The organism is Actinomyces sp. HMT897, from assembly GCF_016626125.1.
GTDB lineage: Bacteria > Actinomycetota > Actinomycetes > Actinomycetales > Actinomycetaceae > Actinomyces.
Map to the genome: position 1 here is coordinate 862,695 of NZ_CP067336.1, position 115,343 is coordinate 978,037.

Sequence of the window (115,343 nt, forward strand, 5' to 3'; positions counted from 1 at the left end):
TGGATGAGGGATCGGCCCGCACCGGTGAGGTCCAGGAGGAACTTGGGGCGCTGGCGGCGGCTCAGCGGCCACAGCCTCGTCCCCGCCCCCCCGGCGGGGATAATGGCGTGGACGAGGCGGTCGGCGGGCGCCCCGGCACCGACGCCCGTGGTGGCGCCACGACTAGTGGCGTCGTGGCTGGTGGCGTCGTGACTGGTGTCGGTGAGGGCCCCGGCGGTGGTGCAGGCGGGGCCCGCGGCAGGGGCGGGGCCGGGGGCGCCGGTGTCGGCAGTGTCGGCGGTGTCAGTGGTGGAGGCGGCGGTCTGGCTCACGCCCCCAGGCTACCGGGCCCGCTGGCCGGCCTCCCCCGTCGCCCCGCCCTGAGGCGCGAGGACCGCCCTGTCCACCCCCACCGAGCCGGTCAGGCCCTGGTGGGGCCACCTGAGCGTGGCGGGTGCGGAGAGGGTGACGTAGTTGGGCCGCTCGTGGGCGTGGACCTCCTGGGGGCTGGCCACCGCCTGCGGCCGGGGCGGGTTGGCGATCCAGGCCCCCGTCAGCAGCACCACGCGCCCCATGAGGTGGAGCCACAGGACGGGGATCACCAGGGTGGCGAAGGAGGCCAGCAGCGGGTTGTCGGCCGAGCGGGCCACCACCCCCACGCCGACCTGCCTGATCACCCCGAAGAGCACGCTGCCCAGCGCAGCCCCCTCAACCAGGTCGCGCCACGGCGGACGCACCCCCGCGCACAGCACCAGCACGGCCAGGACGGCGGCGTCAATGAGGAAGGAGGACCCCACCCCCAGCAGCCAGCCGCCCCAGTTGGTCGCCCAGGCCGGCAGCTCCAGCCTCGCCCCCAGGGAGGCGGGCAGCCTCGTGGTGGCCACCGACGCGACCGTCGTGGCCGCGACGCCCACCGCCACCCCCAGGAAGGCCACGAGGCTCCACGCCTGGGTGACCACGGGGTGACGCGGGTTGTAGGCCAGGCCGAAGACCACCCGCAGCGCCGCCGACACCGCCCGCATGAGCCCCGTCGCCGAGTAGAGCAGGGCGATGGCGGCCAGCACCGAGCCCCAGGTCAGCGCCGAGCCCCAGGTCAGTGACTGGAGGCTCAGCACCCCTGTCCCGTCGCCGGTGTCAATGAGACCGGGGACGGCGCCGTTCACCCCTCGGACAACAGCGTCCCGCCAGGCGGGACGGTGGGCGAGGACGGCCATGAGCGTGGTGGCCCCCAGGGTCAGGACCGCGAAGGCGGAGAACAGCCCCGTGTAGGCAATACCCCCGGCCAGCAGGGGGCCGTTGGCCGTGGAGTAGCGGGTCAGGGCCCGGGCGAGGCGGGTGGAGCGCAGACGCACCACGGTGGGCCCCAGGACGCGCCGGTAGACGGCAGCCACCCGGCCCCGCCTCGACCCGGACCCCGGCCGCCCGGTCCCAGCGCCCCCGGTGGAGGCGGCCGGTGGGTCAGCGTCTACCCGGGCACCGGCCGCCTGGCCTCCGGTGCTCCCGCACCCGGACCCGGCACCCCCGGGACCCTCAGCACCCTCAGCACCCCCGGGCCCACCAGCCCGAGCCCGCCCCGCGGCTGCATCGCCCCCCGCGGCCGCGCCGCCGTCCCGAACCACCATCCACCTCACCCCGCATCACGCACGCCCAGGGGCAGGGAGCGCAGGTAGGTGGACGAGCCGTCGGCCCCGAGCTCGTGGAGGTGGAGGTGCTCGACGACGAACACCGCCTCGATCCCCCGCCCCACCCGGGCGGCCCGGTCCTGCGCCCGGTGGTCAGGCAGGTGGGCGAGGGTGACGTGCGGGTGGTAGGGGAACCTGAGCTCCCCGCACAGGGGGCCGTCGGCGGAGCGGACCCGCGCCTGGAGGTCGGTGCACTCCCGCGCCCCCTGCGTCAGGGCCAGGTAGACCACGGGACTGACCGGCTCAAAGCTCTCCACCCCCGCCAGGTGCACGGTGAAGGCCGGCACCCCGGTGAGCGTGGTGCCCAGGAAGCTGGTGACGGCGGGCAGGCCGTCGGCGGGGATCAGGGTGGGCGGCAGAATGGTGACGTGCGGGGCGGTGTGCGCCAGCGGGTCCCCGGCGGCGGCCCGGGCGCTGCGGACCTGGGACGCCCAGGGCTCGGGGACGGGGACGGTCAGCCCGATGACGCGCTCGCGGTCAGTGGGCACGGGAAGATCCATTAGGTCCCCTCCTGGTCCGTGGGCGCTGGTTCCGCGCGCGGGAGGGCCGGAGCCGTCCGCACGGTCGGCGGTCACGATACCGTGCGCGGCTGACGCCGCTGCGCAACACGAGGTGTGTGCTCCTTCCCTCCCGCCCCGTGTTCGTTTCTGAGCGGCAATGTTTGAGTTTGCGTGATTTTAGGGCGCGAACCTGGCAGACTGTGTCTGTGACCACCTCCAGCCCCGACCCGCGCACCGCCGGACCAGGCATGCTCGCCCGCCAGCGCCAGGAGTACATCCTGGAGCAGGTGTCCGCCACCGGCGGGGTGCGGGTCGCCGAGGTCGTGGCGGCCCTGGGCATCTCGGAGATGACGGTCCGCCGGGACATTACCGAGCTCGTGGCCCAGGGGCTGGTCGAGCGCGTCCACGGGGGCGCCGTCGCCGCCGGCCCCACCAGCATGGAGCCCCGCTTCACCGCCAAGTCCACGCTCCACCTCGACGCCAAGCGGCGCATTGGCGCGGCCACCGCCGCCCTCCTGCGACCGGGGGACGCCCTGGCCCTGTCGGCGGGCACCACCACCCTGGCCGTGGCCCAGGCCTTGACCACCCTGCCCCACCTGGGGACCCTGACCGTCATCACCAACTCCCTGCCCGCCGCCCAGCTCCTCTTTGACGCCGCCGACGCCGCCCGCGCCGAGTCCCGCGACGCCCCCACCGTCCTGCTCACCGGTGGTGAGCGCACGCCGTCCAACGCCCTGGTCGGGCTGCCGGCCATTGACATGCTGCGCGCCCTGCGCGTGGAGTGGGTGGTGCTCGGGGCGCACGGCTTCACCCCCGAGGCGGGCCTCATGACCCCCAACCTCCAGGAGGCGGCCGTCAACCAGGCCCTCCTGGCCTCGGGGCGCACCGCCGTGGCCGTCCTGGACGCCAGCAAGTGGGGGATCCTGGGGCTGCGCTCCTTCTGCCCGACCAGGGACATCGGCGTCCTGGTGACCGACTCCCGGCCGGACGCCAGGACGACGGCGGCCCTGGACGAGTCAGGCACCACCCTCATTGTCGCCGACCCGCTGCCCGCACCTGACAACCACACCACCCGGAGGACCTCATGACCACCACCAGCTCCCCCGTCTTCTCCCCCGCGCTCAGCGCCGAGCAGGGGAGGGACGCGGCCACCGACCTGTTCCGCACGGCCCTGGGAGGTGAGCCCGACGGCGTCTGGTACGCCCCCGGGCGGGTCAACATTATCGGCGAGCACACCGACTACAACGGCGGCCTGGCCCTGCCGATCGCCCTGCCGCACCGTGCCCACCTGGCCCTGCGCGCCCGCGAGGACCGCACTGTGCGCCTGGTCTCCTCCCAGGCCCGGGCGGTGGAGGTCCTGGACCTGGACCGTATCGGCCCCAAGGGCACACCCGGGGAGATCCCTCACTGGGCGGCCTACGTCGCCGGGGTCGCCTGGGCGCTGGAGCGCGACGGCCTGGGCCCGCTGCCGGGTTTCGACGCCGCCCTGGTCTCCTGCGTACCGCTGGGCGCGGGGCTGTCCTCCTCCGCGGCGCTGGAGTGCGCCACGGCGGTGGCCCTGGACGAGGTGGCGGGCCTGGCCCTGGCAGGTCCGGCGCAGGCGCCCACGGACGTCGGACGCGCCCGCCTGGTGGAGGCCTGCGTGCGGGCGGAGAACGAGGTGGCCGGCGCCCCCACCGGGGGCATGGACCAGTCCGCCTCCCTGCGCGCCCGGGCCGGGCACGCCCTGGAGCTGGACTGCCGCGACGGGTCGGTGGAGCACGTCCCCTTCGACCTGGACGCGCAGGGCCTGGCGCTGCTGGTGATCGACACCAGGGCCGAGCACTCCCTGGTGGACGGCCAGTACGGGGCCCGGCGGGCGGCCTGCGAGCGGGCGGCCCAGCTGCTGGGCGTGGAGCTCCTGGCCGACGTCCCCCGAGACGGCCTGGAGGAGGCCCTGGGGCGCCTGGGGGCCAGCGGCGAGGAGGACGCCGACGTCCTGGTGCGACGCACCCGGCACGTGGTCACCGAGATCGCCCGCACCCGCGACCTGGTGGCCCTGCTCCAGGACGGGCGGGCCCTGGCGGGTGAGAAGCTGGCCGCGGCCGGGGCCCTTATGGACGCCTCCCACGAGTCCCTGCGCGTGGACTACGAGGTGACCGTCCCCGAGCTCGACGTGGCCTGCCAGGCCGCTCGGGACGCGGGGGCCCACGGGGCCCGCATGACCGGCGGAGGCTTTGGCGGCAGCGCGATCGCGCTGGTGGACGCGGGTACGGTCCAGGACGTGGCACGCGCCGTCGTCACCGCCTACGCGCGCCGGGACCTGGGTGTCCCGGCCTTCCTCGACGCCGTCCCCAGCGCCCCGGCAGGCCGCCTGGCCTGAGGACCCCGCACGGCCCCAACCAGCCCGCCTCCAGCCCGCCCACCTCCTCCCACCGTGAGAACGGTACTTATTGCTCGTGAGAACGGTACTTGTTCGTCGTGAGAACGGACGGCGTCTGCCGCACCCGTTCTGACCTGCGCGGACGTACCGACCCGAGGCCCTTGCGCGACTCAGGTGAACACGCGCTCGCACACGGGAGGCAGGGCGGGCCCGGCGCCCGGGCCCGGCGATACGCACTCGCGCACACGGGGGACGTGTCGCCTCCCGCACCGAGAGCCTGGCCCGGCGGCACGCGCCCCCGCACACGGGGGACGTGCGTAGGTGGTGCACCCGCCTCGGGCCGTCCAAGGCAGTGCACCAGGTAGCACACCCCCTGAGAGCCGCCGAGCAGGCCGGCCCCGCCCCCGGTCAGGTCCCTACGGTGCGGGGGAACCTGGGTAGAGTGGGCGTCGTCCGGTCCGGCGTCGCCCCCGCCCGGCCCCCGGACCAGCCCCGGACCGGCCCTCTTGTGGGGTGCACCGCGCCCGGTTCCGTGAATCCTCCTCCGGGAGGAGGGACCGACTGGCAGCGGGGCACCTATCTCTTCGGGGGTACCGCCGCACCGGTCCCACGTCGGCGTCCGACCGTCCCTGCTGAGGAGCACGCAGTGAAGCGCTACGTCCTGCCCACGATCAAGATCCTCCTGACCCTGGTGATCGCCGTGGCACTGACCAAGATCGCCTTCTTCCCCAGCCAGGAGGAGGGCACGACGGCGGGCATCACCCCGGGATTCGAGGTCACCACCCAGACCACGCTGGCAAAGAAGGGTGATATCACCAACATTATCGAGGTCAAGGGCAAGATCGTCGAGGACGCCGCCGTGACAGCCCTCGCCACCCTCTCGGGCACCGTGGAGTCCCTGTCCGTGGACAAGGGCGGCTACGTCGAGGCGGGAGCGGCCCTGCTGACCATTAAGAAGGTCGAGAGGCAGGAGCCGGTCACCCGCACGGACGAGGACGGCAGGGTCACCACCACCGAGGTCCCGGACAAGGTCACCCGCGCCTCGGTCTACGCCCCGGTCTCCGGGACGGTCTCGTTCAACGTGATCAAGGACCAGGAGACGTCCGTGGGCATGACGGTGGCCTCCGTGACCCCGGGGACCTTCTCCGCCACGGGCACCATCACCGCCTCCCAGCAGTACCAGCTCGTCAACGCCCCCACCCAGGCCACCCTCACCATTGAGGGCGGGGCGGCGCCCTTCACCTGCGACAACCTGAGGATCGGCACCAAGCCCACCACCTCCACCACCACCAGCCAGGACGGCACCACCACCACGACCACCGGTGACGGCACCAGCGTGGAGGTGCGCTGCCCGGTGCCTGCGGACCAGAAGGTGTTCCCGGGCCTGACGGTCAGTATCGGCGTGGACGCCGGCAGCGCCACGGGGGCCCTGCTGGTGCCGGTCACCGCGGTGGAGGGCACCGTGCTCAGGGGCAACGTCTGGGTGGTCACCGACCCCGCCAAGCCCGACGCCGCCGAGAAGCGCGAGGTCACCCTGGGTATTACCGACGGCACCAACGTCCAGGTCACTGACGGCCTGTCCGAGGGTGACGAGATTCTCCTGTTCGTGCCCAACAAGGACACGGTTCGCACCGGCAAGCCCAACACCTGCGAGGCGGACATGTCGGTGTGCTACGACGACAACGGCAAGGAGATCCTGTGAGCCCCCTGCTGTCGCTGCGGGGGCTGACCCGTACCTTCCAGGTGCCGCACGCCCCTGACCTGCACATCCTCACCGGGGTGGACCTGGACGTAGAGCCCGGGGAGCACATTGCGATCGTGGGGCGCTCGGGCACCGGCAAGTCCACCCTGCTCAATATCCTGGGCCTGATCGACCAGCCGACGTCGGGCACCTACACCCTGGAGGACCAGGACGCCACCCGCCTGCCCGAGGGGCGCCGGGCCCGTCTGCGGGGAGCCACCTTCGGCTTCGTGTTCCAGTCCTTCAACCTCATTGAGGGCCTGAGCACCACCGAGAACGTGGCGGCCCCCCTGCTGTACGACACCGGCAGGTCCTTCTGGACCCGTACCGCCCGGGCAGGCGAGCTGCTCGACGCCGTCGGCCTGGGAGACAAGGTCGACTCACCGATCGGGCTCCTGTCCGGTGGCGAGCAGCAGCGGGTGGCCATCGCCCGGGCCATCGCCCGCCGGCCCCGGGTCATCCTGGCCGACGAGCCCACCGGGGCGCTGGACGTGGACACGGGTACCGCCGTCATGGAGCTCCTGGAGGCCCAGTGCGCCCAGAGGGGAGCGGCCCTGATCGTTATCACCCACGACCTGGCTGTCGCCGCACGCGCCTCCACCCAGTACCGCCTGGACCACGGCGTGCTCACCCCGGTCACGGTCACCCGGCACCGGGTGGGGACCCTGGAGGAGTTCGGCGAGGCGGTAGCCCCGTCCTCAGCCCCCGCGGCCGGCCCCTCGGCCGCCTCCAGCCCCTCGGCCCAGTCCGCCCCATCGGCCGGGTCCGGGCCTGTCCCGCCACGGGCGGCCCCGGCACAGGCCGTCAGGCCACAACTGGCTACGCCCCGGTCGGCCCCATCGGCCGGGTCGGCATCCTCGGCCCAGTCCGCCCCATCGGCAGCCCGGTCGGCACCACCAGCCGCACCACGACCGGCTGCCTCCAGCCCCTCGGCATCCTCGCCCCGGTCCGCCCCCGCAATGACGTCGGCGCCAGGAGACGGCCCCGCGCTCCGCAGCGGCCCCAGGCCCAGGAGCGGCCCCGGGCCCGCCCGCGCCCCCCGCCAGGTGCCCGCGACCAGCCGGACCCCCCTGGCCAGGCGCGTCCCCGCACGGCCCAGGCCTCCGGCCACCGTGGGGCCAGCGGCGCCAGCGGCCCCACCCCCGGCCACGCCGCCGACCCCGGGGTCGGCGGGGAGGCCTGTCACGCCCCTCTCAGCCCCGACTCCCGCTCCGGCCCCCACGCCCGTACCCAGGCCTGACACCAGCGCCCCGGCCTCGGGCGGGCCGCATCCCACCACCGACGGGCCGCATCCCACCACCCAGGATCTTCAGGACACCCAGAAGATTGGAGTCGTGCCGTGAAGGGCCTGAGCAACGTCAACAGAATCCTCACCGGACTGGTGGGCGCGGTCAGCGAGGCCTGGGCCCAGCTGCGGATCGGCAGGCTGCGGGTGCTCCTGTCCCTGGTCGGCGTGGCCGTGGCAGTGGCCGCCATGACCTTTGTCATCGCCCTGGGGCAGGTGACCGTCTCAGCCGTGAACAGGCTCAACGAGTCCTACACGGGACGCCCCGGGACCGTCAGCATCATAGTCTCCCCCACCGGCAAGGGGACGGACCCCTCGGGCGACGGCGACTCCTCGGGGTCGTCCTCCGGGTCAGCCCCCTCCGGGCCGGGCACCTCCCCGGGCACCTCCCCGGACGGCCCCGCGGGCGGTACGGGCGCACAGGCCGGCTCCCGCCCCGGGCTGGGCGCGGCGGACGTGGTACGGGCCCAGAGCTCCTTCGTCGAGCGCTACCAGGTCAAGGCCTGGGCCACCCACTACGACCAGAACCTGCGGGTCGCCTTCCCCAGCGGGGGACGCACCGTGCACACCCAGGTGGTGAGCCTCCAGTACGGCATCCTCCACCACACCGACGTGGCCCAGGGGCGCTGGTTCTCCGCCGAGGACGCCGACGACCTCTCCCCCTCCATTATCGTCTCCCAGGGCTTCCTGGAGCAGCTGGGCCTCAAGCGGCTCACCGGGCCGGTCCAGGTGCGCGCCTACGCCCCCACGCCCATGACCTACACGATCGTGGGGGTCCTCAAGCCCGAGAAGAGGGAGAGCTGCCAGACCTCCGGCCCCGACGAGACGCCCTGCGCGCAGCCGCTGACGGCCATGGTCCTCAATACGCCCTATGAGCGCATGCTGCCCACGAACGTGGAGCGGGCTACTCCCGTCCTGGAGATCTGGGCCGGTCAGGACGGTGCCGACCAGCGCGTCATCGAGCTGGCCAAGCAGGACTTCAACGCGGCCTTCGGAGCGGGGTCCACCCGGGCCGAGTCCAACGTGGACCAGGGCGCCACCACCTCGTCGTCCAGCACCTTCACCAAGGTGGTCACCATCGCGGGGGTGTGCGTCATGCTCATGGGGGCCCTGGGGCTGGTGAACATCTCCATGGTGACCGTGCGCCAGCGCATCCACGAGATCGGGGTGAGGCGGGCCTTCGGGGCCACCAGCAGACGCATCTTCTTCTCCATTATGCTGGAGTCGGTGGTGGCCACGGTCGTGGCCGGCGTGATCGGGATCGGGATCGCGATCGTGGGGATGCGCCTGGCCCCCCTGGAGACGATCCTCCGCCTCCCGGTCCCCACCCGGCCGCCGTTCCCCATGAGCGCGGCGCTCATCGGCCTGGCGGCGGCCACCGGCGTGGGGGCGCTGGCAGGCGCCGTCCCCGCCCTGGTGGCGGTGCGGATCCGTCCTATCGACGCCATCCGCTACTAAGAGAGGCGTCGGCAACGAGCCGAGCAGAAAGCCCGGCTCAGTCGTCAACGGCGATAATCTCCACCTTCTGGCCCGGGGCCCGGCAGCCCTCGACCCACAGACGCGCGTCAGTCCGCCGGCTCTTGCTGGTGTAGACGGTCGCGTCCTTCCCCCAGGCCTCGAACACGCCGCACACCCGCCCGTAGTAGTCCCTGGCCGAGGTGTAGGCGTAGATGCGCACCTCCTTGTCCGTGGGGGCGCTGAACTGGATCATGAACCTGTTGCGGTCCATATCGACCAGCAGCTCGGTCGAGGCCTTGTAGAACATGGCCGCCCCTCCCTGCTCCTTGTCGAACACCCGGGCAAACACGTCGTCCTCGTGGTTCATGACCTCCACCGGGGCGAATACCGCCCAGTTGACCGGGGTGTGGATGGGAGCGACCCAGGAACGCATTCCGTAGTTCTGCAGAGGCAGGCCGACGGCGCAGAGCACCAGCGCGAGGGCAGGCACGATCGTCGCGTGCCGCAACAACGAGCGAGGCCCGGAGCTCCTGTCCTGGGACGCCATCTCGCTAGCCAGCTCAACCGCCAGTATGCTGGCGGTGAACACGTTCACGAGGAGGAGGTACTTGTTGACGTAGTAGCCCATCCCGATCGTGTCCTCGGTGCGCTGGTTGAGGAGGTACACCACCCCGAGGAACGCCCCGCTGAAGACGAGGACTATGGCCAGGCTCCGCTCACGGCTCTGAGGCCGGGCCAGGACGAGCCACAGGCCGCAGAGCATATCGACCAGGATCGCCAGGAGGATAAAGGGCGGGTCCCCGATGTTCCCCCCGTTCGCCCCGAGGACCTCCCCGTACGAGGCGAGCGCCCGCAGGGGGTAGCCGACCGTGAAGGCCAGGAAGCCCAGTGCCGAGACGGTCAGGATGACAAGCTCCTTGCGCTCAGGCCTGCCGCCCTGCGCCCGCAGTGCCTTGCGCCAGCGGACGCCCATGAGAACGCAGAGGACGCCCGGGATAATAGCCACTGGCGGCCAGCACGCCAGAACGAGGGTCGTCGCGCACAGCTCCCAGGCCAGAGCGACACCGGCCCTCTCGTCCTCCGAGTCATAGAGGATCCAGGCGAGCCACAGGACCAGGTAGGTCATGACCACGTTAATGTGGCCGACAATGACCTCGGACCCCAGGACGACGCCGGTGAAGGGGATCCACCCCACGGCCACGACCGCGACCAGACGCCCCAGAGGACGCGCCCGCTGGGTACGTGACCACGTGTACGCGGCCCCCACCAGGCTGGCCAGGGCGCATATCAGGGCGACACTCACGGCGTTACCGGTCATCATGACGCGCAGCGGCGGGTATCCCTTACCGGGCCCGTAGAACAGCGAGGTCACGAGGTTGGCGAGGAACGCCGGGTTGTTGATGTCGTCGATACCGCCCGCCTGGTGGATACGCAGGGAGAGGATCGAGTTGAACACCATGTCCTCACGGGTAAAGTGGGGGGACATACCGTGGTAGCGCACCACATTGGCGATAATGTCGGCGGTGCCCACGACGGCAGAGCAACTCACCGTCGCGACCGCCGCCAGGCGCCTCCACCACCTTGCGCCGCCACGGCTCCCGCGCAGGGCCCTCACCAGATAGTAGGCCGAGATTCCCAGGGAGACCGCTCCGGCCCCTATGAGCACGGTCCCCGAGGAGGTCACCAGGAGCGGGAGAAGCAGGGACAGCCACATCAGGCAGAGCACCCACAGGGTCAGAGCCCTCGCCAGGACGACGTCAACACGTACCCGCATCCGTTACCCCTTCGCTCAGAGTCCCGACGCGGCCTGGATGAGGGCCCGCCGCACACGCCGAGATCATAGGGCATACCCGGCGCCCTGCCGAAACGGAGACGCCGCGCGCACCGGACCGGCTATGCGTTGCACCACATATAATATACTCCGGTGCGGCTTCCCGACGACGTCGCCGAGCACACCCGGCTACCGTGACAGGTGGCATCTTTTAGGACAGACTGGCACCATGCGAGGCATTATCCTGGCCGGCGGCTCCGGCACGCGACTCAACCCGATCACCCTGGGCACCTCCAAGCAGCTCGTACCCGTCTACGACAAGCCGATGATCTACTACCCGTTGAGTACCCTCATGCTCGCGGGCATCCAGAACGTGCTGATCATCACCACACCGCACGACGCCCCCAGCTTCCACCGGCTGCTCGGCGACGGCTCCCAGCTGGGGGTCAGCCTGTCCTACACCGTCCAGGAGGCCCCCGACGGCCTGGCCCAGGCCTTCGTCCTGGGCGCCGACTTCATCGGCTCCGACAGCGCGGCCCTGGTCCTGGGGGACAACATCTTCTACGGCCCCGGCATGGGGACCCAGCTGCGCCGCCACACCAGCCCCGAGGGCGGCGTCGTCTTCGCCTACCAGGTAGCCGACCCCAGCGCCTACGGCGTCGTGGAGTTCGACGCCGACCTCAAGGCCGTCTCCATCGAGGAGAAGCCCGCCTGCCCCAAGAGCGACTACGCCGTCCCCGGCCTGTACTTCTACGACAACGACGTCGTGGAGATCGCCAGGAACCTCAGGCCCAGCGCCCGCGGGGAGTACGAGATCACCGACGTCAACCGCACCTACCTGGAGGCCGGGCGCCTGAACGTGGAGGTCCTGCCGCGCGGCACCGCCTGGCTGGACACCGGGACCTTCGACTCCCTGGCCAACGCCACCAGCTTCGTACGCACCATCCAGCACCGCCAGGGGCTCAACATCGGCTGTCCCGAGGAGATCGCCTGGCGTATGGGCTTCATTGACGACGACGGCCTGCGCTCCCGCGCCGAGCCCCTGGTCAAGTCCGGCTACGGCCAGTACCTCCTGGACATCCTCGCCCGGGCCCGGCACTGAGGGGACCGGGCCCCGCGGGTAGCGGGCGCTGCGCCGTCCGCCTCGTGCACCCGGCGACCCACACCTACCACCAAGTAACAAGGACACCCATGATCGATATTATGATCCCCTTCTGGGGCGAGCCTCACTACCTGTACGAGACGGTCCAGGCGGTCCTGTGCCAGACCAGTAGGCACTGGCACCTGACCGTCGTCGACGACTGCTACCCCGACCCGCAGGTCCAGGAGTACTTCAAGGATCTCGCTCACCCCCAGGTGACCTATGTACGCAATGAGAAGAACCTCGGGATCACCGGGAACTACGCCCGCTGCATCGAGCTGGCCTCCGCGGACCTGGTCATGCTCCTAGGGTGCGACGACGTCCTCCTACCGGACTACGTGGCCCGGGTCCTGGCTGACCACAGGCACTTCCCCCAGGCGGACATTATCCAGCCCGGGGTGCAGGTCATTGACTCCTCAGGGACGGTCTCAGGCTCCCTGGCCGACACCGTCAAGCGCCTGACCATGCCACGGACCCGCTCCCCGCGCCTGCTGTCGGGCGAGGACCTGGCGGCCTCGCTGCTGCGCGCCGACTGGCTCTACTGGCCCTCGCTGACCTTCCGTCGTGAGGTGCTCACGCGGACCCCCTTCCGGCCGGGCTTCCCCATTATCCAGGACCTCGCCCTGGTCATTGACGTAGTCGTGGCGGGCGGCTGCCTGCTGCTGGACCCCTACACGTGCTTCGCCTACCGCCGTCACGAGGAGTCCGCCTCCTCCACGGCCCTGTTCGACGGACGCCGCTTCAGCGGTGAGCGCGCCTACTTCGCGCTGGCCGCGGACCTGGTGCGACGCAACGGCTGGTCCAGGGCGGCCCGGGCCGCCCGGTGGCACACGACCTCGCGCGCCCACGCGCTGGCCCTGCTGCCTACCGCGCTGCGCCGCAGGGACACGGACTCAGCACGGATGCTGGCCTCCCACGCCCTGGCCCGTTAGCCGCAGCTGACGCGCGTCGGCCGCGGACAGGCCGGCGCGCGTCAGCGGGCCGCCTGGCGCAGGTCCCCCCAGGGCCTGCGTCCGCGCGACCACCGCATGGCGGCCCGCTCCACCCCCAGCCAGCTGGCCGTGGCCAGGACGATGGTGACCGCCACCGCGACCACGAGCAGGAGAGCGAACCCGTGGCGGTGCAGGCCCAGCAGGACCAGGAACTGGATGACAGGGAAGTGGAAGATGTACACCCCGTAGGAGATGTCGTGGACCCTGGTCACCGCCGGAGAGGGCACGACAGCCCCCAGCCACAGCACCACGTAGGCGATCAGAGGGGAGGCCAGCTGCGGCCCGTAGTCGTTGGAGTACCTGATCAGGGCCACCGCCACTACGGCACAGACAAACGCTATCAGTGGCCGCATGGGAAGACGGTCGCGCAGCTTGTACACCACCGCCCCGCCCATGAAGTAGGGGAACATGAACGACAGCATGCTGAAGTCGTAGCTCTCGTCCACAAAACCGCCGATATAGCCGATCCCGGAGTGCACCCCCACGCTGAGGAGGAACAGCAGGACCGTGGGCCAGACCTTCTCCCGGGTTAGTTTCCAGGACAGGAAGACACCGATAATGATATAGCACCAGAACTCGTAGTACAGGCTCCACAGCGAGCCGTTCCACGCCTTGGGGTAGGGGATGTCGGCCAGCGTCGTGCCGATCTCGTAGGTCATGATCCTCAGCAGAATGTTGCCGTACACGTAGTAACCGGGGGTGACGGGGGTGCTGAAGTAGCCGCGCAGGCTCCCTGTCTCAATGACCTGGGCGATGGGGGCCAGGAAGAAGGCCACGAAGACCAGGGCGAGCAGGAACCCGGGGAAGATCCGGGTGACCCGGTTGAGCAGGTAGCGTCCGGCGTCGGAGCGCTCCCTGGACCCGGTAATGAGGAACCCCGAGATCGCGAAGAACCCCACGACGGCCCAGCTGCCAATGTGCTGCCCCTGCCACTTGATCCCGTCCCCCACCCCGGTAAGGATCTCGGCGTGGGAGTACAGCACCATAAAGGCCAGCAGGAGCCGGATCAGGTTGAGGGAGTTGTCGCGCAACCCCAGGTCACGTGCAGCGAACAAACGGGAGAGTTCCACACGCGGCAGCCTAGTACAGGCGCCTCCGCCGCCTCCGCCGCCAGCCTGTGTTCCTTCGCACCATGACCGACGGGCGGGCCCGGGCGGGCCCCGTCCTACCTCCTGGTGACGGTGCGGTACAGGACCACGGCGAACACGGCCACCAGCACGGACATGGCCGCCGTGTAGGCGACCGAGGCGCCCAGCAGGGAGCCCTGGGGCACGAGCACCACGCAGAGCAGGGTGATGGCCCCGGCAGCCAGGACGTACCCCGCAAAGACGAGGTTCTGCAGGCGCACCGTCGTCAGGGCGTAGTAGAGGACCACGCTGGCGGCGTTCATGGCCCCGCCAGCCACGAGCACCATGAGCTCAACCGAGAAGGCGGACACGTCCTTGCCGAACACCAGGCCCAGGATCGGTACGCCGGCGACGTAGGTGACCAGGCCGACGACCACGAAGGCGCCGGCGGTGGCGAGCAGCCCCCGGTTGACCACCGCCCGGAACCCGGGGCGGTCGCCCTGGACCCACAAACCCGCCATTCGCGTCAGCAGGGGGCGGAAGATGACCAGGGACATGAGGTTAATGGTGACGGCGGGCATGAACAGGATCGCGAAGTAGCCCTGCTGGGTGGGGTCCAGGTAGCGGTCGATGGCGAACCTAGGGGCGTTGGACAGGTACATGGATATAAAGGAGGCCAGGAACAGAGGCAGGCAGGCCAGGAGCACCTGCCCGACGCGCCGGGGGTCCCAGGTGGGCCGGAGCGGGAACAGCCCGCGGGACGGCGGCAGGTAGACGCCCACCATGACGACCAGGGAGACCACCAGGGACACGACGGTGGACACCAGGAGGTTGCCGGTGGCCACGAGCATGCCGGAGAAGGACGCGGTCGTGCTCAGGGCGCGCCAGAAGCAGGCCCGGCCCCCCAGGTCCAGGCGCCCGACCCGCTGGAGCTCACACACGTAGACGTCCTCAAAGGCGTCGAACACACGCAGGCTGGCCACCAGCACAATGAGGAGGAGGTCGCTGCCGCCGTCCCCTGACACCATGGCGTAGCCGACAATACCCACCAGCATGAGGGCCACGGTGACAATGCGGGTGGCCAGGTAGGTGCCGAAGGTGAACCGGTGGCGCAGGTCGGTGACGTGGTAGGTCCTGACCTCGTACATGCCCAGGGTCTGGAACTGCTGGCCCACGGCAATGGCCAGGGAGTAGACGCCGGCCGCCCGGATCCCCGCCGTGCGGGTGACCACCAGGAGCATGACCACGGTCGCCAGGGACGTCATGAGGGACGCCGCCGTGTTCCACAGGTAGTCGCGCCCGATCTGGGAGCGTTCACTCGTGCCAGGCATGCACGTGGCCCCTCCTCAGGAGCCGGTGGTCTCGTAGGGGCCGAAGTCGATGACGCACGGCTTGTGGTTACGCCGCTGCTCCTCCGGAGGCAGCTGCATGTAGTCCCCGTAGGAGCGGCGCAGCAGCTTGTCGTAGTTGCGTGCCAGCTTGACCGTAATGTCCTCGAAGGGAACCTCCAGGGCCGGGTAGAGGTCGTCCGTGGTCACCGCCCAGTTCCACGGGTCCCGCATGGAGAAGTCCGCCATCCTCCGGGTGGGGGTGTCCTCGTAGCGTCGGGCGGCCCGGTCCCACCGCGCCTGCAGGGTCCGGGGGGTGACCCGCAGCAGCCTCATAGCCCAGTGGGCGGCGGAGGTGGCGGTGTGGATGGCGACCCGCCTCAGGCCCTTAATGCCGATCAGGTAGGGCGTGGGCGTGCCCTGGACGTAGAGGAGCCTGCCCCACAGCCAGGTGCTGCGGCTCATGGAGCGGGCCGCGCGGGAGTCGTCGGGGACGTTGTCCACGGGCAGGACGTCGAGCGAGATCGGCATCCGGTACTTGGAGTCCCTGCCGAACTCCGGTACCAGGAGCGTTCCCTTGAGCCCGAGCTTGGTGAACATGAAGGGGAAGTCCGGACGTGTGCGCGTGTTGTCGATCTGGTACCCCTCCGGCAGCGCATCAGGCGCCTCCTTGAGGAACCGCTCGTAGTCCGCCCGTGTCATGAGGACGTCCACGTCGTCGTCCCACGGGATGAATCCGTGGTGGCGCACGGCACCGATCGCGGTGCCGCCGTAGACGACGTAGGGGATGTCGAGGCGGCGGCAGGTGTCGTCAAAGTCCGCCAGCATCTTGAGGAGCAGGGCCTGTATACGGTGCAGCAGCTCCGGGTCTGTCAGCGCCTCGTCGGAAGCCATACCAGAACTCCTATCCGTCGCACGGGACCGGTCACGCCACTGTGGCGGACCGGGGATGATTGTGCCACAACGGCGGGCCCGGCAGGACCTGTTCCCGGTGCGCGTCCGGCAGGACGCCGCCGCGGCAGGCGGGTGGTACGGGGATCAGCCTACGGAGTCAAGGATCCTGGTGATCTTTGACACGTCACCCCAGACGCCGGGCGAGTCATAGGGGCGGTCCGGGAAGGCGCCGTACTCCAGCGTGATGTCCAGGTCGTTGTCCTTAATGTACTGCTCCACCCGCTCCGCCAGCGTCACGGGCCGGCCCGAGCAGGCGTTGATAATGCCGTCGACGTCCTCCTGGCTCACCACCGCGGCTATCTGGTCGGCGAGGTCCTGCACGGAGATGAAGTCGTACCGGTTCTTGCCGGAGGTGAAGGGGAAGGTCCTGCGGCCCTCGGTGGCGGCGGACAGGAGCTTGGAGAAGATCGAGCTGCCGAACGCGTCGTCCCCCACGATGTAGTAGGCCCGGATCCACTGGGCGACACCGCCGTGCGCGGCGGCGGACAGGAGGGTGGCCTGGCGCAGGGCGTTCTTGGCGATGCCGTACAGGGAGGCGGGGCGGCAGGGGGTGTCCTCGTCGATAGCGCCCTCCCAGTAGCCGACCTCGTGCATGGTGCCCATGACGGCGAGCTGGTGCAGGCCGGACGCGTAGAGGTCCTCAATGAGGTGGTAGTGCCTGGCCAGGTCGTCCAGGTGCGCCGTCGAGGCGTGCTTGAAGCCGTCACGCCACGCCAGGTGCAGGACGACGTCGGGGCGGCCCATGCGCTCGTACACGTCCGGGGCCCCGGAGAAGATGTCCACGTCCAGCCTCTCGGCCCTGGCGTCCACACCGTCCAGGCGCGGGTCCACCGCCCCGACCGAGAACCCCCGGTCCAGGAGGGAGCGGACCACGTGACGTCCAATGTATCCACCGGCACCGGTGACAACGGCGGTCTTGTGCATGCGGGTAATCCTATGCCCAAGTCGTGCCAGCAGCCAGGAGGGCCGGCTACAGCCCGGCCACGTAGGCCTCCAGGCGCTCCATGGAGTTGCCGGGGGTGAAGCCGGTGGCCTCGATCCTGCCCAGGTCCAGGGTGGAGACCAGGGGACGGGGGGCGACGCCCTCCTGCCCGGCGTAGTACTCCTCGGTGGTGACCGGGGTGACCAGGTCCGGGGCGTGGCCGGTGAGCTCGTAGACGCGCCTGGCGACGTCGTACCAGGAGACCACGGGCCCCTGGCCGGAGAGGTTGTAGGTGCCGTAGGGCGCGCCGGTGGCCAGCAGGTGGATAATGCCCGCCGCCAGGTCCGTGGTGAAGGTCAGGCGGCCGGTCTGGTCGGCCACGACCCTGGGCGCGGCACCGCGCCTGGCCAGGGAGGCCATGGTCCGCACGAAGTTCCTGCCCTCTCCCACCACCCAGGACGTGCGCACCAGGTAGTGGTGGGGGGCCGCCTGGACGGCGGCGTCGCCCCCGGCCTTGGACTGGCCGTAGACGCCCAGGGGGCTGGGGGGCTCGTCCTCGGTGTGGATCCCGGCGGTGCCGTCGAAGGTGTACTCACTGGAGACGTGCACCAGGGTGAGGTCGTGGACGGCCGCCGCGCGGGCCAGGTTGGCCGGCCCGGTGGCGTTGGCCCTCCAGGCGGTCCGGCGTCCCTGGGGGGTCTCGGCCCCGTCGACGTCGGTCCAGGCGGCCGCGTTGACGACGACGTCGTAGCGGCCCCAGTCCAGCGCGTCCACGGCGGCGGCGTCGGAGATGTCGAGCTCGGGCAGGTCCACGCCGGTGGGGTGGTAGCCCGCCGCCGGCAGCTGGGCCATGAGCTCGCGTCCCAGCTGGCCGTTGGCCCCGGTGACCAGTACGCGCCTGCCCACGAGGCCCTCGGCGGGGGCGGCCGGGAAGGGGGTGACGTCCTCCATGCGCGGGTGGGCCCTGTCCTTGTCGGAGAGGATCGCCTGCTCCAGGGGGATGGGCCAGGGCACGGACACCGTCTCGTCGGCCAGGTTGAGGAAGGTGTACCGGGCCCGCGGCGACCAGTGGGCGTTGACCAGGTAGGTGTAGGCCGTGCCCGGCTCCAGGGTCTGGTAGGCGTTGCCCACGCCCTTGGGCACGTAGACCGCCACCGAGGGGTCGATCTCACAGGTGTAGACGGTGCCGAAGCTGGGGCCCTCGCGCAGGTCCACCCAGGCCCCGAAGACCCGGCCGGTGGCCACCGAGACGAACTTGTCCCAGGGCTCGGCGTGGATACCCCGGGTCACCCCCACCTCGTCGTTGAAGGAGATATTGTTCTGCACCGGGCCGAAGTCCGGCAGGCCCAGGGCCACCATCTTCTCCCGCTGCCAGTTCTCCTTGAACCACCCCCGGTTGTCCCCGTGGAGGGTCAGGTCGATCCTCAGGAAGCCGGGGATCGGCGTGGTGTGGATGCCCAGGGGCCTGGTCTCAGTCATTGGACCGCCTCACTCCTTGTCTTTATGGTTCGCATGAACCTGCCCACACCCTCCTGCCACGACACGGCTCGACCGGGAAGGCAGATCGGGTTTCGCCGGCAGGAGAGCATAGCATGTCATGACGGTCAACGCCCCTGACGGCCCGCTCCCCCGCCCTCTAGGACGCCTTGTCCTGCAACTCCTTGTCCTGCAGCTCCGCGACCTGGGCCCTGAGGATAGCGATCTCCTCGGTCAGCCGACGGCGCTCCTCGTCGCTCCGGGAGAGATCGATACTGAACCGCAGCGAGAGCATGAGCATGACGATGCTGGCCAGGAAGAACAGCAGGTTCAACGACACCTGGAAACCGAGGAAGTCGGCGATCGCATCGAGCGACGGAGGGTAGACGGAAAACGTGATCACCGACAGCGCGATGACGATCCACCACGTCGCGTAGCGCTCCTTCATGCCCTGGTTGCGCATGCGCATGAATATGGAGACGAGGACGATCGCCCCGAACACCAGGCCAAAAATATACGTCGTCTGCATTCCGGTCCCCTCCTGTCAGGACTGCGTGACGTCGACGGACGTCTTGGGGCGGGTCAGGGCCACTCCCAGCGCGAGGAAGGCCCGGACGAGGAAACGTGCGGCCTTCAGCGGGCTGTGGGAGGGCTCCCCGCCCGCCCGGGCCCTCATCGCCACCGGCTGCTGGCGGACCCTGAGGCCGTGGCGCGCCGCGACGACAAGCGCCTCGACGGTGTCCCCCAGGTACTCTGCGGGGTACTCGTAGGAGAAGAGCTCGATCGCCCGGCGGTTGGCCAGCTTAAAACCTGACGTGGTGTCCGTCAGGCGGGTCCCGCACACGTGGGAGAGAATGAAGGAGAGCATCTTCATGGCCCACTGACGGGGACCGTGGACAGCGTACTCGCCCTTACCGGCAAATCGTGCGCCGATCACCACGTCGGCGGACTCCCGGCGGGCGCACTCCAGCAGTGACTGGATCTCCGCGGGGTCGTGCTGGCCGTCAGCGTCGAGCTGCACGGTGTACTCGTAGCCCATACGACGGGCGTACAGGTACCCGGCACGCATAGCACCACCGACACCCAGGTTAATGGGCAGGTCAAGCACCATGACACCGGCGCCCCTGGCGATCTGGGCGGTCGCGTCCGTCGAGCCGTCAGACACGACGAGGACGTCCGCGAACGCCCCGACGGATCCGGTGACCTCCTGGAGCACCCCTGCGATGACGGCGGCCTCGTTCCAGGCAGGCATAATCACCAGTACGTTGTGGTGAGATGGACTCATACACTTCTCCTCGGTGCTACCGGCGCCTATGAGCGCAGGTAACGTCTCTTGGGGTGGAAGAACAGTCCGCGGCAGGCCGCTCGCAGCAGTCGCAGACGCAGGGGCACCGGGACGCCGGAGCCCCTCATCTGCCCGATGACGTTCTCTGCCAGGACGACGGCGATGTGGGGCCTGCGCAGCGACCACGCGGCGGAGACCTGGTTACGCATGCCGTACTCGAACTTCCAGATGTTGTCAGCGGTGACGTCCCCCCAGTTCACTCCGCGGTTGCTCGCCAGGAGGTGGGTGACCCGGGATTCGGGGACGAATACCCCCGGGCTCCACTTCGACAGGCGCAGAGTGTACTCGGCGTCGTCGTACCAGATAAAGTACTCCCTGTAGGGTAGCCCCACTGACCTGACGGCCTCACGCGAGACCAGGCACGAGACGAACGAGCAGGACTGCACGTCCAGCCACGTCCCCCCGGCCGCCAGGGGACGTGACCAGTCCCAGGTCGGCTCCGGGTTGTTCATCTCGCAGAGGCTGCCGTCCGACCACAGCACCTGAGAGCAGGCGAAGGAAGGCGCCTTACCCCGCATGCCGGTGGAGCGGGCGTAGGCCTCTACGAGCTTCTCCAGGGCGTCAGGGTGCGGGAGGGTGTCGTCGTCCATGAGCCAGAACATGTCGGCCCCGCCTGCGGCAGCGGCCTCGATACCCCGGGTGAACCCGCCCGCCCCGCCGGTGTTGACCCTCGCGGTTATGACCGACGCCGGGCGCTTCCACCTCCGGGAGGCCAGGTACTCAGACGTGCCGTCCGTTGAGGCGTTGTCGATGACGTAGACGCGCCCTACGGGGTAGGTCTGGGACTCGAGGGCGTCCAGTACCCTCTCAAGGAGCTCAAGACGGTTATAGGTGACGACGACCGCGGCCACCTCGGGTTGTCCGTTCACGGGGACACCAGCTTCTGGTAGTGGTGGGAAAAGAACGAGCTAGCCGACTCCGCGCGCTCGACCTCGCTCACCTTGCGGTGCTGCTCGGCCAGGAGCCGGGCCCGCAGGGAGGGGTGTCGTGCGAGCCGGTTCAGCAGGCGGACGGCCTCGGCCATAAAGGCGACGGGCTGCGCCGGGAGCAGGGCCTCCTGGGCGACGACGGAGTCCTGGGAGCCGACGTCGGCTGACACCACGAGCACGCCCACGGCGTCGGCCTCGAGCGCGGTCAGAGTCAGCCCCTCGTTCTCGGAGGGGACAAGCAGCACGTCAACGTCCTGCAGGAGGTCCTCCGCCGGCCCCCACCGCCGGTACTCTATCGTGTCCCCGAGCCGCAGCCTCCGGCTGTCCTTGAGGATCGTCCCCTCGAGCTCACCGGCGCCCTGCATAATGAACGCAAAACGTCCCGGGAGGCCCCGTGAGAGCACCGCCGCGACGCGCTGGAAAAGATAGGGGCGCTTCTGCACCGAGAAACGGCCCAGGAAGCCGACGCGCACAGGGGCGCCCGCTACCGGCCGCCGGGCCCGGGCCCGACCAGGTGCCCCGACCTGTGTCAGGGGCCGGTAGACGACCTTGTGCCGAGGTACACCCGCCTGACGGTAGAGGCGGAGGAGCTGGGGGGAGATGACGTGGTGCAGGTCGATCATGCCGTCAGCGGCGACGGACATCCCCACGAAACCACCACCGCGGTACTCCACCACGTGGGTGGAGTCCTCCACCCTGGTGCCGGGGTAGAGGGCGCGGACAAGGGGGAGCGCCCGGTAAGCCAGGAGTGAGTGGTGGATGTGGATATCGGTGACCTGGTGCCTGTCCATGAGGGCCATGGCGAGACGGGGGAACTCCGAGACCGGGACGGCGTTACCCGCGCTGTAGACGTGGGGGGTCAGGCTCAGGGCCTGGTCCAGAAGGCGTTGCGGCGCGGCGCGGTCGGTGGTGATGACCAGGTTGAAGCCGGCCCGCGCCGCAAGCCTGGCCTGGGCCCAGGCCCACGACTCGGCACCTCCCTCCTCGGCCCAGTGCATGGCCACCCACATGGTCCGCTGTCCCGCGCCAGGACCGGCCCCGGTGGTGGCGCTGCTCCAGGAGCCAGCTCGTAGATCCAGGCGACGGCGGTGGTTGCACCACTGGCGGTAGGTGTCCAGGCCCAGCGGGAGGTGGCGGTACAAGCGCCCGTAGGCCCCGGAGGCCAGCCGCATCCAGGTGGTGTCCTGCGGCCCTATGGCGAACGGTGCTGACCCGTCCAGTACGCCCGGGCCGGGGAGGGTCAGGTGCCCGGCGGACAGGCCCCGGCCGTCCCCGACCAGGACGACTCCTTCATGGCCGGCTCCCCGGGTCTGGGCCACGTAGGTCATTGGCTGGCGGTCACAGACGTGAAGCTCCGCGGACAGTGTCTGGTCAGCGCCCCTGAGCAGCAGGAGCGGGCGCAGGGCGGAGGCGACCCAGGCCGCCCCCAGGCGGTCGATAACCGCCCTCACCCTGGGCGTCACCGACATTGAGACGGTCTCCGTCCCCAGCAGGTCGGACACCTGGGCGGCGAACAGCTCGGCATCCATGCGCCTACGCCTCCCTGAGGACGCTGACCGCCTTCTCAGCGGTATCGTCCACGACCAGCTTGCCCTGCTGGAGCATAATGCCCCTGGTGCAGAGCTCCCTGACCATGTTGAGGTCGTGGCTCACAATGACCAGGGAGCGACCCATCTCCTGCATCTGACGTATACGGTCCAGGCACTTTCGCTGGAACGGTTCGTCCCCGACGGCAAGGATCTCGTCAATGAGGAAGATGTCCGGGTCGGTGTGGACCGCTACCGAGAACGCCAGGCGCAGGAACATGCCGGAGGAGTAGAACCTGACCTCCGTGTCGATGAACTGCTCGATCTCGGAGAACCGCACGATGTCGTCGAACGCGTCCTCGATCTCCGTTCGGCTCATTCCCAGGATGGCCCCGTTAAGGAACACGTTCTCCCGTCCCGTCAGGTCGGGGTGGAACCCGGCACCCACCTCGATCAGGCCCGCCATCCTGCCGCGGACACCGATCTTCCCGGCGGTGGGCTGCATGACCCCGGAGATCAGCTTGAGCATGGTGGACTTCCCCGAGCCGTTGTAACCGATGAGGGCGATCGAGTCCCCCTCGTTGACCCGGAACGAGACGTCATCCAGGGCCCGGAACTCGTGGGTGAGCTGGTTACGCCTGCCCCGCAGGGTCCACACCAGACGGTCCTTGAGCGTGTGGGTGTTCTGGATACGGAACTCCTTGATGACGGAGTCGACCCTGATGATCTCTGACATCTATAGCTCCTGGGCGAACTGGGAGTCAAGCTTACGGAACACTGTCTCACCAAGGAGGAGCACCAGGCAGGACGTCACCAGGGCGAGCAGCACCCACCTCGTCATGCCAGGCATCACGGCGGACACCACGACCCCGCCCGTGCCGTCGAGAGTCGCCTCCCAGAAGCCGTAGTGGAACAGCTCGACGGCGATCGTGAGCGGGTTAAGCTGGTAGACGTACCACAGGGCGCCGCCCCACACCTGCCCCAGCGCCTTGTACACCATGCTCCAGGTGTACAGGACCGGGGACAGCCAGGTCGCCATCATGAGGATGAGGTCGACAAAGTTCTCAGAGTCCCGGTAGAACACGTTGACCGCCCCGGTGAGCAGCCCCAGGCCGAGGGCGAAGAAGGTCACGATCACAAAGCCCACGAGGATCGCGGCGACGCTGGTCAGCGAGGGCCACCACCCCATGTACAGGGCGCCCACGAGAAGGGTGGCCACCTGGGGCAGGAAGTGCACGAGGGCTACCAGCATGGAGGAGACCGGGAAGAGCTCACGAGGCAGGTAGATCTTCTTCACGAGGGGGGCGTTGCCGACGACGGAGCGCGTGGCGTTCCCGAATATCTCACTGAAATAGTTGATGAGAATGACGCCGGAGAACATGTAGATGACGTAGTTCGGCACCTGGTCGTTCATCCGCATGAACACGCCGATGGCATAGTAGAAGACCAGGAACTGCGTAGCGGGCTTGGCGTAGCTCCACAGCATACCGAAGACCGAGCCCCGGTAACGGGCCCGAAGCTCCTTGTGCACGATCAGCGACGTCAGGTAGGGCTGCTTAATAACCTCGAAGAGACCGGAGGAACGGCCCGGCGTCACAAACTCCTGGTCGGCGATCGAACTCACTTGACGGTGCCTTTGTGGAAGTGTGGTGTGATGGTGTTGTCGAACATGTTCAGGGCAGCGGCGATCGCCATGTGCATGTCAAGGTACTGGTAGGTCCCCAGCCGGCCGCCGAAGTACACGCCCGGCTCCGCCTCGGCCCTGGCACGGTAGGCCAGCAGCCGCTCACGGTCCCGCGGCGTGTTCACCGGGTAGTACGGCTCGTCACCCTCCCCGGCGAAACGCGAGTACTCCTTCATAATGACCGTCCGGTCACCAGGGTAGTCACGCTCCGGGTGGAAGTGCCGAGGCTCAATGATACGCGTGTACCCCACGTCAGCGTCAGCGTAGTTCATCACGCTCGTACCCTGGAAGTCACCCGTGTCCGGGTACTCCCGCACCAGGTCGATCGTCCGCCACCCCAGCACCCCCTCACAGAAGTCGAAGTACCGGTCCACCGCCCCGGTGTACACCACCGGCACCCGCCCCCGCAGCGCGTCCCGGCTCAGCGGCTGCGACCCGTCCAGGAAGTCCACCCCCGTACGCACCTCGATCAGCGGGCTGTCCGCCATCCGCTCCAGCCAGGCCGTGTAACCGTCCACCGGCAGCCCCTCGTACCGGTCACTGAAGTACCGGTTGTCGTACGTGTACCGCACCGGCAGCCGCGAGATCACCGACGCCGGCAGATCCCGCGGATCCGTCTGCCACTGCTTACCCGTGTACCCCTTGATGAACGCCTCGTACAACGGCCGCCCGATCAGGCTGACCCCCTTGTCGTCCAGGTTCCCCGGATCCCTGCCGGCCAGCTCACCCGCCTGCTCCGCCACCAACCGACGCGCCTCGTCAGGAGAGTACGCCGCACCAAAGAACTGGTTGATCGTCCCCAGGTTGATCGGCATCGGGTACACCACCCCACCATGCACCGTGTACACACGGTGCACGTACGACGTGAACGACGTGAACCTGTTCACGTACTCCCACACCCGCTCGTTAGACGTGTGGAACAGGTGCGCACCATACCGGTGCACCTCGATACCGGTAACCGGGTCAGCCTCCGAGTACGCGTTACCACCAATATGATCACGCCGCTCAACAACAAGAACCCTCAGACCAAGCCCATTAGCACACCGCTCAGCCACCGTCAACCCGAACAAACCCGAGCCAACAACCACGACATCATAACTCACCACAAGATCCTTCCCTCAACCAACAGTCTAACCCAGACGGCCCTGCCGGGCCGGGGGCGGGGTCGCCCCCGGCCCGGCAGGCCTAAGTCACCGAGACTTCCGAGAGCCGTCCTTCACGGCGGTCTTCTTCCCCTTCACGGCGGCCTTCCTGGGCTTGGAGCCAGCAGGGACGATACCGAAGGTCCGGATCCACGCCTGGGGCCCCACGACCTCGTCGAGCTGCCTGCGATAGCTGCCCTGGAGAGCGTCCCACTCCTGGCGCAGGCGCCTGTGCAGGACGACCGAGCGGGCCAGCAGGTCACGGAACCGGACGGGATCACGGTGGTACCAGGAGGCACCCGAGCCGTCGGAGTTGGACACCACGGCGGAGTCGAACTGGGAGAGCACCCACCAGCGGGCGTCGGTCCACGGGACGCGCGCCTCCGGGTGGGCCAGGGAGGACTCCCTGACCGGCAGCGCCTGCTTGATGGTGCCCTTGACCGCCATGGTGAGGCGGCCGACGATGGTCTTGGGGTAGCCACGGTTCTCGCCCTTGGGGGGCAGGTTCTGACGCCGGACCATGGGGAAGGCGTCGGGATCCCTCTCCACCGTCGCGTCATCGAAGCCCGAGCGCAGAGCCCGCACCTCCGGCACGATCGTCGAGATCCCGGCTTGAAGGTGGCCGGGGCCGCTGAGGACGTCCTCAATGGCCTTCAGACGCAGTTCCGCGACTGAGTACTGAGAGGACAGCAGGTGCTTGATCTGGTCGTACATCGACTCCTTAATGAACCGCCCGCCGTACTTGTACTGGGAGTGGAGCAGGGTCGCCACCAGCCGGTTGCGCTCGTGGAAGTAGGCCTGCCAGTCCAGGGAGTCGTCCTTGTCGGTCCACGGCACGTGCCAGACAGCGGCCCCGGGGAAGGAGACCGTGGGCACGCCAGCCTCGCTGGCCCGCAGACCGTACTCGGAGTCGTCCCACTTAATGAAGAAGGGCAGGCTGAGGCCGATCCGGCGGACGACGGAGGTCGGGATGAGGCACATCCACCAGCCGTTGTAGTCGGCCTCGGCACGCTGATGCAGCCAGGGTGTGGTACGCAGCGGCGCCTTGGACAGGTCGTGGTCGTGCTCGGTGCCCCTGGACGCCTCCCACCAGAAGCGCCAGGGCTGGATGTGCTCGGCGTAGGCATGGAGCATGGTGCGCTCATACATGGAGAACATGTGCCCGCCCACGATCGTCGGCACACGTGTGAGGTCCGCGAAGGTGGTCGCCCGCACAATGCCCTCCGGGTCGATACGCACGTCGTCGTCCAGGAGCAGGACGTAGTCGGCCCCGTCCTCCAGGGCCTCGTACATGCCACGCGAGAAGCCGCCCGAGCCACCGAGGTTGGCCTGGTCCACGACACGCAGGTGCTCGCCCAGGGACTGCTGAGCGTCCGGGAAAAGCGGGTCGTCCTTGACCTTCCGGTCCCCCTGGTCCACGACGACGACCTCGCGAAGCACACTCGGCAGGGTCTTGGAGGCGCCTAGCTGGGTGAGCACGGTGGCGCAGTCGTGCGGGCGGTTAAAGGTGGTGATCCCGATAGTGGTGCGTCCGGAGGGCGTCTCCTGGGGAACCTCGGTCTCCCAGTGGGCGGCCTCCACGACGGCGTCGGCGGAGTCGGCCACGACGTCGAACCAGTACCAGCCCCCGTCACCGAAGGTGTCCAGCGGCAGCTTGAAGGCCAGCTCCTCGGCCTGGGCGCCAATGCGGGAGCTGGCCACACGGTGAGCAGAGCCCCGGGCATTGGACTTGTAGACAATGACGGACCCGGATCCCCGGACCTGAACCTTCAGCGTGACCTCAGTCACTATGGTCCAGCGACGCCAGTACGCCGCCGGGAAGGCGTTGAAGTAGGTACCAAAGGACGACCGAGTCTGGGAGGGAATCCGGTAACTGTACCGAGAGATAATCTGACCGCCGCTCTGGCGCGCGGTCTCGGCCATGCCGGTGGGAAGGTCGCTGTCCTGCTTGTCGGTAGGGGGCGGGGCCACCGAGAGAATCTCGCCTTCAGCGTACAGCGGCAGAATGTCGTCGTCACTGTCAGCGGGCAGGACAAAACGCTGGAGGACTCGCGTCGTGGTGCTCATGCCTTGGTTCCTTCTCCGTTCAGGGAGGTGCCTTTGTGGAAGTGTGGTGTGATGGTGTTGTCGAACATGTTCAGGGCAGCGGCGATCGCCATGTGCATGTCAAGGTACTGGTAGGTCCCCAGCCGGCCGCCGAAGTACACGCCCGGCTCCGCCTCGGCCCTGGCACGGTAGGCCAGCAGCCGCTCACGGTCCCGCGGCGTGTTCACCGGGTAGTACGGCTCGTCACCCTCCCCGGCGAAACGCGAGTACTCCTTCATAATGACCGTCCGGTCACCAGGGTAGTCACGCTCCGGGTGGAAGTGCCGAGGCTCAATGATACGCGTGTACCCCACGTCAGCGTCAGCGTAGTTCATCACGCTCGTACCCTGGAAGTCACCCGTGTCCGGGTACTCCCGCACCAGGTCGATCGTCCGCCACCCCAGCACCCCCTCACAGAAGTCGAAGTACCGGTCCACCGCCCCGGTGTACACCACCGGCACCCGCCCCCGCAGCGCGTCCCGGCTCAGCGGCTGCGACCCGTCCAGGAAGTCCACCCCCGTACGCACCTCGATCAGCGGGCTGTCCGCCATCCGCTCCAGCCAGGCCGTGTAACCGTCCACCGGCAGCCCCTCGTACCGGTCACTGAAGTACCGGTTGTCGTACGTGTACCGCACCGGCAGCCGCGAGATCACCGACGCCGGCAGATCCCGCGGATCCGTCTGCCACTGCTTACCCGTGTACCCCTTGATGAACGCCTCGTACAACGGCCGCCCGATCAGGCTGACCCCCTTGTCGTCCAGGTTCCCCGGATCCCTGCCGGCCAGCTCACCCGCCTGCTCCGCCACCAACCGACGCGCCTCGTCAGGAGAGTACGCCGCACCAAAGAACTGGTTGATCGTCCCCAGGTTGATCGGCATCGGGTACACCACCCCACCATGCACCGTGTACACACGGTGCACGTACGACGTGAACGACGTGAACCTGTTCACGTACTCCCACACCCGCTCGTTAGACGTGTGGAACAGGTGCGCACCATACCGGTGCACCTCGATACCGGTAACCGGGTCAGCCTCCGAGTACGCGTTACCACCAATATGATCACGCCGCTCAACAACAAGAACCCTCAGACCAAGCCCATTAGCACACCGCTCAGCCACCGTCAACCCGAACAAACCCGAGCCAACAACCACGACATCATAACTCACCACAAGATCCTTCCCTCAACCAACAGTCTAACCCAGGTTCCACCACGTCAGAGCCGCGACGAGCCCGCGCAGCCCCGCCAGCCCCCTCCCCGCGGCAGTGGTTATCGTCACCTTTTGGTGCGCGACGAGCCTCCGGGCACCGTCGGCCCCACCTGTGCCGCCACTCCGCCCCGGCCACCAGTACGTGCGCCATCTTATGTCTGCCGTTTGATCCCGGCGTCGAGCTGGTCCACAAGTTTCATGGCGTAGGCCCGCTGGACATGGTTGTAGTCGTAGTAGACCTGGAGGCCCCCGACCGCCGCGTAGCACCGGGTCTCGTCGCAGAAGGCGTCGGTCAGGTCCACGAGGGTGACCCGAGGATCCCCCAGCGCCCTCACCGCCGTGCTCATGGGGGAGTCCGGGAGCGCCTCGGAACGCGGGCGGGCGCACACCTCCGGGTTGCTGGCGTTAGCGGTCACGCACTCAGCCGGCCGGACGGCGTCGTTGAGGGGCGTGTCCGCGACGACCACCACCCGCGTACCATTGGCCGCCCACCGGGACCACGTGGCCCCCAGGGCGTCGGAGTACATCTCGCCCTGGCTGCGTCCTGTCCCGTCGTCGACGTGCTCCCCGATGGCGTACGTGGAGTACACGACGACGTCCGGCGCCTGGGCCAGGACGTACTCGTCGACGGCCGCCTGGGACTTGCTGCACTCTGCCTCGGCCTTGGGATCCCCGATGGACAGGGGGAGGTGGGCGATAGGGCACCCGCCCTTGAGGCTCAGGCGCATGCGCCAGCCGTTACGCTTGGCGACGGCGTCAAGGGTGCCCTCCCACTGCTGGGCGTGGGAGTCCCCAATGAGCATGACCGTGTAAGGCTTCTGCCCGGCCGGGGTGTAGTCGCACTCGTAGACGGACGGCATACCGTTGTCCTGGGCGTCGGAGAGCCACACGCACCCGGGGATCTCCCGGAAGTACTCGGCGTCCTGCCCCAGGACGGTCGATACCAGGGGGTCGTTGACGTGGTCGCGGCACTCGGTCCTGAGCAGGGCAGCCGGGCCGGAGCACTCCTGGTCGAGAAAGTCCCGCTGTGCCGCGGCGGCGGACGCAATAGACCTGTGGGCCCAGACCACCGAGCCGGCGCACAGGCCCAGGACCACGGACATGGCACCGGCCGTCACGGCGAAGGTACGACGTACACCCCATTTCACCCGCTGTCCCGGCTCCTCGACCCACCTCTTGGTCAGGACCGCCAGGAAGGTCGTCGCCACCAGGATCATGAGCTTCTCAGGAAGCAGGACGGAACGTCCCAGCAGATGAGGGAGCAGGATAATGAACGGCCAGTGCCACAGGTACATCGAGTACGAGGCGTCGCCCAGGAGGCGCACCACCCTGAGGTCCGTCAGGAGACGCAGTCCCGGCACCGCCCCGGAGCAACCAGCGGCAATGACTGACGCCGTTGACACCACCGGCAGGACCGCCCACCACCCTGGGAAGGGCTTCGCCGGGTCCACGACGAACCCGCTGACCACCAGTCCCGCCCAGGCGGCCACGGCCAGCACGAACGCGGTCGCGCCGCCGAGCACCCGGGAGATCCAGGGAGACAAAACCGCGAGGAAACCTCCGGTCATAAACTCCCAGAAACGCACCGGGGTAAAGAAGTACGCCTGCCTCGGGCTGAACCCGGTAAACCACAGGGAGAACCCGAAGGACACCAGGACGATCACGACCGACCCGAGCACGAGGAACCTGCGGAACGCATCCCCACCCCCCTGGGCGTACCGGCGTCGGCCAAACAGGTGACGTAGGGCCAGCAGGACGGCAGGCCACACCAGGTAGAACTGCTCCTCGACCGACAGCGACCAGTAGTGCTGGGCCACGGTGGCAGCCTGCCCCTGGGCGTGGTAGTCCACCGACTGCGCCGTCAGCCAGAGGTTCTGCACGTAGCCGACGGAGGCGGCCAGCTCGGTGAAGTTGCGCCCCCACAGGTCCCAGGGCATGAGCAGGACGACACCAGCCGCCGAGACGAGGATGACCAGGTAGGCGGCAGGCAGGAGACGCCGCACACGTCGGGCGTAGAAGCGCCCCAGGCTAATGCTGCCGGTGGCGTCGAGCTCACGCAGGAGGTGGGAGGTAATGAGAAAGCCGGAGATGACAAAGAAGATGTCGACCCCCACGAAGCCGCCCTTGAGCCGTGAGGGCCACAGGTGGACGCCGACGACCATGAGCACCGCCAGCGCGCGTAGGGCCTGGATGTCCCCCCGGAGGGTCTTCCTCGGGCGTGCCGCACCCAGCGAACGGGTACCGTGCCTCACGTTCCTCCTCGTTCCTCAGCCTCTGCTGCCACCCCGGACCCTGGCCGTGAGGTGGCGTCCGCCTTATGCAGCCGGCCACCGCCTGGACGTGGGGCGCGCTGGGCCGCCTGCCCCGGTCTCAGCCTCGACGACGCAGGAGCGCACGCTGCGCCCCCCTGTAGGCTGTCGCCCTCACCGGGGTCGGCACCAGCCTGTATCCAGCCCGCACGACGATATTACGCACGAACTGGGAACGTGTCACGATACCGGAACGGCGCATCCTGGCCTGGAGGGTCAGCTCGCTACGCAGCAGGCGCAGGCCGCCGCGACGGGCGTAGGCGCCGGCGCCGACCCGGTAACGTACCAGGACCTCCGGGACGTTGACGGCCCGGACCCCGGAGTGGACCATCCGGGCGAAGAGCCAGTAGTCCTCCATCAGATCCAGGTCCTGGTAGCCGCCGACAGAACGGACCTTGCTCGCGCTGAACACCACGGAGGGGTGGTTGAAGGGGTCACGGATGCTCAGGGCGCGACGGATACCCTCCATACTCGCGGGCTGACGCCTCACCAGGCCCTCCTGGTCGGCCTCGTCAACAAACTCCTGAATAGCGGATCCGACGAGCTCGTAGCCCTTGGCTATCAGCGGCAGCTGGCAGGAGAAACGAGCGGGCAGTGAGATATCGTCAGCGTCCTGCCGCGCGACGGTGTCGTACGAGACGGCGGCGAGCCCCTCCTCCAGGGCCCGCGCCAGGCCCTGGTTCCTCTCCAGCCTGAGCACACGCACGGGTACGCCGTCGGTCAGCCTCCCGGACTCGGCGTCGACGAGGACGTCCTCCAGGCTGGACGGCACCGGACCGTCACGCACCAGGAGCACCTCGTCAGGGGGCAGCTCCTGGTCCACGGTCACCGACGTCAGGGAACGGCGCAGGAACGCGGCCCGGTCCTTGTGGTAGACGGGAAGGAGGACGCTGAACTCCGGAGGGCTCTCCCGGGTCGTCACACCGCACCCGCCTCAAGGCGGGCGACATCGTCACCGACCGGTGTGGCCGCCAGGATCCGCGTCGTGGGCCTGGGGGCGCCCAGCCCCTCACGCGCCCCCCTCCAACCAGCCCGCACCAGGGCGGCCCGGTCCGTGGACCCCAGGTACGTCCGCACCCAGCGCCGTGTGGTACCCAACCCGTAGAGCAGTCGGTCCAGCGCCCCCAGACCGGTTCCGTAGCGGAAGGTCCACATCTTGTTACGGACCTCGAAACGGAAGCGCTCCCCGGGGTCGGAGTCGGAGGAGCCCAGCGTCCTCGTCAGGTGCCGGACCACGGACTGGGGAACGTACAGCCCCACACGGTGCCGCAGCAGGCGCATCGTGTACTCGAAGTCGTCATTCCACAGGAAGAAGGCCGCCCTGGGAAGCCCCTGGGCGCGGACCTCGCGCACGTCCATGAGGACGGACACAAAAGAGGCGCTGCGTACCTGGCGGCACCCGGCCTCCTCAGCGTGCCGGTACAGGGAGCGGGTCAGGCCCACGCGGGTACGGGGCCGGTTCATGGGGTGCTCGGTACCGTCGTGCCACACCGCCCGCGACACCAGGACGGCCGGCTGGCCCGGGTAGCGGGCTGCCGCGTCCAGCAGCGCCTCCAGGGCGCCGGGGGTAGGGACGGTGTCATCGTCCATCAGCCACACCCAGCGCGCGTCAGGGTAGACGGCCAGGGCCCGGGCGATCCCGGCAGCAAAGCCTCCGGCGCCCCCGGTGTTCTCAGGCAGGCTCACCACCTGTGCGCCCACCCGGTGCTGACGGGCGACCTGGGCGGAGCCGTCGGTGGAGGCGTTGTCAATGACGACGACCCCTCTGGGGGCCACCACCTGCTCAGCCAGTCCGTCCAGGCACTGGGCAAGCAGCTCGGCACGGTTGTAGGCCACCACGACGGCGACGACCCCGCTCACTGGCCGGCCTCCACGACCCCTCCCGTCACGGAGACGGCCGCGACGTCCTCTCCCCGGCCCAGGGCCGAGCGCCTGGTTCTGAGCACTCCCACTGGCTCACTTCCTTTCCTGATCAGGACACGGCACTTACGTGCCGTTCCATAGACGTCTATGGTCGCATATGGCGGACGAGGCGCAGACGGCGACGCACGGGCGTCAGGACCACAGGCAGGCGCCGACGGCCCTCGCCGCTCAGTGCCCGGTGACCAGCGAGGGCAGAAGATCCAGACTGGCTACCTCCCAGCTGGAGTAGAACTCACCCCAGCTGTTGAGGGTCAGCCCCAGCGCCAGGGCCCCCAGCAGGCTACACACCCCGAGCGCCCCCAGACGAACCGCCCACGCGCACAGGAAGGCCTGCGTCCCCCGACGCCGGGGGCCGGCCAGCCAGCCCGGGGCACGCAGGACCAGGACAGTGGCCAGGATCACCGCCGCCCAGGACAGGACCAGCAGCCCGCTGCCCCGGATCGTCGTGAAGGAGTCAATGCCCCGTCGCCACCAGGGCACCGGACCTACCTGGTCCCCCTCCACGGACTGGGACTGCCCGGTCAGGACCGGGTCGGTAGCGCCCCCGAACCAGGCCAGGGCGTAGGGGAACCAGGTGTTCCACAGCGTCCACGAGTGCGACCCGGAGGCCAGCGACACGCTGGTCACCGAGTCCGCCGCGGGCGCGGCCTGGGCCAGGGTCCGCCCCAGGTCGGTGGAGGAGGGGTCGTCCAGGGCCCCGAGCACCCAGAACCGCAGCGGCTGGTGGTCCCGGGTGGCAATGAGGGTGCTCAGCGTGTTCTCCCGACGCAGCTGCGCGGTAGTGCGCATACCGCCTACCACGGGGATGTCGTAGCCGGACATGGAGATGGCCGCCCCGAAGACCTCCGAGTGGCTCAGCGCCGTCCACAGGGCGCAGTAGGCCCCTGAGGAGTTGCCTCCCACGCCCCAGTGCGAACGGTCCCGGGAGACGTTGGGGTAGGTCGCGGTGATCATGGCCGGCACGTCCTGGGCCAGCCACGTCCCCGTCTGGGCGTGTCCCTCGACGTCGGCGCAGTCGGGCTCGTGCCACTGCCGGTCGTCCAGGTTGAGTGAGGGGACCACCACGATCGTGGGGGGGATGGTCCCGTCCTGGACAGCCGCCTGCAGGCGCTGCGCCGTCGCGTACCCCTCGGAGACGCTCTCGGGGGTGCCCGGCTGGCCGTGCAGGAGCACGAGGACGTGGTAGGTCCGCCCGTCATCGGGCGCGTACCCCGGCGGCGTCCACACCCGGACCTGCCCGGAGGCGCCGCTGCGCCACCCGGTGACGGTGGCGGCGCCGTAGCCGTCCTCCTGGGGGACCGGGGTGAGGACGTCACGGGGGTCCGGTATCGTACCGGCCGCGGGCAGCGGCGCAGGCGTCACCGGGGAGAGGACGGCGTCCTGCTCCTGCCCCCCGGGGAGCAGCAGGTTCGCGGCCTGACCGAGAGTGGTGACGAACACGATCGCCGAGTTGACCCGGGCCGCTACCAGGCCGACGGCGAGCAGCTGGCACAGCAGCACCGCCCCCACCTTCAGGGCCTGTCGGCCCAGGCGCCGCGCTCGCCGGAGGCCGTGAACCAGGCTCGACTCTTCGCGACTAATATCACATTTCTCCTGGTCGCTGCCCCGTCGTGCGGACCAGACGAGCCCGGCGCTCACAGTGAGGACCGTCACGAGGGTGACGGCCGTCAGTACCCGGGAGAAACCGGCCCCGATGACGCTGACGTCGGCGATCTGGTGCATGGGGGAATCATGCCCCGCGGTACGCGGCTACCTGCAACACGTCAGGAGCCGCCCGGCCCTGTCGGGCGGGACGCCTCCCGCCAGACGAGAACGCACCGGAGCCTGACCCACGGCACGGGGCCGGGCGGAGCCCACCTCCCACCAGATGGGACCGCACCCGCCTGCCCGGCCGAGGGGGCGGGCGGATGACCGGGTAGCATCGGGACGGAACGACGGCGTCGAACGCCACCTCATCTTCAGGGAGAACCCAAGACATGCACGTCCTCATCACCGGCGGTGCCGGCTTCATTGGCGCCAACTTCGTCCACCAGACGCTTCACCGCTACCCCGACGCCACCGTCACGGTCCTGGACAAGCTCACCTACGCCGGTAACAAGGGCTCGCTGGCGGACCTGGGCGAGCACGTCACCCTCGTCGTGGCCGACGTCGCCGACGCCGACGCCGTGGACCCGCTGGTGGCGGACGCCGACGTCGTCGTCCACTTCGCCGCCGAGTCCCACAACGACAACTCCCTGCGCGACCCCTCCCCCTTTATCCGCACCAACCTGGTGGGGACCTTCACCCTGCTGGAGGCGGTGCGCCGTCACAAGGTGCGCTTCCACCACATCTCCACCGACGAGGTCTACGGGGACCTGGAGCTGGACGACCCTGCCAAGTTCACTCCCACCACCCCCTACAACCCCTCCTCCCCCTACTCATCCTCCAAGGCGGGCTCCGACCTGCTGGTGCGGGCCTGGGTGCGCTCCTTCGGGGTAGAGGCTACGATCTCCAACTGCTCGAACAACTACGGGCCCTACCAGCACATTGAGAAGTTCATCCCCCGCCAGGTCACCAACCTCATGGACGGCGTGCGCCCGCGCCTGTACGGCGCCGGGGCCAATGTGCGCGACTGGATCCACGTCCTGGACCACAATGACGCCGTGTGGGACATTATCGAGCGGGGCCGCATTGGCGAGACCTACCTCATTGGCGCCAACGGGGAGAAGAGCAATAAGGAGGTCGTCGAGCTCATCTGTGAGCTCATGGGCCACGACCCGCACGACTACGACCACGTGGCGGACCGTCCCGGCCACGACATGCGCTACGCCATTGACAACTCCAAGCTGGTCCAGGAGCTGGGCTGGGCGCCCCGTTTCACCGACTTCCGTTCCGGCCTGCAGGCCACCATCGACTGGTACCGGGACAACGAGGCCTGGTGGCGCCCGCTCAAGGCCGAGGTCGAAGCCGCCTACGCCGCCCAGGGCCAGTAAGGGGCCCTGGCGCGGTCGCACGGTCGCCCCGCAGCAGGACGGGTGCCGTGCGCCCCTGACCAGCGAACCTGCCCCTCAGGGCTCCCACCAGGCATTATGAGACGGTACCCTGAGATGGTGAGTACAAGGTATCGCGCACCGCTGCGCACAGGCGTCATGCTGCTTCTGTCCGCTGCCCTGGTATTGGTCGGGGCGCCAGCGGCCGCGCTCGTGGGCACGGACGACCCTGCCCCGCCCGCCCAGGACACGACGACCGCCACGCCCAGTGCCCCGGTCTCACCGACTCCCTCCCCCTCCTCCTCTGCCACTCCTGAGGTGACCCAGGGTGCCCCCGGTGACGGTGGCACCCCGCAGGACGACGCCAAGGCGTCGCAGACCGACGGCCCCGGATCCGCCATCCCCGGGCTGGTCGACCTCACCGGTAAGGGTCGCTGGGTCGCTGCGAACGGGCGGTGGCAGTGGCGTCTGAATGACGGGAGCCTGGCCCGCTCCCAGTGGGTCCGGATTAAGGCCGTGGTCTACCGCTTTGACGACGAGGGGTACGTACAGACCGGGTGGTGGCAGGACGGCCGGTCCTGGTACTACCTGGGTACCTCGGGCGCCCTGTCCACCGGCTGGACCCAGGTGGGCACCGCCTGGTACTACCTGGACCCCACCACCGGCGTCATGGCCACCGGCACCCTGACTGTGGGCGGGTCCACCTACTTCCTGACCGCTACCGGTGTCATGGTCACCGGCTGGCTCAAGCAGGACGACGGCTGGCACTACTACCGCTCCAGCGGCCAGCAGGCCCACGGCTGGCAGGCCGACTCCGGCAACTGGTACTACCTGGATCCGGCCACCGGCGTCATGGCTACGGACTGGACCAGGATCAACGGCTCCTGGTTCTACCTGAACCCCACCACCGGGGCCATGACCACGGGCTGGACCTCCATCGGGCAGTACTGGTTCTACCTGGACCCCACCACCGGGGCCATGGCCACCGGCTGGACCAGGGTCGGTGACTCCTGGTTCTACCTGAATCCCACGACCGGAGCCATGGCCACCGGCACCCTGACCATTGACGGGTCCACCTACCACTTCACCTCGACCGGGGTGTGGATCGGCTACCAGGCTCCCGCCGGATACCTCCAGCCGGTCTCCCAGATCACCTCCCTGGGGTGGGCCACCAACGACCTCACCTGGGGGATGAACGGCGTCAAGGTGCGCATCGTCCAGCAGCGTCTGGGCCTGTGGTACTCCACCAAGCTGGCCAGCGTGGACGCCAGCTTCCAGAACGCCGTGCGCAACTTCCAGCGCCGCGTCGGCCTTCCCCAGACCGGCGTGGTCGACCAGCGCACCTGGAACGCGCTGGACACCGGGTACTCCTGGTGGGTGGACCAGTACCAGGCGACACCGGTGTCCCTGAGTGCCACGCGCAGCGAGCGCATTGAGGCCATGATCGGCTACGCCCGGGACCAGCTGGGATCAAGCTACACGTGGGGCGGGGCAGGCCCCTACAACCTCGGTTTCGACTGCTCGGGCCTGAGCCTCCAGTCCCTCTACCGAGCTGGCCTGGACCCCCAGCCGATCGACGTGTACAAGCACGCCTGGCCCGCGTACCGCACGTCCCAGGAGCTCTACAACCACCCTGGCCTCATGCACGTGCCGCTGAGCCAGCGGCAGCGCGGGGACCTCATCTTCTACACCTCCGAGGGCGTCGTCACGCACGTGGCGATCTACCTGGGTGACGACCAGGTGATCCACACCGACTGGATGGGCCGTCCGGCCCGGGTCCAGCACATTACCGTCGGCTACGGCTGGGAGAACATGACCGGCTACGTCGTCCGGCCCTTCCCGTGACCTCGGCAGGGACCGGGGCGGCCCACCGGACCGCCCCGGAGGCCCCCTGCTAGAAGACGACCGGCCAGTGGGGCATGCACTGGCTGAGCTCAAGGTGGGCGCTGGTGAGGGCCTCGACGTCCTGGGTGTACTCGGGATTGGGTGTCGGGGTGCGTCCCAGCTTGATGTCCTTCTCGGCCTGGGCCTCGTCCTGGAACTCCGGCACCTGGCCGCTGGCCAGACGGGCGCTCGCCGAGTTGTAGGTCGTCAGGGCGGTGACGGCGCTGCTGGCCGTGGCCTCGTCCCCGGCAGCGGCCTGCAGCCGGGCGAGGTAGTCGGTAGCCAGGACCTGGGTGAACGACCCCCACGCGGCCCGGGTCTGGTCAGCGGTGGCGTCCTGGGGGCGGCTGGTGAAGGCCTGCCCCTCAGGGGTCTGGGCCAAGGCCTCCACCAGGACCGCGTCCATCGCCCCGCACGCGCTGGTGGGGGCCTCGGTCTGCGGTGGGCCGGAGGGCACGGCCGAGGCAGCAGAGGTCGGGTCCGATGAGCACCCCGCCAAGCCGAGAGCCGTGAGGAGGACGACTGAACCGAGGACTGCGTGTCGGGGACCCATGCCCCAAGAATAGCCGCACGCAGAGTGGTCGACACCAGTCCCGTAGGTTCCGGCCAGTTCGGCCCGGGGGTCATCCGTCTCCGGGAGACGGCCGCCAGAAGGCAGGGCGGACTGCTCACGGGTAGGTAGAGTATCCTCCGTGTGGTCCTCACTCATACCCGTCTTTGTCTCAGCGGCTACGCTGCTGTTCGTTCCCGGCGGCCTCGTCGGCATCGCCGCAGGGCTGCGAAAGTCCCTGGCCATTGGCCTGGCGCCAGCGATCTCCGTAGCGCTTATCGCCGGAACAGGCGTTATCGCCCCCATGCTCGCAGTTCCCTGGGGGCTGCTAACGGTCTCAGCAGTGACCTTGTTCACTGCCGTCGTCATCCTGGCTGTCAGGCTCGTGCTCGCCAGGAGACACCCTGAGCGTCGGAGAACCAGCGCTTCGCAGTGGCCGCGGCTTGGCACTCTCGTGACCTGGTGCCTGGCATGGCCGCTATCAGCGGCAGTGACTGGACTCACTGTGTGCCGCATTATCAACACCCCCAACGCTATCTCACAGACCTTTGACGCGGTCTTCCACCTCAATGCCGTGGAGTGGATACTCCAAACAGATAACGCGTCCTCGCTGCGTTTCTACCTGGAGGCCCCCGAGGGGTTCGTCTACCCCGTCGGGTGGCACACGCTCGTCGCCCTGTCCATGAAGCTGTGCCACGCGACCGCCGTCCCCGTGGCCACGAACGCGACCGTACTGGCCGTCGCCGCCCTGGTGTGGACCTCCGGGTGCCTGACGCTGACGCACGTCATTTTCCGTGGACACCACCTGGCCCTCTTTACAGCCGCGGTCATCGCCGGAAGCCTCAGCGCCTTCCCCTCCGTCATGCTGTCCTGGGGGGTGCTTTACCCCAACTTCTTCGCGATCTCCCTGCTTCCGTCAGTCCTGGCCGCCACCCACCAGCTGCTGACGGCAGCGGACACCCAGCCGACTCCTCTCCTCCTGCCCGCGGGGATCCTGGCGATCGGAGGCCTCGGACTGTCCCAGCCCAACACCGTAGTCACCCTCGTCATCGCCTCGGTCGTCCTCAGTGTGACCACCGTCCTGGGCACCTCACAGGACAAGGGCGCCGCGGCCAGGATCCGCCGTCAGGCCTACGTCGCCAACGCCCTGATCATCGTCATGGCGGTGACGTGGATCTTCCTGCGCCCGCCGTTTGAGTCAGCGATCTGGGAGCCCAGCTACGCGACAAGCGGATCGATCGGGGAAGTCGTAACCACGATGCCCGTACAGCTCCCGGTGGTCTGGACAGCCAGCGTACTGACATTTATTGGCTTTGTCGCCGCCCTGCGTACCCGCCCCTACAGGTGGCTGGCCGTACTCCACATTACGACAAGCATCCTCTACGTCGTCGCCCGGTCCACCAAGGACGAGGAGATACGCTATATCTTCGTGGGCACCTGGTACAAGGACGCCAGCCGCCTGGCGGCCCTGATCCCGGTCACCGCGGTTCCCCTGGCGGCACTCGGCATGATCGTCCTCGCCCGGTGGGCTCGGAAGGCGGTAGCCGGGAGACTCACCGTCCCGCAGTGGCTGGTGCGTTCCTCGTACCCTGTCATAGTTCTCGCCCTGGTGCTCACCGGCCCTCTCTCAGAGGCCATGTCCGACACGGTGAAGCTGGTGGAGAAGGGCTACCTGATGTCTGCCGACTCGTCGTCGCTGACCCCTGACGAGTACGCCCTGATCGAACGGCTGCCGGACTTGATTGAGAAGGACGCCGTAGTAGCTGTCGACCCTGGGACAGGGGCGTCCCTGGCCTACGCGATCTCCGGGGTCGACACCAACCTGAAGCACCTTCTGCACCGGCACAACACGGATATCGACAGAGTTGACTACAGGCTCAACAAGGCAAGCACCGACCCCGCTGTCTGCCCCGCCCTGAGACGCATGCGGATCACCTACGTCCTGTACTTCCCGGGCAAGATCATCTCAGACAAGAAGCCGGTCCCCGGGTTCGCGCACCTGGACAACGCCCCGGGATTCGAGCTGGTCTCCCGGCAGGGCAAGGCGTCCCTCTACCGTATCACCGCCTGCGGATAAGGCCGACGCGACCACGGCACGTAAAGACTTGCTCCCGAGGTGGTTCACCTCGGGAGCAAGTCTTTCTCGTCGCCCACATCAGCACGCGGGGAGGAGGAAACGCTACGCCCCCTTCGCGGGCTGCTGGGTGACCAAGGCGCCCGTAGTGGGGTCCAGGTAGTACCACGTCGAGTCCAGCAGAATCCAGCCCGTGACCATGGCGCCGGTGGCGGGGTCAAGATAGTAGCGACCAGAGTCCAGCTGAATCCAGCCGGTGGCCATGGCACCGCTGTCCGAGCGGAAGTAGAACCAGCGCGAGCCGACCACCGTCCACCCGGTGGCCATCGCCCCAGAGGCACCGAAGTAGTACCAGTCGGACCCTATCGCGACCCAGCCGGTGACCATGGCGCCGTTGGTGGGGTCGAGGTAGTACCAGCGTGAGCCGACCTGGATACGTCCGAGAGCCATAGCGCCGGTGGCGGGGTCCAGGTAGAACCAGCGTGAGCCGACCTGGAGCCATCCGGTGGACATAACACCGGTAGCGTCGAAGTAGAACCAGTCCGGACCGATCTGGGTCCAGCCGGTGGCCATGGCGCCGTTGGTGGGGTCCAGGTAGTACCAGCCAGAGCTCAGGTGAATCCAGCCGGTGGCCATGGCACCGCTGTCCGAGCGGAAGTAGAACCAGCGCGAGCCGACTGCAGCCCAGCCGGTGACCATGGCACCGGTACCGGGGTCCAGGTAGTACCAGTTCTCCCCTACCTGGACCCAGCCGGTGGCCATGACGCCGGGAGAGGAGAAGTAGTACCACGACCCGCCCTCGTGGACCCACCCGAGGTAGTTGGTAGAGGGGCGGCTGGAGATCTGCGCCTGGTCCTGGGCGATGGACCGGATGGTCCCCAGCATGGAGTAGCCGGTGTCCCCCGGGCAGGCGGTGTTCCCGGAGTCCCGGTGCCCGAAGATACGGGGCAGGTTCAGGACGGTCCCGGCCTGGTACTTCTCGGTGGTGCGCACCAGGATCCCGGCGACCTGGTTGACGTCGGTGTAGCCGGCCCGTCCCAGGAACCAGCCCGCCATCTTGCCTACCCGGTCCAGGGTCATGTCACTGGGGCGGACCCAGGAGTAGTCGCCCAGCATGGAGATGCCCATGCTGCCGGTGTTGACCCCGCGGGCGTGGGCGCCTATGACCATCTGGCCGGGAGCGGCCGCCAGGGAGCCTGAGCGCCCCTCGAAGACCTGCCCGTACTTGTCGACCAGGAAGTTGTAGCCGATGTCGCCCCAGTCCAGGACGACCGCGTGGTAGTGGTAGATACCGCGCACGATCGAGGCCGACTGCCAGGCGCTGTAGTTGTTGGTCCCCGCCGTGTGGTGGACCACCACGTGGTGGGCCGCCACGTACTCCGGGTCCCACGTCATGACGGAGGGGTCGGCCCCCCAGTCGGCACGGGTGTTCACGTCCACGGGCAGGGACCCCACGGAGCTCCCTGCCCCGACCACGGCCGGCTGCGTGAGGTGGTCGCCGCTACCAGTGGTCGAGTCGGTGGTGTCCGACGTCGTCCCCGCTCCGCCACCGGGCAGGGTGGCCGGGGAGGTCAGCCGGTCAGTAAGGGAGTCCTGGGACTCCGTGGAGGAGGTGGCGACGCCGGTGGGCTCGGCCGCCGTGGTCTCCAGGTCACCGGCCTGGAGGGTTGCCTCCCCGGAGGGCGTGGCGGGCACCATTGCCAGGGAGAGGTCCGCGGGCAGGTCCTCGCTCCTGCCCGCCACACTGACCTGGACGGCGTCGGCGCCACCGGTGACGAACTCGTCGCTTCCGGCGACCCCGCCGGTGTCCTTGCCGGCGGAGCTGGGCCCGCTCTCGTACCAGGGGGACCACGCGCCGTTCTCACGCACCCGCAGGTAGACCGACAGGCCCTCGGGCAGGGTGTCCGTCCCGCTCCAGCGGAACCCCGCTACGAGGAAGCTGTCCACCTTCACGGGATCGGTCAGGACGAGGGGGGCGGTGCCAGGAGCAGTGGTCGGGGAGGAGGTGTCAGTGGTGCCCGCGTCGGCCTGGGTACCGGTGTCCTTTGAGGCGGGGGCCTGCGGGGCGGAGGCGGCCTGGTCCAGGCCCGCCTGGCCGACCTCGGTGACGTGCCCGCTGGAGGTGGTCAGGGGGAGGATCTGGACGGGTGCCGGCCTGGTGGCGGGGTCGGCTGCGGCGACGGTCGCTGGCACCAGGCCGAGGGCCAGTAGCGCGCCTGCCAGGAGCGCGCGAAGGGGTCGGGAGGCGGGCATGGTTGACCTTCCGTGAGGAGAACAGGAGCTAGGGTGCTGAGACTCATGGGACTGAGACAGACGAGGCAACATTATCGTACCGCCTGAACAGGGTGTCAACCCCGCGGGCAGAAAAGAGGTGCTGATATAGAATTACCTACCCTGCTCCTGCTGGGAGGCCATGCCCCTCTGAGCGAGCTCGTCCAGGGCGCGGTCCCAGGCGCTGGAGTCCACCCCGGGCTGGTTCCACGAGGCCCGGATAAAATCCGTGATGGCCTCCTGGCTGGTCCACTTCTGCTGCGGAGCGCCGATAGCGCGGTAACGGGTCATGTCGGCGCAGGCGTGCTCAATGTCGCCGGCCCGGTGAACCGGAAGATACTCAATACGGGCGACGCCCTGGGGGGATCCGGCAGCAGCGGCCTGCGCCATCTGGGTGAGGTTGGTGCGGACCCCTGTGCCGCAGTTGACGGTCAACGGGCAGGCGACGTCGTCGTGCCCGGCAGCGAGCCAGGCCAGGAGCCGCGCCAGGTCGGCGACGTGCACGAAGTCCCTGGTGGCCGAGCCGTCCCCGTAGACGGTCAGGGGACGGCCCTCACGCAGACGGGCCAGGAACGCAGCCAGGACACCGGTGTAGGGGTTGTGGAGCGCCTGACCAGGGCCGACCACGTTCTGCGGGCGGACGACCGCCAGCGGGACGCGTCCGGTCAGGGCCCGGGCCAGGAGCGCCTCACCCTCGACCTTGGTCTGGCCGTAGAAGGAGACCGGAGCCATGGCGTCGTCCTCCCTGGAGTCACGTGAGACGGCCTGCTCACAGCACGCCCCTGTGACCTGGCCGTGGGAGGGGCAGACGTAGGGCCCCTCACCATAGACGGCACGGGAGGAGGTGAAGACCACGGGCGCGTCCCAGGACAGGGCGTGCTCGGCGGCAAGCCGGGTCCCGTCAACATTGACGTGACGGTAGCGTTCGGTCTCGTACATGGACTGGGCGGTCCCGGTCTCAGCCGCCAGGTGGATAATGACGTCGGCAGGCCCCGCCTGCTCCCAGTCGGCTGGTACGGTGGTGTCACCGACCACGACCTTTCCGGCAAACCGGGCCACAGCCCCTTGAGGGTCGTTGTGGACCTGAGGGTGCAGCACGTCCAGGGCGGTAACCTGCCATCCCTGGTCACTGAGCTCACGCGCCACGTACTGGCCGATAAAACCAGCACCTCCGGTGATAAGGGCCTTTGGCATCCATCCTCCTAGTTCAGCAGGGATCCGAGCGGGCCGTTGAGGCACCAGGATTCTACAGCGTGACAACGGCACCACCGGCCTCGCGTCCCGCCTCCCCCGGCGTCAGGCTCTCGCCCGTAGACGCGGTCAGCCGCAGGAGGTGATTCTCCACAGGCTGACCGTGCCCGACGAGGACACCAGCTCCATATCGTCAGTGGACCACGCGGTCAGGGCCGTGTCCCAGCGCAGAGGGGCCTGCCGCCCCTCCCACTCGGTACCGCTCCGGTCGACCTTGAGGTAGTACTCAGCCCCCAGCTCGTGCAGCAGGTCGCAGGTGTACGAGCCCGGGCGCAGGTCCGGCTCCTGGCATGCCAGGAGCTCCGCGGCCGACCCGGGCGTCGGCTCGGAGCGCAGCGGGTACACGACGTTGACACCCCCCAGCGACCACAGGTAGCTCGCACCTCGCGACGGTGCGCCGACGACTACGGCGTCAGCGGGAAGACGACCGCCCGCTGACGCCATGAAACTCGCCTCCTCAGGCGTGACCAGGACGCCGTAGGCGATCTGTGTGGCATTGTGGACCGACCCCGCCAGGGCCGCCTGCAGCGGCACACGTCCCAGTGCCGTCACGCACACGACCGCGGCGAGGACGGCGAGCGCCCTGCGTCCAGGGTGTCTCCCCAGCAGGTAGCGCAGCCCCATGGCGGCCAGCACCAGGCCGGGGACAACGAGGATCGGCTGAACACGGGCCTTCTGCAGGTACCACGGGCTACCGACCTGACGCCCCCACCACTGGGGGCCTCCTATAAGCACAACGAGACACAGCGCCAGTACCGCCGCCACCAGCCAGGGACGTGCCTGGGGCACGTGCACCGCCGCCAGCACCGCCAGGACACACACCGTGCCTCCCAGCGGCAGGCCGTGGGAGGCGAGGGGGCCGTACTGCGGCAGGTCGAGCAGCGCCTGCCCCAGCGTTCCCAGCAGGCTCCCACCAGGACGTGGATAGCTCAGGACCAGGGCCAGGGTGCTTCGCATGACCCATGCTCCTGCCAGGACGCAGACGGCAAGCACGCCCAGGACCAACAGCGTCATTGTCCTGCACCGGCCTCCGGCCCTCACCAGGCGCACCAGGACGATCACGGTGAGCGGCGCCAGGAGCACCGCGATATTGAAGGCGCCCGCACCGTGAGACAGGACCGTCCCGGCAGCCGCCCCCAGGAGCAGCAGACCACTCGTCAGCAGATCACGTAAGAGCACCTGACGAGTCCGACCGTCCCCCTTGTCAGCCACTGTCAGGGACAGGACGCGCACCAGACGCAGCCCCAGGACGAGCACCCCGGGCAGGCAGACCACGCTCACGCTGTAGGCCCACACCGACAGGGTGCCCAGCAGCATTGTCGGGGCCCCCACCGTGGCGGCGCTCAGGACGACGGCCAGGGCGACCGCGGTACGGTTCTGAGGGCGGGCGTCGTCGTCAAGAGCCTCGGTCAGCAGGCCGGTCACGGCCAGCGGCCAGGCCAGGGAGCCCACGACGAGCACCATGACGTTCGAGGCGACCGTCACACTGGCGGGGAGCAGGGCGACCACCCCGTGCCACACGGTCGGGTAGTAGGTCGGGGCCCCCTGGTAGAGGACCGCCATGCTCCCGAAGCTGGAGGCGTTGCCTGTCTCCCGGATCGCCTGGACGGCATTGAGGTGGAAGACGATGTCAAAGGACTGGCCCGGGGTGGATACCGAGCCCATGCCGATCAGCGTCCCCACGGCGAGGACGAGGCATGCGACCACGACCGCGCAGGGCACGAGGTCGTCACGCCGAGCACGCGGGTCACGCGGCCCGTCATCGGGCCGGGCCCGCCAGTCCCCGGGGCAGACCCGACGGATAACCGCGAGGACACCGGCGGCCACAGCCGTGGTCCCCGCGATCGCGGCCCAGCCCCAGGGAACCCAGGCCCACCCGCCGGCAGCGGCCACGACCTCCGAGATCCCTGTGACGGCACAGCTCAGCGGTAGTGCGGCGCTCACCGCCCCCCAGCCGCGTACACCCCCCAGGCGGGCCAGGAGCAGCCCGGGGGCGATCAGGACCGTGGCCGCCAGCAGGACACCGGCGATAACGTGAGTCATCTGCCACCGCCCGCGCCGCCTGAGCTGACGTCGATCGCCCCGTGCCTGGTCCTGGCGTACCGGACCGCCAGCGGAAGCCCGGTCCTTCCCGGTGCGGGCACGGGAACACGCATACTTCCTCCAGTGGGCTGAGCGTCGGTGCGGGCACAGTATAGGCCGTCCTCGCGGGCCAGTAGGCCGACGGCTAGGATGCGCCGTGAATCCCGTCAGTCGCACCGGCACGTGTTCCCCAAGTCGGCGCACGTGCGTGCAGTGCCGCCCGAAGGAGTCCTTTGTGACCGTTCCTCGATACCTGCGCCCCGCGCTCGTGGTGCCTGCGGTCCTCGCAGGCCTTGTCGTCCCGGGCTCCTCCGGGGCCTGGGCGCAGGAGGTGCCTGCCGTTCCCGCGGTAGTCCGCTCGGCCGCGGGCTCCGACCAGGTCGCTGCGACCGGGCAGGACGGCCACGGGCAGGCGGATCCCGCCTCCCTGTCCCGCGGCACCTGGGTGGCCTCCGGCGGCCGGTGGTACTACCGGACCCCGGACGGCGCCAGTGCCACGGGCTGGGTACAGGACTCAGGATCGTGGTACTACCTGGACTCCACCGGCGCCATGGTTACCGGCTGGCTGCCCAGCGGCGGCTCCTGGTACTACCTGGGAGCCTCGGGGGCCATGGTCACCGGCTGGCTCCAGATCGGCTCGCAGTGGTACTTCCTGGACTCCACCGGTGCCATGGTCACCGGCTGGCTGCCCAGCAACGGCTCCTGGTACTGGCTGGGAGCCTCAGGGGCCATGGTCACGGGAACCGTCCAGATCCAGGGGCAGTGGTCCGGCTTCACCAGCAGCGGGGCGTGGACCGGCTACCTCAACGGCTGGGTCCTGGACGGGTGGACCTACACCCGCTACGTCGACGGCGTAGCCACCGCGTCCCAGACCCTGCGCCCGGTCATGACCGCCCCGACAGCCTCCAGGGACGTCCTGATCGCCACCATGACCTCGGCCTACGCGGCCTCGGGCTGCTCCTACCCCGCATGGGCCCTCACAGCCGGAGGGGCGGGTACGCCCCAGGAGTTCTTCGCCATGGTCTACGACGAGGCGGTCGCCGAGGGGGTCAGCCCCGAGCTGCTCTTCGCTCAGGTGATGAAGGAGACAGGGTGGCTCCAGTTCACCGGTGATGTCGCCGTCGAGCAGTTCAACTTCGGTGGCATTGGCGCCACCGGTGGCGGGGCGGCTGGCAACTGGTTCCCCGACGTACGCACCGGCCTGCGCGCCCAGGTCCAGCACCTGCGTGCCTACGCCGACCCCCAGGTGACCCCGGGCGCCCTGGCCCACGCCGTCGTCGATCCGAGGTTCGCCTACGTGCGCAAGGGGTCAGCCTCCTACGTTCAGTACCTCGGCATCCAGGAGAACCCCTCCCGCGCAGGCTGGGCGGCCGCCCGCCACTACGGGATGGACCTCGTTGACATGATCAATCAGTACTTCTAATAACCTTAGATTATCTCTTAGGTCTCACGTCATCAAACATGCCAGGGACTATGACGTGGGCAGGCTCTCAAACTCTGGGCCCTAGTGTACGCACCGGCGCCGGGTTCCGTATGATCGTGTCCATGCCACCGTCTCCCATGTCGCGCGCGCGCCACTCCACCAAGGACCTCAGCCGGCACATCGGCCGACGGTTCGGCCTGTCCCTCCTCGCCATCGCGCTGTTCCTGACCTCCGCGGCCTACGGGGTGTACAACCAGCTCAACTCCCAGATCGACAGGCAGGACGTCACCACGCTGCTGGTGGACGACCCGACCGCCGCGCCCTCGCACCCCGTTGACGACTTTGACGGCAGGCCCGTCAATATCCTCATTATGGGCTCGGACGTCCGCAGGGAAGGCGAGTACGACGACGGCACCGAGGGGATGCGCTCCGACACCACCGTGATCTTCCACCTCTCGGCGGACCGCAAGCGCATTGACGTCGTCTCAATACCCCGCGACACCATGCTCGCCATCCCCTCCTGCAAGCTGCCCGACGGGAGCAAGAGCGAGGCGCAGAGCTACGCCATGTTCAACTCGGCCTTCTCTACCGGCGCCAACAGCAGCAGCAACCCTGCTGACACCAAGTACGCCGCAGCCTGCGCCATGAGGACGGTGGCAAACCTCACCGGAATGCGCATTGAAAACTTTATGGTCATTGACTTCTCGGGCTTTGAGAGCATGGTCAACGCCCTGGGCGGCGTCCCCATGTACCTGGACGAGCCCATTGAGGACCAGAACGCTGACCTCTCCCTGAGCGCAGGCTGCCAGCGGCTCAACGGGCAGCAGGCACTCGGCTACGCCCGGACCCGCTACAGCGTCGGCGACGGCTCCGACATCTCCCGTATCAGCCGCCAGCAGAAGCTCATGGCCGCCATGATGCGAGCGGCCATGAACAAGAACCTCCTAACCGAGGGACCGGCTCTGTACGACTTTATCTCAGCCACCTTGTCGTCCCTGACCGTGGACCCCGCGATCGGCAACCTGTCCACCCTGGCGGGGCTGGCCATGAGCATGAACAGCATCGGGATGCAGAACGTCAACTTCATTACCATGCCCAACACGGTCGACCCCCTGGACGACAACCGCGTGATCCCTACGGACGACGCCAGCACGGTCTGGGAGGCCCTGAGGAAGGACGCCCCGATCCCCGGCACGATCACCCACACCTCCGCGGACGGCTCCACCACCGCCCCCACGGACCAGCCCTCGACGCCCAGCGCCTCTGACGGCCAGGAGACCACACCCGATCAGGGTGCCCCGGCGCCCGCACCCGCTCCGGCGCCCGCCCCTTCCGGTCAGAGCGCCCCGGTCCCCACCAAGGACCCCGCGCTCGAGTGCCGCTGAGGGGCACCGCATGACACCTGAGACCCCCTCGAACCATCCTGGCGCCGACGACTCACTCATCCCGCCCTCCTTCGTCCCCGGTGCGAGGCGTCAGCGGCCCGCGCCCAGGCAGGACCCGCCGCAGGCAGCAGCCCCCGCTCCACGCCGCACCTCCGCGCACCAGGCAGGCGCCTCCCAGGCGCCACCGCCGGCGTCCGCGGGACGCTCGGGGAGCACGCCCCGGCGCCCCCTCTCCCAGCGCCTCCCCCAACCGGGGACTCCCGGTCAGGAGGGCGGGCAGTCCGGAGGGGACGGCAGCCCCCGGCAGCCGCGACCGGTACCCCAGGCCCCCCGCCCCACCCGGTCCGGCCCTCCCTCACCACCCAGGCCCGCTGGCGGCGCACCGGCCCCCGGGCCCCACAGCCGGGCCCGTTCCGGCTCCTCAGCGGTGCCACTGGCCGCCTCCGGACCCGGTGGCGGGCCCGAGGGGCACCGACGCGCCGCGCCCAGGCCCGGCCAGTCCTCCCGGGACGGGGCGGAGGGCCCCGACCGGACCCGGCTGCTGCCCGGCTCCCCCGGCAGCCGGATGCGCCCAGGCCAGGTCCGTCCCGGGCAGCCCGGCCAGGTGGGCTATACCCAGCCGCCAGGACCAGCCCGTCAGCACCCTCGGCCCGGCGACCCGTTGCCTGCTGGCTCCCCGTTCCCCGGCGGACCCGGGGGACCGACGTCAGGACGCCCCCGTCGTCGGCGGCGCCCGCTGCGGTGGGCCGTCCTGGTCCTGGCGGTCCTGCTAGTCCTGGTGGCCGGCCGCATCTGGATGCTGGTGGACGACGTCAGCAGCAGGATCCACAGGGTCGACGCCCTCTCCGGGGCCACGAGCACCCCAGGTGAGACCTGGCTCATTGTGGGTTCCGACGCACGTGACGCCGCCGTGACCGACGACACCGAGGGTGCGCGCAGCGACTCGATCATGCTCCTGCACAAGGCGCCCAACGGGCAGGCCTCACTGACCACCCTGCCCAGGGACACCTACGTGGAGATCCCCGGGTACGGCGAGGACAAGATCAACGCGGCCTACTCCTACGAGGGCCCGGCCCTGACGGTCAGGACCGTCGAGAAGCTCACCGGCCTGACCATTGACCACTACGTGGAGGTCGGTATGAACGGGGTCGCCCAGCTCGTGGACGCCGTCGGCGGCATCTCGGTCTGCCTGGACTACGACGTGGACGACGCGGACTCCGGGCTGGTGTGGGACACGTCCCGGGGCACCTGCCAGGAGGTGGACGGCACCAAGGCGCTGGCCTACTCCCGTATGCGCAAGTCGGATCCCACCGGGGACATCGGTCGCGGCCTGCGCCAGCGGGCGGTCATCTCGGCGGTGGTCTCCAAGGCCGTGAACGTCGGCACGCTGCTCAACCCCTTCCAGCAGGACTCCCTGGTCGACGCCGGCACCCAGGCGCTGACCGTGGACCGGCAGGCCACGGTCCCCTCCCTGGCGCGCATGGTCATGGCCTTCCGCTCCGCCTCGCACGACGGCCTGACCGGTGCGCCCCCGATCGAGTCACTGGACTACGAGCCCGGCGGTATCGGTGCCGCGGTCCTGCTGAAGGACACCACGGCACCAGGCTTCTTTGAGGCCCTGCGCAACGGGACCCTGACCAAGGCCTCCTTCAACCACTCCTGACCCCCGCCCGCGCGGGCGCGCAGGATCCTCGCCCGCGGGGTACGTGCCCGTCGGGGGCACGTACCCCGCGGGCGGGGCCGGTCAGACGAAGTGCGGGCGGGCGGGGTCGGCCTGCCAGGAGGTGTAGGAGGAGGTGACAATGTCGTCCAGGTCGTGCTCGGCCCGCCAGCCCAGCACCTTGCCAATGCGCGTGGCGTCGCCGATGAGCTGGGGCGGGTCCCCGGCGCGGCGGTCCAGCTCCTCGGGCACCACGTCCAGGCCGGTAGCGGCAATGACCTTGGAGACGACCTCGCGCACGGAGGCCCCCTGCCCGGTGCCGACGTTGAAGACGTGCTCGGTCATGGTCCTGCCGCTGGCGAGGTAGTCCAGGGCGGCAATGTGCGCCGTCGCCAGATCCCGCACGTGGATGTAGTCACGGACGCAGGTGCCGTCAGGGGTGGGGTAGTCGGTGCCAAAGATCTTGGGGGCCTCCCCCTTGGCCAGACGCTCCATGACCATGGGGATGAGGTTGAGGGTGGCCATGTCACCCAGGTCGTCCCAGCCGGCGCCCGCCACGTTGAAGTAGCGCAGCCCGGCCCAGCGCAGGCCCCAGGCCCTCTCGGAGTCCGCCATCATCCACTCCCCGATCAGCTTGGTCTCCCCGTAGGGGTTAATGGGGTGGCACTCGACGTCCTCGTTCACGACGTCCACCGGGGGCATCCCGTAGACGGCCGCTGAGGAGGAGAAGATCATCTGGTCCACGCGGGCGCGCTCCATGGCCAGCATCATATTGGCCAGACCACCGACGTTCTGCTGGTAGTACCAGGCCGGGCGGGCCACGGACTCCCCCACCTGCTTACGGGCGGCGAAGTGGATGACGGCGCTCACGCCCCGGGACTCCATGAGGTCGGTGAGGACCTTGACCGCCCCACCGGAGGCGACGTCGAGCTCGACGACGTCGGCACCCTTGACGCGGCTGGGGGAGCCGTAGGAGAGGTCGTCGACGACGACCACCTCGTCCCCGCGCTCAAGAAGGAGTCGGACCACGTGGGCGCCGATGTAGCCGGCGCCTCCGGCAACGAGAATGCTCATGGGCCCATCGTAGCGCACGGGGTGACCGAAAACCCCAGATCCGAGCAGAATCGAACAGAACCGAACGACAGGGGGCCACCGCGGCCAGCTGCCGGGCCTGCCGGGACCCGCTCTTAAGAGGGCGCGCAGGCGGCGCGGGTGGACGCCCTGCCCCGCGCCCGGTAGCGCCGACGGGCCTCAGCCCTGGCAGCGGCGCCGGCGCAGCGCCTCCCCCTTGGCGTGGGCCACCTGGGAGAGCCTGTCCTGGAAGCCGAGCATGGCCTCACGCAGCCGCTGCGCCTGCGGGCCCTGGCCGGCCCCCAGGACACGGACCGCCAGGAGGCCGGCGTTGCGGGCCCCGCCAATGGAGACCGTGGCCACGGGCACGCCCGCGGGCATCTGCACGATCGAGAGCAGGGAGTCCATGCCGTCAAGGTGCCTGAGCGGCACGGGCACACCGATGACGGGCAGCTCGGTGACGGCCGCCAGCATGCCCGGCAGGTGGGCGGCCCCGCCCGCGCCCGCGATCACGACCCGCAGCCCCCTACCCGCGGCGCCCCGGCCGTAGCTGATCATCTCGTCGGGCATACGGTGGGCGGAGACCACGTCGGCCTCGTAGGGGACCTGGAACTCGTCCAGGACGTCGGCGGCGGCACTCATGGTGGGCCAGTCGGAGTCCGACCCCATCACAATGCCGACCAGGGGGGCTGCGTTAGTCATGTCATATTCCTTCAGGTCGTGGGGCTGCCACAGTACGCGGGACCCGGGGACGGGCGGGTCCGACGCGCCGCCCCTGCCAGCGCCTACGCGTCTCCCCGTCGTCTCAGGACCTGCCCCCGGCCAGGCCGGTCGCCCTCACCGTGACCGGTGCCTCCCCGCCGTCTCAGATCCTGCCCCCGAGGGCGGCCACCACCGCGCGGGCCCGGGCCAGGGCCTGCTCAATGTCGGCGGGACCGGTACCGGGGCAGGTGATATTGACGTGCCCGAGCTTGCGGCCGGGCCGCCAGCCCTTGCCGTAGAGGTGGACGTGCGCCTGCGCGTCCGCCGCGAGCGCCCGGGCCAGGGCGTCCGGGCCCGGCTCCACCCGGGCGCCAATGTGGTTGACCATGACGGTGGCCGGGGCCGTCAGGGCGGTCGAGCCCAGGGGCAGGTCCAGGACGGCACGCAGGTGCTGGGCGAACTGGCTGGTCACGGCGCCGTCCTGGGTCCAGTGACCGGAGTTGTGGGGACGCATGGCCAGCTCGTTGACGTACAGGCGCGCGGGCTCGCCCGGCCGCTCCACGCAGAAGAGCTCGACGGCCAGGACGCCGGTGACCCCACAGTGCTCCGCCACGGCCCGCCCGATCCTCTCCGCCTCCGCCACCGCCTGCGCGGACAGCCCCGGCGCGGGGGCGATGACCTCGGCGCACATGCCGTCCCTCTGGACGGTCTGCGCCACGGGCCACAGCTCGGTCTGCCCGCTGGGGCGGCGCGCCAGGAGCACGGCGAGCTCACGGGTGAAGGGGACGGCCTCCTCCACCAGCAGGCTGGTGACCGTCGCGCCGCCCAGGCTGCCGCCGCCACCGGCCTGGGTGGTGGGCAGCCCGGCCCCGGCGCGGGCCACGACGTCGATCCACTCAGCGGCCTCGCCCCGCCCCAGGTCCTCGGCGTCGCGCACCAGCAGGACGCCGTGGCCGTCGTAGCCGCCGCGCGGGGTCTTGAGGACCAGGGGCCAGCCGTGGTCGGCGGCGAAGGCCCTCACGGCACGACGCACCTGGTCGGCGCTCCCGGTCACCTCCGCCCAGGCGGGCTGGGGCAGGCCCGCCCGGCTCATGGCCCGACGCATGGCGAGCTTGTCGCGGGCCAGGAGCAGGGCCTGGGGGCCGGGCTGGACGCTGACCCCCTCGGCCTGGAGGGCGGTCAGCAGGGCGGGGTCCTGGTGCTCGTGCTCGAAGGTGAGCACGTCCGCGCCGGCCACGACCCGGCGGACCGCGCCCGGGTCGTCGGCGGCGCCCACGGGGGCGTCCACGGTGACCTGGGCGGTGGAGCCGTCAGGGGCCTCCACCAGGGCCCGCAGGTGGATCCCCAGGGCCGAGGCCTCCTCCTGCATCATGCGGGCCAGCTGCCCACCTCCGACAACAGCCACGACCGGTGTGCTCACGCCCCCAGCCTACCTGCCGGTCCCGGCCGGCGGCACCCGAGCACCGGGACCTTGCGGAGGGGTGCTGGACAGAAGCGGAGCGGCGGGGCGGGCGGGCCCCGTAGGCTGCCACCGTGCTTCCTCGACCTCTCCGCACCGTGCAGGTCCTGGCTCTCTGGGCCGCCTGCACGGCGACCAGCCTGCTCATCCTGCGCCTGGGTGCCGCCGACACCGGGGCGACGCCCTGGGCTGGCCCCTCGCCCTCCTGGGGCGAGCACCTGCGTTTCTGGGACGCCGGCTGGTACGAGCGGATCGCCAGACAGGGCTACCCCGCCGTCCTGCCCGTGGACGGGGCGGGGGTGGTCCAGCAGAACGCCTGGGCCTTTATGCCCCTCCTGCCGCTGCTGACCGGGCTGCTGACCTGGAGCGGGGCGGGCTTCTACCCGCTTGCCGCCGTCGTCTGCCTGGCCGCGAGCGCGGGGGCGGCCGTGGTCCTGGACCGGTGGCTCGCCCCCCGGGCGGGAGGGTCGGCATCGCTGTGGGCGGTCGCCCTGGTGTGGTCCTCCCCCTGCGCGGCCGTCCTCCAGGTGCCCTACGGGGAGTCCCTGGGGCTGCTCCTGGTCTGCGCGGGCCTGTGGCTGGCGGGGCGACGGCGGTTCCTGGCGGCCCTGCCCCTGGTCGCCCTGGCCGCCCTGGCCCGGCCGGTGGGGGTGCCCCTGACCGGCGCCCTGGGCCTGTGGTGGCTCATGGAGGAGGCCCAGGCCCGGGGGACGGTACCCCGGGCGGCCTTGGCCCGCCTCCTGCCGGGCCACGAGGTCCTGGAGGCCCGGCAGCGTCGTAGGCTCCTGGTGCTGGTGCTGGGGGCGGCGACGGCGACGGCGGCCTGGCCGGTGGCGGCCTGGCTGGTCACGGGGCGGGTGGACGCCTACACGGCCACCGAGACGGCTTGGCGCCAGGGGGCGGCCCCTGACGTCCTGCCGTGGCTGGCCCGCAGCGCCACCTGGGTGGGCCCTCACCTGGGGTGGCTGCTGGTGCTGGGCGTGCTCGCGGCCGGGGCCCTGGTGCTCAGCGCCCCGGGGGTCCGGTCCCTGGGTGCGGTCCCCTGGTGCTGGTGCGTGTCCTACTGCCTCTACCTCCTGGTCTTCTTTGACCCTACGTCCTCGGTCTTCCGCCTCCTGCTGCCGCTGGCCCCCGCGGCGTGGGCGGTGGGCCGGGCCGGCACCCGGGTGCGTGCGCTCCTGCTCGTGGCGGGGGTGGTCGGGCAGCTGTTCTGGGTGAGCTGGGTGTGGGACCGTACGGTCCAGATGACCTGGATACCGTGAGCCGAGGGCCCGAGGCCGCTGGCCCCGCGGCCCTCCTCGCATTAGTGAGGTAGGCCCCGAAAGCGTGGACGACGTCGTCCCCCCTGGTCGGCGGCCTCCTAGGATCGGTCCGTGACCAAGCAGAGCCCTCCCCCACGTCCTCGGAGCCTGCGTACCCGCCTGGTGGCCCTGGGACGGGAGTTCGTCCAGTTCGGCCTGGTCGGGGCGCTCGCCTTCGTCATTGACGCGGGCCTGTTCAACGCCCTCCAGCACGGGCCCCTGGGCCTCCTGGCCGGGCACGCCAACACCGCGAACGTAGTCAGCGCCAGCACTGCGACGGTCTTCTCCTGGGTGGCCAACCGCCTGTGGACCTACCGGGGCCGGACGCGCCAGGACGTGGGGCGCGAGGCCCTGCTCTTCGTCTTCGCCAACGTCGGCGGCCTGCTCATCACCCAGTTCTGTATCTTCTTCACCCACCACGTCCTGTACCTCACCGGGGCGGTGGCGGACAATATCGCCGCCTACGTCGTCGGGTTCGGCCTGGGTACCGCCTTCCGCTTCGTCTTCTACCACTACATCGTCTTCACCGGGGGCGCACCCGAGCCCGGCCCGGCGGGCCCCGCCGACGCGCAGCAGGCCGACGACGCCTAATGGCCCCGCGCCCGGGGCTGCCCGCGCGATTGGCGTCACTCCGCAGTCGGTCAGTCGTGACGGCCCCGCGCCCGGGACTGCCACCGGGCCAGGCCGGTCCGGCCGGTCCCACAAGGGCGGGGGCGGGCCTACCGCCCCCGGTCCCCACGTGGCCGATCCCATAGGCTGCCCGTGGTCCGTCTCCCAGCACCTGGGGGCCGGTACGCCTAGGGTGACGCCGTGACTGCTCTGACCGCCGCCCACTCCCTCCTTCCGGCGACGCCCCTTCCCGCCCTGGGCCCCGAGTGGCTGGATCCCGCCTACATCATTAACAGCTTCGTCAGCTGGGTCGGCCCCTGGGCCGTCCTGGGTGTGGCCCTGGTCGTCTTCGCCGAGACCGGCCTGCTGGTCGGCTTCTTCCTGCCCGGCGACTCCCTGCTCTTTACCCTGGGCATGTTCGTGGGCGCGGGCACCGTCGGCGTGCCGATCTGGGTCGCCGCGCCCGCGGTGTGGCTCGCCGCCGTCATCGGCAACCAGACCGGCTACTACATCGGCCACCGGGCCGGACCGTCGATCTTCAACCGGCCGGACTCGCGCCTGTTCAAGAAGGAGCACGTGGAGCGCACGGGGGCCTTCTTCGAGAAGCACGGGGGCAAGGCGGTGACCCTGGCCCAGTTCGTGCCGATCGTGCGCACCTTCACTCCCGTTATGGCGGGCGTGGGCCGGATGAGCCACCGGCACTTCACGATCTTCAACATCATTGGCGCCACGTTCTGGGCGTTCCTCATTACGTGCCTGGGCTTCTTCCTGGGCTCCGTGACCTGGATCCAGAAGAATATTGACTCCATGATCCTGGCAATCGTCTTCGTCTCGGTGCTGCCCATGATCATCGCCTGGGCCCAGGCCAAGATCAAGGCCCGCAAGGACGGCGTCTCCGAGACCGCGTAAGGCGGCGCTCCACCGCCAGGCCCCCTCAGAAGCGGCGCCGTCGGCCCACGCTCACCACGGCGCCCTGGGGCAGGACCTGGTCGGGGTCCAGGGACCTGGGGACGGCGTTGAGGAGCACGGTGAACACGGCAGGGCGGCGCTGACGCAGCTCAATGCGTCCGCCGTCGGCCTCCACCAGGCTCTTGGCCAGGGCCAGACCCACCCCCGTGGAGCCGTGCCCGGACACGGAGCGCTCGAACACGTAGGGGGCCAGGTCGTCGTCGATCCCCTCCCCCTGGTCGGCGACGTCGATAAAGACACCGTGCCCCCCGGTGGCGCTGCGCACCGAGACGCTGGTGGTGCCCCCGCCGTAGCGCAGGGAGTTCTCAATGCAGGTGGCCAGGACCTGGGCCAAGGAGCCGGGGGTGGCCAGGACCGGCATCCCGACGTCGTCACTGAAGGTCAGGCGGCGCCCGGCCGCCTCGAAGGCGGGCCCCCACTCCTCACGCTGCTGCTCAAAGAGGTCCTCCAGGCGCAGGGCCTCGGTGGAGCCCCCGCCCTTGCGCCGCGAGACCCTCAGCAGGTCCTCCACCACGCCCGTGAGCCGTTCCACCTGCTCCAGGCAGGCGCGGGCCTCGGCGCGGGTGTCCTCGTCCGGGGCCAGCAGCTCCAGCTCCTCCAGGCGCAGGGTGAGGCTGGTCAGCGGCGTGCGCAGCTGGTGGGAGGCGTCGGAGGCGAACTGCCTCTCAGCCGCCAGGCGGCCGGCCACCCGCTCGGCGGAGCGCACGAGCTCGGCCTGGACCAGGTCGATCTCCTCGATACCGCTGGAGCGCAGCCGGGGGCGGACCTGGCCGCTGCCCAGCTGCTCGGCCTCGGCGGCCAGGTAGATCAGGGGCGCGGAGATACGCCGTGAGACCTTGGCGGCCACCACGAAGGCGGCTACCAGGGCCACCGCGGTCAGCACCAGGAGGGTGGCCACGACCATGAGGACCACCTGCAGGCGGTCCTCGGCGCCGGCGGTGGTGCGCATGGCCAGGACGACCCACACCCCGCCCAGGGGGATCCCCAGCAGGCCGACGGCCACGAGGACCGTGACCATGGTCATCTCCATGGCTCGACGACGCATGACACCTCCTGACGGCCACGCCCGGTCCCGACGGCCTCAGGCGGCCGTGAGACGGTAGCCCTCACCGTCGGCCACCAGCAGGGCGGGGGCGTCGACGTCGTCCCCGAGCTTGCGGCGTAGCCAGGTGACGTGCATCTCCAGGGTCTGGCGGGTCCCGGTGGGGTCCTCGCCCCAGACCTCCTTGAGTATGTCGTCCGCGGCCACCGCCCCGCCCCCCAGGGAGGCGCCGCGCACCAGGACCCGCAGGAGCTCGAACTCCCGGATGGTCAGCTGGAGCTCGCGGCTGCCCACGAAGGCGCGTCGGCTGGCCACGTCCACCCGGACGCCCCCCACGCTCAGGGAGTCCTCGGCCACCTCGCCGGAGGCCCGCCGTACCTGGGCCCGGACGCGGGCGAGCAGCTCGGCCAGGCGGAAGGGCTTGGTGACGTAGTCGTCCGCCCCGGCGTCCAGCCCGACGACGAGGTCGGTCTCCTCGCTGCGGGCGGTGAGCATGAGGATGGGGGTGGCCAGGCCCTGGGCCCGGACCTGACGGGCCACGTCGAGCCCGTCCATATCAGGTAGTCCCAGGTCCAGGACGATAATGTCGGCGTCCTGGACCTCGGCGAGGGCACCGGTGCCGGTGCCGTGGGCGCGGACCTGGTACCCCTCACGCCCGAAGGCGCGGGCGAGGGGCTCGGAGATCGCGGGGTCGTCCTCAACAAGAAGCACAGTGGTCACCCTGACGATACTAAGCGAGGCGAGCGCCCGGCGTCATCATCCTCCAGGAGGAGAGCAGCGCCCGGGGCCCACGCCACCGGCCGCCCGCCGGCGGGGCGGCCACCGCGGCGGGTGCCACGGCGTCCTGGCCGCCCTGCCCCGCCCTCAGCGCCGCCTGAGCGACCAGGGGGTGACCGTGCCCAGGCCCTTGGCGACGACGTCGTGGCACTGCCGTATCTCGTACAGGCCGGCGGAGGCGCTGTCACGCAGGGCGCGGGCCGTGGACTCGTCCATGCGGATCCCCCCGGGCTCGGCGGTGCTCACCAGGCGGGAGGCCAGGTTGACGGTGGGGCCGAAGACGTCCCCGGAGCGGGAGACGACCCGCCCGGAGACCAGGCTGGCGCGTACCAGCATCATGTCCGGCCCGGACTGGAGCTCCTCGACCAGCGCGGTGACCACGTCGGCGGCCACCTCCAGGTCCTCGGAGATGTACATGACGGCGTCGCCAATGGTCTTGACCACCCGGGCGCCGCGGGAGGTGATGACGTCCCGGGCGGTGGACTCGAAGTCGTTGATCATGGCCGACAGCTCGGCCCGCCCCATGCCCTGGGCGCGCTGGGTGAAGGAGACGATGTCCACGAAGCCCAGGGAGCGTATGAGCGGGTAGAGGTCCGGGCCGGCCTCCTCGCGGCCGCGCTGGGCGACCTCGGAGCCGGTGCGCTCCAGGAGGGCCGCCAGGTGACGGCCCCACACGTAGGTGAGCTGCTGGCCCAGGGTGTCAATGAGCCCGCCCACCTGGTCCAGGGCGACCAGGCGCGCGGAGGTGTCGTCCAGGCCGTAGCGGTCGGCGACGTCGGCCACCAGGGACTCCAGCTCCCACAGCACCAGGCGGTCCATGGTGTAGGACTGGGCCCGCAGGAGCTCCATGAGCGTGGCGGAGCGCAGGCCGGAGCCCCGGTGGAGCTCCTCGACCAGGCTCAGGGCGTCAGCGTCGGCCCGGGTGAAGCAGGTGGTGTCCGCGCTGGCGTCGGCGAACCCCATGGCCCGCCAGAAGTGCCTGGCGGCGGTGACGTCCACCCCGGCGTGCTCGGCCATCTGGGCGAGGGTGAGGTGGGGGTCCTCCCCCAGCAGGTGGCGGCTGTGGCCGGCCACGGTGGCCCACCGCGCCTCCTGGCCCGCCCCGACCACCCCGTCCAGGCCGGGGCCCGGCGTCCCGGCGGCGTCCGACGCGGGCCCCGGGGGCCCGAAGCCGCCCACGGCGGGGCCCGGCGCCCTGACGGCGTCCGACGCAGAGACGGATTCGGGACGGCCCGTGCACCGTCCTGAGTCATCGGCTGCGTGTTGGTTCATCACCACGCCAGTCTAGCCTCTATGTATCCCTCATCACACCTTGAGCGGGCACTGTCCGACTGGTCCGATGTCTGATCTTTCAAAGGCAGGTGACACATCTCATATGTGTGCGGTGGCCCAATCGGCCGGGACCGCCGCCACCGCAGCCTGTGCCCGGCTCAGGCCACCGGGTATCGGACGTGACTAACATCACCAGCGCTCAGGACGTGCTCCTGCCCGGAGGCGTCCGTCACGACCAGTCCGGGGCGGAGGTCCACGGCGGTGCCCACGACCTCCCCGCCCGGCGCCTGGACCCGCACCCGGCGCCCCAGGGTGGTGCACGTCTGACGCAGCCGGGCGCCCAGCTGCCGGCCCCCGGCCGTCGGTGCCGTCAGGTCACCGCCTGCGGCCTCCCAGGTGCCCACCGCCTGGCCCAGGGCCCGGGTCACGTCCGTCAGGAGCCCGTCCACCGTGGCCTCCAGGCCCATGGTCCGCAGCGAGGCCGCCCAGGGCACCGGCAGGTCGGCGTCGTCCTGGCACACGTTCAGGCCGACGCCCACGACGACCGCGCAGGCGGTGTCACGCCGGGCCGGGGCGCGGCGCTGCGTGGCAGCCCCCTCCAGGCGGGGGGAGGGCAGCACCACCTCGGTCAGCAGGCCCCCGACCTTGCGCAGGCCCCCCCAGCCGGGCACGTCGGGCAGGCTACCGTCCCGGGGGGCCACCACGACGTCGTTGGGCCACTTGGTTCCCACCTGCCAGATACGGGCCCGGGCGGCGACGACGTCACGCACGGCCAGGCCCGCCACCAGCGGCAGCCAGCCCAGGTGGGCCAGGGGCACGAGGGGACGCAGCACGAAGGAGACCAGGAGGGCGCCCGTGGGCGGGGTGGTCCACACGTGGTCGCCCCGGCCGCGGCCGGCGCTCTGGGCCACGGCCCGCAGGGCGGACAGGTGCGGCCAGGCGCGGGCGGCCGCCACGTCCAGGTGGCCGTCCGCCGCGGTCAGGGCCCGGCGCAGGTCGGTGTTGGTCGATCCGGTGGTCCCCACGGTGACCAGGCGGGGCGGGGCGTCCGGGCTCGGCGCGGGCTGGGAGGTCATGGCCTGACACTACGCTGGTGGGGTGCTACCGCTCTGCCTGGCCTCCGCCTCCTCAGGTCGACTCTCCACCCTGCGCGCCGCCGGGGTGGTGCCGCTGGTACGTGTCTCGACGGTGGACGAGCCCACCGTCCTGGAGGACCTGGCCCGCTCCCGCGCCCAGGCGGGCCTGCCCCGCCCCACGCCGGCCGAGCAGGTCCAGGCCCTGGCCGCCGCCAAGGCACGTGAGGTCGCCTCGCGCACCGAGGCGCACGAGGCCTGCGCCGTCCTGGGCTGCGACTCCATGCTCCAGGTCGGCGAGGAGGTCATCGGCAAGCCCCTGACCGCCCGGCGGGCCCGCGAGCGCTGGGCCGCCCTGCGGGGACGCCGCGCCACGCTCCACACCGGTCACACGCTCATACGCACCGACGACGGCCGGGAGCGCCACGGGGTCTCCAGCACCGTGGTCCGCTTCGCCTCCCCCAGCGAGGCGGAGATCGAGGCCTACGTCGCCACCGGCGAGCCCCTGGGGTGCGCGGGCGGGTTCACCCTCGACGGGCTCGGCGGCGCCTTCGTCGAGGGGGTCGAGGGGGACCCGCACGGGGTGGTCGGTGTGTCCCTGCCGCTGCTGCGCCTCCTCCTGGCCGACCTGGGGGTGGTGTGGACCAGCCTGTGGGAGGTCCCTGTCCGCGACCTCCCGGAGGAGGGTCCAAGGTCCTGAGCCCTATGGGGCCGCGCGGCTGGCCTGTCGCTCCCCGGGGAGGGGGCACGGTCTCAGCCGGCACCGCGCACTGACACGGGTACCGTCGCTCCCCGGGGAGGGGGCCGGCCACGAGCCGCCCGGAACCGGACCGGGGCCTGTCGCTCCCCGGGGAGGGGTCGGACGCCTGGAGCTGGCGCAGCAGGCTCGGCCCTGTCCACGCTCCCGACGGGCACCTAGAGGGCGGCCCGGGGGCGGCCGCGGCCCCGCAGCTCCGCTCCCCCCCGCTTGAGAAGAGCACGGACACGGGACACGGGGTAGCCCGTCTTCTCGGCGAGCTGCCGGACGGAGGCGCCACGCGCGTACTCGTCCGCCAGGACGGAGGCCAGACGGTCCGCGAGCCAGTCGCTCATCCGCCCGTGAGGGGAGAGGTAGGGGACGCGCTCGATCTGCCCGCCCTCGTAGCCCCTCCGGGCCCTGCCCTGGGGCTCGGTCCCGGCGTCGGCCTCACTGCCCCAGGCGGTCCACCCCTCACGGGCGTAGCGGGCGAACATCTCCAGGTAGGGGCCTGGGGAGCAGGACTCAATGAGGTCGTACTGCTCGTCGGGCTTGCGCGAGTGCTCGCGCTTCCTGGTCTCGATCATGTTCACGGTGGAGCGTGCCGGGGGGAGGGTGCGCATGGAGCCCTTGACCCCAAAGAGGATGGGCTCTGTCACATTGCGGAAGTAGAAGCCGACACCGCGCCCGTCCGGCCCGCCGTCCTTGCGGCGCTTGGCCCAGATAATGTTGGAGACGTAGCGGAAGCCCCACGCCTCCAGGACGGCCATGCCCTCCGGCAGGAGGGCGTTGGGTACCCACAGGTAGAGGTGCGCGTCCCTGGCGGTGACCTCACCGACCGGGAGCGCCTTGATCGCCTCCAGGTCCATGGTGCTGTAGCGGTCCAGGCGCCGGTGCTCAGGGGCGACCTTGCCGGTGCGGTTGGCGAAGCGCCACGGCGGGTCCGCCAGGACGGTCCGGAAGCCGCCGTCCACACGGGGGAGGGGGGCCGCGGGGGCGCCGTCGGGGAACGCGTCAATGGAGGCGGTCACCGGAGCACCTTAGCGCCCGCTAGATCCGCCAGCGGGCTTTAAGGATCACGCGCCCCGGGCGAGGAGCCGCAGGTGGGGGCCCTGAGGGGAGCGCAGGAGGCCGGTCGTCTCCTCCCACCACAGGGGCACGACGGCGTCGCCCGTCACGGCGCAAGGGGCCAGGAAACGCAGGCGCACGCCACGTGGCTCCGCCCCCCGCAGGCCCAGGGCGACGGCCGCCAGGCACATGCCGTGGGCGACGACCGCCCCCTCCCCGACCGCCAGCCCGGCGGCCCGGGCGGCGCCGGGAACCCGGTGGACGACGTTGCGGTCCCCGCTCAACGCGGCCCAGTCGGCCACGTCCTGCGCCCCGAGGAACCAGGTCCGTGCGCCCTCCGGCACCTCCTGGCCCGACGGCGCGGGGGCGGCTGGGACGGGGACGGCTGGCACGGGGGCCTCCCCCACCAGGCGGGCGAGCTCGTGGGTGACCAGCTGGCCGTGCACCACGACCTGGGCGCGGAGGAGCTCCCACCCGCCCCGCTCAGCGCGTAGGAGCAGCGGGGCCGCAGCCGGGCTGGCCCCGCGCGCCCCCACGGAGCACCCCCGGTGCACCAGGCCGTCCCAGGCCCTGGGCCCCACCGCCTCCCTCACCGCGTCCACGGCCCGGACCGCGGCCGTCAGCACGGAGGAGGCCGTCAGCACGGAGGAGGCCAGGCGGCGCGGCGGCTCGCCGTCAGACGGCTGCGGCCCCCTTGGCCCCGTCGCCCCGCGGGCAATGAGGAACCCCGCTGACTGCGCGTCAGCGGGGCTGGTAGCGCCCATGGCAGGCTGTCGGGTGCTCAGCGGGTCTCGCGGTGCTCGGTGTGCCTGCCGCAGCGGGCGCAGAACTTGGACAGCGCCAGGCGGTCGGGTGTGTTGCGACGGTTCTTCTTGGTAATGTAGTTACGCTCCTTGCACTCCGAGCAGGCCAGAGTGATCTTGGGGCGGACGTCGCTGGACTTGGAAGCCACGTCGGTCTCCTCTCACTGATCCTCGAGCAGCTCGAAGCTGCCTTGCGTAGCGGGGGAGGGACTCGAACCCTCGACCTCACGATTATGAGTCGTGCGCTCTAACCAGCTGAGCTACCTCGCCATAGACACAAGAGGGGCCGTCCTGGGCCCCGCCGTACCAGAGCCCCGAAAGGGAATCGAACCCTTGACCTTCTCCTTACCATGGAGACGCTCTGCCGACTGAGCTATCGGGGCAACGAGCGGAACTCTAGCCGGACCGTCGTCGCTGGCGCAACTACGTCCTACAGTGTTCTCACTCACTGCGGGGACCTCCCTTGAAGAGAGGCCTCTGACGGCCGGGGCCGTCATGGTGGCGGGTGAGGGATTCGAACCCCCGTAGCTTGCGCGGCTGATTTACAGTCAGCTCCCATTGGCCGCTCGGGCAACCCGCCATGACCGTGCGCGAGCCCCACGAGTCTCGCGCCTGGTGCCGTGGAAGAATAGCAAGCTGCCAGCTGAGTACGCCACCCAGGGCCCTGGGAGCCTTCTCACACCGTCCCGGACGTTCTCAGACCCGGTATCTGGCCCGGCGCGCCCGGCCGCCTCCCCCGCCTGCCCCCGGCAACCGGTACCCTCCCAGGACCACCCTGACCCGAAAGGATCCCCGCCATGGCCTCTGTCTCGTCCTTCGACGTCGTCTCCCGGCTCGACCGCCAGGAGGTGGACAACGCCGTCAACCAGACCGCCAAGGAGATCTCCCAGCGCTACGACTTCCGGGGCGTGGGCGCCGCGGTCCACCTGTCCGGTGACGTCATCACCCTGGAGGCAAACTCCCCCGAGCGGGTCCTGGCCGTCCTGGACGTGCTGGAGTCCCGGCTCTTCCGCCGCGGCGTCTCCCTGAAGGCCCTGGACCTGGGCGACCGCGAGCCCAGGCTCAGCGGCAAGATCTACCGGCTGGTCTGCCCACTGCGGGAGGGGCTGAGCCAGGAGGTGGCCAAGCAGGTGACCAAGGCCGTCCGGGACCGGGGCCCCAAGGGGGTCAAGGCCACCATCCAGGGTGAGGAGGTGCGCGTGTCCTCCAAGTCCCGTGACGAGCTCCAGGCTGTTATCGCCCTGCTCAAGGACCTGGACGTGGACGCCCCCCTCCAGTTCGTCAACTACCGCTGAGCAGCCACCCGGCCCAGGGCCGCGAGGACCGCCGCGGCGGCCTCGGGCTCGCTCACGGGGCCTGCCGCGCCGCCTGCCGCGCGACCAGGGTCATGAGCGTGCGGACCAGCGCGTGGCTGCGCTCAAAGCTGGACAGGGGCAGGAACTCGCAGGCGGAGTGGAAGTTGTGGGCCCCCGTGAAGACGTTCGGGGTGAGGATCCCCTGACGGGACAGCCAGGAGCCGTCCGTGCCCCCGCGCATGGCCACGGGCCTGGGGGTGATGCCCAGGGCGTCCATCGCGCCCAGGACCAGGTCGATCCCGGCGCGGTTGGCCGGGGTGAGGGCGTCGGCGATATTGCCGTAGGTGTCCTCGACCTCCACCTCGAGGCGGGCGCGCGGGTGCAGGGCGCGGACCTGGTCCACGACGTCGAGCACCTCCTGGACGCGCCCGTGGAAGCGGGTCAGGTCGTGGTCACGGACAATGAGCCCCAGGGTGGCGGTGGAGGGGTCCGCCGTCATCTCCTGCGCCCAGGTGAAGCCCTCGGTCCCCTCGGTGCACTCGGGGGTCCGGGTGCGGTCGAGCCGGGCCACGACGTCGTGGGCCACCAGGAGGGGGTTGACCAGGACGCCCTTGGCGCTCATGGGGTGGGCGCACACGCCCCGGATCCGGACCGTGACGGCGGCGGCGTTGAAGGTCTGCCAGCACACCTCCCCCAGCCCGCAGCAGTCCAGGGTCCAGGCGTAGCGGACCGGGAAGCGTCCCAGGTCCAGGGTGCGCACGCCCCGCAGGCCGATCTCCTCGTCGGGCACGGCCGCCAGGTAGACCTCGCCGTGGGGGATCCCGGGGTCGGCCAGGACGTCGGTGAGCGCCTCCATGACCGTGGCGACGGCGGCCTTGTCGTCCGCTCCCAGCACGCTGGTGCCGTCGGTGACCAGCAGGCGGTCCCCGGTGTAGCGCCCGACCTCCGGGTGCTCGCTCACGCGCAGCCAGACGGCGTCGGGGTCCTCCTCACCCTCGTCCCAGGGCTCGCTCAGGCGCACGTCCCCGCCGACGTAGTCAATGACGCGGGCACGCACCCGCGGGCTCAGCCCGGCGTCGGCGGTGTCGAGGTGGACGCAGAAGCCCACCGGGGGCACCGGTGCGTGGCCGGGTGGCAGGCTGGCGGGGACCCGGGCCGTGAGGACCGATGTCGCCGACAGGTGCACGTCGGCGGCGCCGGCCGCCCGCAGCTCGGCGGCCAGGAGCTCGGCCAGCTCACGCTGCCCGGGCGAGGAGGGGACCGTGGTGGCGCCCGCGTCGGACTGGCTGGGAACGGCGCTGTAGCGCAGGAACCGGGCGACCAGGGAGTCCTGACGGGCCCTCGGTCCCGGTTCGTCGGGGCCCGGACGCCCCGGGGGGTCAGCACCAAGGTCGCCAGGACCCGCCCCCAGGGGCGTGGAGGCACCCGCGGTGGCGGGCGTACCAGGAGCGTTCACGGGGCCAGTATCCCGGGCGCGCGCCCGCGACGCCACCGGGTCGACGCCACCAGGGCGCTGTGGGGACCGGCCGGTCCCGGGACACCGGCCCGCGCACACCAGCGCCACGGCCCCGGTCTCCTCCTGCCCGCCCCCGACCAGGCTGGAGGCACCCCAGGGGCCGGGCTGAGCGTAGCCGGCTACCTGACGCTAGTACCCGGCCATCTCCTCCAGGCGGGCAATGCGGTCGGCCATGGGCGGGTGGGTGGAGAACAGGCTCCTCAGCCGCCCGAACGGGTTGGCGATCATCATGGCGCTGACCGGCTCCACACGGGGGTCCCTGCCCATGGGCACGCGCGAGACGCCCGACTCCAGCTTGCCCAGGGCGCTGGCCAGGGCCAGCGGGTCATTGGTCAGGATGGCCCCGTCGTGATCGGCGTCGTACTCCCGGGTGCGTGAGACGGCGAACTGGGTGACGCTGGCGGCCAGCGGGGCGAGCAGCACCATGAGGAGCAGGGCGAGGCCCGAGGCCCCGTCGTCCCGGTCGCGCCTGGCGCCGCCACCGAGCCAGAAGAACATGGTGGCCACCGAGGAGATGATCCCGGCGATGCCTGCGGCAATGGAGCCGGTGAGGATGTCGCGGTTGTAGACGTGGGAGAGCTCGTGGCCCAGGACGCCGCGCAGCTCACGCTCGTTGAGGAGCTGGAGGATGCCCTGGGTGCAGCACACGGCGGCGTGGGCCGGGTCGCGCCCGGTGGCAAAGGCGTTGGGGCTCATGGTCGGGGCCACGTACAGGCGCGGCATGGGCTGGCCCGCGGTCGCCGAGAGCTCACGCACGATCCGGTACATGGCCGAGGCCTGGGCCTCGGTCACCTCGACCGCCCCCATGGAGCGCACGGCGATCCTGTCCGAGTTCCAGTAGGAGTAGGCGGTCTGCGCCACGCCAATAAGCGGCATTATGAGGAACCAGACCGATGACCTGGTCCACTGGGCCAGGAGGTAGCCAATGAGGATGAGCAGGCCCCACATGACGCCCAGGAGGACGGCGGTCTTGAGGCCGTTGTGGTGGTTCGTCCCGTGCATGGGGCAAGTCTAGGAAGGCTACCTGTGTCCAGGCTGTGGACGAGGCGGCGGGCCCCCGGGTACCCGCGTGGGCCCGGCCGGCCCCCTACAGGAACCGGTGCGTCCCGCGGGTTACGCGACGGCGTCCCGACCCGGCGGCCCGGGCCGCTCAGGCAAGCAGGACCCCCGGGTCCCCGGCCTCCGGCCAGGAAATAAATATCACCGCCTCTTTGCGATCCTCTCCCCGCCGAGAGCCAGCCGCAGGAGACGCTCGAAACTCGGCTCGCCCTCCTCCGAGAGCTCCTCCACAAGCGTCATAAACTGCTCCGCAAGCGCGACGTTCGTCAATGCCACGGCCTTCGACACGCTATAGAGACTGTCGTAGTCCGCGCTCTCACGGGCCTCTTGAAGGGTGATAAACATCTTACACACACCCTTCAGGCGCGGGTCAATCGGCTCAAGCGCGGCCCTCAGCGCCTCGTTACCTCGTCCCCGTCCAGCCTCACAAAGATTCTTAAGACCGGTATGGGTAATCCACCTGGCGACATTCGCATGGTTAACCGTCCAAGACGGCCCCAGAAGACGCTGCACAGTCAACTGGGACAACAGGTGGAAACAAGCGTAGTAGGCAGTGCTCGTAGCATGTCGCAGTTTGACCTTCTGGACGTCCTCGGGGCCGGTACCACGCCCTGCCAGCTCCGCGGCAAGCCCGACCAACTCATGCGGATGGATGAGACGTTGACTCATGACCGCTCTCGTCCTAGGCGGCACGAGCGTCGTCCGAGGCAAAGACGACACTCACATCGGTACCAGCCCCGTACACCTCGTCCGCCAGGGAACGCACCACGTCGTCAACCTCCGCGTAGTCCCGAAGATCCCAGGACTCGCCTCCGCGCCGGTCAACGAGCCATACCTGAATCAGTACCTGCGGCCCACCAGGACCGTCAGCGTGACGGACCTCAGCCTTCGTCACCACCAGGCTCCCGCACCCAGCACCCTGGACACGACTGGAGAAGCTGGTGTCCAGATCGGTCCTCAAGATCGTGCTCATACCCCAAGTATGTCACGCACGTCCTGCGGGTTACGCGACGGCGTCCCGCCCCGGCGGCCCGGGCCGCTCAGGCGAGCAGGACCCCCGGGTCCCCGGCCTCCAGCCCCAGGGCCTGGGCGACACCGGCGGCGTAGAGGCGGCCCTCGTAGGTGGTCAGGCCCTGGGCGAGGTCGGGGTGCTCCAGGCAGGCCTGGCGCCAGCCGGAGTCCGCCAGGGCCAGCGCGTAGGGCAGGGTCGCGTTGGTCAGGGCGTAGGTGGAGGTGTGGGGCACGGCGCCGGGCATATTGGCCACGCAGTAGAAGGTGGAGCCCTCCACGGTGTAGGTGGGCTCGGCGTGGGTGGTGGGACGGGAGTCCTCAAAGCAGCCGCCCTGGTCAATGGCGACGTCCACCAGGACGCTGCCCGGGCGCATCCCGGCCACCATCTGGCGGGTCACCAGGGTGGGGGTGCGGGCCCCGGGCACCAGGACCGCGCCAATGACCAGGTCCGCGCCCGCGCACGCCCGGGCCACGTCCAGGGGCGTGGAGTAGCGGGTGCGCACAGCCCCGCCGGTGACCTCCTCAATACGACGCATGACCTGCGGGTTGACGTCCAGGACGGTGACGTCCGCGCCCATGCCCGCGGCCACCCGCGCCGCGGCCAGGCCAGCGGTACCACCGCCCAGGACGACGACGTCACCGCGACGCACCCCGGCAGCGCCCCCCAGCAGCACCCCGGCCCCGCCGTGGGGGCGCAGCAGGCAGTCGGCACCGACCTGGGCGGCCAGGCGGCCGGCGATCTCGCTCATAGGAGCCAGCAGGGGCAGGGCGCCGTCCGAGGTCCGGACGGTCTCGTAGGCGACGGAGGTGACGCGCCGCTCCAGGAGCTCACGGGTCAGGGGCCGGTTGGCGGCCAGGTGGAGGTAGGTGAACAGCAGCAGGCCGGGACGCAGGTAGGCGTACTCACTGGCCACGGGCTCCTTGACCTTGAGGACCATCTCGCTGCTCCCCCACAGCGCCGCGACGTCCTGGGTGAGGTCGGCCCCGGCGTCGGCGTAGGCGGCGTCGGCAATGGCCGAGCCCTCCCCCGCCCCGGTCTGGACGGTCACCTGGTGGCCCCGCCGCACCAGGGCGTCCACCCCGGCGGGGGTCAGGGCCACCCGGTACTCACTGTCCTTGACCTCGGTGGGAACACCAATACGCATACTCGATCCTTCCTCGCCGGAACCAGGGGCGCACGTGCCCGGCGCCACAGCACGCAGATTCTAACGCACCCCCGGGCCTGGCCGCACCGTACGGACGCCCTCAGCCCTCCAGGCGGTGGGCCACGCGGTCCGGGACCCGGTCGGCCTCGGGGGCGGCGATGAGGTCCTCGGGGACCTCCTGGCTGCGGGAGATGGCGGTCATGGCCTCACGGGAGACCACCTTGACGCGCTCGCGGCCCTTGGACTGCCCGGAGGTCACCACCACCTCCCCGTAGTCCTGGCCGAGCTGGCGCTCGTAGGCGTCCAGCAGCTCCCACCCCTGCCAGGTGGTGAAGGGCACGCCGCGCCTGGTCAGGAGCACCGTGACGGCGTCGTGCCCGACCTGGCTGGCGTCATCGGTGTCAGCGTGCAGCAGGCCGGCCTGCGCGTCAGCCACCAGGTTGGTAATGGTCTCCTGGGCGTCGGACTTGGTGGAGCCAATGAGGCCCACCGGGCCGCGCCGGACCCAGCCGGTGGCGTAGACGCCGGTGATCGGCTCCCCGTCCTCACCCAGGACCCGGCCACCCGCGTTGGGCAGGACGTGGTTCTCGGAGTCGAAGGGCAGGCCCTTGACGGGGGTCGAGGCGTAGCCGACGGCACGGTAGACGGCCTGGACGGGCCAGTCACGGTAGACGCCGGTGCCGGTGACGGTGCCGTCGCCGGTCAGCCGGGTACGCTCGGTGCGCAGGGCCCGCACGTGCCCGTCCTCGTCGGTGAGGACCTCGTGGGGGGCGGAGAAGAGGTGGATGTGGATACGGTGGGAGGCGGTGAGGTCCTCCGGCTCGGCCATGGCGTAGCCCTCCAGGGCCTTGACGACCTGACGCTGCTGGTTGGAGGCGGCCAGGGCGGCCTGCGAGCCCTCGTCGTACTCGAAGTCCTCCTCGTCCACCAGGACGTTGACGTCAGGCTGCTTGCCCAGCTCACGCAGCTCCAGGGGGGTGAACTTGACCTGGGCGGGCCCACGACGGCCGAAGACGTGGACGTCGGTGGCCTGGTTGGTCCGCAGGATCTCGGCCACGTTGGCGGGGACCTCGGTGACCATGAGGTCCTCGGCGTGCTTGGCCAGGATCCGGGCAATGTCCAGGCCCACATTGCCCACGCCGATGACGGCCACCTCCTTGGCACTCAGGTCCCAGGTGCGCGGGTGGTCGGGGTGCCCGTCGTACCAGGAGACGAAGTCGGCGCCGCCGTAGCACTCGGGGGCGTCCACGCCGGGGATGTCCAGGGGGGCGTCGGTGTCCGCCCCGGTGGAGAAGACGAGGGCGTCGTAGTGCTCGCGCAGCTCGGCGACCGACAGGTCCCGGCCCACCTCCACGTTGCCGATCAGGCGAATGTCCCCGCGCTGGAGGATCTTGTACAGGGCCACAATGATCTGCTTAATACGCGGGTGGTCCGGGGCGACGCCGTAGCGTACCAGCCCGTAGGGGGCGGGGAGCCGCTCAAAGAGGTCAATGGAGACGTCCAGCCCGGACTTGGACAGGATGTCGGAGGCGTAGATACCTGCGGGGCCGGCCCCGATGACGGCGACACTGAGAGGACGTGCGTTCACTGCTCTTTCGTTTCTCTAAGCGGTGGGACTTGGGATGAGGTCAGACACGGGCGGTCCCAGGGCGGGACCGGGGGCGCACCCGCGCCAGTCTATGGGCCCCCGGCGCCCCGCCCTCATGGAGTTAGACACACCCCACCGTGCCTGAGGCCGCCTCAGTCCTCCTCGTACAGGGCGACGTCGAAGGTGTGGGACCGGCCGACCTCCAGGGTCACCAGCCCCTGGCCGCTGTTGAAGACGTTGGGCGCGCCGGTCATGGGCTCCACCGCCACCCCGCGGCGGCCCATGTGGTCGGCGGTGTAGAGCTGGACCCAGGGGGCGTCAGAACGCATGACGACGGCGGGGCCGCCGGTGGCGCGGGCCAGGCGGACCTGCCAGGTACCCTGCGGCAGGCCCGTGTAGGCGTTGTCGGTGGTAGTGACCCCGACGAGGCGGCCCTGACGCCAGTCCCAGTCGGTGCCGGTCACGTCCCGCAGGTGGGTGGGGGCCATGGTGGCGGGGTCCACGTCCAGGACCTGGCTGCCGGGGGAGGTCAGGACGCAGTCGTCCAGGGGGACGGACCGGGTGAGGTAGGGGTGGGTGGAGACCGAGTAGGGGGCGGGTGCCAGGTGTCCGTCCACCTCAGGGGCGCTCACCGTCAGGGTGGCGGGGGTGGTGGGGGCGGCGGCTCCCACGCAGGTGGTGGTGATGCTCAGGGCCAGGCCCCCGGCCGGGTCCAGGCGGAAGCGGGCGGTGGCCTCCAGGCTCCACGGGTAGGCGTAGGAGGCGGGGATGGTCAGGCCCAGGACGACGGCGTCGCCGGATACCTCCGAGACGCTCCAGTCGGCCCAGCCCGCCAGGCCGTGGAGGGCGGCGCCGGTCTCGGGCTCGTTGCAGCCGACCAGGTAGGTGGTCCCACGGTAGGTGTAGCGCGAGCCCGCAATGCGGTTGGGCCAGGGGATGAGGGTCTTGCCCTGCCAGCCTGACGGGAGGCAGTTCTCGGCGTCGAAGGGGACGATCAGGTCGCGGTGGTCGCGGCGCAGGTGGACGAGCGTGGCACCACAGGTCGCGATCCGGGCCTGGTAGCGGTCTGATGACAGGTCAATGAGTTCGCCGTTGATCATGGGGATATTGTGCTCCACCACACCCCTCGGGGCGGGGAGGTTGGAGGCGGGTCCTGGGAGGGTATAACACAAACGGCCCGGTTCCAGGGTACTTCCTGGAACCGGGCCGCCGTCTCGTAGCGGGGGCAGGATTCGAACCTGCGACCTCCGGGTTATGAGCCCGGCGAGCTACCGAACTGCTCCACCCCGCGTCAGCGAGAACACTATACAATAAGGCACCTGGTGGGAGCAAGCACGTGTCATATGCACCCGCTCACTTCTCGGGACCTCTTGTGTAGTTGTGTTGTTGTGTCCTGGTGGTGTCCTGCTCTTCCGTACCCTGGCGGGTGCAGTACCATCGGCGCTGGGGGTCTTAGCTTCCGGGTTCGGTATGGGGCCGGGCGTGGCTCCCCCGCTATGACCACCAGGACGGGCCTGGTAGGGGCTCCCACGGGCTACTGTGGCCCCCCGGGTGTGGGGGGTGGTGTCCCGGTGGTGTGCGTGCCCCGTGTTCTGTTCTCGTGTGTCCCACGCCCGCTCGTGCACCGGTGTGGTGCGGACCAGCGTGTGTGGTGGGGGTTGGTCGTGGACCGTATAGTGGACGCCCACCCCCGCCTGGGGGGTGGTCCGTGGCACGCTCCGTGTGCCTGACGCGTGCTCGTTCGCGTGTGTTTGTGTGTTGTGTCGGCCTGTTAGTACCGGTCAGCTCCACGGGTCACCCCGCTTCCACGCCCGGCCTATCAACCCGGTCGTCTACCGGGGGCCTACCACACCACCCCAGCAGGGGTGGTCGTGCGGAGGCCTGGTCTCGGGGATGGTTTCCCGCTTAGATGCCTTCAGCGGTTACCCCTCCCGGACGTAGCCAACCAGCCGTGCCCCTGGCGGGACAACTGGCACACCAGAGGTCCGTCCGTCCCGGTCCTCTCGTACTAGGGACAGGCCCCCTCAGGCCTCCAACGCGCGCAGAGGATAGGGACCGAACTGTCTCACGACGTTCTAAACCCAGCTCGCGTACCGCTTTAATGGGCGAACAGCCCAACCCTTGGGACCTGCTCCAGCCCCAGGATGCGACGAGCCGACATCGAGGTGCCAAACCATGCCGTCGATATGGACTCTTGGGCAGGATCAGCCTGTTATCCCCGGGGTACCTTTTATCCGTTGAGCGACGGCCCACCCACACGGGGCCGCCGGATCACTAGCTCCTGCTTTCGCACCTGCCCGACCCGTCGGTCTCGCAGTCAAGCCCCCTTGTGCGCTTGCACTCGACACCTGGTTACCGACCAGGCTGAGGGGACCCTTGAGCGCCTCCGTTACCCTTTAGGAGGCAACCGCCCCAGTTAAACTACCCACCAGGCACTGTCCCTGACCCGGGTCACGGGCCGAGGTTCAGGCGCACGCCGCACCCAGAGTGGTATCCCAACAACGGCTCCCCACGACGCTGGCGCGCCGGGATCCACGCCTCCCACCTATCCTGCACAGGACACGGCGGACGCCAATACCAAGCTGCAGTAAAGGTCCCGGGGTCTTTCCGTCCTTCTGCGCGTAACGAGCATCTTTACTCGTAGTGCAATTTCACCGGGCCCGTGGTGGAGACAGCGGGGGAGTCGTTACGCCATTCGTGCAGGTCGGAACTTACCCGACAAGGAATTTCGCTACCTTAGGATGGTTATAGTTACCACCGCCGTTTACTGGGGCTTGAACTCACCGCTTCACCCCCCGCGGGGGGCTGACGGATCCTCTTGACCTTCCAGCACCGGGCAGGCGTCAGTCCGTATACATCGCCTTACGGCTTCGCACGGACCTGTGTTTTTAGTAAACAGTCGCTCCCCCCTGGTCTCTGCGGCCCGCCCCCCCAGCCCGCACGGGGCCTCAGGGGACAGGGCCCCCCTTCTCCCAAAGTTACGGGGGCATCTTGCCGAGTTCCTTCACCACGGTTCACCCGCCCGCCTCGGCATACTCTGCCGGACCACCTGTGTCGGTATAGGGTACGGGCGGCTCACACCATCGCGTCGAGGCTTTTCTAGGCACCACAGGATCACCCTGCTTCCCCGCCCCACGGGGCAGGTCACCGTCCCGCCTCACCCTCGTCACCAAAGACAGCCCCCCGGATTTACCTGGGGGACGGGCCACACGGTTGGACGGGCCAAGCCATCAGGCCCGCGGAGGCTACCACTGTGCGTCACCCCTGTTAACACGCTTGCCTACCAAGGCGGAGGACCCCCAGACCAGGACGCCACCACCCCCACCCGGGCCGAAACCCGCGGCAGGGGAAGAAGGCGGCACCCGGCGTGGGTTAGCACCCACCAGTCAGCACGGGCGGTGCCCCACCGGTACGGGAATATCAACCCGTCACCCATCGACTACGCCTGTCGGCCTCGCCTTAGGCCCCGACTCACCCAGGGCGGACGAACCTTCCCCTGGAACCCTTGGTCACACGGCGCCGGGGACTCCCACCCCGGTCTCGCTACTCATGCCTGCATCCTCGCTCCCGCACCGTCCACCAGGGGTCACCCCACCGGCTTCACCCAGCACAGGACGCTCCCCTACCACCCCCCACCCCCCACGAGGAGGGGCCAAGGAGGGTCCGCGGCTTCGGCGGCGCGCTTGAGCCCCGCTACATTGTCGGCGCACGACCACTTGACCAGTGAGCTGTTACGCACTCTTTCAAGGGTGGCTGCTTCTGAGCCAACCTCCTGGTTGTCACCGCGGCCGCACATCCTTTCCCACTTAGCGCGCGCTTAGGGGCCTTAGCCGGCGGTCCGGGCTGTTCCCCTCTCGACCACGGAGCTTATCCCCCGCGGTCTCACTGCCGCGCTCGCACCCGACGGCATTCGGAGTTTGGCTGACCCCAGTAACCCTGTGGGGCCCATCAGCCAACCAGTAGCTCTACCTCCGCCGGGGACCACGCGACGCTGCACCCAAATGCATTTCGGGGAGAACCAGCTATCACGGAGTCTGATTGGCCTTTCACCCCTACCCACAGCTCATCCCCCCGGTTTTCAACCCAGGCGGGTCCGGCCCTCCACACGCTCTTACACGTGCCTCAGCCTGGCCATGGGTAGATCACCCCGCTTCGGGTCCAGGACGCGCCACTAGACGCCCTCTTCGGACTCGCCCTCGCTACGGCTACCCCACAACGGGTTAACCTCGCGACACGCCACTGACTCGCAGGCTCATTCTTCAATAGGCACGCCACCACCCCCCACCCCCCACGAAAAACGGGGGGGCGCAAGGGCCCTGACGGCTCGTAGGCGCCCGGTTTCAGGTACTCTTTCACTCCCCTCCCGGGGTACTTTTCACCGTTCCCTCACGGTACTACTCCGCTATCGGTCACCAGGAGGTATTCAGGCAGCCGGGTGGTCCCAGCAGATTCACACAGGATTCCACGTGCCCCGTGCTACTCGGGCACCGTGCCAGCGCGGCCGAGGCAGTTCCGCCTACGGGGCTCTCACCCTCCACGGCCCCCCGTCCCAGGGGGTTCGGCTACCACCACGGTTTCTCACCACGCCCCCGCCCCGGCAGGAACAGGACGGCACGACCCCACAACCCCGCCGCGGCAGACCCTGCCGGGTAACCAGCACCACGACGGTTTCAGCCATCATCCGCTTCCGCTCGCCACTACTCACGGAATATCCTCTCCTACGGGTACTGAGATGTTTCACTTCCCCGCGTAACCCCCACACGCCCTATACATTCAGACGCGGGTGACGCCCCGTGACGGGCGCCGGGTCCCCCCATTCGGAAACCCTCGGATCAAGGCCCGCAAGACGGCTCCCCGAGGCTTATCGCAGTCCACCACGTCCTTCATCGGCCCCTGGTGCCAAGGCATCCACCGAACGCCCATAAAAACAACACACAACACAGGCAGAAACCACGCCCCAGAACCCACCACACCACGAACAGCGCAGCAGGACCCGGGCGCGAGGCACACAACAAAAACACACCACAGAGAACAAAGATACTCGCGTCCACTATACAGTTCACAACCAACCCACCCACACCCCCACAACCCCCCACACCACCACCAAACAAGCAGCAGCAAACAACCAGGAGAGAAGCAGAAGCAGGACACAAAAGGGCACGCAGCCCCAGACCCCGACAGCATGCCCCCACCCCCCACCACCACACCCCACGCACACGCGCAGGAAGCAGCAGAAAGAGGGCGGGCACCCCCCACCCACCCAGCAGAACGCAGGGTGAGAGGGGAGCGTGCTCCCGTGCATCCGTCCGTCCGGCCCCTCCCGACGGGCCACGAGGGGACCCGGGGACGCGCCCGTGCGCGCCCCCCGCCCCCTCGCAGGCCCCTAGATCCCTAGAAAGGAGGTGATCCAGCCGCACCTTCCGGTACGGCTACCTTGTTACGACTTCGTCCCAATCACCAGCCCCGCCTTCGACCGCTCCCCGTGGGGCCACGGGCTTCGGGCGTCACCGGCTTTCATGACGTGACGGGCGGTGTGTACAAGGCCCGAGAACGTATTCACCGCGGCGTTGCTGATCCGCGATTACTAGCGACTCCAGCTTCACGGTGTCGAGTTGCAGACACCGATCCGAACTGAGACCGGCTTTAAGGGATTCGCCCCGCCTCACGGCATCGCAACCCTCTGTACCGGCCATTGTAGCATGCGTGAAGCCCAGGACATAAGGGGCATGATGATTTGACGTCGTCCCCACCCTCCTCCGAGTTGACCCCGGCAGTCTCCCGCGAGTCCCCACCACGACGTGCTGGCAACACGGGACAGGGGTTGCGCTCGTTGCGGGACTTAACCCAACATCTCACGACACGAGCTGACGACAACCATGCACCACCTGCGGACCGGCCCCGCAAGGGGAGCCCGCGTCTCCGCGGACGACCGGCCCATGTCAAGCCCTGGTAAGGTTCTTCGCGTCGCATCGAATTAATCCGCATGCTCCGCCGCTTGTGCGGGCCCCCGTCAATTCCTTTGAGTTTTAGCCTTGCGGCCGTACTCCCCAGGCGGGGCACTTAATGCGTTAGCTACGGCGCGGACGACCCGGAAGAGGCCCCCCACACCTAGTGCCCAACGTTTACGGCGTGGACTACCAGGGTATCTAATCCTGTTCGCTCCCCACGCTCTCGCTCCTCAGCGTCAGTAACGGCCCAGAGACCCGCCTTCGCCACCGGTGTTCTTCCTGATATCTGCGCATTCCACCGCTACACCAGGAGTTCCAGCCTCCCCTACCGCACTCAAGCCGGCCCGTACCCACCGCACGCCCCCGGTTGAGCCAGGGGATTTCACGGCGGACGCGACCAGCCGCCTACAAGCCCTTTACGCCCAGTAACTCCGGACAACGCTCGCGCCCTACGTATTACCGCGGCTGCTGGCACGTAGTTAGCCGGCGCTTCTTAACCCGGCTACAGTCAGCACCCCACACGGGGGCGCCTTCTCCACCGGCGAAAGAGGTTCACAACCCGAAGGCCTCCGTCCCTCACGCGGCGTCGCTGCGTCAGGCTTCCGCCCATTGCGCAATACCCCCCACTGCTGCCTCCCGCAGGAGTCTGGGCCGTGTCTCAGTCCCAGTGTGGCCGTCCACCCTCTCAGGCCGGCTACCCGTCACCGCCTTGGTAGGCCATCACCCCACCAACAAGCTGATAGGCCGCGAGCCCATCCCCCACCAGAACCCCAAAAAAAGGGGAACCTATCCCGGCACCACCATGCGGCAGCACCAGCACACCCCGTATTAGCACCCCTTTCAGAGCGTTATCCAGGAGCAGGGGGCAGGTTACTCACGTGATACTCACCCGTTCGCCACTAACCCACCCACAAGGAGCAGGCCCGTTCGACTTGCATGTGTTAAGCACGCCGCCAGCGTTCGTCCTGAGCCAGGATCAAACTCTCCAAAAAAACCAATCACCCAGGAGACACCACGAACCCAGGAAACACAAGCCCCCCAGGAACCAGCACCACCCAGACAAACAAAACAAGCCAAGCACACCCCAGGAACACGCCCACAACAAGACGCACCCAGAACACACCCAGCAAAAAACCAGACAAACAAAACACACAAAAACAAGACACACTATCGAGATCTCAAACAACACACCCAGCGACGTCGCCCGCCATGCCCTCAGGGGACAGGACGAGCAGCACCTCGCAAGCGCCTGGAGTACCTTAGCAGAGCGTCTTGACTCCAGCAAGCGAAAACCAAGTGACCTCGGTCTCAGCAAGCTGGGGCGCCCTGCGACGGATCCTCCGTGTCGTGCGTGGAATCCGAGTGGACCCCGCGCGGCGACAGCAGATAACTAAACCAGATCCCGGCCCCACCGGTCAAACCAGCAGCCAGTGACCCTGACCATATCTCCGTCGTCAGCGGGCCGGGGGCCGGGAGAGGTCCCCTCCCCCGGCCCCCAGGAGCTAAGAGTCGCGGGAGAGCTCACGCAGGACCTCGGCCTCCCCCTCCCCCGGCCCCCAGGAGCTAAGGCGCGACGGCGGTCACCCGCCCGGCCCCAGGTCGCTCAGGCGTCGGCGAACCGTCGCACGGCCCGGGCGACCTCCTTGGCCACACGCTTGTCGAAGGCGCCGGGGATGACGTAGACCGGGCTGAGCTCCTCCTGGGAGATCACCGAGGCGATACCGGTGGCGGCGGCCCGCAGCAGCTCGGTGGAGATGTTCGTGATCCCCGTGTCCAGCAGGCCGCGGAACAGGCCCGGGAAGGCCAGGACGTTGTTGATCTGGTTGGGGTAGTCCGAGCGGCCCGTGGCCACCACGGCGGCGTGGTCGGCGGCCCCGATCGGGTCCACCTCCGGCGTCGGGTTGGCCATGGCGAAGACGATCGCGTCCTTGGCCATGACGGACAGGTCCGAGGGCTGGAGCAGGTTGCCCGAGGAGACGCCGATGAAGACGTCGGCGCCCTTGAGCCCCTCCTTGAGGGAGCCCGTCACGCCCCTGGGGTTGGTGTTCTCCGCCAGCCACCTGCGGTGCTCGTTCATCCCCTCGGTGTCGGTGGCCACCAGGGCCCCGGTGCGTCCGTAGCCCACGATGTCGGTCGCGCCGTGGGCCATGAGGAGCTTGGCGATGGCGCTGCCCGCCGCGCCGACGCCGGACAGGACGATGCGCACGTCCTCGATCCTCTTGCCCACGATCCTCAGGGCGTTAATGAGGGCGGCCAGGGTCACGATCGCGGTACCGTGCTGGTCGTCGTGGAAGACCGGGATGTCGAGCTCCTCACGCAGACGCGCCTCAATGTCAAAGCACTTGGGCGCCGCGATGTCCTCCAGGTTGATACCGCCGTAGGCGGGGGCGATCGCCTTGCAGATGGCGATGATCTCCTCGGGGTCCTTGGTGTCCAGGGCCACGGGCCAGGCGTCCACGTCGCCGAACTGCTTGAAGAGCACGGCCTTGCCCTCCATGACCGGCATCGCCGCCGAGGGCCCGATGTCACCCATGCCCAGGACGGCGGTACCGTCGGTGACCACGGCGACCGTATTCTTCTTAATGGTCAGCTGGCGGGCGCGCTCGGGGTGGTCGTAGATGGCCTTGCACACGCGGGCCACCCCCGGGGTGTAGACCCGCGCGAGGTCACGCCGGTTGCGGATGGGGTACTTCGAGGCGATCTCGATCTTCCCGCCCACGTGGGCCAGGAAGGTCGAGTCACCGACATTGTTCACCACGACGCCGTCAATGGTCTGGACGGCCTTGACGAGCTCGCCACGGTGCACGGAGTCACGGGTGTCCGCGGTCAGGTCGACGATGAGGGTGTCGTTGTCCGCCTCGGCAACGTCGACACCGGTGACAATGGCTCCGGTCGCGGTCGCGGTGTCCACCAGCGCCGCGACGACCTTCTGGGTCGCGGGGACCTCAAGGCGCAGGGCGACGGTGTAACTGGGACTGGGTTGTGCCATGGGGATGTCCTCCCGGTCATCAAGGATGCTGTATGTCGGGGGTGAGCCTATCGCCAGAGCTGGTCGGAGCCCGTGTCGGAAAGACATGAACAGTCCCTCATCCCACTGGCTGAGACCGAGAAGGGCCTGTCGTGCCGTCCCCGCCCGGGGCCGACCGCCGCGTACGGCAGCCGCCCGGCCCCGGCACACGGCCCTACCGGCACGAGGCCGGGACGGGCCCGGGCCAGCCCCGGCTGCGGGCCCTGGGGCGTGTGGTAGCCAAGACGGGCCCACCCGGAATCGGGGCACAGGCAAGGACGACGCCGTGCGGCAGCACCTATGACGGTGGTGGGCACCCCGCCCGGGCGGGGACGACCGGTCATATAAGGTGATATGCCTCTCAGAGGTGGCGCCAGCAGGGGCACAGCCCGTTCTCACGAGAAACAAGTACCGTTCTCGCGACGAACAAGTACCGTTCTCGCGAGCAATAAGTACCGTTCTCGCGGTGGGGAGGGAGGGAGAGGAGGAGGGGAGGAGCGAGTGGGGCGCTGGTGCGCCGTGGCTCCTCAGGCGCGGGGGAAGGCCTGGGCGTAGGCCGTGCGCAGGCGCTCTGGTGTGACGTGGGTGTAGCGCTGCGTCGTCGCCAGGGAGGAGTGCCCCAGGATCTCCTGGACACTGCGCAGGTCGGCCCCTCCGCTGAGCACGTGGGTGGCAGCGGAGTGGCGCAGCCCGTGGGGGCCGAGGTCCGGGACCCCGGCGGCAGCCGTCGCGCGGTGGACGACCTGACGCACCGTGCGCGGGTCGATCCGCCCCCCACGCGCACCCAGGAAGACGGCGTCCCCCGACCCCGGCCCCGCCAGGCGGCCGCGCACGGCCAGCCACCGTGACAGCGCCCGGGCGGCAGGCAGGCCGTAGGGGACCACCCGGTCCTTGTCCCCCTTACCCACGACCTGCAGGGTGCGTCGGGAGGGGTCGAGGTCAGCCCGGTCCAGGCCCACCAGCTCAGAGACCCGGATCCCGCTGGCGTAGAGGATCTCCAGGATCGCGTGGTCCCGTACCGACAACGGCCTGTCACCCCGCGCCGCCTGCCCGGCCACCTCCATGACCTGGCGGGCCTGGTCCTGGCTCAGGACCGTGGGCAGGCGGTTGTCAGCCCGGGGCGAGCGCAGGCGGACCGCCACGTCGGACCCCAGCAGGCCGCGGCGGTGGGCCCAGGTGGAGAAGGTCCGGATGGTGGCACCGCGGCGGGCCATGGTGGCACGCGAGTGGCCCGTCGCGGCCTGGTCCGCGAGCCACGCCCGCAGGTCGGCCAGGCTCAGGACCGCCAGGACGGCGCTGACGTCAGCCTCCTGGTCCGGTCCCGCCCCCAGGAAGGTCAGGAGCGCGTCCAGGTCACCGGTGTAGGCGCGCACGGTGTGCCGGGACAGACCCCGCTGAAAATCCAGGTACCGGGCAAAGTCCTGCGTGAGCGCACCCCGGGTGAGCCCGGGGCCGTCCTGCCCCCCCGGGGCGGCGTCGGCCTGGGGGCTCCGTGCGGACCCGCCCGGGCCGTCCCCGGTACGGGCGCCGTCACCGCTCCCGGTGCGGGCGGCGGCTCCCCTGGTCCGGGACCGACTCCGGCCCCCGCCGACGCCCCTCCGGGACGCCCCAGCGCCTGCGGGCCCGTGTTCGCTCATGCGGACACCTTACGACGCCACCGCTCCCCCTCCTGCTGCACACGCCCGGACAGCTCCAGCAGGCCCAGGGCCGCCAGGACCTGGGGGACGGAGAGCCCGGCGCTACGCGCCACGGACTCCACGCCGGCCGACCGCCGAGCCGGGAGGGCGTCCATGACCAGGGCGGCGTCGCCGTCGAGCCCGTCCAGGAGCCCCTGGCCCTGGTTGCGGGGCTGGGCCTCCTTGCGGGCGTCGGCGTCCTGGGTGCCTACGGGCAGGAGGAGCTCCAGCACCTCGTCGACGTCAGTGACCAGGACCGCACCGGCCCGCAGGATCCGGTGGCAGCCGACCGAGGCCATGGAGGTGACCGGGCCGGGCACGGCACCCAGGGGACGCCCCAGGTCCTGGGCACAGCGGGCGGTCGATAGGGCGCCGGAGCGCCAGGCGGCCTCGACCACCACCGTCGCCTGCGTCATGGCGGCGATCAGGCGGTTGCGGCTCAGGAACCGGTGCCGGGCGGGGCTGCAGCCCGGCGGGACCTCGGCCACCAGGGCGCCCTGCCGGATGACGGCCTCCAGCAGGGCCGTGTTGCCGCCAGGGTAGAGGCGGTCCACTCCCCCGGCGCTCACGCTGACCGTGCGGCCGCGGGCCAGGGCGCCGCGGTGGACCGCCGCGTCAATCCCATAGGCGCCCCCGGAGACCACCACGCAGCCAGCCGCCGCCAGGCCCCCGGCCAGCTCGGTGGCGACCTCCTCCCCGTAGGCGGTAGAGGCCCGCGCCCCCACCACGGCCAGGCAGTACCCCGTGGCCACGCCGTGAGGGACCCGGTCCTCCCGGGTGGGCGGGCGGTCCGGGAGACCCCACCCCCGGGGCAGCTCCTCTAAGGCCTCCTGCTCCACGGTCCGCTCCTCCGGCGGATCCTCGTCGGGGGACTCCTGGTCCTCGGGCCCGCCAGCGTCCTCCTCATCCGACTCCCCACCGGTCCCCTGACCCTCCTGCGGCTGGGACGCCCCCTCCAGGAGGTCCTGGTCCTGGGCGCTGACCAGGAGGGCAGGATCCCCCCTCACCCACAAGCACATGGGTGGCTGGGCCAGCTCACCCAGGCCCGGGGGCCACCACGGGTCACCCGGGGTGAGCAGGCTCCCGCCCAGGCGCTCCAGGACATCGAGCTCACGGCGGATGTCCAGCCCGCTCAGACGCGGCGCCCACCTGCCTACCGCCTGGGCCCAGCGGGCACTGGCGACGGCGGCGTCGTGGCACGAGGGCAGGGGCGGGCGGGGGCTGGTGCGCGCCTCCCCCTCAGAGGTCAGGCCCTCGGACAGGAGCCACTCCAGGGCCGGGCCCGCACCCAGGTGACCGACCAGGGCGGCGGCCGCGGCGTCGGCGGGCTCCACCAGGCGGGACCAGGTGGCACGTGCCAGGGCCTCGTCGTGGACGTCGTAGGGCAGGGACGTCATGGGCGTGCTCCTCTCATTCTCAGGGCCATGGCACCGCCAAGGTCCTCCAGGGTGGGTGAGGCGTGGCCCCCCAGGTCGGCCAGGGTCCAGGCCAGGCGCAGGACCCTGTCGGCGCCGCGCAGGGACAGGTCGCCGGTCTCCAGGACCCGCATGAGCCGCGCCACGACCGCCGGGTCGGTGCCTGAGGCGGCGCTGCGCAGGTACCGGCCCGGGACCTGGCAGTTCAGACGCCAGGGCGTACCGGCCAGACGCCGTGCGGCCCGCTGCCGGGCGGCGGCCACCCGGGCGGCCACGGTCCTGCTGGACTCCGGGCCCTCGGTCAGGGCCAGGTCGGTGGCGCTGACGGGGCGGACCTCGACCTGGATGTCCACGCGGTCCAGCAGGGGGCCGGAGAGCCGGGAGAAGTAGCGCCGTCGTTGCAGCGAGGTGCAGGTGCAGCCGGTCCCCCGCCCGCTGGCGCCCCCGCAGGGGCAGGGGTTGGCCGCCAGGACCAGCTGGAAGGCCGCCGGGTAGGTGGCCCGTCCCGCGGCGCGGTCGATCGAGACCGTGCCCGACTCCAGGGGCTGGCGCAGGCAGTCCAGGACCCCGCTGGCGAACTCCGGGGCCTCGTCCAGGAACAGGACGCCGCAGTGCGCCAGGGACACGTCCCCAGGGCGCGGCGTCCCGCTGCCGCCCCCGATGACCGCGGCACGGGTGGCGGTGTGGTGCGGGGCCCGCAGCGGCGGGGTGCTCAGCAGGCCGGACTCGGCGCGGAAGGTCCCGGCCAGGGAGTGGATAGCGGTGACGGTGACGGCGTCGGACGGCTCCAGGGGAGGCAGGATGGTGGGCATGCGCTGGGCGAGCATGGTCTTGCCGGCACCCGGCGGGCCCACGAGAAGCAGGTGGTGCCCGCCAGCCGCCGCGACCTCCAGGGCGTGACGAGCACCACGCTGGCCGACGACGTCAGCCAGGTCCAGGTGGCTGGTGGGCTCAGGCTCCTGGTCCGTGCCCACCGTGACCTCCTGGAGCGCCCGCTCCACCAGCGGGTAGGTGGCCGTCGGCAGCCTGCCCCCGTAGCGATCCACCAGCTCCCCCACATGGGCCACCGCCGTGACCTGGGCGCCCGGGACCAGGCGCGCCTCGCTGGCGGACGCGGCCGAGACCACGACGTCCCGCACCCCGGCGGCGACGGCGGCGTGGACGGAGGGCAGGACCCCTCGTACGGCGTGGACGCTGCCGTCCAGGCCGAGCTCACCGACGTAGACGGTCCGGGCGAGCTCGGGCAGGGCCTGAGCGGGCAGGGCGTCGCGAGCCCCCAGCACCGCCAGGGCCAGGGCCAGGTCGAGCCCGGTACCCGACTTGGGCAGGTCTGCCGGGGAGAGGTTGACGGTCAGACGCTGCTCCCCCCAGCGCAGGCCGCAGGTGGTCAGGGCGGCACGCACCCGCTCCCGCGACTCCCTGACGGCGGCGTCGGGCAGCCCTACCAGGGTGAAGCTGGGCAGGCCGGGCGCGGCATGGGCCTCGACGTCCACCAGGTGGCCGTCCAGGCCGGTGAGGGTGATAGCGAGGGTCCGGGCGAGGCTCATCCCTCCCCCACCCCCTCGTGGTGACGCAGGAACACGGGCTGACCGGGGCGCAGCAGCAGGGAGATGACGTCCAGGCGCAGGCCCTCGTGAGGTACCTCGTGGCTGGCCGCCCAGGCACCGGCCAGGGCCCGCAGCCGGGCGACCTTACGGGCGTCCACCGCCGCACCGGGCGGCCCCAGTCGCGTGCTGGTGCGGGTCTTGACCTCAATGACCACCAGGCGGGGCCGGGAGCCTTCCCGGGGCTGGAGGGCGATAATGTCGAGCTCCCCGCGCAGCCGCGGACCGTCTGGCGCCTGGTCGGCGGACCCCGGGGCGCCCGGGGCCCCTGGTCCGGGCTGCTGGCCAGGCCTCCTTTGCCCGCCACGACGGCCGGAGGAGGGACGCCAGTTGCGCTCCAGGACCTGCCAGCCCAGATCCGTAAGGTACCGGGCTGCGATCTGCTCGCCGCGACGCCCGACCTCCCGGGGCGCAAGTCTCGCAGGTCGCTGGCAGAAGTCGGTGTCCCGGGGGGCGGGACGGGTTGTGGTCATGCGGATCACCTCCGTCATGAGGCTGCACCGCCGCGTCCTGCCCGCGCCACCGCGGGCCCCTGGACCTGTGGAAAACCTCCTGTCCACAGGCTGGAGGCGACGGGTGACGCCGCGCGTCCCCGCGCCCCGGGTATGTCAACCGTACGTCATGAGGCCCCTCGGATCCGGGGTGCCAGGGACCTGGCCAGCGACGTCAGCCGACTCGCCGAGCCCCTGCGCCCCGGCAGCCGTCAGGAGGGCAGACCCATCTCCGGCTTGGCCAGCTCCTCCACGTTGACGTCCTTGAAGGTGACGACCTGGACGGACTTGACGAACCGGGAGGCCCGGTAGATGTCCCACACCCAGGCGTCCTCCAGGGTGAGCTCAAAGAAGACCTCCCCGCCGTTGGTGCGCACCTGGACGTCCACGGAGTTGGTCAGGTAGAAGCGTCGTTCCGTCTCCACGGCGTAGGAGAAGAGGCTCACCACGTCTCGGTACTCGCGGTAGAGCTCTAACTCCAGGTCGTTCTCGTAGGCCTCAAGATCCTCAATACTCACTGGATTATCATGCCCTGACGTTCATGCTCCTCCAAGCCGGGCAGGCGCCAGCTACGGCGGTGCTGGTCACTTGCGCCCAGCCGCGCCAGCCCCTCCACGTGCGCCCGGGCCGCGTAGCCCTTGTTGCTGGCCCAGCCGTAGCCGGGATCCTCCAGCTGCCTCATGAGCCCGTCCCGGTGGACCTTGGCCAGGACGGAGGCCGCGGCCACGACGGCGCAGTGCGCGTCGGCCCTCACCCTGGTGCGCACTGGCGGGGTGAGCCCGGGGGGCAGGGGGGCACCGTACTCCCCCGGGTCGCGGGCCCCAGCCTCCCTGGCGCCCGCGTCCTCCGGCCCACCGGCGCCCGGGCCGTCCTCCGGCCCCCCGGTGGCCAGCACCCCACCGGCACCCGGCACCCGGGCCGCACCGGCACCCGGCACCTGGTTCCCGGCGCCCGGCCGCCCCGCCAGCGTCGTGAGCAGGTCCTCACGGGGCTGGCTGAGCCAGTCGGCGCTGCCGTCCAGGAGCACGACGTCGGGCAGGTGGCCCCGGGCGGCGACCTGCGCCAGGGCCCGCAGGCCCGCCAGCCTCAGGGCGCCGACAATGCCGTGGGCGTCGATCTCACCCGGCGTCGAGCTGCCCAGGGCCCAGTCCTCCAGCCACTGCCGGCACGGTCCCACCAGGTCCTCACGCCGTCGGGCGGACAGGAGCTTGGAGTCCGCCAGGCCGGCGGGGAAGTCCTCCGGCGTGGCGGCGCCGACGACTGCCAGGCCCACCGTGACCGGCCCGGCCAGCGCCCCTCGCCCGACCTCGTCCATGCCTCCCACCAGCGGGAACCGCTCCATGAGGGCGCGCTCGACCAGGCGGTCGGGGACCGGTCGGGAGGCTGGCCTGCGGCTCACCGGGCCGCGGGGACGCCAGCGAAGACGTCCTCTCCCCCGCCCAGGCCGTCCCAGCGGCTCACCGGCCAGATAATGCTCCTGGCCACCCCCACGACGTCGCTCAGGGGGACGAAGCCGCCGTGGACGTCATCCATGTGCAGCCGGGAGTCCGCGGAGTTGGAGCGGTTGTCCCCCATGACCCAGACCATGGAGTCGGGCACGGTGACGTCGAAGGCGACCTCGGAGGGCGAGACACCCGCCTTGACGTAGGTCTCGTGAAGGACCACCCCGTTGACCGAGACCGTCCCCCGCCCGTCGGAGACGACCCGGTCCCCGGGCATTCCGATCACACGCTTAATGAGGTGGTGGCCCGAGTCCTCCGGGAGGATCCGGATAAGGATGAGTCCGTCACGGATGAGCCCTCTCAGACCGGTGGGGTCAGTGCCAGTCAACCAGTGGTCGGGATCGCGGAAGACAATAATATCGCCGCGTTTAATGTCATCGGAGTCGTACATGGTCACCGCTACCCGGTCACCGCTGACCAGCGTGCTCTCCATGGATCCTGTAGGAATCTCAAAGTACTGGATGACAAAGGTCTTGAACAGCGCTACGAGCAGGAGGATGACGACGAAGGGGACCAGGAAGGACCCTCGGCGTGGCCGACGACGTGCGGGTCTGCTGCTCTCGGAGTCGTCCGACGATGTCGGGCGCTCCTGGGGCGGGTAGGAGGGCGGGAGGTCCTGCGGGGCGTCGTCCTGCGGACCGGCCTCATCCTGGGACCCGTCCCGGGGCTCACCCTGGGACCCGGCGTCGTCGGCCTGGGAGGCGTCGTCCTGCGGCTCGTCCCGGGCGTCGGCGGTGGGCTGGGCGTCGTCCTGCTCGGAGGTCACGCTAATCCCTTCACTCGTGTGCTCCGCTGGCGCGGAAACCTGCCGTGATCCTACCTACCCGCCACGCGAAAGGGCGCCCGCAACCGCTGTGGTCACGGACGCCCTCACCCGCGGGCAAGGCTGCCCCAGGACGTCAGGCCTCGCGACGCTCCTTGATCTTGGCGGCCTTACCGCGCAGGTTGCGCAGGTAGTACAGCTTGGCGCGACGAACGTCACCGCGGGTGACGACCTCAATCCGGTCGATAGTGGGGGTGTGCACCGGGAAGGTGCGCTCCACGCCCACCCCGAAGGAGATCTTGCGGACCGTGAAGGTCTCCGAGACACTGGCGCCGGAGCGCGCGATCACCACGCCCTGGAACACCTGGATACGCGAACGGCTCCCCTCCACGACCTTGACGTGCACCTTGACGGTGTCGCCAGGACGGAAGGCGGGGACGTCCTCGCGCAGGGAGGCGGCGTCGATCTGGTCAATGAGGTTCATGGTTCTTCTCCACGCACGTGCCACTGGTCATGGGCGCTTGGTCGGCGACACCTCACGGGGCGTCGGTGCTCGTGCCCGCAGGTCCCGCTCGGCAGGGGCTCCCCAGTGGCAGAGCCGCTCCCGGGCCCGGGGCCAGGCAAGTGTGCCACAGCCCCTCAGCGGGCGGCGAGCACAGGGGCGAGGACGTGCGCGACCTCACGGCGTGTTTGACACCGCGGAACCGGCTACGGAACCATCACCGCATGAAGATCACTGACTTCCACGCCCTGCACCCCGGTACGGTCCGCGACGGCGAGGGGGACGAGGTGACCCTGAGCGTCCACGACCTGGGGACGCTGCGCGTGCCCTCGGGGCGGGTGCGGGTCTGCGACCCGTTCGTCAACCTCGACGACTGCCTCGAGTTCGCGGTCCCGCCGGGGGACTACCCGGTACGGGTCACCATGGTCGACTGTGAGGCCTACTTCTCCCTGGTACTGGCCGAGGGGGAGGCCGCCAGCGTCGAGCCGGCGGCCTCTGTCGAGGGCGCCCCGGAGCCCGGGACCTGCTGGCTGGTCCCCGTGGACGCCGGGACCGTGGGCATGGTCGACGCCGACGCCGTGGAGCGGTGCATGCCCGAGCTGAACGATGAGTGCGACTGGTACGAAGAGATCTTTGACAGCGGGGAGCCGACCTCCTGGTTCGAGCTCATGGACTCCGAGGAGCACTACCAGCCCGGACTCGCCAATATCGTCATGCCGCTGGCGACCCACGGCGAGAACGTCGTCATGAGCCACTCGGGGTTCGGTGACGGCTCCTACCCGGTGTACCTGACCCGCGACGCCGCGGGCAGGCCGCTGGGACTGCACATTGACCTCCTCCTCATTGCGCCCGAGGAGGACGAGGATGACGCGGAGGACGCGGGCTGAACGGCTGGCCTGGGCCGGGGCCGCTTCCACGTGGACGGCCGCGTCGCCCACGCCCTGACGAACGGCCGGCCTGGGCCGCCTGCTCGCCACCTGGCCGCAGGCCCGGGTCGGTGCTGCGACCGCGCGCCCGGGGCCGGGGCTCGTGGCCTGGGGCCGCTGGCCCGCAGCCCCGGGACCAGTGGGCCAGTGGCCGCCCTCAGCGTCCCGGGAGCCGACGCACCATGACGACGTCGCGGCAGGCCCGTCCGCCGACGTCGTAGCTGCGTGTTCCCACCACCGTGAACCCGGCCCGCCGGTAGGCCTTCTGGGCCCGCCTGTTACCGGTGTGGGTACCCAGCCACAGCAGCGTGGCCCCGGCCTGCCGGGCCTGGTGGAGGGCCCGCTCCAGGAGCGCGGCGGCCAGGCCTGAGCCGCGCAGGCGGGCGTCCACGTACACCTTGGACAGCTCAGCCACCAGATCCGTGTCCCCGACCTGGACGCAGGACGGCCTGGCGTCCAGCCCCTCGGGCAGGCGGCCGCCGTCCCGGCGCTCCAGGATCAGGGCGCTGTAGCCCACCACCTCCCCCGGGGCGGGCACGTCGGCCCCCGGCGGCACCGCGCGCCCGAGGGAGGCCAGGGTCAGGAGCACACGCGGGTCCGCGGCCCAGGAACTGAAGCGCTCTGCGGTGAGGTGGGTCGCAATGTGCTCGGCGACCTGGTCCTCGCCGAGGAAGGGTGGGCAGGCGTCGGGGAAGGTACGGGCCGCCAGGGCCGCCAGGGACTGGGCGTCCTCAACACCAGCGGCCCGCAGCCCTACGGGCACCGGGTGGGCGCACCCCACCGGCACCACCCAGCCCAGGGCCGCCAGGCGGGCGCGGTCGGCGGCGTCCAGGTCGGCGGCGTCCAGGGCCGAGACCATGTCCGGACGGCGCCGCGCGGTGCGGGTCAGGGCCTGGTCCCGCCGGGCACGGGCAATACGGCCGTGGTCCCCCGACAGCAGGACCGGGTCCACAGCCAGGTTCCGCCAGGTGGTGGGCCGGGTGTAGACCTCGTGCTCCAGCAGCCCGGCAGCGCCGTGGGACTCCTCGACCACGGAGTCCGGGTTGCCCAGGACCCCGGGCAGGAGCCGGGCCACGGCCTCGATCACCACCAGGGCGGCCGCCTCCCCGCCGTTGAGGACGTAGTCGCCGACAGAGAGCTCACGCACCTCCACGCCCCGGGCGCAGTAGTGCTCGGCGACGCGGGAGTCAATGCCCTCATAGCGTCCGCAGGCCAGGACCAGGTGCTCGGCACCGGCCAGGTCCTCGACGACCCGCTGGGTCAGGACGTCCCCGGCGGGGGTGGGGATGACGAGCACAGTGCGGCCCCGCTGCGGGGCGTCCGTCCCGGTACCGGCTGCCTGGGTGGGTGCCCCCACCGTCCCGGTACTGGCTGCCTGGGTGGGCGTCCCCACCGCCCCGGCACCGTGTGGTCCGGCTGGGGCGGGCAGCTCGGTACGGCCCGGTCCGGCCGGGGCGGGCAGCTCGGCACGGCCAGACGGTCCGACCGGGGCGGCCCCGGCGCCACCAGGCCCTGGCTCGATCCCGCCGCCAGCTAGGAGGGGGGCAGCACCACCCGGAGCCGTCGTCGTCAGCGGGTCCGTCCCCGGGGCGGGCAGGTCCAGGACGGCGTCGAGGGCCCGACCCCACACGTCGGGACGCATGACCATGCCCGCGCCCCCGCCGACCGGGGTGTCGTCCACGGTGCGGTGGCGGTCGTGGGTCCAGTCACGCAGGTCGTGGACCCGCAGCTCCAGGAGGTGGTCCTGGCGCGCCCTGCCAATGAGGGACAGGTCCAGGGCCTGGAAGTAGTCGGGGAAGATGGTGACGACGTCGTAGCGGCGTGTGCGGGCCTGCCCCTGGTCTGCGGCGGCCACTAGCGCGCCTCCTCGGCCTGCCCCAGGGCGGGGAAGAGGCCGCCGGGTGGATCCAGGGTGAGGGTGCCAGCCTCCAGGTCGACCTGCGGAACCAGCGCGGTCACGAAGGGGACCGCCACCTCCTGCCCGTCAGGGGTGCGCACCACCAGCCGGTCCTGGGCGACGCCGGGCTCCAGGTCCGTCACCGTGCCCAGGACGTGCCCGTCAACGTGGAGGGCACGCAGGCCCACGAGCTCGTGGCGGTACCACTCCTGGTCGTCGCGATCGGGGTCACGTTCCTCGGCGTCGGTGTCCACCAGGAGGCGCAGGCCGCGCAGCGCCTCGGCGGCCGTGCGGTCAGGAACCCCCTCAAAGGCGGCGAACCAGCGGGCGCCGTCGGAGCGCAGCCGCGAGACGGTCAGGGTGGCGGGTGCAGGCCCCTGCCAGCCGCCGGGGGCCTCCACGGGCAGGGTGGTCCCGGGGGCGAGCCGTCCCCGGGGGTCGTCGGTGCGGATCGCAAGGCGGACCTCGCCCTTGAGGGCGTGGGCGGGACCGATGACGGCGACGGTAAGCAGCACGCGGGGCTCCTGGGTGGCTGGTAGGTGTCCGGAACCGACACTACCGGGTGGGACGTGCCGGGGAGCGGGCAGGGTCGCTGACCACGCCGGCCACGGGCGCACCACCGTGGTCAGGGGCCGAGAGCGGGCAAGGGCCGCCACGTCCCGAATACCAGCACGGCCAATAGGGCATGTTGCTTGACCAGTAGGGCACGCAGGTCACGCTGGGCGGCTGGCCGGTCACGCTGCACGGCTGGCCGGTCGCGCCGCGCGGCCAGAAGGGCACGCTCGCACTGCACGGCTGGCTCCGTGGGGCCACCGCGTGCGCCCCGTCCCCGCCGGGTACCGGGGTGCTATGCGCGGCCCTGCTGGGGCTGGTACCCGGCTCTGTCGCAATCTGAGGATCAGAACCACCCACACCCCACCCCAGTCTTTGTACACTTAATGTCCACGCAGGTCAGAGACTTGTTCTCCAGCGCGACCAAAGGTGGGACTCGTTCTGATCCTCAGATTGCGTCAAACGTGGGAAGCCGGGGCAACCGAAGTCTGAGAGATTACTCGAACTGCCGCATATAGTGCTATCGGAGGGGCCGCGGCCACCCGCGGAAGCCCTCACAGTGGCGACGAGAGCCGCTCAAGGGCACCTGAACGGGACGCCCGCGCTCAGGCCCGGTGAGACAGGGGCTGTCCGTTCTCGCGAGCAACAAGTACCGTTCTCGCGAGCAATAAGTACCGTTCTCACGACAAACAAGTACCGTTCTCGCGGTGGGAGGGGGTGGGGACGGGATGAGGCGGGGACAGCGGCGGCCCGGCCCCTGAGCGGGGCCGGGCCGTCCGTCAGCTGACGCGATACCTACCGGCGGTCGGTGTCGACGACGTCGACCCGCACCGGCGCCTCCGCCAGGGCGCCGACGACGGTGCGCAGGGCGCGGGCGGTGCGACCCGAGCGGCCGATGACACGACCCAGGTCCTCGGGGTTGACCCGCACCTCCAGCAGGTCGCCGCGGCGCAGCGAGCGGGAGGTGACGGTGACGTCGTCAGGGTTGTCGACGATCCCCCGCACGAGGTGCTCGAGCGCGTCGGCCAGCATCCTCAGGCCTCCTCGGCGGGCGCCTCGGCCGAGGCCTGGGCGGCCTCCTTCTCGGCCTTGGCCTTGGCCGCCGCGGCCTTGCGCTTCTCGGCGTCGTCGGCGACGGCCTTGACGGCGGCCTGGGTGGCCACCGCCTCGGCGTCGGCGTCCTTGACCTTCAGGGTGCCCTCGGCCCCCGGCAGGCCCTTGAACTTCTGGTAGTCGCCGGTGATCTTGAGCAGCTTGAACACGGCGTCGGTGGGCTGGGCGCCCACGCCGAGCCAGTACTGGGCGCGCTCGGAGTTGATGCGGATGAGCGAGGGCTCCTGCATCGGGTCGTACAGGCCGATCTCCTCGATCACACGGCCGTCGCGGCGCTTACGGGAGTCGAGGACGACGACCCGGTAGAACGGGGCGAACTTCTTGCCCATGCGCTTGAGGCGAATCTTGACTGCCACTTGGTTGAACTCCTGGTTCTGGATGGTTTGGCTCGCACTGGTCCCCGGTGGGGTCAAGCAACAGTTTCCGGTGGTTGCCGAGACGCGACTGGGTCCGGGAGAGGGGCCGTACTCAGCCGAGTACAGCAGAGGATTCTGCCAGAACGCCCCCGCAGGCTGCCAGCGGCGGCGGTACCTGGCGCCGGGACACCGGTGCGAGATCTCCCACAGAGTCCGTCTTGCCACACCCCTGGTTCCGTGGTTAACTACTCATGTAACTAACCAACGAAGTCCTCGAGGAGGTGCCCACCCTTGCCCCACTTTGACGACGCGTCCCCTATCTACCTCCAGATCGCCGAGGAGATCCGCACCCAGATCCTCAGTGGCGAGCTGGCTGAGGGGGCGCGTCTGACCTCCACCACCGAGTACGCCACCCGCTACCGCATCAACCCGGCCACCGCGAACAAGGCCGTCTCGCTCCTGGTCGACGAGGGCCTGGTGGTCAAGCGACGCGGCATCGGCATGTTCGTGACCCAGGGCGCCCTGGAGCGCCTGCGCCGCTCACGGCGCACCACCTACACCGACGACGTCCTGCACCCCGCGCTCGACACCGGCCTCGCGCTCGGCCTGAGCCCCGCCGAGCTGGGCGACGCCGTCGCCACCCACCTGAGGACCCGCACCCCCAAGGAGACCCGATGAGCACCCACCGCCCCGCGCCACCCACCCCTGAGAGCGTCCCCGAGACCTCCTGCGAGACCGCTCCCGGCGGGCCGGCCATTGACGTGACCGACCTCGGCTACCGCTACGCGCGGGGCGGCGGGCCGGCCCTGACCGGGCTCACGCTCACCCTGCGCCCCGGCACCGTCACCGGCCTGCTGGGCCGCAACGGCTCAGGCAAGACCACCCTGCTGTCCCTGGTCTCCGGGGTGCGTCGCCCCACCAGCGGGACCCTGACCGTGGCCGGGCGCCCCGCCTTCGACGACGCCACCACCATGGCCGCCACCGCCCACCTGGGCGGCCCCCGCACCCTGATCGAGGACTCCCCGGTGCGCCGCTCCCTGGACCTGTGGGCCGCCACCCGCCCCGGCTGGGACGCCCAGGAGGCCGCCCGGCTCATGGACCGCTTCGAGGTCCCCCTGCGCACCAGGCCCTCACGCATGTCCCTGGGCCAGCGCAGCGCCCTGGACGCCGTCCTGGCCCTGGCCTGCCACTGTCCCGTGCTGCTCCTGGACGAGATCCACCTGGGCATGGACGTCGTGGTACGACGCCGCTTCTGGGACGAGCTGCTGGCCACGTACCTGCGTGAGCGCCCCACCGTGGTCATCTCCTCCCACCAGGTCGACGAGATCGAGGACCTCCTGGAGGACGTCGTCGTCCTACACCGTGGCCGCCTGGTCGCGGCAGGCACCGCCGACGAGCTGCGTGCCGCCCACTCCCGTCCCGGGCAGGGGCTCGCCTCCCTGAGCGAGACCCTCATCGACATCACCGAAGGAGACCTGTCATGACCGCCGCCATCCACGCCGCCCGGCCCCGCCAGCCCCGTCCCGACCAGGAGCAGGCCAAGACCCGCACCACCTCGCCCACGTGGAGGCTCACCCTCCTGGCGCTGCGCGAGCTGGCACCCATCCAGGGCGTGATCCAGGCGGGGGGCGTCGTGGTCGTGACCGTCCTGCTCGTCATGCAGTCCTCGGGGCTGCTCCCAGAGCCGTCGAGGCTGCCCGGGGTCCCGGCGGGCACCAACTTCGTCTTTGGCGGCTACTGCATGTGCGCCTTCGTCTGCGCGGCCTACCTCGCCTTCACCCAGGGGGTCGTCATGGCCACCCGCACGCCGGCGTCACTGCGCGCCGGGCTGACGCGGGGTGCGGTCATGGCGCACCTGACCCGGACCGGGGAACTCCTCGGCGCGGCGTCCACGGCCGTGTGCGGGCTGCTGACGATCCCCGACGTCCTGCTGAAGGACCAGGTCACGGGGGTCCACCTCGCCACGGTCCCGCAGCTGGCCGTGCTGGCCGCGCCAGCGGTCCTGCTGTGCTACCTGGCGGGCGCAAGCGTCACCCTGCTCTTCCTGAGGTACCCCTGGTGGGTGGGCACCGTGGCGGTCCTGGTGGGCCTGAGCCTTGGGTCCCTGTGCATGGAGCAGGCCATCACCCACTGGGGCACGCCCTGGGCGGCCGCCTGTACCGCCCTGGGCATCGCCCTGCTGGCGGCCGCGGGCCCGCTGGGGACCTGGCTGCTGCTGCGCCGCTACGAGCCGCGGCGCTGAAGGACACGGGCCGGGCCCCACCCCGCTGAGAGAGGACTGGGTACGCCGCCCCGGCAGTGCGGGCCCCAAGAGCCAGGCATGGTGACGGTGGCCCACGGCCGGGTGTCGTGGTGCGGGCCGGACCCCGGGAGCCAGGTCTCGCGACGTCCTCGACCACGACCGTGGTTGAGCAGGGCCCCGGGGACAGGGCGGCAGTGGGTGCCACAGCAGGAGCTGTGGCACCCACCGCCGTCAGCGGCCCGACCGAGCACCGTGGGCGCCAGGGCCCAGGGCGCCGCCAGCGCCGACGGGCCCAGGGCGCCGCCAGCGCCGACGGGCCCAGGGCTCAGAGCACCGTCACGGCGTAGGTCCCGTCGAACTGCTGGGGCAGGATGTCGTGCTTGCGGCCGGCCGTGGCGGTGGCGTTCTGCCACTTGCTCATGTCCGTGTACGGGGCCACCACGCCGTCGGTGGTCCACCGGATGACGGGCCAGCGCCGCCCGATGTTGGAGGAGGTGTGGTAGACGTGGCTGCTCACGTACCTCTCAAGATCCGGGTCGTCCGTCTTCATGTCCGTACGGCGCTCGGCCACGGTCACGTCCAGCAGCTTGTAGTACTGCGAGTCCGGCCCGGGCGTGTCGGTGGCGTAGAAGTAGATGGAGAGCATGGACCCGCCGACCATGTAGCCGTCGGCGTCCTTGGACGCCGACTTCCAGGAGGCGTAGATGTCGCAGCCGCCCACCTGCGTGACGTCGGTGGCGGCCTCGATCTTGACGACCCAGTTCATGGGCGTCTCCTCGACCCAGACGGGGGCCTTCCACTGGCTGCTGACCATCAGGACAGGCTTGGTGGTGTTCTCCTTGTTCGACTTAAAGCGCCAGTACAGGACCGTCCCCGCGGGGATGACGCCGCCGTCGACCGTGGCCGCCAGGGAGATGTCGAGCTTCTGGTAGTCGTCGTTCCCGTCGTAGTAGGTCAGGGTGCAGATGTCCCCGGTGGGTGTGGTGGACGCGGCGGCCGCGGCGGCCGGGGCGCCGATCGCGATGACGGGGACAGCCCAGGCGGCGCCCGCAACGACAGTGCGGCGCCTCAGGCCGCTGGGGACGTCAGAGCCGCTAGAGGAGACAGCGGGAGACATGGGCAAGGACCTCCACAGGTCGCAGACTTAAGGTTCAGGACCCCCTGGGGCGGAGTCGGCACAACCGTTCCCGCCTCGCAGAGACTGTTCTCCAGTGTCTCACAGGGACTTCTGAAAAATCCCCGGTTGTTACGCCTTTGTGATGGATACCTCGCCCGCCGTCGAGGTCCGAAAACCTTTCTCACCAGCGCTTTTACCTCATGACACCTGTCATATCACGCCCGTGACAACGCTCAGTACCGCTGCCGCCCCGGACGGCGGAACCTGGTACCCATGAGCACGCCCGCCCCCTCAACCAGCACCGTACCCACCGCCTCACCCGGCACCCCCCGCAGCACCACCTCACACGCCTTCTCCACCCCCGCCATCGCCCTGTCAGACCTGAGGAAGACCTTCGGCGCCGTGCAGGCGGTGAACGGCCTGGACCTGAGCGTCGGCCCCGGTGAGGTGGTCGCCTTCCTGGGTCCCAACGGCGCGGGCAAGTCCACCACCCTGGACATGGTCCTGGGCCTGACCCAGCCCACCAGCGGCACCGTGCGCGTCCTGGGCTCGACCCCCCGGCGGGCCGTGGCCCAAGGCCGCATTGGCGCCGTCCTCCAGGACGGGGGCCTGACGGACAACTTCACCGTGGCCGAGACCCTGCGCGCCACGGCCTCCATGCAGTCCCACCGCGGGGACCTGGGCGACCTGGTACGGCAGACCGGCCTGGCCGGTATCCTGCGGCGCCAGGTCGAGCGCTGCTCGGGAGGGGAGCGCCAGCGCCTGCGCCTGGCCCTGGCCCTCATGACCGCCCCCGCCCTGCTCGTCCTGGACGAGCCCACCGCCGGCATGGACGTGACCAGCCGGATCGCCTTCTGGGACACCATGCGCTCCCAGTCCCACTCCGGACGCACCATCGTCTTCGCCACCCACTACCTGGAGGAGGCGTCCTCCTTCGCCGACCGGATCGTCATTATCGCCTCGGGGCGCCTGGTCGCCGACGGCTCCGTGGACCAGATCCGCGCCATGGGCGAGGGCGCCCTGGTGACCGCCTCCTGGCCCGGCCTGACCCCCCAGGACCTGGACCGGGCCTGGGCGGCCGCCGCCGAGCGCGTCCCGGTCCTGGCCGCCTCGCTGCTGAGCCGGACGGTGCGCGGGGAGCACCTGGAGATCCGCACCACCGCGCCCGACGACGTCGCCCGCTGGCTGCTGACCGCCACGCCCGCCGAGAACCTGGGGGTCAGCGCCACCAGCCTCGACGACGTGTTCACCGCCCTGACCACCACGCCCGCCAGGGCCTGAGCCCACCCCACCCGGCAACGATTCTCGAGAGAAGCACCCCCATGACCACCGCCACCACCACGCCCCGCCTGCGCCCGGCCCGCCCCGCCCTGAGCTACCTCGCCATTGACGTGCGCCGCACCGTGCTGAACCCCGCCAACCTGTTCTTCGTCGTCCTCTTCCCTCTGGCCATGTACCTCCTCTTCGGAGCCATACAGTCCTACGCGGACACGGACGTCAACGAGCACGGCAACGTCGCCGCCTCGGTCATGCTGGCCATGGCCTCCTACTCCGCCTGCCTGGGATCCACCTCCTCCACCTCCGCCACCGCCGTGGAGCTCTCCGGGGGCTGGGGCCGCCAGATGGCCCTGACCCGCTCGGGCCTGCGCGGCTACTGGGGCGTCAAGCTGGCCACGGCCAGCTTCAACGCCCTCATCCCCATCGCGGTGGTCATGGTCGCCGGGGCGTTCACCGCCGTCCGGCTCGACGCACAGGGCTGGGTCCTGGGCCTGCTGCTGTCCCTGCTGGGCACGGTGCCCTTCGCCCTGTGGGGCCTGGCCATGGGCTCCCTGCTGCCGCCCCAGAGCGCGGTGGGCATCGCCACCTCCCTGGTGACGCTCTTCGGGTTCCTGGGCAACGCCTTTATGCCCCTGAGCGGGACCCTGCTGGCGGTCGGACGCCTCACCCCCATGTACGGGGCGAGTGCCCTGGCCCGCTGGCCCCTGACCCAGGGCACTACCTACACCTACTCCGGCGGCGACACCCACGCCACCCAGGAGCACCTGTGGGTGGTGGTGGCTAACCTGGTGGTGTGGACCCTGGTATTTGCCGCCCTGCTGGTGGCAGCCCGACGTCGTTCCACCCGTCGGGCGTGAGCACCCGCCTCGTGGACCCGCGCAGCCACGCGGCCCTCACCCCGGGGCCGTGGTGGCGGCGGGTCGAGTGGTCCAGCACCTTGTGGATCCTCTTCCTGCTGGTCCCCTTCAGCATTGTGGTACTGGCCGACGGGCTGTCAGCCTCCCGCAGGGCGTGCGGGCTGGTCGGCGTCACCAGCTTCGCCGCGGTCTACGCCTGGGCCATCTCCACCTCACCGCCCTGGCACTCGGTACCCCCTGACGCCAGCCTGTCCGAGCAGCTGGCGCCGCTCCTGCCCGGACTGGTCCCCATGGCCCTGACGACCGCCCTGTCCCTCCCGGGACTGGGCTGGGCCACGGGCTACTACCTGCCGTTCCTGTACGCCTTCATCCTGTTCACCACGCCGGCGCGTACCGGCCTGCCGGTCGTCGTGGCCGCCAACGCCTGCGCGCTCTGGGCCGCCCTCATGCTCACCCCCACCGCCGAGGCCATGTGGACCATCCTGGGCAGCGCCTGCGCCACCCCCACGATCATCTTCGCCAGGATAGGTGACGAGCGCAGCCGCCGACGCCTGGCCGCGGAGGAGGAGCTCAACGTGGTGCGCCAGCGCGAGAGGATCGGCCGGGACGTGCACGACATCCTGGGCCACTCCCTGACGGTGCTGACCCTCAAGGCCCAGGTGGCCCGTCGGCTCGTGGGGCGGGACCCGGAGGCGGCCGTCCGCGAGCTCGACGAGATCATCTCCCTGGCCCGCTCCTCCCTGGCCGACGTGCGCGCCACCGTCACCCGCCTGCGCACCCCGGACCTGGCCAGCCAGGTCGAGGCCTCCCGCACGGCCCTGCGGGCCGCAGAGGTCACCGTGTCCCTGGAGGGCGACCCCCAAGCGGTCCCCTCCGGACAGCGCGACACCCTGGCCTGGGCGCTACGGGAGACCACCACCAACGTGGTGCGCCACGCCGGGGCCGGGCACGTGCGGATCACCCTGGCGCCGGGGCTGCTGCGGGTGGCCGACGACGGCGTCGGCCTGGGCGGGGCGGTCCCCGGCAACGGCCTGAGCGGCCTGCGCCAGCGCGTCGAGGCGGTCGAGGGCTCCCTGAGCGTGACCAGCCCCGACCCGGGCACCGGACGTGGCACCCTGGTGGAGGTGAGACTGCCCTGAGGCGCCGGCGTCCCCCGGCCGGCTGGACGCCCGCCCGCACAGGCCGGGCCCCGGCCAGCTGGCACCGTCCTGGCCAGCCGGACGCCCCGGTCCCAGCCAGACACCTGGTCAGCCGGACGCCCGCCCCGGCCAGCCAGCCAATAGCCCTGCCCCGCCTGCACAGACCGAGCCGACACGCACCGCCTCGCCTGCCCCGGACGCCCGCCCGCACCCGGACCCCGGCCGCCGGCGTCAGCCGGTCCTCACGGCGGACACCCCTGCCCGCACAGACCGAACGGAGCCCGTCATGACCCCACCACCAGCTGCGAACCCGACCACGGCGCCCGGCAGCGCCCCGCAGGCCCCCATCCGCCTGCTCATTGCCGACGACCAGGCCCTGGTACGAGGCGCCCTGGCCACGCTCCTGGACCTGGAGGACGACCTGGAGGTGGTGGCCCAGGTGGGCAGCGGGAACGAGGTGGTGGCAGCGGTACGGGCCCACGACGTGGACGTGGCCCTCCTGGACATTGACATGCCCGGCAAGGACGGGCTCACCACCACCGCAGAGCTCAGCGCCGCGAACCTGGGCTGCCGGGTCCTCATTGTCACCACCTTCGGGCGGCCCGGCTACCTCTCGCGCGCCATGGAGGCCGGGGCCAGCGGGTTCCTGGTCAAGGACACCCCGCCCGAGGAGCTGGCCGAGGCCATCCGCCGCATCCACGCCGGGGGGCGCGTCATCGACCCCACCCTGGCCCAGGAGCTGGTGATCCTGGGGCCCGACCCGCTGTCCGCACGCGAGAAGGACGTCCTGCGCCTGGCCGGGAGAGGAGCGGACGCCCGCACCATCGCCGCCACGCTCTTCCTGGGGGAGGGGACCGTGCGCAACTACCTCTCCAGCGCAATCGCCAAGACCCAGGCCCGCAACCGTACCGAGGCGGCCCGTACCGCCGAGACCAACGGCTGGCTGTGAGGCCGCCTCCCCGGCAACCGGCGCACCGGTGCCGGGCACAGAAAACCATCACGGTCGGGTGCACTAATACACCGGTACACAAGGCCGGGCACCGTGCCAGGAGCACAGGCAACCGGTCAGCCTTACCTTAAAGTCTAAGAACTCGTAACCGTCTGCGTTTGCCCGCCCCTCAGGCCACGCGAGAGGATACCAGTGCTGAGAACCGAGGCACCGCCCGCCATCGGCCCCTCACACACGTCCACCACTCAAGGAGCCTGACGCATGACCACCGAGCAGTTTGCGCTCACTGAAAACGACGACCAGGCGATCGCCGTCGCCAGGGCCCTGTCCGCTGACGCCGTCGAGAGGGCCGGTTCAGGTCATCCAGGGACAGCGATCGCCTTGGCCGGCGTGGCCTACCTCCTCTACCAGTACGAGATGCGCCACGACCCGGCCGACCCGCAGTGGCTGGGGCGTGACCGGTTCGTGCTCTCGGCCGGTCACGCCTCCTTGTTCATGTACACGCAGATGGTGCTCTCCGGCTACGGCCTGGAGGTCAGCGACCTGCGGGCCCTGCGCACGCTGGGCTCCCTGACCCCGGGCCACCCCGAGCGCGGGGTCACCCCGGGCGTGGAGACCACCACCGGGCCGCTGGGGGCCGGGCTGTCCAACGCGGTGGGCATGGCCATGGCCGCACGCCGCGAGCACGGCGTCCTGGACCCCGACGCCGCCCCGGGGGAGTCGGTGTTCGACCACTACGTCTACACGCTCGTAGGCGACGGCTGCCTCCAGGAGGGGGTCACCGCCGAGGCCGCCTCCCTGGCCGGCACCCAGGAGCTGGGCAGCCTCATCGCCATCTACGACGACAACGACATCTCCATCGAGGGCAGCACCGACACCTCCTTCACCGAGGACGTCAGCGCACGCTTCGAGGCCTACGGGTGGCACGTGATCGACGTGGACTGGCGGGCCGGGGGCACCTACCACGAGGACTACCAGGCCCTCCACGCCGCCCTGGCGGCCGCCCGGGCCGAGACCACCCGCCCCTCCCTCATCCGCCTGCACACCATTATCGCCTGGCCCTGCCCCACCCTGAAGGGCTCGGAGGCCACCCACGGCGCCAAGCTCGGTGCCGCCGAGGTGGCCGGCCTCAAGGAGGTCCTGGGCCTGGACCCCGCCGAGAGCTTCTTCGTGCCCGACGGGCTGCTGGAGCGCACCCGCGCCCACGCCGCGGCCCGCGCCGCCGCGGCCCGCGCCGACTGGGACGCGCGCTTCGCCACCTGGCAAGCCGCCTTCCCCGAGCGGGCCGCCCTCCTTGAGCGGCTGCGCGCCCAGGCCCTGCCCGAGGGCTGGTCCGACGTCCTGCCCGCCTGGGACCTGGACCAGTCGGTGGCCACCCGGACCGCCTCAGGCCGGGTCCTGGACGCCCTGGCACCGGTCCTGCCCGAGCTGTGGGGCGGCTCAGCCGACCTGGGCGCCTCCAACCACACCACCATGGCCGGCGAGCCCTCCTTCCTGCCCGCCTCCCTGGCCCGGGGCAAGGGCGACGGCCCCTACGGGCGCACCCTCCACTTCGGGGTGCGCGAGCACGCCATGGGGTCGATCGTCAACGGGATCGCCCTGGACGGCCTGACCCGCCCCTACTGCGGGACCTTCATGGTGTTCGTGGACTACATGCGCCCGGCGGTGCGCCTGGCCGCGCTCATGGGGGTGGGTTCCGTGTTCGTGCTCACCCACGACTCCATTGGGGTGGGCGAGGACGGCCCCACCCACCAGCCCGTGGAGCACCTGGCCTCCCTGCGCGCCATCCCCGGCCTGGCCGTGGTGCGGCCCGCTGACGCCAACGAGACGGTGGCGGCCTGGAGGCGGATCCTGGAGCACCCCCGGGAGCCCGTCGCCCTGGCGCTGTCGCGCCAGAACCTGCCCGTGGTCTCCGCCGCCGCCCAGGCCCGCCAGGGCGTGGGCCGGGGCGCCTACGTCCTGGCCGAGGCGGTCACCCTCTCCGGCGCCGTGACGCCCCCCGCCGTCGTCCTCGTCGCCACCGGCAGCGAGGTGGCCGTGGCCCTGGAGGCGCGCAACCGCCTCCAGGAGACCGGCACCCCCACCCGCGTGGTCTCCGCCCCCTGCCTGGAGTGGTTCCGCGCCCAGGACGCCGACTACCAGGACCAGGTCCTGCCGCCTCAGGTCGTGACCGTCTCAGTGGAGGCCGGTATCGCCCAGGGCTGGCGGGAGGTCGTGCGGGACTCGGGGGACATTGTCTCCCTGGACCACTACGGCTCCTCCGCCGCCGGTGCCGTCCTGTTCAAGGAGTACGGCTTCACCGGGGAGAACGTGGCCCGGGTGGCGGCCCGCGCCCTGGCCCGTGCGGGCCAGGCCTGAGGTGGCGGCCAGCAGCTCGGCGCGCTCGCGGACGCCCCTGATCCGCGCGGGCCGGGCCTAAGAGTGCGTGGCGGGGCCGCCGGGGAGCGGGTAGCGGTCCTGGCCCACGGGGGTCAGGGCGCGCCGTCGCCCCGATCCCCGGCGGCCTCGCACCTGTGCCGCTCCACGCCTATGCCGCCCCCGTCGGCGATTACCTTGGTCACGCTCAGGTGACAACCTGCTACCTGGTGTGCATGCTTGGGCTGGTCGGAGCCAGTCCAGACGGGCGTCCGCCGTCCTCATCCACTCCTACGAGAAGCAGACAAGGCAGTACATGAGCTCGCAACCGCCCGCCTGGGGCAACTCCTCCCAGCCCACCCCTGGTGTACCGCCCCAGGGGACTCCCGCCCCCGCAGCCAAGAAGGTCGATGACGACGACCTCCACACGTACCTGTACATCCCGGTCGTCATTGCCGTGGTCCTGGTGGGGGTCGGCCTGGGTATCGCCCTCTTCCTGTGGATCAGCAACCACTCCTCGGTCCGGAGGATCCCGGTCTGGCTCCTGGCGCTACCCGGGATCCTCCTGTTCGTGGTCGGCCAGAAGCTCGACAACGTCCTGGCCAGGAACTTCCCGAACCTGGTCCCCGCCAGCAAGCGGCCCCAGCCCGTCGCCCAGGCGGGACCCTACGGCGCGACGGGGACCTACGACGCCGCGGCCCCCTACGGTGCGGTAGGACCCTACGGCGCGCAGGGCACTCCCCCGCAGGCTGGTTACGGCCAGCAGACCGCCTACGGCGCGCAGGGCACGACCGCCACCGGCTACGGCCAGGCTGGCGCCTACGGCCAGACCCCGCAGACCGGCGGCCAGACCGGGACCACGGGCTACGGCCAGCAGCCCCCCTACGGTCAGGCTGGCTAAGAGACTCTCACGTCCGGGGGACGGGGTCCCAGTCACCCTCCGGCCCGGTGAGGGGCCGTCGAGGCCCTCACGCCACCAGGACAGGACAGATACCTCACGCGCCGAGGCCGCCCGGGGAGCTCCTCACGCCCGCCAGGACAGGACTCTCCCGACAGCAGCCGCCAGCTGCCCGCACACCGAGCTCCTCACACCCGCCAGGACAGGACCGTTGCGCAGACCGGGCAGCCCCAGGAGCCTGCCGGGCACACTCCGTCCTCACGAGCAATAAGTACCGTTCTCACGACAAACAAGTACCGTTCTCACGGCGAATAAGTACCGTTCTCGCGGAAGGGCGGGGAGGGCGGGGTGGGGCGTCGGTCCTCCGTGAGATGGTGGGCCCATGCCCAGCGCCAAGGCCACCCGACCTCCCAGGACCAGCTACCGCTGCACCGAGTGCGGCTGGACCAGCCCCAAGTGGCTGGGACAGTGCCGCGAGTGCCGCGCCTGGGGGACCCTGGAGGAGCAGCGCCCCGGGGCCGCCCCGGGCGGCGTCGGGGCCCCCGCACTGACCCGTGCCACCACCCCGGCCACCCCGGCCCTGCCCATTGGACAGGTCAGTGCCGAGGAGGCCCGGGCCCGCCCTACCGGGGTCGGTGAGCTCGACCGGGTCCTGGGGGGCGGGATCGTGCCCGGAGCCGTCGTCCTCCTGGCCGGGGAGCCCGGGGTGGGCAAGTCCACGCTCCTGCTCGACGTCGCCGCGAAGGCGGCCGCCGTGTCCCGCTCGCGCGGGGACGGCCCGGTCCTCTACGTCACCGGGGAGGAGTCGGCCTCCCAGGTGCGGCTGCGCGCCGAGCGGATCGACGCCCTGGACCCGGCTCTCCTCCTGGCCTCCGAGACCACCCTGGAGGCGCTCCTGGGACACGTGGAGGCGTCCTCCCCCTCCCTGGTCGTGGTGGACTCCGTCCAGACCATTGCCTCGACCCAGGTCGAGGGCAGCGCCGGGGGCGTCACCCAGGTGCGGGCCGTGGCGGGGGCCCTTATCGCCGTGGCCAAGGAGCGGGGGATCCCCGTGCTCCTGGTGGGGCACGTGACCAAGGACGGCGGGATCGCCGGGCCGCGTGTCCTGGAGCACCTGGTGGACGTGGTCACCCAGTTCGAGGGAGACCGCCACGCCCGCCTGCGCCTGCTGCGGGCGGTGAAGAACCGCTACGGCCCCACTGACGAGGTGGGCTGCTTCGACCTGGGGGAACGGGGCATTGTGGGGCTGGCGGACCCCTCGGGGCTGTTCCTGTCGGCCGCCCGTTCCGAGGTGCCCGGCACCTGCGCCACCGTGACCCTGGAGGGACGCCGCCCCATGCCCGTGGAGGTCCAGGCCCTGGTGGCGGGGACGAACGCGGGCTCACCACGGCGCACCACCTCCGGGGTGGACCACTCCCGGGTCGCCATGGCCCTGGCGGTCCTGGCGGCGAGGCTGAGGGTGGACACCTCCAGTACGGACGTCTACGTCTCCACCGTGGGCGGGGCGCGCGCCGTGGAGCCGGCCACGGACCTGGCGGTGGCCGTGGCGGTGGTCTCCGCCGCCCGCGACCTGCCCACCCCGGCGGGGCTGGTGGCGGTGGGGGAGGTGGGGCTGACCGGGGAGGTGCGGGCCACGGTCGGGGTGCAGCGGCGCCTGGCGGAGGCCGCGCGCCTGGGCTTTGACCGGGCGATCGTGCCCCTGGCCGGCAGCCAGGAGCTGCGCGCGGTCCCGGGGATGCAGGTCCTGCCGGTGGAGCACGTGGGTGAGGCCGTCGGCGCGGCCCTGCCGCAGGGGTGAGGACCGTGTCGCGCACCACGAGTGTCCCCACCCCGCCGCGACACCACTACGATGGGTCGTGTCCCCTGTTGGCCAGCAGCCCCAATGGAGTCCTATGAGCGACACCGTCCTGCGCGACACCCTCGCCCTCGTCGCCCCGGGCACGGTCCTGCGCGACGGCCTGGAGCGCATTCTGCGTGGGCGCACCGGCGCCATTATCGTCATGGGCATGAACAGGACCGTGGAGTCCATCTCCTCGGGCGGCTTCCACCTGGACGTGGAGATATCCGCCGCCCGCCTGCGTGAGCTGTCCAAGATGGACGGCGCCGTGGTGGTGGACCAGGCCGCGAGCCGGATCGTGCGCGCCAACGTCCAGCTCCTGCCCGACGCCACCATTGAGACCGCCGAGGCGGGGATGCGCCACCGCACGGCCGAGCGCGTGGCCAAGCAGACCGGGTTCCCGGTCATCTCGGTGAGCCAGTCCATGCGGATCGTCTCCCTCTACGTGGACGGCAGACGCCACGTGCTGGAGCCCAGCGAGTCCATCCTGGCGCGGGCCAACCAGGCCCTGGCCGCCCTGGAGCGCTACACCTCACGCCTGGCGCAGACCTCCTCGGGCCTGGACGCCCTGGAGATCGAGGACCTGGTCACTGTGCGTGACGTCACTGTCGTGCTCCAGCTCCTGGAGATGGTGCGTCGTATCACCAGCGACATTGACGGCTACATTGTGGAGCTGGGCACGGACGGACGCCTGGTGGCCCTCCAGCTCGAGGAGCTCACCCGCGGCCTCATGGCCCAGCGCGACTACCTCATGGAGGACTACCTGCCCACGGGCCTGGACGCCACCACGGTGGACGCACGCCTGAAGTGGGTCGGCTCCCCGGCCCTCCTGGACCTGGCCATGGTGGCACGCTCCATGGGCCTGGGCGGCCCCGACGGCCAGGAGCTGGAGACCTCCGTCTCGCCGCGGGGCCTGCGGATACTCTCCAAGATACCGCGCCTGCCGATTGTCATGGCACGCCAGGTCACCTCGCACTGGAACTCCCTCCAGGGGGTCCTGGGCGCCACCGTGGAGGAGCTGGTGGCGGTGGACGGCATGACGCCCCGCAGCGCCCGGATCCTGCGTGACGGCCTCTCCCGCCTGGCTGAGATATCGATTGTGGACCGGTACGCCTGAGCCGCTCGAGGCGCCCCGGGCCGACACCGGTACCCGCCGTTGACTACTCAATGACAAAGACCGCGGAGGTGCCCACGTCCGTGCCGCCTACCTGGACGCCGACCCGGTAGGTCCCCGGTGCCGCCACGTCCCCGGGGGCGTTCAGGGAGCCCGGCGGCTGGGGTGCCTGCGTGGTCGGGACGGGCTCCTCGGGCCCCGGGGTGGCGCCTGGCGTCGGGGTGGCGGTGGGCGTCGGCGTCGGGGTAGGCAGGGCGCAGGTGGTGGACTCCACCCGCCCGTCCCAGACGACCGTCAGCTCCACGGCCTTCCCGGGCCCGATGAGCAGGGGCCGGCTCTGGGCCTGCCCGGTGCAGGTGGCCGAGGTCCAGATGCTCGACCCCCCCGAGGTAATGAGGGCGGTGAACGTGCCGGTGCCCGCGTCCAGGAGGCAGGGCACGCTCCCGGTGTTCGTCACGGTGGCGCCCACACTGAGCCCGGCGCCTGCGGGCACCGTCTCGGGGACGCTCAGCGTGGCGCCCAGGGCGCTGGCGGAGCAGGCCTCCGGGACGGGGTAGGTGGTCACCTGGGCGGCCGCCTCGCGCGCGGCGTCCTGGCGGGCGATCTCCTCGCGTGCCGAGGAGAACCCGAGGACGAGGAGGGAGACCATGCTAATGACGACGCCGACAGCCAGGGCGCTGACGAGCACCCACCGCAGGGCGTAGTTCGGGCGCCGGGGTACCTGGGTCACCGTCAGCTTGCCTGTACCGCGGGCCGGTCCGGGGCCGGCTCCCCGGCCCGGGGATGACGCGCGAGCCTTCCCCCGCCCCTGCCCCGGGGCCCACCCCTGGTCGGTTCCCCGGGCCCGCGGGGTACGCCGGGGCGCGCGCGCGGGCCGCCCCTGCTGGTGGCTGCTGTCGCGGTTGGCTCGGGCGGTGCCCGGAGACGTCTGCCGACCGCCCGCCGACGTCGTCCCCCGTGAGGCCGTCCCCCGTGAGGCCGTCCCCCGTGAGCCGGCAGGACGGGAGCCCGCGGCCGGGCGGGGCCCTTGGCCGTGGGGCTGAGCGCCCGCGGCCGGGCGGGACTGGGTACCCGCGGCCGGACGGGACCCCTGGCCGTGGGGCTGGGCGCCGGTGCGCCTGCGGTAGGCCGAGCCCGCCGCCCCGCCCCGCCCTGACGTCCCGCGGCCCGTTCCGCCCCTGGCCTGACCGGTGGTACTCGGACGTGACTGACGTGACTGGGGTACGCGCCCCGCACCGTGTGAGCCGCCCCGGCCCGGTGTGCCACCGGAGCGGCGTCCACCGTGTCTGCCCTGTCCCTGCGCCATGGTGCCGACTGTACCGGGCGCCGCTCAGGGCAGCCGGTAGGTGGCGCCGTCGTCGTGGGTGGCAATGAGGCCGTCAGCCAGGAGGCTGGCCAGGACCCGCTCGGGCTGGGCAGGGTCAGGGTGCTGCCCGCGCGCCAGGCTCACACCGGCAGCGGCGGCCAGCAGCTCACCGCGTCCCAGGCCCCGGGCCACCTCCCGGCCCGCTGACGCCTCGGCGTGCTGGCGGCGCAGGCGGTCCATGACCAGGCCGCGGGCCTGCCGGTCGGTACCGTGCCAGGCCTGGCTGCGGCGACGACGGGCGTGCTTATCCGGCGGGCACCCGGCTGCGAGCCAGGCGCACTCCCGCCTCCAGGGGCAGGAGGGGCAGGCTGGCTCTCTGACGGTGCACACCAGCGCCCCGAGCTCCATGACGGCCACCGACCAGCGGGCGGCCCGGGCGTCCTCCAGGGGCAGGAGGGCGGCGGCCCGGTCCCGCTCAGCCCGGACCAGGCTGGGAGCGGGCAGGGCGCTCCCCCCTACCGCCCGGGCCAGGACCCGCCGGACGTTGGTGTCCAGGGCCAGGGCCCGCCTGCCGTAGGCGAAGGCCAGGACCGCCCCGGCCGTGTACTCCCCCACGCCGGGCAGGGCCAGGAGGGCGTCGGGATCCGCGGGCAGGACGCCGTCGTACCGCTCGACGACGGCCGCAGCGCACTCCCTGAGCCTCAGGGCGCGTCGCGGGTAGCCCAGACGCCCCCAGGCGTGCAGGACCTCGGCGACGGGGGCACCGGCCAGGTCCGCGGGGCCGGGCCAGCGTGCCATCCAGGCCGTCCAGGCAGGGGTGACGCGAGACACAGGGGTCTGCTGGCTCATGACCTCCGAGACGAGCACGCCCCAGGGCGTGGTACCGGGCCGTCGCCAGGGCAGGTCCCGGGCGTGGTCCTGGTACCAGTCAATGACGGCCTGGTCCGACGGCGCCTGGTGCCGGGCCGCGTCCGCCTGCTGCGGGGGCACGCCGCTGGCGCCGTCTGGTCCGAGGCCGCGCACCGCCACGTCCGCCTGCTGCGGGGGCACGGCTACCGGCCCCCTGGGCTCAGGCGGGCAGGCCGTCCTCGGTCTACCGAGAACGGTGGACCGGGTGCCACGGCAGTCGGGGCCATCGGGCTGGGTCATTGGGCACCCTCCTCCTGGGCGGGTCCGGGCAACCGCATTAGGCTACAGCCTGGCCACGACATAGGGCTGCGAGCCGACGGGGTTCACCCCGGTGTCGGGTTACCCCTACCAGGGTTGGCCTGCCAGTAGGATGGTGGCGACAGGCTCCGACCAGGAGGGTATGAGGTATGAGTACACCAGCACCCTCCCCCGAGGACGCCCCGCTCCAGGGCGCCGCGGCACCCACCACCTCTGTCACCGCCCCTGACGCCCTCCCGGATGCCGCCCCTGACGCCGACCTCGACGCCCTCCCTGACTCCCCCGCGGCCGACGGCACAGGCACCCAGGGAGGGGCCACTCAGCCCCCGACTCGTGCTGACTCCCCCGCGACCAGCAGCCCGGGCACCACGGGCGCCAGCTCGGGAGCCCCCGTCGGCGCCCCGGCACAGCCCGTGCCGCCAACCGGGCGGACGCCCGGCGAGCGCGGCACCTACTACCCGGCACGTCGGCAGACGACCGCGTACGCCGCCTACCTGCTGACGTCCTGGCCCATCCACCTGGGGTTCTTCCTGGTGGTCATCCTCCTGTGCTCCCTGGGGGCCGGACTGGCGATCCTGTGGATCGGCCTGCCGATGCTGGCAGGCGGCATCACGGTGGCTCGTCACGCGGCGTCCTGGCAGCGCCGGACCAGTGCCGACCTGACGGGGTATCCCGCCCCCGAGCAGGTCTACGCGCTACCGGACCCGCACGCCCCGCTCCCACAGCGTCTCCTGGTCCTCCTGCGCGACCCGCAGTCGTGGCGGGACGTGGTCTGGGTGCTCACCGGCTTCTTCGTCTCGGCGCTGACCTGGTGCCTGACCCTGGTGTGGCTGGCCGGGATCCTCGCCGTGCTGCACGGCCCGGTCACCCTGATCACGCGCCGGGCCCTCCTGCAGTTCGGGGTGTCGACCAGCAGCCTGGGCGATCTGCTCGGCGTACCCTACCCGGGCGCCTTCGACACCCTGCTGGGGATCGGCGTCGGCCTGTTCTTCCTGTTCAGCGCCCCCGCCGTCCTCAGGACGCTGGCCACCACGCAGCTGGCCTACGCCGAGAACATGCTCTGCCACCACGCCCGCGACCGCGAGCGGATCGACCGCCTGACGGCGTCGCGCACCTCGGCCCGCAACGCCGAGGCCTCGGCCCTGCGCCGCCTGGAGCGCGACCTGCACGACGGCCCCCAGCAGCGCCTGGTGCGGCTCAATATGGACCTGGCCCGGGCCCGGCGTCAGGCGGCCACCAACCCCGAGCGCGCCCAGGAGATTATCGACGGCGCCATGGCCCAGGCCCAGGAGACCCTTGACGAGCTGCGTCAGCTCTCGCGCGGCATCGCCCCGCCGGTGCTCGTGGACCGGGGCCTGCAGGCCGCTATCGCCGAGGCCGCGGCCCGCTCCGTCGTGCCGGTGACCGTCCACGCCGACCTGCCGACCGTCCCCGTGCACGCGGCCTCGGCGGCGTACTTCGTGGTGGCCGAGTCGCTGGTCAATATCAACAAGCACTCCCAGGCCTCGACGGCCACGGTCAGCGCCGAGGTGCGCGACGGCGTCCTGCACCTGGTCGTCGCCGACAACGGCGTCGGCGGGGCCAGTACGGCCAAGGGCCACGGCCTGGCCGGGCTGGTCGAGCGGCTTGACGGCGTGGACGGCTCCCTGTGTGTCTCCTCCCCCGTCGGGGGCCCGACGACCATCGAGGCGGTAATCCCGTGCGGATCCTGATCGCGGACGACTCGGTCCTGCTGCGCGAGGGCCTGGCCATGATCCTGGCCGACGACGGCCACGAGGTCATCGGCGAGGTCGGCACGGGCCCGGAGCTGGTGAGCCAGTGCCTGGCCCTGCGTCCCGACCTGACGATCAGCGACATCCGCATGCCGCCGTCGCACACCGACGAGGGCCTGCGCGCCTGCATGCGTATCCGCGCCCGGTGGCCGCAGGCCCCCATCCTGCTGCTGAGCCAGTACATTGTGCTCAGCTACGCCACCGACCTGCTGTCCTGCGGCTCGGGTCCCATTGGCTACCTGCTCAAGGACCGGGTCGCCGACCTGGACTCCTTCCTTGACGCCGTACAGCGGGTGGGCAACGGCGGGATGGTCCTGGACCCGGAGGTGGTGGCGCAGATGATGGGGCGCGGGCGCCGCGACGACCCGGTGGCCACCCTCACCCCGCGCGAGCGGGAGGTCCTCGAGCTCATGGCCCAGGGGCACACCAACTCGGCCATCGCCAGGCGCCTGGTGGTGACCGACGGGGCCGTGGAGAAGCACATCCAGCGGATCTTCGCCAAGCTGGGCCTGTACGCCAACGCCGACGTGCACCGGCGCGTGGTGGCCGTGCTCACCCTGCTGGGACTGTCCTAGGTATTCTGGCGTACTTCCGGCCGCCGGGGACGTACTCTGGCCGCCGGGGACGTACCTTAGTCATCGGGAACGTACCTTAGTCATCGGGAACGTACCTTAGTCATCGGGGACGTACTCGTAGGGTACGTCGGCGGCGGCTAAGGTACGTCGCCGCCGACCAGGAACCGGGAGCCAGAGCCAGGAAGACGCTCAGGAGGCCCGCTGGTGGGCGAGCTCCAGGACGGCGCGCGCCGTGGCGTCGTCGACCACCAGGTCCGTGGCCACCCGGGCCCGCAGCGCGGCCAGCAGCGCCCGGGCCTTTCCGGTCCCGGCCACCACGCACAGGCGCCGGGGGATGCGGGCGAGCTGGGCGGGCGTGGGACCCGTGGCCCGGGCGTTGAGGCTGATGTCACGCCAGGAGCCGTCACCGCGCAGCAGCACCGTGCACACGTCCCCCACTACCCGCTGACGGCGCAGCACGGCCCGGTCGGAGGCGCTGAGGTGCCCCCCGGCGTACACCTGGGAGGGCAGGGCCCCGTCCAGGGCGCCGACGCCGAACACCACCAGGCGCGCGCGGCGGGCCACTGCCAGGACCCGCCTGACCGAACGCTCGGACCACATGGCCTCACGGGTGGCCACGTGGTCGAAGAACGCCGGCACTGGGAAGGAGATGGTGCGCGCCCCCAGGGCGTCACGCATACGGGAGAGCACCTCGGTGGCGCTGGGGCCCTCGTGCACGGGGTCCGAGGCGCCATTGAGCTGGACCACGGTGAGCCCGGGCACCGGCCGGGAGGGCAGGACGGCGCTGACCTCTGACATGGTGGTCCCCCAGGCGACGCCGACCACCACGCCAGGCCCGACGCCGTCACGGCCGACGGGGTGCGCACCCTGCGACTCCAGCCCGACCTCGCCCTGCCCACCGGGGTGCGCGCCCTGCGCCCCCGGGCCGACGCCGTCACGGCCGGGGCGTGCCCTTGCCTGCTCGGCCAGGTCCGCCACCAGGTCCACCATGTGCGTGGCGGCCACGCCGGCGACCTGCTGGAGGCGGTGGATCTCCGTGGTGCCCTCACGCACCGGGACGACGCGGGCCCGTACCCCGAAGACCTGGGCCAGGTGGCCCTCCAGGGACCCGGCCCCGCCGGGCTGGACCAGGCTGATACGCACCACTCCCTGGGCGCGCGCCCGGGCCAGCAGCCGGGAGACGGTAGAGCGCGAGACCCCCAGGTGGCGGGCGATCACCTCCATGGTCTCGCCCTGGACGTAGTACATGGAGGCCGCCTCGTAGGCGCGCACGAGCCCCTCACCGCCCTGGGCGGGACCGCTCCCCCGCCCGGTGGGCCCGCCGGATAACCCGGGCTGGCCCGGCCCACCAGATCCCGCCACAGGCTCGTCACCGACCACGTCAGCCCCCTGTCGCCTCCTCGGCACGGCGCTCATCCTTGTCCCGTCTACCGGTTAAGGGTGCACGTCCGTGCAGCTGCCTTGCCCATCCTCTCATACCTGGGCGAGAGTGGATTCTGTCACCACGGGCCGGTCGCCGCCCGGCCCCGGCCAGGGGCCGCCGGAGCTGGCCAGCACGCAGGCCCACACCGCGGGCCCGGTACCGCCAGCCGGACCCACCACCGCAGGCCCCGCCACTGCGAGGCCCGCCACCAGCAGGCCCACCGTAGGCCGCGCCACCGGCAGGCCCACCACCGCGGGCCCGGTACCGCCAGCCGGGCCCGAGTACAACAACGTGTACAACCAGGAGCACCAGGAGCCACCATGCCGTCCTCCCAGCCCCCAGTGCGGGGCGCCGCACCCGCCCCCACCCAGGACACCGCGCTCAACGCCGCCCAGCGCACGCGCGCCCTGGCGGAGATGTCGTCGGCCGAGGGCCTGGACGTCCTGGTCGTCGGCGGCGGGGTCACCGGGGCCGGGATCGCCCTGGACGCCGCAGCCCGGGGCCTGCGCACCGGGATCGTGGAGATGGGCGACTGGGCCTCAGGCACCTCCTCGTGGTCCTCCAAGCTCATCCACGGCGGGCTGCGCTACCTCTACCAGCTCAACCTCGCCCTGGTCCACGAGTCCCTCACCGAGCGTGGCCGCCTGCTGACCACCACCGCCCCGCACCTGGTCAAGGCCCAGCCCTTCCTGTGGCCGCTCAGGCACCACTACGAGCGCTCCTACTCTGCCGTCGGCGTGGGCGCGTACGACGCCCTGGCCCTGGTCGGCGCCCGTGGCCGCAGGACCCTGCCGGTCCAGCGCCACCTGGGGCGCAGGGGCACCGCGGCCCTGGCCCCCGCCCTGGACACCAGCGGCCTGGCCGGGTCCATCCGCTTCTTCGACGCCCGGGTCGACGACGCCCGCCTGGTCATTGACCTGGTGCGCACCGCCGTCGGCCTGGGGGCCCTGGCCGCCAACCGCACCAGGGTCACCGGCTTCCTCACCGACGGGCGCGGCCACGTCCACGGGGCCCGCGTCACCGACCTGGCCACCGGTACCGAGCACGAGATCCACGCCAGGCACACCATTAGCGCCACCGGGGTGTGGACCGAGGAGGTCCAGGACCTGGCCAGCGCCGACGGGGGCCTGAAGGTCCTGGCCTCCAAGGGGATCCACGTCGTGGTGCCCAGGGAGGCCATTGACGCCCAGACCGGCGTCTTCCTGCGCACCGAGAAGTCCGTCCTGTTCATTATCCCCTGGCCTGAGTACTGGGTGATCGGCACCACCGACACCCCCTGGGACCTGGACGTCTCCAGGCCGGTGGCCACCGCCGCCGACGTCGACTACATCCTGGCGCACGCCAACTCCGTCCTGGCCCGCCCCATTACCCGGGACGACATTATCGGCGTCTACGCGGGCCTGCGCCCCCTGCTCCAGCCCAGGCTCAGACCGGGGGCGCAGGCGGCCTCCACCAAGGTCTCCCGCGAGCACACCGTCACCCGCGTGGTCCCGGGCCTGACCGCCATCGCCGGCGGCAAGCTGACCACCTACCGGGTCATGGCGGCCGACGCCGTGGACCACGCCCTGGGCGAGGCCCTGGCCCGCACCCACCCCTGCGCCACGGCCGACCTGCCCCTGGTGGGGGCCGCCGGCTACCGTGCCCTGGCGGCCCGGGCGGGGCGGATCGCCGCCGAGCGGGGCTGGAGGCTGGAGCGAGTCACCCACCTGCTGGACCGCTACGGGGACGAGACCCCGGCCCTGCTGGCCTCCATTGACGCCGCCGAGGACCCCTTGGCCCGCCTGGGTGAGCCGCTGGAGGCGGCCCCCGCCTACCTGCGCGCCGAGGTCGCCTGGGCCGTCACCCACGAGGGCGCCGAGCGCCTGGACGACGTCCTGCTGCGCCGTGTGCGCCTGGACGTCTCGCGGCGCGACCACGGCCTGGGCGCCGCCGACGAGATCCTCTCCGTCATGGCCCCCCTGCTGGGGTGGACCCGGCAGGAGGCGGCCGCCCAGAAGGAGGCCTACGCCCAGCGCGTGTCGGACATTACCGCCGCCGAGGCCGAGGTCACCGACGCCGCGGCCGTGGCCCACCTCAGGCAGCCCGTCTGAGGTGGGACCCGTACCGGGGCGGGGGGGCGACAGCAGGGCAGCCGGGGCCGACCGGGGGTGAGCGGCGACCCGCACCAGGGCGGGGGCGACGGTGCCCACCGCCGGGCCCTGGTGCCCACCGTCGTCCGCCACCGGTAGCGGGCACTGTCCTGGTCCGGACACCCTGCCGCCGGGCCCCGGTGCCTGCCCTACCGCCGTCCTGGTCCGGACGCCCCGTCGCCGGCCGCCCCGCCACTCGCCCTGCCGCCGGGCCCCCGGTCGTCCGCCCCGCTAGCCTCCCGCTAGCCTGTCCTGGTCCGCGCCCGATCGACCCGCCGCCGAGCCCGCTCACGACGCAGTGAAAGGACCGTCCATGAGCCCTGAGACCACCGGCAAGAAGTACGTCCTGGCCATTGACCAGGGGACCACCTCCTCGCGTGCCGTCCTGTTCGACCACGACGGCGGGATCGTCGCCGTGGACCAGAGGGAGCACGCCCAGATCCTCCCGCGCGCCGGGTGGGTGGAGCACGACCCGGTGGAGATCTGGGCCGCTATCCGCTCCGTCGTCGGCGGCGTGCTGGCCGCGGCCGAGGTCAACCGCCACGAGATCGCCGCCGTCGGCATGACCAACCAGCGCGA

The 115,343-nt window shown here is 70.7% G+C and carries 93 protein-coding genes, 4 tRNA genes, 3 rRNA genes and 1 pseudogene (2 of these 101 cut by a window edge); 34 read left to right on the forward strand and 67 right to left on the reverse strand.

The features are described from left to right. The 3 genes from JJJ15_RS03520 to JJJ15_RS03530 form a co-directional block, all read right to left on the reverse strand. Window positions 1-104 carry the beginning of a mannose-1-phosphate guanylyltransferase gene (locus JJJ15_RS03520; protein ID WP_200511916.1) on the reverse strand. The gene continues 1,006 nt to the left of window position 1, outside the view, so only the first 104 of its 1,110 coding nucleotides appear in the window; its start codon is at window positions 102-104; the stop codon falls past the left edge of the window. Window positions 105-320: 216 nt separating this feature from the next. After that, window positions 321-1,370 carry a YhjD/YihY/BrkB family envelope integrity protein gene (locus JJJ15_RS03525; RefSeq protein WP_246742137.1) on the reverse strand — a complete coding sequence of 350 codons (1,050 nt, stop codon included), beginning with the start codon at window positions 1,368-1,370 and terminating at the stop codon, window positions 321-323. A gap of 236 nt (window positions 1,371-1,606) precedes the next feature. Then, window positions 1,607-2,161: a 2'-5' RNA ligase family protein gene (locus JJJ15_RS03530; RefSeq protein WP_200511470.1), complete on the reverse strand. Its 555-nt coding sequence runs from the start codon at window positions 2,159-2,161 to the stop codon at window positions 1,607-1,609. A 248-nt stretch (window positions 2,162-2,409) separates the two neighbouring features. On the opposite strand from JJJ15_RS03530, the gene JJJ15_RS03535 reads away from it, so the two are divergent. From JJJ15_RS03535 to JJJ15_RS03555, 5 genes and pseudogenes are all read left to right on the forward strand, one after another. Further along, the gene (locus JJJ15_RS03535) at window positions 2,410-3,249 is read left to right on the forward strand and encodes a DeoR/GlpR family DNA-binding transcription regulator (protein ID WP_106109497.1); all 840 of its coding nucleotides are present in this window, start codon (window positions 2,410-2,412) and stop codon (window positions 3,247-3,249) included. Further along, window positions 3,246-4,523 (forward strand): galactokinase, encoded by a 1,278-nt coding sequence (gene galK / locus JJJ15_RS03540; protein WP_200511471.1) that lies wholly within the window; start codon window positions 3,246-3,248, stop codon window positions 4,521-4,523. Before JJJ15_RS03535 ends, galK begins: the two co-directional genes overlap by 4 nt. A gap of 646 nt (window positions 4,524-5,169) precedes the next feature. Continuing rightward, on the forward strand, window positions 5,170-6,225 hold the full coding sequence (locus JJJ15_RS03545) for an efflux RND transporter periplasmic adaptor subunit (protein WP_200511472.1): 1,056 nt from the start codon (window positions 5,170-5,172) through the stop codon (window positions 6,223-6,225). Next, window positions 6,222-6,998 (forward strand): annotated as a pseudogene (locus JJJ15_RS12895) (ABC transporter ATP-binding protein); the annotation flags it as partial. The gene JJJ15_RS03545 and the pseudogene JJJ15_RS12895, both read left to right, overlap by 4 nt. A gap of 605 nt (window positions 6,999-7,603) precedes the next feature. Beyond that, a complete protein-coding gene (locus JJJ15_RS03555) occupies window positions 7,604-9,007 on the forward strand; it encodes an ABC transporter permease (RefSeq protein ID WP_246742138.1) in 1,404 nt (467 codons plus the stop codon). Between the two features lie 37 nt (window positions 9,008-9,044). Here the strand turns inward: JJJ15_RS03555 and JJJ15_RS03560 are convergent, their stop codons facing one another. Next, window positions 9,045-10,781: a hypothetical protein gene (locus JJJ15_RS03560; RefSeq protein WP_106109501.1), complete on the reverse strand. Its 1,737-nt coding sequence runs from the start codon at window positions 10,779-10,781 to the stop codon at window positions 9,045-9,047. Between the two features lie 226 nt (window positions 10,782-11,007). Between JJJ15_RS03560 and rfbA the strand changes: the two genes are divergently transcribed. Next, complete coding sequence (gene rfbA, locus JJJ15_RS03565) at window positions 11,008-11,880, forward strand: glucose-1-phosphate thymidylyltransferase RfbA (RefSeq protein ID WP_106109502.1); 873 nt, start codon at window positions 11,008-11,010, stop codon at window positions 11,878-11,880. An 89-nt stretch (window positions 11,881-11,969) separates the two neighbouring features. Then, entirely contained in the window at window positions 11,970-12,851 is an 882-nt protein-coding gene (locus JJJ15_RS03570; protein WP_106109503.1) for a glycosyltransferase, read from the forward strand. Window positions 12,852-12,892: 41 nt separating this feature from the next. Here the strand turns inward: JJJ15_RS03570 and JJJ15_RS03575 are convergent, their stop codons facing one another. The 18 genes from JJJ15_RS03575 to JJJ15_RS03655 all read right to left on the reverse strand — a co-directional run bounded on the left by JJJ15_RS03575 (window position 12,893) and on the right by JJJ15_RS03655 (window position 34,531). After that, the gene (locus JJJ15_RS03575; protein ID WP_246742139.1) at window positions 12,893-13,981 is read right to left on the reverse strand and encodes an acyltransferase; all 1,089 of its coding nucleotides are present in this window, start codon (window positions 13,979-13,981) and stop codon (window positions 12,893-12,895) included. A gap of 95 nt (window positions 13,982-14,076) precedes the next feature. Beyond that, window positions 14,077-15,309: a lipopolysaccharide biosynthesis protein gene (locus JJJ15_RS03580; RefSeq protein WP_200511474.1), complete on the reverse strand. Its 1,233-nt coding sequence runs from the start codon at window positions 15,307-15,309 to the stop codon at window positions 14,077-14,079. A 15-nt stretch (window positions 15,310-15,324) separates the two neighbouring features. Further along, window positions 15,325-16,200 carry a LicD family protein gene (locus tag JJJ15_RS03585; RefSeq protein ID WP_106109506.1) on the reverse strand — a complete coding sequence of 292 codons (876 nt, stop codon included), beginning with the start codon at window positions 16,198-16,200 and terminating at the stop codon, window positions 15,325-15,327. A 144-nt stretch (window positions 16,201-16,344) separates the two neighbouring features. Then, window positions 16,345-17,184, reverse strand: a complete 840-nt coding sequence (locus JJJ15_RS03590; RefSeq protein WP_200511475.1) for an NAD(P)-dependent oxidoreductase — start codon at window positions 17,182-17,184, stop codon at window positions 16,345-16,347. A gap of 46 nt (window positions 17,185-17,230) precedes the next feature. Continuing rightward, entirely contained in the window at window positions 17,231-18,661 is a 1,431-nt protein-coding gene (locus JJJ15_RS03595) for a bifunctional dTDP-4-dehydrorhamnose 3,5-epimerase family protein/NAD(P)-dependent oxidoreductase (RefSeq protein ID WP_200511476.1), read from the reverse strand. A gap of 157 nt (window positions 18,662-18,818) precedes the next feature. Beyond that, complete coding sequence (locus JJJ15_RS03600; protein WP_200511477.1) at window positions 18,819-19,187, reverse strand: DUF2304 domain-containing protein; 369 nt, start codon at window positions 19,185-19,187, stop codon at window positions 18,819-18,821. Window positions 19,188-19,202: 15 nt separating this feature from the next. After that, window positions 19,203-19,943, reverse strand: a complete 741-nt coding sequence (locus JJJ15_RS03605; protein ID WP_200511478.1) for a glycosyltransferase family 2 protein — start codon at window positions 19,941-19,943, stop codon at window positions 19,203-19,205. Between the two features lie 26 nt (window positions 19,944-19,969). After that, entirely contained in the window at window positions 19,970-20,872 is a 903-nt protein-coding gene (locus JJJ15_RS03610) for a glycosyltransferase family 2 protein (protein ID WP_200511479.1), read from the reverse strand. Continuing rightward, complete coding sequence (locus tag JJJ15_RS03615; protein WP_200511480.1) at window positions 20,869-22,461, reverse strand: glycosyltransferase; 1,593 nt, start codon at window positions 22,459-22,461, stop codon at window positions 20,869-20,871. The genes JJJ15_RS03610 and JJJ15_RS03615 overlap by 4 nt, the downstream gene beginning before the upstream one ends. 4 nt (window positions 22,462-22,465) lie before the next feature. Continuing rightward, complete coding sequence (locus JJJ15_RS03620) at window positions 22,466-23,194, reverse strand: ABC transporter ATP-binding protein (RefSeq protein ID WP_200511481.1); 729 nt, start codon at window positions 23,192-23,194, stop codon at window positions 22,466-22,468. Next, a complete protein-coding gene (locus JJJ15_RS03625) occupies window positions 23,195-24,082 on the reverse strand; it encodes an ABC transporter permease (RefSeq protein ID WP_200511482.1) in 888 nt (295 codons plus the stop codon). It abuts the gene before it with no gap. Then, the gene (glf, locus tag JJJ15_RS03630) at window positions 24,079-25,245 is read right to left on the reverse strand and encodes a UDP-galactopyranose mutase (RefSeq protein ID WP_106109515.1); all 1,167 of its coding nucleotides are present in this window, start codon (window positions 25,243-25,245) and stop codon (window positions 24,079-24,081) included. Before glf (JJJ15_RS03630) ends, JJJ15_RS03625 begins: the two co-directional genes overlap by 4 nt. 87 nt (window positions 25,246-25,332) lie before the next feature. Continuing rightward, a complete protein-coding gene (locus JJJ15_RS03635; RefSeq protein WP_200511483.1) occupies window positions 25,333-27,351 on the reverse strand; it encodes a glycosyltransferase in 2,019 nt (672 codons plus the stop codon). Continuing rightward, the gene (gene glf, locus JJJ15_RS03640; RefSeq protein ID WP_106109517.1) at window positions 27,348-28,535 is read right to left on the reverse strand and encodes a UDP-galactopyranose mutase; all 1,188 of its coding nucleotides are present in this window, start codon (window positions 28,533-28,535) and stop codon (window positions 27,348-27,350) included. The genes JJJ15_RS03635 and glf (JJJ15_RS03640) overlap by 4 nt, the downstream gene beginning before the upstream one ends. Before the next feature lie 194 nt (window positions 28,536-28,729). Beyond that, window positions 28,730-30,829, reverse strand: coding sequence for an acyltransferase family protein (locus JJJ15_RS03645; protein ID WP_200511484.1), 2,100 nt, complete (start codon window positions 30,827-30,829; stop codon window positions 28,730-28,732). 118 nt (window positions 30,830-30,947) lie between these two features. Further along, a complete protein-coding gene (locus JJJ15_RS12900) occupies window positions 30,948-31,808 on the reverse strand; it encodes a glycosyltransferase (protein ID WP_106109519.1) in 861 nt (286 codons plus the stop codon). Then, a complete protein-coding gene (locus JJJ15_RS12905; protein ID WP_246742140.1) occupies window positions 31,805-32,746 on the reverse strand; it encodes a glycosyltransferase in 942 nt (313 codons plus the stop codon). Before JJJ15_RS12905 ends, JJJ15_RS12900 begins: the two co-directional genes overlap by 4 nt. A gap of 231 nt (window positions 32,747-32,977) precedes the next feature. Continuing rightward, window positions 32,978-34,531: an alpha/beta hydrolase-fold protein gene (locus JJJ15_RS03655; protein ID WP_200511485.1), complete on the reverse strand. Its 1,554-nt coding sequence runs from the start codon at window positions 34,529-34,531 to the stop codon at window positions 32,978-32,980. Window positions 34,532-34,785: 254 nt separating this feature from the next. Between JJJ15_RS03655 and rfbB the strand changes: the two genes are divergently transcribed. Further along, window positions 34,786-35,781, forward strand: a complete 996-nt coding sequence (gene rfbB, locus JJJ15_RS03660; protein WP_106109522.1) for a dTDP-glucose 4,6-dehydratase — start codon at window positions 34,786-34,788, stop codon at window positions 35,779-35,781. Window positions 35,782-35,898: 117 nt separating this feature from the next. Beyond that, window positions 35,899-37,623, forward strand: a complete 1,725-nt coding sequence (locus JJJ15_RS03665) for an NlpC/P60 family protein (protein ID WP_348641489.1) — start codon at window positions 35,899-35,901, stop codon at window positions 37,621-37,623. 49 nt (window positions 37,624-37,672) lie between these two features. On the opposite strand, the gene JJJ15_RS03670 is transcribed toward JJJ15_RS03665, so the two are convergent. Continuing rightward, window positions 37,673-38,119, reverse strand: coding sequence for a hypothetical protein (locus JJJ15_RS03670; protein ID WP_129591490.1), 447 nt, complete (start codon window positions 38,117-38,119; stop codon window positions 37,673-37,675). Window positions 38,120-38,354: 235 nt separating this feature from the next. Here JJJ15_RS03670 and JJJ15_RS03675 point away from each other — a divergent pair, with 235 nt between their 5' ends. Further along, window positions 38,355-40,289 (forward strand): DUF6541 family protein, encoded by a 1,935-nt coding sequence (locus JJJ15_RS03675; protein WP_200511486.1) that lies wholly within the window; start codon window positions 38,355-38,357, stop codon window positions 40,287-40,289. A gap of 102 nt (window positions 40,290-40,391) precedes the next feature. Here the strand turns inward: JJJ15_RS03675 and JJJ15_RS03680 are convergent, their stop codons facing one another. The 3 genes from JJJ15_RS03680 to JJJ15_RS03690 all read right to left on the reverse strand — a co-directional run bounded on the left by JJJ15_RS03680 (window position 40,392) and on the right by JJJ15_RS03690 (window position 45,851). Continuing rightward, window positions 40,392-42,539 carry an N-acetylmuramoyl-L-alanine amidase gene (locus JJJ15_RS03680; RefSeq protein WP_200511487.1) on the reverse strand — a complete coding sequence of 716 codons (2,148 nt, stop codon included), beginning with the start codon at window positions 42,537-42,539 and terminating at the stop codon, window positions 40,392-40,394. Window positions 42,540-42,671: 132 nt separating this feature from the next. Then, the gene (locus JJJ15_RS03685; RefSeq protein ID WP_200511488.1) at window positions 42,672-43,751 is read right to left on the reverse strand and encodes an NAD(P)-dependent oxidoreductase; all 1,080 of its coding nucleotides are present in this window, start codon (window positions 43,749-43,751) and stop codon (window positions 42,672-42,674) included. Window positions 43,752-43,877: 126 nt separating this feature from the next. Then, the gene (locus JJJ15_RS03690; RefSeq protein WP_200511489.1) at window positions 43,878-45,851 is read right to left on the reverse strand and encodes a DUF6541 family protein; all 1,974 of its coding nucleotides are present in this window, start codon (window positions 45,849-45,851) and stop codon (window positions 43,878-43,880) included. A gap of 274 nt (window positions 45,852-46,125) precedes the next feature. On the opposite strand from JJJ15_RS03690, the gene JJJ15_RS03695 reads away from it, so the two are divergent. From JJJ15_RS03695 to JJJ15_RS03705, 3 genes are all read left to right on the forward strand, one after another. After that, window positions 46,126-47,313 carry a glucosaminidase domain-containing protein gene (locus JJJ15_RS03695; protein WP_348641490.1) on the forward strand — a complete coding sequence of 396 codons (1,188 nt, stop codon included), beginning with the start codon at window positions 46,126-46,128 and terminating at the stop codon, window positions 47,311-47,313. A gap of 122 nt (window positions 47,314-47,435) precedes the next feature. Further along, window positions 47,436-48,698: an LCP family protein gene (locus JJJ15_RS03700; protein ID WP_200511491.1), complete on the forward strand. Its 1,263-nt coding sequence runs from the start codon at window positions 47,436-47,438 to the stop codon at window positions 48,696-48,698. 10 nt (window positions 48,699-48,708) lie between these two features. Then, window positions 48,709-50,361 carry an LCP family protein gene (locus tag JJJ15_RS03705; RefSeq protein ID WP_200511492.1) on the forward strand — a complete coding sequence of 551 codons (1,653 nt, stop codon included), beginning with the start codon at window positions 48,709-48,711 and terminating at the stop codon, window positions 50,359-50,361. An 81-nt stretch (window positions 50,362-50,442) separates the two neighbouring features. On the opposite strand, the gene galE is transcribed toward JJJ15_RS03705, so the two are convergent. From galE to JJJ15_RS03720, 3 genes are all read right to left on the reverse strand, one after another. Next, the gene (gene galE / locus JJJ15_RS03710; RefSeq protein ID WP_106109530.1) at window positions 50,443-51,432 is read right to left on the reverse strand and encodes a UDP-glucose 4-epimerase GalE; all 990 of its coding nucleotides are present in this window, start codon (window positions 51,430-51,432) and stop codon (window positions 50,443-50,445) included. A gap of 177 nt (window positions 51,433-51,609) precedes the next feature. Then, window positions 51,610-52,131 carry a 5-(carboxyamino)imidazole ribonucleotide mutase gene (gene purE, locus JJJ15_RS03715; protein ID WP_200511493.1) on the reverse strand — a complete coding sequence of 174 codons (522 nt, stop codon included), beginning with the start codon at window positions 52,129-52,131 and terminating at the stop codon, window positions 51,610-51,612. A gap of 163 nt (window positions 52,132-52,294) precedes the next feature. Continuing rightward, window positions 52,295-53,551: a 5-(carboxyamino)imidazole ribonucleotide synthase gene (locus tag JJJ15_RS03720; RefSeq protein ID WP_200511494.1), complete on the reverse strand. Its 1,257-nt coding sequence runs from the start codon at window positions 53,549-53,551 to the stop codon at window positions 52,295-52,297. A gap of 113 nt (window positions 53,552-53,664) precedes the next feature. On the opposite strand from JJJ15_RS03720, the gene JJJ15_RS03725 reads away from it, so the two are divergent. The 3 genes from JJJ15_RS03725 (at window position 53,665) to JJJ15_RS03735 (ending at window position 56,409) form a co-directional block, all read left to right on the forward strand. Continuing rightward, window positions 53,665-54,852, forward strand: a complete 1,188-nt coding sequence (locus JJJ15_RS03725) for a hypothetical protein (RefSeq protein WP_246742142.1) — start codon at window positions 53,665-53,667, stop codon at window positions 54,850-54,852. A gap of 111 nt (window positions 54,853-54,963) precedes the next feature. Next, window positions 54,964-55,482 carry a GtrA family protein gene (locus tag JJJ15_RS03730; RefSeq protein WP_106109534.1) on the forward strand — a complete coding sequence of 173 codons (519 nt, stop codon included), beginning with the start codon at window positions 54,964-54,966 and terminating at the stop codon, window positions 55,480-55,482. Window positions 55,483-55,701: 219 nt separating this feature from the next. Further along, entirely contained in the window at window positions 55,702-56,409 is a 708-nt protein-coding gene (locus JJJ15_RS03735) for a VTT domain-containing protein (RefSeq protein ID WP_106109535.1), read from the forward strand. Between the two features lie 25 nt (window positions 56,410-56,434). Here the strand turns inward: JJJ15_RS03735 and JJJ15_RS03740 are convergent, their stop codons facing one another. The 4 genes from JJJ15_RS03740 to JJJ15_RS03755 form a co-directional block, all read right to left on the reverse strand. After that, window positions 56,435-57,514 (reverse strand): HAMP domain-containing sensor histidine kinase, encoded by a 1,080-nt coding sequence (locus tag JJJ15_RS03740; RefSeq protein ID WP_106109536.1) that lies wholly within the window; start codon window positions 57,512-57,514, stop codon window positions 56,435-56,437. A 36-nt stretch (window positions 57,515-57,550) separates the two neighbouring features. After that, the gene (locus JJJ15_RS03745; RefSeq protein ID WP_106109537.1) at window positions 57,551-58,231 is read right to left on the reverse strand and encodes a response regulator transcription factor; all 681 of its coding nucleotides are present in this window, start codon (window positions 58,229-58,231) and stop codon (window positions 57,551-57,553) included. Between the two features lie 144 nt (window positions 58,232-58,375). Next, entirely contained in the window at window positions 58,376-59,560 is a 1,185-nt protein-coding gene (locus tag JJJ15_RS03750) for an adenylate/guanylate cyclase domain-containing protein (RefSeq protein WP_200511495.1), read from the reverse strand. A 158-nt stretch (window positions 59,561-59,718) separates the two neighbouring features. Further along, window positions 59,719-60,636 carry a biotin--[acetyl-CoA-carboxylase] ligase gene (locus JJJ15_RS03755; protein WP_200511496.1) on the reverse strand — a complete coding sequence of 306 codons (918 nt, stop codon included), beginning with the start codon at window positions 60,634-60,636 and terminating at the stop codon, window positions 59,719-59,721. 22 nt (window positions 60,637-60,658) lie between these two features. On the opposite strand from JJJ15_RS03755, the gene JJJ15_RS03760 reads away from it, so the two are divergent. Beyond that, window positions 60,659-61,333 carry a nucleoside triphosphate pyrophosphatase gene (locus JJJ15_RS03760; RefSeq protein WP_200511497.1) on the forward strand — a complete coding sequence of 225 codons (675 nt, stop codon included), beginning with the start codon at window positions 60,659-60,661 and terminating at the stop codon, window positions 61,331-61,333. Between the two features lie 215 nt (window positions 61,334-61,548). Here JJJ15_RS03760 and JJJ15_RS03765 read toward each other — a convergent pair whose 3' ends face one another. From JJJ15_RS03765 to JJJ15_RS03790, 6 genes are all read right to left on the reverse strand, one after another. After that, entirely contained in the window at window positions 61,549-62,400 is an 852-nt protein-coding gene (locus JJJ15_RS03765; protein WP_246742143.1) for an MT-A70 family methyltransferase, read from the reverse strand. 45 nt (window positions 62,401-62,445) lie between these two features. Next, window positions 62,446-63,201 carry a MaoC family dehydratase gene (locus tag JJJ15_RS03770; protein ID WP_200511498.1) on the reverse strand — a complete coding sequence of 252 codons (756 nt, stop codon included), beginning with the start codon at window positions 63,199-63,201 and terminating at the stop codon, window positions 62,446-62,448. A 17-nt stretch (window positions 63,202-63,218) separates the two neighbouring features. After that, entirely contained in the window at window positions 63,219-63,389 is a 171-nt protein-coding gene (gene rpmG, locus JJJ15_RS03775; protein WP_106109542.1) for a 50S ribosomal protein L33, read from the reverse strand. A 47-nt stretch (window positions 63,390-63,436) separates the two neighbouring features. After that, window positions 63,437-63,510: transfer RNA gene (locus JJJ15_RS03780), tRNA-Met, on the reverse strand. A 40-nt stretch (window positions 63,511-63,550) separates the two neighbouring features. Next, a tRNA-Thr gene (locus JJJ15_RS03785) sits at window positions 63,551-63,623 on the reverse strand. A gap of 113 nt (window positions 63,624-63,736) precedes the next feature. Then, window positions 63,737-63,820: transfer RNA gene (locus JJJ15_RS03790), tRNA-Tyr, on the reverse strand. Between the two features lie 217 nt (window positions 63,821-64,037). On the opposite strand from JJJ15_RS03790, the gene JJJ15_RS03795 reads away from it, so the two are divergent. Then, window positions 64,038-64,535 carry a YajQ family cyclic di-GMP-binding protein gene (locus tag JJJ15_RS03795; protein ID WP_106109543.1) on the forward strand — a complete coding sequence of 166 codons (498 nt, stop codon included), beginning with the start codon at window positions 64,038-64,040 and terminating at the stop codon, window positions 64,533-64,535. Window positions 64,536-64,587: 52 nt separating this feature from the next. Here the strand turns inward: JJJ15_RS03795 and JJJ15_RS03800 are convergent, their stop codons facing one another. From JJJ15_RS03800 to rplS, 20 genes are all read right to left on the reverse strand, one after another. Beyond that, the gene (locus tag JJJ15_RS03800; protein WP_246742144.1) at window positions 64,588-65,991 is read right to left on the reverse strand and encodes a peptidase T; all 1,404 of its coding nucleotides are present in this window, start codon (window positions 65,989-65,991) and stop codon (window positions 64,588-64,590) included. 189 nt (window positions 65,992-66,180) lie between these two features. Then, complete coding sequence (gene htpX / locus JJJ15_RS03805) at window positions 66,181-67,053, reverse strand: zinc metalloprotease HtpX (protein ID WP_106109544.1); 873 nt, start codon at window positions 67,051-67,053, stop codon at window positions 66,181-66,183. 198 nt (window positions 67,054-67,251) lie between these two features. Continuing rightward, window positions 67,252-67,779: a hypothetical protein gene (locus JJJ15_RS03810; protein ID WP_200511499.1), complete on the reverse strand. Its 528-nt coding sequence runs from the start codon at window positions 67,777-67,779 to the stop codon at window positions 67,252-67,254. Window positions 67,780-67,792: 13 nt separating this feature from the next. Continuing rightward, the gene (locus JJJ15_RS03815) at window positions 67,793-68,083 is read right to left on the reverse strand and encodes a hypothetical protein (RefSeq protein ID WP_200511500.1); all 291 of its coding nucleotides are present in this window, start codon (window positions 68,081-68,083) and stop codon (window positions 67,793-67,795) included. 67 nt (window positions 68,084-68,150) lie between these two features. Beyond that, window positions 68,151-69,266, reverse strand: a complete 1,116-nt coding sequence (gene ald / locus JJJ15_RS03820; protein WP_200511501.1) for an alanine dehydrogenase — start codon at window positions 69,264-69,266, stop codon at window positions 68,151-68,153. Between the two features lie 100 nt (window positions 69,267-69,366). Then, window positions 69,367-70,854: an FAD-dependent oxidoreductase gene (locus tag JJJ15_RS03825; RefSeq protein ID WP_200511502.1), complete on the reverse strand. Its 1,488-nt coding sequence runs from the start codon at window positions 70,852-70,854 to the stop codon at window positions 69,367-69,369. A gap of 152 nt (window positions 70,855-71,006) precedes the next feature. Next, entirely contained in the window at window positions 71,007-71,954 is a 948-nt protein-coding gene (locus JJJ15_RS03830; RefSeq protein ID WP_200511503.1) for an aldose epimerase, read from the reverse strand. A 117-nt stretch (window positions 71,955-72,071) separates the two neighbouring features. After that, window positions 72,072-72,145 (reverse strand) — tRNA-Met (locus tag JJJ15_RS03835). A gap of 100 nt (window positions 72,146-72,245) precedes the next feature. After that, window positions 72,246-72,362, reverse strand: a 5S ribosomal RNA gene (rrf, locus tag JJJ15_RS03840). A gap of 244 nt (window positions 72,363-72,606) precedes the next feature. Beyond that, a 23S ribosomal RNA gene (locus JJJ15_RS03845) occupies window positions 72,607-75,789 on the reverse strand. A gap of 460 nt (window positions 75,790-76,249) precedes the next feature. Continuing rightward, window positions 76,250-77,794: ribosomal RNA gene (locus JJJ15_RS03850) — 16S ribosomal RNA — on the reverse strand. Together the 16S, 23S and 5S rRNA genes with 1 tRNA gene alongside form the textbook arrangement of a ribosomal RNA operon. A gap of 611 nt (window positions 77,795-78,405) precedes the next feature. Then, window positions 78,406-79,791: an NAD-dependent malic enzyme gene (locus JJJ15_RS03855; RefSeq protein WP_200511504.1), complete on the reverse strand. Its 1,386-nt coding sequence runs from the start codon at window positions 79,789-79,791 to the stop codon at window positions 78,406-78,408. Between the two features lie 545 nt (window positions 79,792-80,336). Then, entirely contained in the window at window positions 80,337-81,446 is a 1,110-nt protein-coding gene (locus JJJ15_RS03860; protein ID WP_200511505.1) for a tyrosine recombinase XerC, read from the reverse strand. Continuing rightward, complete coding sequence (locus tag JJJ15_RS03865; RefSeq protein ID WP_200511506.1) at window positions 81,443-82,882, reverse strand: DNA-processing protein DprA; 1,440 nt, start codon at window positions 82,880-82,882, stop codon at window positions 81,443-81,445. The genes JJJ15_RS03860 and JJJ15_RS03865 overlap by 4 nt, the downstream gene beginning before the upstream one ends. Beyond that, window positions 82,879-84,447, reverse strand: coding sequence for a YifB family Mg chelatase-like AAA ATPase (locus JJJ15_RS03870; RefSeq protein ID WP_106109551.1), 1,569 nt, complete (start codon window positions 84,445-84,447; stop codon window positions 82,879-82,881). Before JJJ15_RS03870 ends, JJJ15_RS03865 begins: the two co-directional genes overlap by 4 nt. Continuing rightward, on the reverse strand, window positions 84,444-84,977 hold the full coding sequence (locus JJJ15_RS03875) for a YraN family protein (RefSeq protein WP_106110710.1): 534 nt from the start codon (window positions 84,975-84,977) through the stop codon (window positions 84,444-84,446). Before JJJ15_RS03875 ends, JJJ15_RS03870 begins: the two co-directional genes overlap by 4 nt. Before the next feature lie 230 nt (window positions 84,978-85,207). Beyond that, window positions 85,208-85,513: a DUF2469 domain-containing protein gene (locus JJJ15_RS03880; RefSeq protein WP_106109552.1), complete on the reverse strand. Its 306-nt coding sequence runs from the start codon at window positions 85,511-85,513 to the stop codon at window positions 85,208-85,210. Beyond that, window positions 85,510-86,337: a ribonuclease HII gene (locus tag JJJ15_RS03885; RefSeq protein WP_200511922.1), complete on the reverse strand. Its 828-nt coding sequence runs from the start codon at window positions 86,335-86,337 to the stop codon at window positions 85,510-85,512. The genes JJJ15_RS03880 and JJJ15_RS03885 overlap by 4 nt, the downstream gene beginning before the upstream one ends. Window positions 86,338-86,390: 53 nt before the next feature. Continuing rightward, a complete protein-coding gene (gene lepB / locus JJJ15_RS03890; protein WP_200511507.1) occupies window positions 86,391-87,263 on the reverse strand; it encodes a signal peptidase I in 873 nt (290 codons plus the stop codon). A 133-nt stretch (window positions 87,264-87,396) separates the two neighbouring features. Next, window positions 87,397-87,744: a 50S ribosomal protein L19 gene (rplS, locus tag JJJ15_RS03895; protein WP_106109553.1), complete on the reverse strand. Its 348-nt coding sequence runs from the start codon at window positions 87,742-87,744 to the stop codon at window positions 87,397-87,399. Between the two features lie 242 nt (window positions 87,745-87,986). Between rplS and JJJ15_RS03900 the strand changes: the two genes are divergently transcribed. Beyond that, window positions 87,987-88,649 carry a DUF4241 domain-containing protein gene (locus tag JJJ15_RS03900; RefSeq protein WP_200511508.1) on the forward strand — a complete coding sequence of 221 codons (663 nt, stop codon included), beginning with the start codon at window positions 87,987-87,989 and terminating at the stop codon, window positions 88,647-88,649. Window positions 88,650-88,845: 196 nt separating this feature from the next. On the opposite strand, the gene JJJ15_RS03905 is transcribed toward JJJ15_RS03900, so the two are convergent. The 4 genes from JJJ15_RS03905 to rpsP form a co-directional block, all read right to left on the reverse strand. Beyond that, window positions 88,846-90,543: a GNAT family N-acetyltransferase gene (locus JJJ15_RS03905; protein ID WP_200511509.1), complete on the reverse strand. Its 1,698-nt coding sequence runs from the start codon at window positions 90,541-90,543 to the stop codon at window positions 88,846-88,848. Continuing rightward, window positions 90,543-91,100, reverse strand: coding sequence for a ribosome maturation factor RimM (rimM, locus tag JJJ15_RS03910; RefSeq protein ID WP_200511510.1), 558 nt, complete (start codon window positions 91,098-91,100; stop codon window positions 90,543-90,545). The genes JJJ15_RS03905 and rimM overlap by 1 nt, the downstream gene beginning before the upstream one ends. 832 nt (window positions 91,101-91,932) lie before the next feature. Next, complete coding sequence (locus tag JJJ15_RS03915; protein WP_106109557.1) at window positions 91,933-92,169, reverse strand: RNA-binding protein; 237 nt, start codon at window positions 92,167-92,169, stop codon at window positions 91,933-91,935. Window positions 92,170-92,171: 2 nt separating this feature from the next. Further along, window positions 92,172-92,606: a 30S ribosomal protein S16 gene (gene rpsP / locus JJJ15_RS03920; protein WP_200511511.1), complete on the reverse strand. Its 435-nt coding sequence runs from the start codon at window positions 92,604-92,606 to the stop codon at window positions 92,172-92,174. Between the two features lie 291 nt (window positions 92,607-92,897). Here rpsP and JJJ15_RS03925 point away from each other — a divergent pair, with 291 nt between their 5' ends. From JJJ15_RS03925 to JJJ15_RS03935, 3 genes are read left to right on the forward strand one after another with little or no spacing between them, the layout of a single operon-like run. Further along, window positions 92,898-93,284: a GntR family transcriptional regulator gene (locus JJJ15_RS03925; RefSeq protein WP_200511512.1), complete on the forward strand. Its 387-nt coding sequence runs from the start codon at window positions 92,898-92,900 to the stop codon at window positions 93,282-93,284. Continuing rightward, window positions 93,281-94,090 (forward strand): ABC transporter ATP-binding protein, encoded by an 810-nt coding sequence (locus tag JJJ15_RS03930; protein ID WP_200511513.1) that lies wholly within the window; start codon window positions 93,281-93,283, stop codon window positions 94,088-94,090. Before JJJ15_RS03925 ends, JJJ15_RS03930 begins: the two co-directional genes overlap by 4 nt. Further along, window positions 94,087-94,848, forward strand: a complete 762-nt coding sequence (locus JJJ15_RS03935; protein WP_106109561.1) for a hypothetical protein — start codon at window positions 94,087-94,089, stop codon at window positions 94,846-94,848. The genes JJJ15_RS03930 and JJJ15_RS03935 overlap by 4 nt, the downstream gene beginning before the upstream one ends. 325 nt (window positions 94,849-95,173) lie before the next feature. Here JJJ15_RS03935 and JJJ15_RS03940 read toward each other — a convergent pair whose 3' ends face one another. Next, window positions 95,174-95,965 carry a hypothetical protein gene (locus JJJ15_RS03940; protein WP_200511514.1) on the reverse strand — a complete coding sequence of 264 codons (792 nt, stop codon included), beginning with the start codon at window positions 95,963-95,965 and terminating at the stop codon, window positions 95,174-95,176. 273 nt (window positions 95,966-96,238) lie between these two features. Here JJJ15_RS03940 and JJJ15_RS03945 point away from each other — a divergent pair, with 273 nt between their 5' ends. From JJJ15_RS03945 to disA, 8 genes are all read left to right on the forward strand, one after another. Next, window positions 96,239-97,246 (forward strand): ABC transporter ATP-binding protein, encoded by a 1,008-nt coding sequence (locus JJJ15_RS03945; protein ID WP_200511515.1) that lies wholly within the window; start codon window positions 96,239-96,241, stop codon window positions 97,244-97,246. 41 nt (window positions 97,247-97,287) lie between these two features. Then, window positions 97,288-98,100 carry a hypothetical protein gene (locus tag JJJ15_RS03950; RefSeq protein ID WP_200511516.1) on the forward strand — a complete coding sequence of 271 codons (813 nt, stop codon included), beginning with the start codon at window positions 97,288-97,290 and terminating at the stop codon, window positions 98,098-98,100. Next, a complete protein-coding gene (locus JJJ15_RS03955; protein WP_200511517.1) occupies window positions 98,097-99,239 on the forward strand; it encodes a sensor histidine kinase in 1,143 nt (380 codons plus the stop codon). The genes JJJ15_RS03950 and JJJ15_RS03955 overlap by 4 nt, the downstream gene beginning before the upstream one ends. Before the next feature lie 286 nt (window positions 99,240-99,525). Next, window positions 99,526-100,188 (forward strand): response regulator transcription factor, encoded by a 663-nt coding sequence (locus tag JJJ15_RS03960; RefSeq protein WP_200511518.1) that lies wholly within the window; start codon window positions 99,526-99,528, stop codon window positions 100,186-100,188. Window positions 100,189-100,449: 261 nt separating this feature from the next. After that, window positions 100,450-102,546: a transketolase gene (gene tkt, locus JJJ15_RS03965; RefSeq protein ID WP_200511519.1), complete on the forward strand. Its 2,097-nt coding sequence runs from the start codon at window positions 100,450-100,452 to the stop codon at window positions 102,544-102,546. 313 nt (window positions 102,547-102,859) lie between these two features. Then, window positions 102,860-103,444, forward strand: coding sequence for a hypothetical protein (locus JJJ15_RS03970; RefSeq protein ID WP_200511520.1), 585 nt, complete (start codon window positions 102,860-102,862; stop codon window positions 103,442-103,444). Window positions 103,445-103,823: 379 nt separating this feature from the next. Beyond that, entirely contained in the window at window positions 103,824-105,239 is a 1,416-nt protein-coding gene (gene radA / locus JJJ15_RS03975; RefSeq protein WP_200511521.1) for a DNA repair protein RadA, read from the forward strand. 94 nt (window positions 105,240-105,333) lie between these two features. Continuing rightward, the gene (gene disA / locus JJJ15_RS03980; protein WP_106109569.1) at window positions 105,334-106,395 is read left to right on the forward strand and encodes a DNA integrity scanning diadenylate cyclase DisA; all 1,062 of its coding nucleotides are present in this window, start codon (window positions 105,334-105,336) and stop codon (window positions 106,393-106,395) included. Window positions 106,396-106,438: 43 nt separating this feature from the next. Here the strand turns inward: disA and JJJ15_RS03985 are convergent, their stop codons facing one another. Both JJJ15_RS03985 and JJJ15_RS03990 read right to left on the reverse strand, forming a co-directional pair. After that, complete coding sequence (locus JJJ15_RS03985) at window positions 106,439-107,122, reverse strand: hypothetical protein (protein WP_129591493.1); 684 nt, start codon at window positions 107,120-107,122, stop codon at window positions 106,439-106,441. Window positions 107,123-107,722: 600 nt separating this feature from the next. Beyond that, a complete protein-coding gene (locus JJJ15_RS03990; RefSeq protein WP_200511522.1) occupies window positions 107,723-108,847 on the reverse strand; it encodes an A/G-specific adenine glycosylase in 1,125 nt (374 codons plus the stop codon). 167 nt (window positions 108,848-109,014) lie between these two features. Between JJJ15_RS03990 and JJJ15_RS03995 the strand changes: the two genes are divergently transcribed. Together JJJ15_RS03995 and JJJ15_RS04000 are read left to right on the forward strand one after the other, a co-directional pair. After that, on the forward strand, window positions 109,015-110,577 hold the full coding sequence (locus JJJ15_RS03995; RefSeq protein WP_200511523.1) for a sensor histidine kinase: 1,563 nt from the start codon (window positions 109,015-109,017) through the stop codon (window positions 110,575-110,577). Beyond that, window positions 110,565-111,212: a response regulator transcription factor gene (locus tag JJJ15_RS04000; RefSeq protein ID WP_200511524.1), complete on the forward strand. Its 648-nt coding sequence runs from the start codon at window positions 110,565-110,567 to the stop codon at window positions 111,210-111,212. Before JJJ15_RS03995 ends, JJJ15_RS04000 begins: the two co-directional genes overlap by 13 nt. Window positions 111,213-111,401: 189 nt before the next feature. On the opposite strand, the gene JJJ15_RS04005 is transcribed toward JJJ15_RS04000, so the two are convergent. Then, complete coding sequence (locus tag JJJ15_RS04005) at window positions 111,402-112,460, reverse strand: sugar-binding domain-containing protein (RefSeq protein ID WP_200511923.1); 1,059 nt, start codon at window positions 112,458-112,460, stop codon at window positions 111,402-111,404. 495 nt (window positions 112,461-112,955) lie between these two features. On the opposite strand from JJJ15_RS04005, the gene JJJ15_RS04010 reads away from it, so the two are divergent. Next, window positions 112,956-114,725, forward strand: coding sequence for a glycerol-3-phosphate dehydrogenase/oxidase (locus JJJ15_RS04010; RefSeq protein ID WP_200511525.1), 1,770 nt, complete (start codon window positions 112,956-112,958; stop codon window positions 114,723-114,725). A 352-nt stretch (window positions 114,726-115,077) separates the two neighbouring features. Further along, window positions 115,078-115,343, forward strand: the 5' portion of a protein-coding gene (gene glpK / locus JJJ15_RS04015; RefSeq protein ID WP_200511526.1) for a glycerol kinase GlpK. Its footprint extends 1,291 nt past the window's final position; only the first 266 of its 1,557 coding nucleotides appear in the window; its start codon is at window positions 115,078-115,080; the stop codon falls past the right edge of the window.

Coding starts and splice junctions, on each gene's coding strand:
- JJJ15_RS03530 (WP_200511470.1), bottom strand. CDS start 2,161: ATGGATCTTCCCGTGCCCACTGACCGCGAGCGCGTCATCGGGCTGACC.
- JJJ15_RS03535 (WP_106109497.1), top strand. CDS start 2,410: ATGCTCGCCCGCCAGCGCCAGGAGTACATCCTGGAGCAGGTGTCCGCC.
- galK (WP_200511471.1), top strand. CDS start 3,246: ATGACCACCACCAGCTCCCCCGTCTTCTCCCCCGCGCTCAGCGCCGAG.
- JJJ15_RS03560 (WP_106109501.1), bottom strand. CDS start 10,781: ATGCGGGTACGTGTTGACGTCGTCCTGGCGAGGGCTCTGACCCTGTGG.
- rfbA (WP_106109502.1), top strand. CDS start 11,008: ATGCGAGGCATTATCCTGGCCGGCGGCTCCGGCACGCGACTCAACCCG.
- JJJ15_RS03570 (WP_106109503.1), top strand. CDS start 11,970: ATGATCGATATTATGATCCCCTTCTGGGGCGAGCCTCACTACCTGTAC.
- JJJ15_RS03580 (WP_200511474.1), bottom strand. CDS start 15,309: ATGCCTGGCACGAGTGAACGCTCCCAGATCGGGCGCGACTACCTGTGG.
- JJJ15_RS03585 (WP_106109506.1), bottom strand. CDS start 16,200: ATGGCTTCCGACGAGGCGCTGACAGACCCGGAGCTGCTGCACCGTATA.
- JJJ15_RS03590 (WP_200511475.1), bottom strand. CDS start 17,184: ATGCACAAGACCGCCGTTGTCACCGGTGCCGGTGGATACATTGGACGT.
- JJJ15_RS03595 (WP_200511476.1), bottom strand. CDS start 18,661: ATGACTGAGACCAGGCCCCTGGGCATCCACACCACGCCGATCCCCGGC.
- JJJ15_RS03600 (WP_200511477.1), bottom strand. CDS start 19,187: ATGCAGACGACGTATATTTTTGGCCTGGTGTTCGGGGCGATCGTCCTC.
- JJJ15_RS03605 (WP_200511478.1), bottom strand. CDS start 19,943: ATGAGTCCATCTCACCACAACGTACTGGTGATTATGCCTGCCTGGAAC.
- JJJ15_RS03615 (WP_200511480.1), bottom strand. CDS start 22,461: ATGGATGCCGAGCTGTTCGCCGCCCAGGTGTCCGACCTGCTGGGGACG.
- JJJ15_RS03620 (WP_200511481.1), bottom strand. CDS start 23,194: ATGTCAGAGATCATCAGGGTCGACTCCGTCATCAAGGAGTTCCGTATC.
- JJJ15_RS03635 (WP_200511483.1), bottom strand. CDS start 27,351: ATGAGCACCACGACGCGAGTCCTCCAGCGTTTTGTCCTGCCCGCTGAC.
- JJJ15_RS03655 (WP_200511485.1), bottom strand. CDS start 34,531: ATGCACCAGATCGCCGACGTCAGCGTCATCGGGGCCGGTTTCTCCCGG.
- rfbB (WP_106109522.1), top strand. CDS start 34,786: ATGCACGTCCTCATCACCGGCGGTGCCGGCTTCATTGGCGCCAACTTC.
- JJJ15_RS03680 (WP_200511487.1), bottom strand. CDS start 42,539: ATGCCCGCCTCCCGACCCCTTCGCGCGCTCCTGGCAGGCGCGCTACTG.
- JJJ15_RS03685 (WP_200511488.1), bottom strand. CDS start 43,751: ATGCCAAAGGCCCTTATCACCGGAGGTGCTGGTTTTATCGGCCAGTAC.
- JJJ15_RS03690 (WP_200511489.1), bottom strand. CDS start 45,851: ATGACTCACGTTATCGCCGGTGTCCTGCTGGCGGCCACGGTCCTGATC.
- JJJ15_RS03700 (WP_200511491.1), top strand. CDS start 47,436: ATGCCACCGTCTCCCATGTCGCGCGCGCGCCACTCCACCAAGGACCTC.
- JJJ15_RS03705 (WP_200511492.1), top strand. CDS start 48,709: ATGACACCTGAGACCCCCTCGAACCATCCTGGCGCCGACGACTCACTC.
- galE (WP_106109530.1), bottom strand. CDS start 51,432: ATGAGCATTCTCGTTGCCGGAGGCGCCGGCTACATCGGCGCCCACGTG.
- purE (WP_200511493.1), bottom strand. CDS start 52,131: ATGACTAACGCAGCCCCCCTGGTCGGCATTGTGATGGGGTCGGACTCC.
- JJJ15_RS03740 (WP_106109536.1), bottom strand. CDS start 57,514: ATGCGTCGTCGAGCCATGGAGATGACCATGGTCACGGTCCTCGTGGCC.
- JJJ15_RS03750 (WP_200511495.1), bottom strand. CDS start 59,560: ATGAACCAACACGCAGCCGATGACTCAGGACGGTGCACGGGCCGTCCC.
- JJJ15_RS03755 (WP_200511496.1), bottom strand. CDS start 60,636: ATGACCTCCCAGCCCGCGCCGAGCCCGGACGCCCCGCCCCGCCTGGTC.
- JJJ15_RS03770 (WP_200511498.1), bottom strand. CDS start 63,201: ATGGGCGCTACCAGCCCCGCTGACGCGCAGTCAGCGGGGTTCCTCATT.
- JJJ15_RS03795 (WP_106109543.1), top strand. CDS start 64,038: ATGGCCTCTGTCTCGTCCTTCGACGTCGTCTCCCGGCTCGACCGCCAG.
- htpX (WP_106109544.1), bottom strand. CDS start 67,053: ATGCACGGGACGAACCACCACAACGGCCTCAAGACCGCCGTCCTCCTG.
- JJJ15_RS03810 (WP_200511499.1), bottom strand. CDS start 67,779: ATGAGTCAACGTCTCATCCATCCGCATGAGTTGGTCGGGCTTGCCGCG.
- JJJ15_RS03815 (WP_200511500.1), bottom strand. CDS start 68,083: ATGAGCACGATCTTGAGGACCGATCTGGACACCAGCTTCTCCAGTCGT.
- ald (WP_200511501.1), bottom strand. CDS start 69,266: ATGCGTATTGGTGTTCCCACCGAGGTCAAGGACAGTGAGTACCGGGTG.
- JJJ15_RS03830 (WP_200511503.1), bottom strand. CDS start 71,954: ATGATCAACGGCGAACTCATTGACCTGTCATCAGACCGCTACCAGGCC.
- JJJ15_RS03855 (WP_200511504.1), bottom strand. CDS start 79,791: ATGGCACAACCCAGTCCCAGTTACACCGTCGCCCTGCGCCTTGAGGTC.
- JJJ15_RS03860 (WP_200511505.1), bottom strand. CDS start 81,446: ATGAGCGAACACGGGCCCGCAGGCGCTGGGGCGTCCCGGAGGGGCGTC.
- JJJ15_RS03865 (WP_200511506.1), bottom strand. CDS start 82,882: ATGACGTCCCTGCCCTACGACGTCCACGACGAGGCCCTGGCACGTGCC.
- JJJ15_RS03870 (WP_106109551.1), bottom strand. CDS start 84,447: ATGAGCCTCGCCCGGACCCTCGCTATCACCCTCACCGGCCTGGACGGC.
- JJJ15_RS03875 (WP_106110710.1), bottom strand. CDS start 84,977: ATGACCACAACCCGTCCCGCCCCCCGGGACACCGACTTCTGCCAGCGA.
- JJJ15_RS03885 (WP_200511922.1), bottom strand. CDS start 86,337: ATGGAGCGGTTCCCGCTGGTGGGAGGCATGGACGAGGTCGGGCGAGGG.
- rplS (WP_106109553.1), bottom strand. CDS start 87,744: ATGAACCTCATTGACCAGATCGACGCCGCCTCCCTGCGCGAGGACGTC.
- JJJ15_RS03900 (WP_200511508.1), top strand. CDS start 87,987: ATGAAGATCACTGACTTCCACGCCCTGCACCCCGGTACGGTCCGCGAC.
- JJJ15_RS03915 (WP_106109557.1), bottom strand. CDS start 92,169: ATGCTGGCCGACGCGCTCGAGCACCTCGTGCGGGGGATCGTCGACAAC.
- JJJ15_RS03930 (WP_200511513.1), top strand. CDS start 93,281: ATGAGCACCCACCGCCCCGCGCCACCCACCCCTGAGAGCGTCCCCGAG.
- JJJ15_RS03935 (WP_106109561.1), top strand. CDS start 94,087: ATGACCGCCGCCATCCACGCCGCCCGGCCCCGCCAGCCCCGTCCCGAC.
- JJJ15_RS03940 (WP_200511514.1), bottom strand. CDS start 95,965: ATGTCTCCCGCTGTCTCCTCTAGCGGCTCTGACGTCCCCAGCGGCCTG.
- JJJ15_RS03945 (WP_200511515.1), top strand. CDS start 96,239: ATGAGCACGCCCGCCCCCTCAACCAGCACCGTACCCACCGCCTCACCC.
- JJJ15_RS03950 (WP_200511516.1), top strand. CDS start 97,288: ATGACCACCGCCACCACCACGCCCCGCCTGCGCCCGGCCCGCCCCGCC.
- JJJ15_RS03960 (WP_200511518.1), top strand. CDS start 99,526: ATGACCCCACCACCAGCTGCGAACCCGACCACGGCGCCCGGCAGCGCC.
- tkt (WP_200511519.1), top strand. CDS start 100,450: ATGACCACCGAGCAGTTTGCGCTCACTGAAAACGACGACCAGGCGATC.
- JJJ15_RS03970 (WP_200511520.1), top strand. CDS start 102,860: ATGAGCTCGCAACCGCCCGCCTGGGGCAACTCCTCCCAGCCCACCCCT.
- radA (WP_200511521.1), top strand. CDS start 103,824: ATGCCCAGCGCCAAGGCCACCCGACCTCCCAGGACCAGCTACCGCTGC.
- disA (WP_106109569.1), top strand. CDS start 105,334: ATGAGCGACACCGTCCTGCGCGACACCCTCGCCCTCGTCGCCCCGGGC.
- JJJ15_RS03990 (WP_200511522.1), bottom strand. CDS start 108,847: ATGACCCAGCCCGATGGCCCCGACTGCCGTGGCACCCGGTCCACCGTT.
- JJJ15_RS03995 (WP_200511523.1), top strand. CDS start 109,015: ATGAGTACACCAGCACCCTCCCCCGAGGACGCCCCGCTCCAGGGCGCC.
- JJJ15_RS04005 (WP_200511923.1), bottom strand. CDS start 112,460: ATGTACTACGTCCAGGGCGAGACCATGGAGGTGATCGCCCGCCACCTG.
- JJJ15_RS04010 (WP_200511525.1), top strand. CDS start 112,956: ATGCCGTCCTCCCAGCCCCCAGTGCGGGGCGCCGCACCCGCCCCCACC.